This is a genomic window from Tolypothrix campylonemoides VB511288_2, from assembly GCF_045999855.1.
GTDB lineage: Bacteria > Cyanobacteriota > Cyanobacteriia > Cyanobacteriales > Nostocaceae > Scytonema > Scytonema bouteillei_A.
Genome location: NZ_JBFPMW010000005.1, coordinates 1 through 115,343, shown reverse-complemented (window position 1 = coordinate 115,343; position 115,343 = coordinate 1). Strand labels below are relative to the sequence as shown.

Annotated in this window: 108 protein-coding genes, 1 tRNA gene, 1 other RNA gene and 4 pseudogenes (1 of these 114 running past the window's edge); 66 read left to right on the top strand and 48 right to left on the bottom strand. The window is 42.2% G+C overall.

Annotated elements, in window-relative coordinates:
• On the bottom strand, window positions 1–14 hold the beginning of the coding sequence (locus AB0756_RS16990) for a ribonuclease R family protein (RefSeq protein ID WP_038075055.1). The gene continues 2,332 nt to the left of window position 1, outside the view; 14 of the gene's 2,346 nt are visible here — the first part of the coding sequence; the start codon lies at window positions 12–14; its stop codon lies off the left edge, out of view.
• A gap of 854 nt (window positions 15–868) precedes the next feature.
• On the opposite strand from AB0756_RS16990, the pseudogene AB0756_RS16985 reads away from it, so the two are divergent.
• The 3 genes and pseudogenes from AB0756_RS16985 to AB0756_RS16975 all read left to right on the top strand — a co-directional run.
• Window positions 869–1,079, top strand: a pseudogene (locus tag AB0756_RS16985) (hypothetical protein); the annotation flags it as partial.
• Entirely contained in the window at window positions 1,052–2,023 is a 972-nt protein-coding gene (locus AB0756_RS16980) for a hypothetical protein (RefSeq protein ID WP_408019936.1), read from the top strand. The pseudogene AB0756_RS16985 and the gene AB0756_RS16980, both read left to right, overlap by 28 nt.
• A gap of 123 nt (window positions 2,024–2,146) precedes the next feature.
• On the top strand, window positions 2,147–2,788 hold the full coding sequence (locus AB0756_RS16975) for a hypothetical protein (RefSeq protein ID WP_038075059.1): 642 nt from the start codon (window positions 2,147–2,149) through the stop codon (window positions 2,786–2,788).
• A gap of 118 nt (window positions 2,789–2,906) precedes the next feature.
• Here AB0756_RS16975 and clpP read toward each other — a convergent pair whose 3' ends face one another.
• The gene (gene clpP, locus AB0756_RS16970) at window positions 2,907–3,518 is read right to left on the bottom strand and encodes an ATP-dependent Clp endopeptidase proteolytic subunit ClpP (protein ID WP_038075061.1); all 612 of its coding nucleotides are present in this window, start codon (window positions 3,516–3,518) and stop codon (window positions 2,907–2,909) included.
• A 242-nt stretch (window positions 3,519–3,760) separates the two neighbouring features.
• Here clpP and AB0756_RS16965 point away from each other — a divergent pair, with 242 nt between their 5' ends.
• From AB0756_RS16965 to AB0756_RS16945, 5 genes and pseudogenes are all read left to right on the top strand, one after another.
• Window positions 3,761–3,916: a hypothetical protein gene (locus AB0756_RS16965; protein ID WP_167844713.1), complete on the top strand. Its 156-nt coding sequence runs from the start codon at window positions 3,761–3,763 to the stop codon at window positions 3,914–3,916.
• Between the two features lie 122 nt (window positions 3,917–4,038).
• A complete protein-coding gene (locus tag AB0756_RS16960) occupies window positions 4,039–6,162 on the top strand; it encodes a thioredoxin domain-containing protein (RefSeq protein ID WP_038075064.1) in 2,124 nt (707 codons plus the stop codon).
• Window positions 6,163–6,175: 13 nt separating this feature from the next.
• A complete protein-coding gene (locus AB0756_RS16955; protein WP_038075066.1) occupies window positions 6,176–6,766 on the top strand; it encodes a molybdenum cofactor guanylyltransferase in 591 nt (196 codons plus the stop codon).
• Window positions 6,767–6,912: 146 nt separating this feature from the next.
• Window positions 6,913–7,431, top strand: a complete 519-nt coding sequence (gene ilvN / locus AB0756_RS16950; protein WP_038075122.1) for an acetolactate synthase small subunit — start codon at window positions 6,913–6,915, stop codon at window positions 7,429–7,431.
• A 242-nt stretch (window positions 7,432–7,673) separates the two neighbouring features.
• Window positions 7,674–7,913: pseudogene (locus AB0756_RS16945) on the top strand (polysaccharide biosynthesis protein); the annotation flags it as partial.
• 124 nt (window positions 7,914–8,037) lie between these two features.
• Here the strand turns inward: AB0756_RS16945 and AB0756_RS16940 are convergent.
• From AB0756_RS16940 to AB0756_RS16910, 7 genes are all read right to left on the bottom strand, one after another.
• Window positions 8,038–8,811 (bottom strand): dienelactone hydrolase family protein, encoded by a 774-nt coding sequence (locus tag AB0756_RS16940; RefSeq protein ID WP_456320640.1) that lies wholly within the window; start codon window positions 8,809–8,811, stop codon window positions 8,038–8,040.
• Between the two features lie 176 nt (window positions 8,812–8,987).
• Window positions 8,988–11,282: a pentapeptide repeat-containing protein gene (locus AB0756_RS16935; protein ID WP_202048634.1), complete on the bottom strand. Its 2,295-nt coding sequence runs from the start codon at window positions 11,280–11,282 to the stop codon at window positions 8,988–8,990.
• A 78-nt stretch (window positions 11,283–11,360) separates the two neighbouring features.
• Window positions 11,361–12,371, bottom strand: coding sequence for a zinc-dependent alcohol dehydrogenase family protein (locus AB0756_RS16930; protein WP_038075075.1), 1,011 nt, complete (start codon window positions 12,369–12,371; stop codon window positions 11,361–11,363).
• A gap of 520 nt (window positions 12,372–12,891) precedes the next feature.
• Window positions 12,892–13,878, bottom strand: coding sequence for an arsenosugar biosynthesis radical SAM (seleno)protein ArsS (arsS, locus tag AB0756_RS16925; protein ID WP_038075079.1), 987 nt, complete (start codon window positions 13,876–13,878; stop codon window positions 12,892–12,894).
• Between the two features lie 680 nt (window positions 13,879–14,558).
• Window positions 14,559–15,527: an arsenosugar biosynthesis arsenite methyltransferase ArsM gene (gene arsM / locus AB0756_RS16920; RefSeq protein ID WP_038075081.1), complete on the bottom strand. Its 969-nt coding sequence runs from the start codon at window positions 15,525–15,527 to the stop codon at window positions 14,559–14,561.
• 558 nt (window positions 15,528–16,085) lie between these two features.
• Window positions 16,086–16,373 carry a Mo-dependent nitrogenase C-terminal domain-containing protein gene (locus tag AB0756_RS16915; RefSeq protein ID WP_050045966.1) on the bottom strand — a complete coding sequence of 96 codons (288 nt, stop codon included), beginning with the start codon at window positions 16,371–16,373 and terminating at the stop codon, window positions 16,086–16,088.
• 701 nt (window positions 16,374–17,074) lie between these two features.
• Window positions 17,075–17,434, bottom strand: a complete 360-nt coding sequence (locus tag AB0756_RS16910) for a hypothetical protein (protein ID WP_137986324.1) — start codon at window positions 17,432–17,434, stop codon at window positions 17,075–17,077.
• Window positions 17,435–17,752: 318 nt separating this feature from the next.
• Between AB0756_RS16910 and AB0756_RS16905 the strand changes: the two genes are divergently transcribed.
• Window positions 17,753–18,202, top strand: coding sequence for a hypothetical protein (locus AB0756_RS16905; protein WP_038075087.1), 450 nt, complete (start codon window positions 17,753–17,755; stop codon window positions 18,200–18,202).
• Here AB0756_RS16905 and AB0756_RS16900 read toward each other — a convergent pair.
• A complete protein-coding gene (locus tag AB0756_RS16900) occupies window positions 18,183–19,289 on the bottom strand; it encodes an A/G-specific adenine glycosylase (protein WP_038075090.1) in 1,107 nt (368 codons plus the stop codon). The two genes, AB0756_RS16905 and AB0756_RS16900, sit on opposite strands and share 20 nt — an antisense overlap.
• Before the next feature lie 266 nt (window positions 19,290–19,555).
• Here AB0756_RS16900 and AB0756_RS16895 point away from each other — a divergent pair, with 266 nt between their 5' ends.
• The 10 genes from AB0756_RS16895 to AB0756_RS16850 all read left to right on the top strand — a co-directional run bounded on the left by AB0756_RS16895 (window position 19,556) and on the right by AB0756_RS16850 (window position 28,800).
• Window positions 19,556–20,227: a hypothetical protein gene (locus AB0756_RS16895; RefSeq protein ID WP_038075093.1), complete on the top strand. Its 672-nt coding sequence runs from the start codon at window positions 19,556–19,558 to the stop codon at window positions 20,225–20,227.
• Window positions 20,228–20,379: 152 nt separating this feature from the next.
• Window positions 20,380–21,126, top strand: coding sequence for a hypothetical protein (locus AB0756_RS16890; RefSeq protein ID WP_038075096.1), 747 nt, complete (start codon window positions 20,380–20,382; stop codon window positions 21,124–21,126).
• Between the two features lie 224 nt (window positions 21,127–21,350).
• Complete coding sequence (locus AB0756_RS16885) at window positions 21,351–22,031, top strand: histidine phosphatase family protein (RefSeq protein ID WP_038075099.1); 681 nt, start codon at window positions 21,351–21,353, stop codon at window positions 22,029–22,031.
• A 139-nt stretch (window positions 22,032–22,170) separates the two neighbouring features.
• Window positions 22,171–23,196, top strand: coding sequence for a glucokinase (locus AB0756_RS16880; protein WP_038075101.1), 1,026 nt, complete (start codon window positions 22,171–22,173; stop codon window positions 23,194–23,196).
• Between the two features lie 30 nt (window positions 23,197–23,226).
• Complete coding sequence (locus AB0756_RS16875) at window positions 23,227–23,829, top strand: hypothetical protein (protein WP_038075103.1); 603 nt, start codon at window positions 23,227–23,229, stop codon at window positions 23,827–23,829.
• A 433-nt stretch (window positions 23,830–24,262) separates the two neighbouring features.
• The gene (locus AB0756_RS16870) at window positions 24,263–24,814 is read left to right on the top strand and encodes a thioredoxin family protein (protein ID WP_038075129.1); all 552 of its coding nucleotides are present in this window, start codon (window positions 24,263–24,265) and stop codon (window positions 24,812–24,814) included.
• Between the two features lie 68 nt (window positions 24,815–24,882).
• The gene (gene pyrH, locus AB0756_RS16865; protein WP_038075106.1) at window positions 24,883–25,611 is read left to right on the top strand and encodes a UMP kinase; all 729 of its coding nucleotides are present in this window, start codon (window positions 24,883–24,885) and stop codon (window positions 25,609–25,611) included.
• Window positions 25,598–26,146, top strand: a complete 549-nt coding sequence (gene frr / locus AB0756_RS16860) for a ribosome recycling factor (RefSeq protein WP_038075108.1) — start codon at window positions 25,598–25,600, stop codon at window positions 26,144–26,146. Before pyrH ends, frr begins: the two co-directional genes overlap by 14 nt.
• Window positions 26,147–26,339: 193 nt before the next feature.
• Window positions 26,340–27,464 carry a geranylgeranyl reductase family protein gene (locus tag AB0756_RS16855; RefSeq protein WP_038075111.1) on the top strand — a complete coding sequence of 375 codons (1,125 nt, stop codon included), beginning with the start codon at window positions 26,340–26,342 and terminating at the stop codon, window positions 27,462–27,464.
• Window positions 27,465–27,471: 7 nt separating this feature from the next.
• A complete protein-coding gene (locus AB0756_RS16850) occupies window positions 27,472–28,800 on the top strand; it encodes a bifunctional cobalt-precorrin-7 (C(5))-methyltransferase/cobalt-precorrin-6B (C(15))-methyltransferase (RefSeq protein WP_050045968.1) in 1,329 nt (442 codons plus the stop codon).
• 57 nt (window positions 28,801–28,857) lie between these two features.
• Here AB0756_RS16850 and ccsB read toward each other — a convergent pair whose 3' ends face one another.
• The 4 genes from ccsB to AB0756_RS16830 form a co-directional block, all read right to left on the bottom strand.
• A complete protein-coding gene (gene ccsB / locus AB0756_RS16845) occupies window positions 28,858–29,907 on the bottom strand; it encodes a c-type cytochrome biogenesis protein CcsB (protein ID WP_050045969.1) in 1,050 nt (349 codons plus the stop codon).
• Between the two features lie 108 nt (window positions 29,908–30,015).
• Window positions 30,016–31,755 carry a DUF3352 domain-containing protein gene (locus AB0756_RS16840; RefSeq protein ID WP_050045970.1) on the bottom strand — a complete coding sequence of 580 codons (1,740 nt, stop codon included), beginning with the start codon at window positions 31,753–31,755 and terminating at the stop codon, window positions 30,016–30,018.
• Window positions 31,756–31,834: 79 nt separating this feature from the next.
• Complete coding sequence (locus tag AB0756_RS16835; RefSeq protein ID WP_038084055.1) at window positions 31,835–32,464, bottom strand: chorismate lyase; 630 nt, start codon at window positions 32,462–32,464, stop codon at window positions 31,835–31,837.
• Window positions 32,465–32,728: 264 nt separating this feature from the next.
• Window positions 32,729–32,809 (bottom strand) — tRNA-Leu (locus AB0756_RS16830).
• A 332-nt stretch (window positions 32,810–33,141) separates the two neighbouring features.
• On the opposite strand from AB0756_RS16830, the gene accC reads away from it, so the two are divergent.
• Window positions 33,142–34,491 (top strand): acetyl-CoA carboxylase biotin carboxylase subunit, encoded by a 1,350-nt coding sequence (gene accC, locus AB0756_RS16825; RefSeq protein WP_038084058.1) that lies wholly within the window; start codon window positions 33,142–33,144, stop codon window positions 34,489–34,491.
• 43 nt (window positions 34,492–34,534) lie between these two features.
• Here the strand turns inward: accC and AB0756_RS16820 are convergent, their stop codons facing one another.
• Window positions 34,535–34,825, bottom strand: coding sequence for a YggT family protein (locus AB0756_RS16820; protein ID WP_038084060.1), 291 nt, complete (start codon window positions 34,823–34,825; stop codon window positions 34,535–34,537).
• Window positions 34,826–35,408: 583 nt separating this feature from the next.
• Between AB0756_RS16820 and AB0756_RS16815 the strand changes: the two genes are divergently transcribed.
• From AB0756_RS16815 to AB0756_RS16795, 5 genes are all read left to right on the top strand, one after another.
• Window positions 35,409–36,971 carry an RNA-guided endonuclease InsQ/TnpB family protein gene (locus AB0756_RS16815; RefSeq protein ID WP_038084065.1) on the top strand — a complete coding sequence of 521 codons (1,563 nt, stop codon included), beginning with the start codon at window positions 35,409–35,411 and terminating at the stop codon, window positions 36,969–36,971.
• Window positions 36,972–37,121: 150 nt separating this feature from the next.
• Window positions 37,122–37,241 (top strand): photosystem II reaction center X protein, encoded by a 120-nt coding sequence (gene psbX, locus AB0756_RS16810; RefSeq protein WP_072040763.1) that lies wholly within the window; start codon window positions 37,122–37,124, stop codon window positions 37,239–37,241.
• 233 nt (window positions 37,242–37,474) lie between these two features.
• Complete coding sequence (locus AB0756_RS16805) at window positions 37,475–38,401, top strand: Ycf66 family protein (RefSeq protein ID WP_038084067.1); 927 nt, start codon at window positions 37,475–37,477, stop codon at window positions 38,399–38,401.
• A gap of 48 nt (window positions 38,402–38,449) precedes the next feature.
• Window positions 38,450–39,013 carry a TolB family protein gene (locus AB0756_RS16800; protein WP_038084069.1) on the top strand — a complete coding sequence of 188 codons (564 nt, stop codon included), beginning with the start codon at window positions 38,450–38,452 and terminating at the stop codon, window positions 39,011–39,013.
• A 60-nt stretch (window positions 39,014–39,073) separates the two neighbouring features.
• Window positions 39,074–39,592, top strand: a complete 519-nt coding sequence (locus AB0756_RS16795) for a TolB family protein (RefSeq protein WP_050045971.1) — start codon at window positions 39,074–39,076, stop codon at window positions 39,590–39,592.
• An 88-nt stretch (window positions 39,593–39,680) separates the two neighbouring features.
• On the opposite strand, the gene AB0756_RS16790 is transcribed toward AB0756_RS16795, so the two are convergent.
• Window positions 39,681–40,685, bottom strand: coding sequence for a succinate dehydrogenase/fumarate reductase iron-sulfur subunit (locus AB0756_RS16790; protein ID WP_202048635.1), 1,005 nt, complete (start codon window positions 40,683–40,685; stop codon window positions 39,681–39,683).
• Between the two features lie 908 nt (window positions 40,686–41,593).
• On the opposite strand from AB0756_RS16790, the gene AB0756_RS16785 reads away from it, so the two are divergent.
• The 4 genes from AB0756_RS16785 to AB0756_RS16770 all read left to right on the top strand — a co-directional run bounded on the left by AB0756_RS16785 (window position 41,594) and on the right by AB0756_RS16770 (window position 45,562).
• Window positions 41,594–41,809 (top strand): hypothetical protein, encoded by a 216-nt coding sequence (locus AB0756_RS16785; protein ID WP_050045972.1) that lies wholly within the window; start codon window positions 41,594–41,596, stop codon window positions 41,807–41,809.
• A 109-nt stretch (window positions 41,810–41,918) separates the two neighbouring features.
• A complete protein-coding gene (locus AB0756_RS16780) occupies window positions 41,919–42,389 on the top strand; it encodes an AbrB family transcriptional regulator (protein ID WP_038084075.1) in 471 nt (156 codons plus the stop codon).
• A gap of 304 nt (window positions 42,390–42,693) precedes the next feature.
• Window positions 42,694–43,575: a CPBP family intramembrane glutamic endopeptidase gene (locus AB0756_RS16775; protein WP_038084077.1), complete on the top strand. Its 882-nt coding sequence runs from the start codon at window positions 42,694–42,696 to the stop codon at window positions 43,573–43,575.
• 658 nt (window positions 43,576–44,233) lie between these two features.
• Window positions 44,234–45,562 carry a glycosyltransferase family 4 protein gene (locus AB0756_RS16770; RefSeq protein ID WP_038084079.1) on the top strand — a complete coding sequence of 443 codons (1,329 nt, stop codon included), beginning with the start codon at window positions 44,234–44,236 and terminating at the stop codon, window positions 45,560–45,562.
• Window positions 45,563–45,582: 20 nt separating this feature from the next.
• Here AB0756_RS16770 and def read toward each other — a convergent pair whose 3' ends face one another.
• Both def and AB0756_RS16760 read right to left on the bottom strand, forming a co-directional pair.
• Complete coding sequence (def, locus tag AB0756_RS16765) at window positions 45,583–46,125, bottom strand: peptide deformylase (protein ID WP_038084081.1); 543 nt, start codon at window positions 46,123–46,125, stop codon at window positions 45,583–45,585.
• A 34-nt stretch (window positions 46,126–46,159) separates the two neighbouring features.
• Complete coding sequence (locus AB0756_RS16760) at window positions 46,160–47,437, bottom strand: HhoA/HhoB/HtrA family serine endopeptidase (RefSeq protein ID WP_137986325.1); 1,278 nt, start codon at window positions 47,435–47,437, stop codon at window positions 46,160–46,162.
• A gap of 169 nt (window positions 47,438–47,606) precedes the next feature.
• On the opposite strand from AB0756_RS16760, the gene dnaA reads away from it, so the two are divergent.
• Window positions 47,607–48,971 (top strand): chromosomal replication initiator protein DnaA, encoded by a 1,365-nt coding sequence (gene dnaA / locus AB0756_RS16755; protein WP_038084082.1) that lies wholly within the window; start codon window positions 47,607–47,609, stop codon window positions 48,969–48,971.
• 218 nt (window positions 48,972–49,189) lie between these two features.
• Here the strand turns inward: dnaA and AB0756_RS16750 are convergent, their stop codons facing one another.
• Window positions 49,190–49,321, bottom strand: a complete 132-nt coding sequence (locus tag AB0756_RS16750; RefSeq protein ID WP_272899752.1) for a hypothetical protein — start codon at window positions 49,319–49,321, stop codon at window positions 49,190–49,192.
• Between the two features lie 56 nt (window positions 49,322–49,377).
• Between AB0756_RS16750 and dnaN the strand changes: the two genes are divergently transcribed.
• Window positions 49,378–50,544, top strand: coding sequence for a DNA polymerase III subunit beta (dnaN, locus tag AB0756_RS16745; RefSeq protein WP_038084084.1), 1,167 nt, complete (start codon window positions 49,378–49,380; stop codon window positions 50,542–50,544).
• 777 nt (window positions 50,545–51,321) lie between these two features.
• On the opposite strand, the gene AB0756_RS16740 is transcribed toward dnaN, so the two are convergent.
• From AB0756_RS16740 to AB0756_RS16725, 4 genes and pseudogenes are all read right to left on the bottom strand, one after another.
• The gene (locus AB0756_RS16740) at window positions 51,322–51,894 is read right to left on the bottom strand and encodes a Uma2 family endonuclease (protein ID WP_038084086.1); all 573 of its coding nucleotides are present in this window, start codon (window positions 51,892–51,894) and stop codon (window positions 51,322–51,324) included.
• Window positions 51,895–52,225: 331 nt separating this feature from the next.
• A pseudogene (locus tag AB0756_RS16735) lies at window positions 52,226–52,834 on the bottom strand (RloB family protein).
• A complete protein-coding gene (locus AB0756_RS16730) occupies window positions 52,827–54,113 on the bottom strand; it encodes an AAA family ATPase (protein WP_038084094.1) in 1,287 nt (428 codons plus the stop codon). The pseudogene AB0756_RS16735 and the gene AB0756_RS16730 overlap by 8 nt, the downstream one beginning before the upstream one ends.
• Before the next feature lie 2 nt (window positions 54,114–54,115).
• A complete protein-coding gene (locus AB0756_RS16725; RefSeq protein WP_072040764.1) occupies window positions 54,116–54,301 on the bottom strand; it encodes a helix-turn-helix domain-containing protein in 186 nt (61 codons plus the stop codon).
• Window positions 54,302–54,426: 125 nt separating this feature from the next.
• Here AB0756_RS16725 and AB0756_RS16720 point away from each other — a divergent pair, with 125 nt between their 5' ends.
• Complete coding sequence (locus tag AB0756_RS16720; RefSeq protein ID WP_050045974.1) at window positions 54,427–54,837, top strand: nuclear transport factor 2 family protein; 411 nt, start codon at window positions 54,427–54,429, stop codon at window positions 54,835–54,837.
• 8 nt (window positions 54,838–54,845) lie between these two features.
• Here the strand turns inward: AB0756_RS16720 and AB0756_RS16715 are convergent, their stop codons facing one another.
• Window positions 54,846–55,559 (bottom strand): SDR family oxidoreductase, encoded by a 714-nt coding sequence (locus AB0756_RS16715; protein WP_038086143.1) that lies wholly within the window; start codon window positions 55,557–55,559, stop codon window positions 54,846–54,848.
• 99 nt (window positions 55,560–55,658) lie between these two features.
• Here AB0756_RS16715 and AB0756_RS16710 point away from each other — a divergent pair, with 99 nt between their 5' ends.
• The gene (locus tag AB0756_RS16710) at window positions 55,659–56,561 is read left to right on the top strand and encodes a LysR family transcriptional regulator (RefSeq protein WP_038086133.1); all 903 of its coding nucleotides are present in this window, start codon (window positions 55,659–55,661) and stop codon (window positions 56,559–56,561) included.
• A 15-nt stretch (window positions 56,562–56,576) separates the two neighbouring features.
• On the opposite strand, the gene AB0756_RS16705 is transcribed toward AB0756_RS16710, so the two are convergent.
• The 9 genes and pseudogenes from AB0756_RS16705 to AB0756_RS16665 all read right to left on the bottom strand — a co-directional run bounded on the left by AB0756_RS16705 (window position 56,577) and on the right by AB0756_RS16665 (window position 66,852).
• On the bottom strand, window positions 56,577–58,790 hold the full coding sequence (locus AB0756_RS16705) for a GAF domain-containing sensor histidine kinase (protein ID WP_038086131.1): 2,214 nt from the start codon (window positions 58,788–58,790) through the stop codon (window positions 56,577–56,579).
• A gap of 26 nt (window positions 58,791–58,816) precedes the next feature.
• Window positions 58,817–60,115, bottom strand: a pseudogene (locus tag AB0756_RS16700) (GAF domain-containing protein); the annotation flags it as partial.
• An 896-nt stretch (window positions 60,116–61,011) separates the two neighbouring features.
• A complete protein-coding gene (locus AB0756_RS16695; protein ID WP_038086127.1) occupies window positions 61,012–62,187 on the bottom strand; it encodes a TRC40/GET3/ArsA family transport-energizing ATPase in 1,176 nt (391 codons plus the stop codon).
• An 80-nt stretch (window positions 62,188–62,267) separates the two neighbouring features.
• Window positions 62,268–62,669 carry a DUF2358 domain-containing protein gene (locus tag AB0756_RS16690; RefSeq protein WP_038086125.1) on the bottom strand — a complete coding sequence of 134 codons (402 nt, stop codon included), beginning with the start codon at window positions 62,667–62,669 and terminating at the stop codon, window positions 62,268–62,270.
• A 24-nt stretch (window positions 62,670–62,693) separates the two neighbouring features.
• Window positions 62,694–63,266, bottom strand: a complete 573-nt coding sequence (locus AB0756_RS16685; RefSeq protein ID WP_038086123.1) for a hypothetical protein — start codon at window positions 63,264–63,266, stop codon at window positions 62,694–62,696.
• A 287-nt stretch (window positions 63,267–63,553) separates the two neighbouring features.
• Window positions 63,554–63,877, bottom strand: a complete 324-nt coding sequence (locus tag AB0756_RS16680) for a type II toxin-antitoxin system VapC family toxin (protein ID WP_237265903.1) — start codon at window positions 63,875–63,877, stop codon at window positions 63,554–63,556.
• A complete protein-coding gene (locus AB0756_RS16675) occupies window positions 63,874–64,224 on the bottom strand; it encodes a hypothetical protein (protein ID WP_050045975.1) in 351 nt (116 codons plus the stop codon). The genes AB0756_RS16680 and AB0756_RS16675 overlap by 4 nt, the downstream gene beginning before the upstream one ends.
• 91 nt (window positions 64,225–64,315) lie before the next feature.
• Window positions 64,316–65,254, bottom strand: coding sequence for a phosphodiester glycosidase family protein (locus AB0756_RS16670; RefSeq protein WP_038086120.1), 939 nt, complete (start codon window positions 65,252–65,254; stop codon window positions 64,316–64,318).
• A gap of 344 nt (window positions 65,255–65,598) precedes the next feature.
• Window positions 65,599–66,852, bottom strand: a complete 1,254-nt coding sequence (locus AB0756_RS16665) for a DUF4912 domain-containing protein (RefSeq protein WP_038086118.1) — start codon at window positions 66,850–66,852, stop codon at window positions 65,599–65,601.
• A gap of 868 nt (window positions 66,853–67,720) precedes the next feature.
• Between AB0756_RS16665 and AB0756_RS16660 the strand changes: the two genes are divergently transcribed.
• From AB0756_RS16660 to AB0756_RS16650, 3 genes are all read left to right on the top strand, one after another.
• Complete coding sequence (locus tag AB0756_RS16660) at window positions 67,721–67,930, top strand: type II toxin-antitoxin system HicA family toxin (protein WP_237265904.1); 210 nt, start codon at window positions 67,721–67,723, stop codon at window positions 67,928–67,930.
• 30 nt (window positions 67,931–67,960) lie between these two features.
• Window positions 67,961–68,341, top strand: a complete 381-nt coding sequence (locus tag AB0756_RS16655; RefSeq protein ID WP_038086116.1) for a type II toxin-antitoxin system HicB family antitoxin — start codon at window positions 67,961–67,963, stop codon at window positions 68,339–68,341.
• Between the two features lie 170 nt (window positions 68,342–68,511).
• Window positions 68,512–69,285 (top strand): acyl carrier protein, encoded by a 774-nt coding sequence (locus tag AB0756_RS16650; protein WP_050045977.1) that lies wholly within the window; start codon window positions 68,512–68,514, stop codon window positions 69,283–69,285.
• Window positions 69,286–69,471: 186 nt separating this feature from the next.
• Here the strand turns inward: AB0756_RS16650 and AB0756_RS16645 are convergent, their stop codons facing one another.
• Window positions 69,472–70,191, bottom strand: a complete 720-nt coding sequence (locus AB0756_RS16645; protein ID WP_038086111.1) for a cupin domain-containing protein — start codon at window positions 70,189–70,191, stop codon at window positions 69,472–69,474.
• Between the two features lie 903 nt (window positions 70,192–71,094).
• On the opposite strand from AB0756_RS16645, the gene AB0756_RS16640 reads away from it, so the two are divergent.
• The 10 genes from AB0756_RS16640 (at window position 71,095) to AB0756_RS16595 (ending at window position 80,440) form a co-directional block, all read left to right on the top strand.
• Window positions 71,095–72,255 carry a 5-(carboxyamino)imidazole ribonucleotide synthase gene (locus tag AB0756_RS16640; RefSeq protein WP_038086141.1) on the top strand — a complete coding sequence of 387 codons (1,161 nt, stop codon included), beginning with the start codon at window positions 71,095–71,097 and terminating at the stop codon, window positions 72,253–72,255.
• A gap of 61 nt (window positions 72,256–72,316) precedes the next feature.
• A non-coding RNA gene (gene ssrS, locus AB0756_RS16635) (6S RNA) lies at window positions 72,317–72,501 on the top strand.
• Between the two features lie 240 nt (window positions 72,502–72,741).
• Window positions 72,742–73,989 (top strand): M16 family metallopeptidase, encoded by a 1,248-nt coding sequence (locus AB0756_RS16630; protein ID WP_038086109.1) that lies wholly within the window; start codon window positions 72,742–72,744, stop codon window positions 73,987–73,989.
• An 87-nt stretch (window positions 73,990–74,076) separates the two neighbouring features.
• Window positions 74,077–75,351 carry a M16 family metallopeptidase gene (locus tag AB0756_RS16625; protein ID WP_038086107.1) on the top strand — a complete coding sequence of 425 codons (1,275 nt, stop codon included), beginning with the start codon at window positions 74,077–74,079 and terminating at the stop codon, window positions 75,349–75,351.
• A gap of 116 nt (window positions 75,352–75,467) precedes the next feature.
• Window positions 75,468–76,547: a peptidoglycan-binding domain-containing protein gene (locus AB0756_RS16620; protein WP_050045978.1), complete on the top strand. Its 1,080-nt coding sequence runs from the start codon at window positions 75,468–75,470 to the stop codon at window positions 76,545–76,547.
• A 105-nt stretch (window positions 76,548–76,652) separates the two neighbouring features.
• The gene (locus AB0756_RS16615) at window positions 76,653–77,822 is read left to right on the top strand and encodes a nucleotide-binding protein (RefSeq protein WP_038086106.1); all 1,170 of its coding nucleotides are present in this window, start codon (window positions 76,653–76,655) and stop codon (window positions 77,820–77,822) included.
• 318 nt (window positions 77,823–78,140) lie between these two features.
• Entirely contained in the window at window positions 78,141–78,290 is a 150-nt protein-coding gene (locus AB0756_RS16610) for an ATP-binding protein (RefSeq protein WP_408019934.1), read from the top strand.
• Between the two features lie 70 nt (window positions 78,291–78,360).
• The gene (locus tag AB0756_RS16605) at window positions 78,361–78,774 is read left to right on the top strand and encodes a response regulator (protein WP_038086104.1); all 414 of its coding nucleotides are present in this window, start codon (window positions 78,361–78,363) and stop codon (window positions 78,772–78,774) included.
• Window positions 78,775–78,917: 143 nt separating this feature from the next.
• Window positions 78,918–79,349 (top strand): FKBP-type peptidyl-prolyl cis-trans isomerase, encoded by a 432-nt coding sequence (locus tag AB0756_RS16600; protein WP_038086102.1) that lies wholly within the window; start codon window positions 78,918–78,920, stop codon window positions 79,347–79,349.
• A 632-nt stretch (window positions 79,350–79,981) separates the two neighbouring features.
• A complete protein-coding gene (locus tag AB0756_RS16595) occupies window positions 79,982–80,440 on the top strand; it encodes an orange carotenoid protein N-terminal domain-containing protein (RefSeq protein ID WP_038086100.1) in 459 nt (152 codons plus the stop codon).
• 235 nt (window positions 80,441–80,675) lie between these two features.
• Here AB0756_RS16595 and AB0756_RS16590 read toward each other — a convergent pair whose 3' ends face one another.
• Together AB0756_RS16590 and AB0756_RS16585 are read right to left on the bottom strand one after the other, a co-directional pair.
• Complete coding sequence (locus tag AB0756_RS16590; RefSeq protein WP_038086098.1) at window positions 80,676–81,233, bottom strand: GNAT family N-acetyltransferase; 558 nt, start codon at window positions 81,231–81,233, stop codon at window positions 80,676–80,678.
• A 496-nt stretch (window positions 81,234–81,729) separates the two neighbouring features.
• Window positions 81,730–82,608, bottom strand: a complete 879-nt coding sequence (locus tag AB0756_RS16585; RefSeq protein ID WP_167844715.1) for a TIGR02452 family protein — start codon at window positions 82,606–82,608, stop codon at window positions 81,730–81,732.
• 476 nt (window positions 82,609–83,084) lie between these two features.
• Here AB0756_RS16585 and AB0756_RS16580 point away from each other — a divergent pair, with 476 nt between their 5' ends.
• Window positions 83,085–83,276 carry a hypothetical protein gene (locus AB0756_RS16580; RefSeq protein WP_038086096.1) on the top strand — a complete coding sequence of 64 codons (192 nt, stop codon included), beginning with the start codon at window positions 83,085–83,087 and terminating at the stop codon, window positions 83,274–83,276.
• Between the two features lie 68 nt (window positions 83,277–83,344).
• Entirely contained in the window at window positions 83,345–83,668 is a 324-nt protein-coding gene (locus AB0756_RS16575; RefSeq protein ID WP_038086093.1) for a hypothetical protein, read from the top strand.
• A 281-nt stretch (window positions 83,669–83,949) separates the two neighbouring features.
• Here AB0756_RS16575 and AB0756_RS16570 read toward each other — a convergent pair whose 3' ends face one another.
• Both AB0756_RS16570 and AB0756_RS16565 read right to left on the bottom strand, forming a co-directional pair.
• Complete coding sequence (locus AB0756_RS16570; RefSeq protein WP_038086091.1) at window positions 83,950–84,291, bottom strand: AAA family ATPase; 342 nt, start codon at window positions 84,289–84,291, stop codon at window positions 83,950–83,952.
• A 103-nt stretch (window positions 84,292–84,394) separates the two neighbouring features.
• The gene (locus AB0756_RS16565) at window positions 84,395–85,630 is read right to left on the bottom strand and encodes an LL-diaminopimelate aminotransferase (RefSeq protein WP_038086090.1); all 1,236 of its coding nucleotides are present in this window, start codon (window positions 85,628–85,630) and stop codon (window positions 84,395–84,397) included.
• 134 nt (window positions 85,631–85,764) lie between these two features.
• On the opposite strand from AB0756_RS16565, the gene AB0756_RS16560 reads away from it, so the two are divergent.
• Together AB0756_RS16560 and AB0756_RS16555 are read left to right on the top strand one after the other, a co-directional pair.
• On the top strand, window positions 85,765–86,004 hold the full coding sequence (locus AB0756_RS16560; protein ID WP_038086088.1) for a CopG family ribbon-helix-helix protein: 240 nt from the start codon (window positions 85,765–85,767) through the stop codon (window positions 86,002–86,004).
• Between the two features lie 41 nt (window positions 86,005–86,045).
• Window positions 86,046–86,660, top strand: a complete 615-nt coding sequence (locus AB0756_RS16555; RefSeq protein ID WP_038086086.1) for a Uma2 family endonuclease — start codon at window positions 86,046–86,048, stop codon at window positions 86,658–86,660.
• 13 nt (window positions 86,661–86,673) lie between these two features.
• Here AB0756_RS16555 and mtnC read toward each other — a convergent pair whose 3' ends face one another.
• Genes mtnC through ttcA form a run of 3 tightly spaced genes read right to left on the bottom strand, consistent with a single transcriptional unit; the run spans window position 86,674 to window position 88,870 of the window.
• Complete coding sequence (gene mtnC / locus AB0756_RS16550; RefSeq protein WP_237265906.1) at window positions 86,674–87,450, bottom strand: acireductone synthase; 777 nt, start codon at window positions 87,448–87,450, stop codon at window positions 86,674–86,676.
• Between the two features lie 27 nt (window positions 87,451–87,477).
• Window positions 87,478–87,996, bottom strand: coding sequence for a pentapeptide repeat-containing protein (locus AB0756_RS16545; RefSeq protein ID WP_038081332.1), 519 nt, complete (start codon window positions 87,994–87,996; stop codon window positions 87,478–87,480).
• Between the two features lie 55 nt (window positions 87,997–88,051).
• The gene (gene ttcA, locus AB0756_RS16540) at window positions 88,052–88,870 is read right to left on the bottom strand and encodes a tRNA 2-thiocytidine(32) synthetase TtcA (protein ID WP_038081322.1); all 819 of its coding nucleotides are present in this window, start codon (window positions 88,868–88,870) and stop codon (window positions 88,052–88,054) included.
• 167 nt (window positions 88,871–89,037) lie between these two features.
• Here ttcA and AB0756_RS16535 point away from each other — a divergent pair, with 167 nt between their 5' ends.
• A complete protein-coding gene (locus tag AB0756_RS16535; RefSeq protein ID WP_038081320.1) occupies window positions 89,038–90,582 on the top strand; it encodes a mercuric reductase in 1,545 nt (514 codons plus the stop codon).
• 73 nt (window positions 90,583–90,655) lie between these two features.
• Here AB0756_RS16535 and AB0756_RS16530 read toward each other — a convergent pair whose 3' ends face one another.
• From AB0756_RS16530 to AB0756_RS16520, 3 genes are all read right to left on the bottom strand, one after another.
• Window positions 90,656–91,834 (bottom strand): PAS domain S-box protein, encoded by a 1,179-nt coding sequence (locus AB0756_RS16530; protein ID WP_038081330.1) that lies wholly within the window; start codon window positions 91,832–91,834, stop codon window positions 90,656–90,658.
• 125 nt (window positions 91,835–91,959) lie between these two features.
• Window positions 91,960–92,217 carry a hypothetical protein gene (locus AB0756_RS16525; RefSeq protein WP_038081319.1) on the bottom strand — a complete coding sequence of 86 codons (258 nt, stop codon included), beginning with the start codon at window positions 92,215–92,217 and terminating at the stop codon, window positions 91,960–91,962.
• A gap of 255 nt (window positions 92,218–92,472) precedes the next feature.
• Window positions 92,473–93,753, bottom strand: a complete 1,281-nt coding sequence (locus AB0756_RS16520) for an aminotransferase class I/II-fold pyridoxal phosphate-dependent enzyme (RefSeq protein ID WP_038081329.1) — start codon at window positions 93,751–93,753, stop codon at window positions 92,473–92,475.
• Between the two features lie 466 nt (window positions 93,754–94,219).
• Here AB0756_RS16520 and AB0756_RS16515 point away from each other — a divergent pair, with 466 nt between their 5' ends.
• Complete coding sequence (locus tag AB0756_RS16515) at window positions 94,220–95,398, top strand: MFS transporter (protein ID WP_038081317.1); 1,179 nt, start codon at window positions 94,220–94,222, stop codon at window positions 95,396–95,398.
• Between the two features lie 97 nt (window positions 95,399–95,495).
• Here AB0756_RS16515 and AB0756_RS16510 read toward each other — a convergent pair whose 3' ends face one another.
• On the bottom strand, window positions 95,496–97,175 hold the full coding sequence (locus tag AB0756_RS16510; protein WP_038081314.1) for a GH3 auxin-responsive promoter family protein: 1,680 nt from the start codon (window positions 97,173–97,175) through the stop codon (window positions 95,496–95,498).
• Window positions 97,176–97,495: 320 nt separating this feature from the next.
• On the opposite strand from AB0756_RS16510, the gene AB0756_RS16505 reads away from it, so the two are divergent.
• From AB0756_RS16505 to AB0756_RS16470, 8 genes are all read left to right on the top strand, one after another.
• Window positions 97,496–98,515, top strand: coding sequence for a cupin-like domain-containing protein (locus AB0756_RS16505; RefSeq protein ID WP_237265907.1), 1,020 nt, complete (start codon window positions 97,496–97,498; stop codon window positions 98,513–98,515).
• A gap of 33 nt (window positions 98,516–98,548) precedes the next feature.
• Window positions 98,549–99,076 carry a sterol desaturase family protein gene (locus tag AB0756_RS16500; protein WP_038081312.1) on the top strand — a complete coding sequence of 176 codons (528 nt, stop codon included), beginning with the start codon at window positions 98,549–98,551 and terminating at the stop codon, window positions 99,074–99,076.
• Window positions 99,077–99,228: 152 nt separating this feature from the next.
• Window positions 99,229–99,543, top strand: a complete 315-nt coding sequence (locus AB0756_RS16495) for an Mpo1-like protein (protein WP_038081311.1) — start codon at window positions 99,229–99,231, stop codon at window positions 99,541–99,543.
• 38 nt (window positions 99,544–99,581) lie between these two features.
• Complete coding sequence (locus AB0756_RS16490) at window positions 99,582–100,985, top strand: amidohydrolase family protein (RefSeq protein WP_038081309.1); 1,404 nt, start codon at window positions 99,582–99,584, stop codon at window positions 100,983–100,985.
• 3 nt (window positions 100,986–100,988) lie between these two features.
• Complete coding sequence (locus tag AB0756_RS16485; RefSeq protein WP_038081307.1) at window positions 100,989–102,041, top strand: aromatic ring-hydroxylating dioxygenase subunit alpha; 1,053 nt, start codon at window positions 100,989–100,991, stop codon at window positions 102,039–102,041.
• A gap of 277 nt (window positions 102,042–102,318) precedes the next feature.
• Complete coding sequence (locus AB0756_RS16480; RefSeq protein WP_038081325.1) at window positions 102,319–103,872, top strand: B12-binding domain-containing radical SAM protein; 1,554 nt, start codon at window positions 102,319–102,321, stop codon at window positions 103,870–103,872.
• Between the two features lie 9 nt (window positions 103,873–103,881).
• A complete protein-coding gene (locus AB0756_RS16475) occupies window positions 103,882–105,030 on the top strand; it encodes a hypothetical protein (RefSeq protein ID WP_038081306.1) in 1,149 nt (382 codons plus the stop codon).
• Window positions 105,027–105,986 carry an NAD-dependent epimerase/dehydratase family protein gene (locus AB0756_RS16470; protein WP_038081305.1) on the top strand — a complete coding sequence of 320 codons (960 nt, stop codon included), beginning with the start codon at window positions 105,027–105,029 and terminating at the stop codon, window positions 105,984–105,986. The genes AB0756_RS16475 and AB0756_RS16470 overlap by 4 nt, the downstream gene beginning before the upstream one ends.
• 53 nt (window positions 105,987–106,039) lie before the next feature.
• On the opposite strand, the gene AB0756_RS16465 is transcribed toward AB0756_RS16470, so the two are convergent.
• Window positions 106,040–107,281, bottom strand: a complete 1,242-nt coding sequence (locus tag AB0756_RS16465; protein ID WP_038081323.1) for an ABC transporter permease — start codon at window positions 107,279–107,281, stop codon at window positions 106,040–106,042.
• 207 nt (window positions 107,282–107,488) lie between these two features.
• On the opposite strand from AB0756_RS16465, the gene AB0756_RS16460 reads away from it, so the two are divergent.
• Complete coding sequence (locus AB0756_RS16460) at window positions 107,489–108,952, top strand: DUF3370 domain-containing protein (protein WP_038081303.1); 1,464 nt, start codon at window positions 107,489–107,491, stop codon at window positions 108,950–108,952.
• Between the two features lie 493 nt (window positions 108,953–109,445).
• Window positions 109,446–110,939, top strand: coding sequence for a hypothetical protein (locus AB0756_RS16455; protein ID WP_038081301.1), 1,494 nt, complete (start codon window positions 109,446–109,448; stop codon window positions 110,937–110,939).
• 75 nt (window positions 110,940–111,014) lie between these two features.
• Here the strand turns inward: AB0756_RS16455 and AB0756_RS16450 are convergent, their stop codons facing one another.
• On the bottom strand, window positions 111,015–111,203 hold the full coding sequence (locus AB0756_RS16450) for a hypothetical protein (RefSeq protein ID WP_038081299.1): 189 nt from the start codon (window positions 111,201–111,203) through the stop codon (window positions 111,015–111,017).
• A gap of 265 nt (window positions 111,204–111,468) precedes the next feature.
• On the opposite strand from AB0756_RS16450, the gene thrC reads away from it, so the two are divergent.
• A complete protein-coding gene (gene thrC, locus AB0756_RS16445; RefSeq protein WP_038081297.1) occupies window positions 111,469–112,560 on the top strand; it encodes a threonine synthase in 1,092 nt (363 codons plus the stop codon).
• Window positions 112,561–112,629: 69 nt separating this feature from the next.
• On the opposite strand, the gene AB0756_RS16440 is transcribed toward thrC, so the two are convergent.
• A complete protein-coding gene (locus AB0756_RS16440; RefSeq protein ID WP_038100302.1) occupies window positions 112,630–113,073 on the bottom strand; it encodes a hypothetical protein in 444 nt (147 codons plus the stop codon).
• Window positions 113,074–113,263: 190 nt separating this feature from the next.
• On the opposite strand from AB0756_RS16440, the gene AB0756_RS16435 reads away from it, so the two are divergent.
• From AB0756_RS16435 to AB0756_RS16425, 3 genes are read left to right on the top strand one after another with little or no spacing between them, the layout of a single operon-like run.
• Complete coding sequence (locus AB0756_RS16435) at window positions 113,264–113,788, top strand: DUF4112 domain-containing protein (RefSeq protein WP_038100307.1); 525 nt, start codon at window positions 113,264–113,266, stop codon at window positions 113,786–113,788.
• A gap of 18 nt (window positions 113,789–113,806) precedes the next feature.
• Entirely contained in the window at window positions 113,807–114,733 is a 927-nt protein-coding gene (locus tag AB0756_RS16430; RefSeq protein ID WP_038100305.1) for an alpha/beta fold hydrolase, read from the top strand.
• A 59-nt stretch (window positions 114,734–114,792) separates the two neighbouring features.
• Window positions 114,793–114,951, top strand: coding sequence for a hypothetical protein (locus AB0756_RS16425; RefSeq protein WP_162002236.1), 159 nt, complete (start codon window positions 114,793–114,795; stop codon window positions 114,949–114,951).
• The last annotated feature ends 392 nt before the right edge of the window (window positions 114,952–115,343 follow it).

Below are 115,343 nucleotides of genomic sequence, written 5' to 3'. Positions count from 1 at the left end.
ATTGAAAATTCCATGCAGTGAACCGACCTTTGGTCAAAACGTCATTTGTTGTTTATCTGGTTCGCGTGCTGTGTACCCTCACGACTACAGACACTAGCCGGAAACGAATTGCCCATAATAAAGGGGACCACAGGAGCATTTCAGAGTTTAGTGGTAAGAAAGGTTCCTTAACTCCAGTCAATCTTCAAAAGTACGCCCGTTTAGTGTTTTGCCCCCTCGGTAATTACGCAACGGGTTTTTATATAAGACGCACTTTGGAGAACTCTCCACGCTGCCCAAAAGCACTGTTTAGGGAAACCGCAGGTGTTAGATTGTCTTAAGTGAAGGTTCTTTTACGCCACTAGACTCTGTTTTTTAACTAGGAGAAACTGCCGACAAATCTAATTGACCCATATGTAGGATCGGAAACAATTAGGCCAGCAGCTTAACGAGCTGTGAGGACGAACCATTACTACATTATTGTAGATATAGAGTGTGCTCGCAGAAAATAGTACTAGAACACCAATTCAGTAATTATGGTAGCATTCTCAGTAAAATTATTTAAGAATAACCAGCAGCAGCCAAAAAATTAGCCGAATAACCTGAACGGGTAGCGGGCGGCAATGGGCTTGAGAATTGAATCGCTTTAAATAATGCCCCAGAATCCATGCCTTTTTTTTCAAGTATTAATACTGTTTTAAAATCGATCGAGCCCTGAGAGCATATGATAATGTATACGGGTTGGGTGCATTTGTACTAGCGAACATCGGTTTGAACAAAAATGTTGAGTGCAGTACCCATCTATAATTAAGTAGATTTAGGTGGGGGAGAGTTCAATAAGTTGTTTCCAACCCCTTTATTAAACAGAGCAAGATTTGGTGAGAGCATTATGTTGGCTCAATTTCAGAGCAAGTACCCCCAAGGCAATCTCATTACTGAATTAGTGCAAATTTATAATGGCAAGTACATTGTCCGCGCAAGCGTACAGATTGATGGCACTACTCGCGCCACCGGTATGGCAGCAGCAGAAATTTTAGAGGATGCAGAAGATAAAGCGAGAACTCGAGCGCTGATGGTTTTAGGAATAACAGACATCCCTCAAGGAGCAACAGTTATTTCCCCAGAACCAACCAAGCAGGTTCCGCCCAATATATCCCCAGTAACTTCTAATGGATTGAATGAGCCAGCTTCTTCCGTTGTGCTGAACTCTCATCCTCAAACAGAAGCACCTGCAACTCCCTCAACTTCAGTTGTTTCAGCACCAGTAGCCGCAAAGGAGACAAAACAACAAAGTTATAGCGATCGCTTGACGGCGGCTGAAAACTCACAAACTCATTTTGAGACCAAAACTCCAGATATTGGCGATCGCTTTGCCAAAACTCACGCCTCAAAAACTCAGATGAAGGCTGAAACTCCAGATATTGGCGATCGCTTTGCTACAACTCACGCCTCGGAAACTCAGATGAAGGCTGAAACTCCAGATATTGGCGATCGCTTTGCTACAACTCACGCCTCGGAAACTCATTTTGAGACCAAAACTTCCGAGTCTGGCGAATTTATTCCTGCTATTCCTACCATTCCTGCTATTCCGACTATTAATAAACAGGAAATTCCATTTTCCAAAACTCAAGAGAGTCACGGTGAATTTGCCACAATTAACAAGCAAGAAGAACAATTTGATGCTGCATTAGACAATTTTGATATATTGTCACCTAGCACCACTGAGAACAACGCTTTTTCTGGCGTTCCCAACAATGTAACGCCATTTCCTTCACGCAGTTCCAACTTGCAAGAGGAGATGACGACACAAGCAACAACAAGCAAGCGCAAAAAAAAGGCAGAACCAGTGGATCACTCGGATGATATTGCCAAAATTAGTGGTGAAATGCAGCGATTGGGTTGGAACACAGACCAAGGGCGCGAGTATTTGGTCAAAACTTACGGGAAGCGATCGCGTCACTTACTGACTCAAGAAGAATTAAAGGATTTCTTAAAATACTTGGAGTCACAGCCTACACCCATAGACCCGTTAGCTGGGTTTTGAGAGGGTCATTTTGACCTTACCCCCAACCCCGATTCACTTCATCCCCTCTCGTTCCCAGGCTGAGCTTGGGAATGACTTTCGGGAGGCTTCGCCTCCCGGAAGCAACAAAACCATAATATTGCTATGGAATCTCTAGGTTTAACTGAAATATTTGCCAATATTGCTAGCGAATTACTACGGTTGCAACGGACAGAAGAACTCGAACGAGATTATCTTATACGAACCTATGGGAAAAGATCGCGTTATCTGTTAACTCAAAAAGAGTTATTAGAATTTCTTGAGTATTTGAACACCCAACCTACTCCAAATGTTTCTTCTCAAAGATCCTTTAAATTAGGATACGATGAAGATATCTATGCTTTTAAACAACCTACCAATACCATTGACCTTGTTGGTAGAACTAGTGTAGAAATGCACCGCATCCAATGGACAGAAGAACTTGGGCGAGATTATCTTATCAGGACTTACGGCAAGCGATCGCGCCATTTACTAACTGAAGAAGAATTTCTTGATTTTCTCAGCTACTTGGAATCTCAACCTACGCATTCGAGTAACAATCTTATTGCTGATCACCGGGGGGAAGCCCAGATTGTGGAGCTCGTCGCCAAAGTTGATTTGGAAATACAACGTTTGGGTTGGACAACACAAAAGCAGCGAGAATATCTTCTGAAAATCTATGGTAAGTATTCTCTATATTTATTTACACAAGAACAATTGCAGGATTTTCTGAATTATTTAAAGTCTTTACCTGCATCTTCAGATTAAATTATTGGAGGCGGAGCCTCTAGAAAGGCATTCCCAGGCTCAGCCTGGGAAAGAGATCGCTACAAGGTATTCTGTAGTAAAGCCACTGGAGCGAGGTCAAAAGCTAAGACGTTTCTGATTACTGATTGACGACGGCTATTGGGCGACTACCAGCAGAGTGGCGATCGATCACTTGGTCGATTAAACCATAGTCTTTAGCTTCATGAGGTGACATAAAGAAATCTCTTTCTGTATCCTCAGTAATCTTTTCTAATGGTTGACCCGTATGCTCTGCTAAATATTCATTTAGCTTGCGCTTGTGGTAAAGGATTTCCCGTGCTTGAATTTCAATATCAGTTGCTTGTCCTTGAGCACCACCCAAAGGTTGGTGAATCATAATTCGGGAATGAGGTAAACTCATCCGCTTACCTTTTGTACCAGCACTGAGGAGGAAAGCGCCCATACTCGCCGCCAATCCGGTACAAATTGTACAGATATCTGGGCGGATGTGCTTCATAGTATCATACATACCCATTCCCGCCGTTACCGAACCACCAGGAGAGTTGATGTACATATATATATCTTTCTCCGAGTCCTCTGCGTCTAAAAACAGCAGTTGGGCAACAATCAAGTTAGCCACAGTATCATCGATCTGCTGTCCTAAAAAGATGATGCGCTCGCGTAACAGACGTGAGTAGATATCAAAGGCGCGTTCGCCACGACCTGATTGTTCTATAACAATTGGAATCATGAAAGCTGGTTGTACTTATTTTACGTATATTCTATCGATTGCAACGCCCGATGGTTGTCCTAAAACCCGAACCTTATCACCTGAGCGCTAACTACCAGTCACTAATCATTAAGCTTGTTAGTATTTTTACAGGGACTTTTCCGGAATAGAATTACCATTACGAGTAGATACATAATACAGGGTGCATTTGGTTAACAAACTAAAGAAGAACCGCCATCCCCCCAAAGCCAGAGGAGCCCGCCATGCTCGAAAAACTTTTGCAAGCCGCTGTTATCACCTTCTTACTGCACCTCATTGCAGGTCTTAGCCCAAATAGTATCATTGAGACAAAGGTAGAACAACCTTCAACAGTCGCTCCAGTGCCCATTGCAAATGCACTGCCTGCTTCTGCACGATAATAATGCCAAGGTAGGTAGAGCAGACACTGACTCTGCAGACAGAGTTAGATAAGAAGAATGCATGACTCTACTTATGACAAGCTACACTATGCGAATAAGGGTTTTTCTCATGCATCTTCACAATGACCAATCGTCTTGCTCAAGCTAAAAGCCTCTACCTCCGCAAACACGCCGAAAATCCCATTGATTGGTGGTCTTGGTGTGATGAGGCGCTAGCAACTGCAAAAGTGCAGAACAAACCAATATTCCTTTCCATTGGCTACTCTAGTTGCCATTGGTGTACCGTGATGGAAGGAGAAGCATTTTCCGACCTAGCAGTGGCTGAGTATATGAACGCCAACTTTCTTCCCATTAAAGTGGATAGGGAAGAACGACCCGATATTGACAGCATCTATATGCAAGCTTTACAAATGATGAGCGGTCAGGGGGGTTGGCCATTAAACGTGTTTATCTCTCCAGAGGATCTGGTACCTTTCTATGCAGGGACTTACTTTCCGTTAGAACCACGCTACGGTCGCCCCGGCTTTTTACAAGTTCTGCAAGCAATCCGTCATTATTACGATACAGAAAAAGAAGATTTGCGCGATCGCAAAGCCACCATTCTTGAGTCACTCCTAACTTCTGCAGTGCTGGAATCGGGAGGCGTAACAGAAACTCAAGATATTGAATTATTGCATAAGGGCTGGGAGACTTGTACTGGAATTATTACACCCAATCAATATGGCAATAGCTTCCCAATGATTCCTTATGCAGAATTGGCGCTGCGAGGAACTCGATTTGAATGGGAAAATTCTCGTTACGATGGCATTCAAGTTTCTACTCAAAGGGGTCTGGATCTAGCACTAGGGGGAATTTACGACCATGTAGCTGGGGGCTTTCATCGCTATACAGTGGATTCTACATGGACGGTACCGCATTTTGAAAAGATGCTTTACGATAACGGTCAAATTGTGGAGTATCTGGCTAATTTGTGGAGTGCGGGAATACACGAACCGGCTTTTGAAGCAGCGATCGCAGGTACTGTTCGATGGTTAAAGCGGGAGATGATTTCACCCTTGGGATTCTTCTATGCTGCTCAAGATGCTGATAGCTTTACCAATCGGACAGATGCAGAACCTGAGGAAGGAGCATTTTACGTTTGGAGTTACAGCGAATTGCAACAACTGCTAAGTGCAGGTGAACTAGCAGAATTACAACAAACGTTTACAGTTACTCCTAACGGTAACTTTGAAGGTAAGAACGTTTTACAAAGACGTCATCAAGGCAAACTGAGTGAGAGTTTGCAAACAGCGTTAGGAAAATTGTTTGTTGCACGTTATGGTTTTGCAACGGACATGACCGATGAAGCCCGACGTTCATCCACGACAACATTTGCTACATTTCCCCCCGCACGCAACAATCAAGAAGCAAAAACTCATAACTGGTTGGGACGCATTCCTGCAGTGACAGATACAAAAATGATTGTTGCATGGAATAGTTTGATGATATCTGGTTTAGCTAGGGCATACGGGGTATTTCAAAGACAAGAATATTTGGAACTTGCAGCAAACGCAGCCAATTTTATCTGCAACAATCAGTTTGTAGATGGGCGCTTTCACCGTCTTAATTATGAAAATCAGCCAACAGTTCTCGCGCAATCTGAGGACTACGCCTTTTTTATCAAAGCACTGCTCGATTTACACCAAGTCTCTTTGCAAATAGAAAACAACGATTCCAACTCGTCTTCCCATTGGCTCTCAAAAGCAATTACCGTACAAGAAGAATTTCACGAATATCTGTGGAGCGTGGAACTTGGTGGATACTTCAATACATCAAGTGACGCCAGCCAAGATTTGATAGTGCGCGAACGCAGTTATGCCGATAATGCCACACCATCTGCTAATGGAGTTGCGATCGCAAACCTAGTCCGTCTTGCTCTACTCACCGACGATCTTCATTATCTAGACTTAGCCGAACAAGGATTAAACGCTTTTAGGGGTGTGATGAATCGTGCTCCTCAAGCGTGTCCCAGCTTGTTTGCTGCCCTAGACTGGTATCGCAATTGTACGTTAATCCGTACCTCAGAAGAACAAATTAAATCTCTTGTGCCAACATATTTACCCAGTGCAATATTTGTCTCAACATCAAAACTACCAGAAGGAAGCGTTGGATTAGTCTGCCAAGGATTGAAATGTTTGCCAGCACCAGAAAGTGCAGAGAAGTTTTTGCAGCAATTACGAAAGAGTTTAACTAGGGTCAGTAAGTAGTGAGCAGTGAGCAGTGAGCAGTGACTTAAGTGCAATTGTGTTAGCAGGGGGAATGAGTTCCCGCATGGGACAAGATAAAGCTTTGATCCCAATTCAAGGTGTACCCCTCCTGCAATTAATTTGTCAAATGGCAGAAAGTTGTGCTGATACAGTTTATGTAGTAACCCCTTGGGAAGAACGATATCAGCACTTACTCACTCCTAAGAGCAAGTTTATTCGGGAAGTGACTGTAGGGGAATCTTTACCCCACGGACCGCTTGTTGGCTTTGCTCAAGGATTAGCGCAAGTACAAACGGAGTGGGTGTTGCTACTCGCCTGCGATTTACCTAAGTTGGAGGTTAAAGTTTTACAGGCGTGGGCGGCTGAACTTAAATATGTTGAAGAGGACGCGATCGCCGCATTGGTATGTCATAGTAAAGGTTGGGAACCGTTGTGCGGTTTTTACCGCCATCGGTGTTTGCCAAGTCTGATGGAATATATTAATGAAGGCGGGCGATCGTTCCAAGGGTGGCTGAAACAGCATCACGTATTTGTTTTGTCACTACCTGATTCCGAAATGCTTTTTAACTGCAATACACCACAGGATTTAGGTTTATTGCAGTGACCAATTTCCAGTCTTTATTTTCAGTGGTTCCTTTTCCGTTTACAATAAAAAATTACATTTGCAATTTTAACAGCAATATGGGTAGCGCAGCGGTGGCTAGTGTCTTCGTTACCCTTTTAGTAAGTTTTCTAGCCTTGTTGGCAAAGATGAAACATACACTTTCAGTACTGGTAGAGGATGAAGCGGGAGTTCTTTCCCGTATTTCTGGATTGTTTGCCCGTCGCGGCTTTAATATTGAAAGTCTCGCCGTAGGTCCGGCAGAACAATCAGGAATTTCCCGAATTACAATGGTTGTTCAAGGCGATGACCGTGTCATCGAGCAACTGACCAAGCAACTTTACAAGCTTATTAATGTCCTGAAGGTGCAGGATGTCACTGAGACTCCTTGTGTCGAGCGAGAACTGATGTTGCTTAAGGTTAATGCTACAAGCACTAATCGTTCAGAGGTTGTTGAATTGTCGCAAATTTTCCGAGCAAGAGTAGTAGATGTGGCTGAGGATTCTCTCACGTTAGAAGTGGTGGGAGATCCGGGAAAGATGGTGGCGATCGTGCAGGTGTTGCAAAAATTTGGCTTGAGAGAAATAGCTCGCACTGGCAAAATTGCTTTGACTCGTGAATCTGGTGTGAATACGGAGTTGCTTAAGTCTTTGGAAGTCAAGGTTTAATCGCACGCGTTACAGGTAACTAGCACAAAGTAACTTTGCAAAAGTTTGTTTCCGTGAAAAAATTATCTCACAATCCCCCTAGCCTAAACATTCGGTTGGGGGGATTGTCCTTTGCCAAAAATAGAGTGTTAGAATGGGAATCGATAGTAACAATGCATTAACTTGATAGTTGTATAGAAAGAACTATAAATTGAGAAATTGACTTTATAGGTTTTTGTAAAGCATGAGCTTTCAAAAGCTAAATTAAAGATTTGCTCAGACGCGAACCCGTACAGACAGATATCGAACGAGTCTCTCAATTTCTTCAAGGCAAAAAAGTACTTATTACGGTAGCGGGTGGGTCTATTGGTAGCGAGCTTTGCCGTCAAATCTTCAAATCTTCCCCTGCTGAAATGATTCTTGTAGGACATGGAGAAAATTCTGTATTCAATATTCAACAAGAGATCGGACAGGCTGTCCAAGTCGTAAAATACGATACGAAATGTCATGGGGGCTAGCAAAAGATCTGCTGAAATGTTAATACTGCAAGCAGCAAAAGAAAGTGGCAAATCTTACGTTTCGTTTTGGTAATGTTTTGGGACTAAAGAACCACAAACAATAATATATTTATGGTACAAAAATACGTTTTAAGAAAGCTATGATTTCAGACCAAGCAGAGGTCGCAACCGCAGAATCGTAGCGATAACCATCATCGCGCATGAAGGTATGTTCTGCTTCATAAGAGAAAACTTGATGAGGAACACTTGCACCCTTTAGGGCTTGGATAATTGTTTGACGGTCTTGTGGTGGAATGTGAGGGTCAAGCGTACCAAACACAATTAGCATCTCGCCTTTAATTTCGCTGACTCGATGAATCGTATCGGCTACCCCCTGACCTAGTTTGCCACTCGGAATACCAGTCGGATAGCAACAAACTGCTGCCTTGATTTCGTTTTGGAAAGCAGCCCGGAAAGATAGGTGTCCCCCAATACAAAAACCTAAAGTCCCTATTTGACCTGAGGCTACCGAACTTTCCCCCTTAAGGAATTCAATGACAGCACGGCAATCAGCGTCATATCCAGCTATCGGGGTTCGACGAGCATTGTCATTACCTCGCATTCTACCAATATCATCTGGTTCAATAACGAAACCAACAGGTTCTGTTCTATGAAAAATCTCTGGTGCGGCGACTACATAGCCATGTCCAGCCAAGTAGTTAACCAATCGAATCATTGGATCGCCTAATTGATAAATATCCGTATAGAATATAAGTCCTGGATAAGTTCCCGCAGTTTTGGGGGCTGCAACATAGACGCGCATCAAGCTGTCGTCTACTCTCAATTCAACATTGCGTTTGGTAATTTGCACTTGTTTGCCTCCATATTTAAATTGCCAAGATATACTTGTTCTTTAAATCTTGCAGCAGTTTACAATAATTTTCAGTTGAATGAATAACAATCGGGTTTTACCAAAAGAAAGGTAGAGATCTCAAGGAAAGTATGTATAGTGAACTTCACAAGTCCACCTACGTGGGTTTCGCTTGTACAGCCACGACATAAGCGTCGCAAAGGCAAGTCTTATTTTAGATAAATCAGTAAGTTCAAACCGGGAATAGTACGGGAAAGAGTCCAAAAAACAAGGGTAATGTAAAGTATACCTAAAACCCACTGATACCATGCCAATATTGTAATGATGCCAGGAAGGTGTTCGTCTCGCAAACGAATATCGTTAAATCCCAGCCTCAATAAGTTGTTCAAGCTGAAGTCATAGTAATTGAGCCAGTTCCATCTGCGATCGCATAAAATTGGTAAATAACGCTCGCGAAACATTGGATACCTTGGAATCACTGGCAAACGCCCAATCAGCAAGCGCAGTTGTCGTAAAGTCCCTTCTTCTGTAAAGTAGGAAACGTCTAAGAGATCGTGATAGCGTCCTTGTTGGTAAAGTCGCAACAACAAGACTCCAGGGAGAGGAATCAGAATTGCACACAGACATCCCAATGTCAGCCAAGGTTGTTCGGCTGAACGAAAGATAGCGAGTAAACCCAGTACGACAAACACGCTAAAACTTGCAAGCATACAAGTCGTTTCGTAAGCGGTAGGTAAAATCGGTCTTGGACCAATACGACGAACACTGTCAATCAGCCAAAACAATAGACCAAAGAATGCGATCGCGATCGTTCCTACGCCAATGACCAAGCAAAAATTTGTACCGTACCCGGATAGCAGCAGCAGCAGACTCAAAGCCAAGCAATTCCATGCTAAGAGCAACCAATTTCCTACAGAAAGAGAATTGCCAACCACTATGCGAGAGGTAACTTGAGCGTAAGTATCGAAGTCAATATCAGCCAAAGTCAGCAATTCACTCTTATTGCGAAATGGCTGTATCAGTCGGCGACGAACAATAGCATCAGCTTGAACGAGAGAAAAACCCAGAGCCATCAGACGTTTTTGAGATGCGCTATTGATATTTGTACCAAACAGATTGCGGGTTAATTCTTGCAGCCGCAACTCCTGCTTTGTATACTCCAACTGATTGGCATCAGCAATTTGCTGTAACTGACGAAAATTTTGCCCCAAATTCCGCAAAACACTTTGATTACCTTGCAAACCATTCACGACAATGTTTTTGCCAATTTGACCGGGATTTCCTAAAATCTTAGCCTGGTTGGAGTTAAAAAGAAGACCGGACACATTTAAATAAGCGTCTGGAGAAAATCCAGCATCGCTAAAGTCCGCTTGATTGAGGATGCTTGCACCTTGGAAGTTAACAGGTTGATTAAATTGTGACTCTCGAAAGGCTACAGATTGCTCAAAAGTTACTTCAGATAAAATAAGAAAACGATAAAAAATATCTTTTGCAAACTGTGCTTGTTCAAAAAAACGCACGCTAGAAAAATCAGCATTACCAAGCCATTGTGTACGACTGAATTTTGCTACCTGCTTAAAATTTGCTTCAGTAAAATTAGCCGTGTCTTCAAAAGTACTGTCTTGAAAGTTTGCGATTTCTTGAAATAGAGTTTGCTTGAAACTCACTTTATCAAAGAAGATACTGCCTTGGAAATAACTGTCCTTGCGAAAATTCGCATTAGCAAAGCTAGCAGCACGGCTGAATCTTGTTTCTACCCAATAAGCAGGTTGATTAAAAAGAGCACCTTGGGCGTTGACTGGTTGGAGAAAAAACGTATTGGCAAACTGAACGCTACCATTAAAGCGAGTTCCCATAAAAGTCAGAGAACCACGGAAAACGCTAATTGCCGTTGATGGCGTTGACTGAGTTCCCAATAGAAACTTACAATCTTTAGAACTGGGTAATGCTACAGCAAGCGATCGCAAGCAAACATCTCGCAAGTGTTCTAATTGTTCTTGTTCTGAGGCTGTGAAAATAGGGGCAATAGCTTGAGCGTATAGAGGAGTTTGCAAACCCAAATCGCTACCAATAAAATCACCTTGAATGACAGAATAACTTAAATCCAATCCCAAAGGTTTTGAGCCAGCTTTTTGCAATTCTTTCCGCAAAACTTGGTAAAAAGCATCTCGAAAACTGGCATTCTCCGGTCGTAAATCTATGACCATTTCCCGTAAATCCACTGTGAGATTACCTTCACGAATGGTAGGAGCATGCAGTCGTTCTTGTAATATTTCTAGAGTGAGGGGAATCCGTTCTGGTTGTGCGGGCGAACTCCATGCTGGTAGGGGAAATAAAAAGAATAAGAAGACACAGAGCAGAGGGCGGAGGAGCCAGCGCGTTGGGAGATTTCGCCCACTTGAAGCGACTGGCGTAGCAAAAAGCATCCCCACAAATTTAACAAACTTCTTGTAGATGGAACTGCATGCACCCCACCCCACAAATCGCTCCCAAGTTGCGTTCATATTTTACTCTCTTCCTTGTCCCCCTGGTCCCCCTTGTCTTCCTTGTCCCCCTTGTCTCCCGTGTCCCCCGTGTCCCCCCTATCTCCGTTCTCCAATAAGTAGAACAATTTTACCTGTCATTGAGCCAGTTTCAAGCAATTGATGAGCCTTTGCTGCTTCTTGCAAAGGAAACGTCTTGCTAACCTGAATTTTTAACTTACCTCCATCAATCCATTGAGCGCATTGTTCTAAAATTTCTGCCTGGTGCTGCTGTGCTTCCACACTACCTTGGAGCATGGGTGTTAGCATGAGTTCTAAGCCAATGCGAAGATTGCGTTGCCTTGCAGTTTTCCACACTGTATTGGCATCCGGTTCTAAAATTGTCACAACATCACCATACACGCGTACTGCGGGAAAAGTTTTATGGAGTGTTTCTCCTCCTACAGTGTCAAAAGCTAAATCAACTCCTTCTCCACCTGTCCAATCTAACGCTGCTTGGACGAAGTCTGTTTGCTTGTATAAGATTGCACGGTCAGCACCCAAACTTTTGACGAAATCGGCTTTTTCTTGAGAACCAACAGTTGTGCAAACATGAGCGCCTTTAAGTTTTGCCAGTTGAATTGCTACATGACCGACTCCACCTGCACCTGCATGAATCAACACTCTTTCCCCTGGTTCTAAGCGCCCCCTTTCGTACAGTGCTTCCCAAGCGGTAATTAAAACTAAAGGTGCTGCTGCAGCTTCTACAAAGGATACAGAAGCAGGCTTGCGGGCTGCAAACCGTTCATCAATTGTTGTATATTCTGCATAGTTGCCCTGGTGTGCGCCCAATCCACCATTACAAAAGAAGACTTCATCACCAATACGAAAGCGTTGAACAGCAGCACCTACTGCTTCGACTATACCTGCGCCATCACAGCCTAAAATGGCTGGCATTTTATCTGGGTAAAATGTGCCTCGTTTCCGCAATTTTGTATCAATGGGATTGATACCTGCTGCTTGCAGGCGTATGAGCAGTTCTGTTTCGCCGAGAGGAACGCTTGGATTTGGTATGTCTTGCAGTTGCAAAACTTCGGGGTTTCCGGCTGCTGTCATTAGGACTGCTTTCATGTCTCTTCCTGGGTAAATTTAGCTATTTGTCAATTTACCGCAATAGGTGTGCTTGGTTGTTTTGATTTGAACTCCCAAGACGCAAAGAAACAGAGGAAAGGAATTAGCGAACTGCAACAAGCAATATTTGTATCGTTATGAATGCCCTCTGCCTTGCTGCTCTTTTTTCATGACTCTCAAACGATACCGACCAATCATGGTATAAAATTCAATAAGTAAAAACCGCGAAACGAAATGTTTCACGGCTTTTTGTGTAGTGTGAGGAGCTTAATTATTACTATAATAATCGATACCGAATCGTAGAAACACGCTTGTAACAATTTTGGTAACGAAAATTTTTATTATTAGTTGCTGTAAAAAAAATAAAAAACCGTGATAGCTGAAATTAGCCCACGGTTTCTGTATGGTGTGAGGAGACTTAACTAAGTATCATGATAAGCCCTTGCAGGCGTTGGCAGATCGCTCGTAACAATTTTGGTAACAGATAAATTTGTTATCTGTCGTTTCGGGCTGAAAGTCGTTACACCAAAGCGCCGCCACAACTCGAACCACAACCAGCCGTACATCCATAGCAATAAACAGCAGTTTGGACTTCGGCGATCGCATCCAAACTCCCAAGTTCTAGCAATTTGGCAACTGTAAGGTTCTCCCCATTACGATTTTTGGCTGGCAAATTCATCATTTGATGAAAGTCGCAATCATACACATTACCAAGATAATCGATGGAAAGCTCATCTCGGCACATCAGATTTTCAACCGTACCAGCATTGAAATTTGATTCTAGAAACTGGAGATAAGGAGTATAGAGTTTTTGCCGTTCCAAGTATTGTTTTGTTCGCCCAACAGGTAAATTGGTGATGGTAAATAGATTGTTAAAAATAATACCAAATTGTTCCTGTAAAAACTCTTTGTAACTTCTTTCCAGTTTCGCTTGATCGGGGGTTAGGGAAAACTTTTCCCCTGAAGGCATTTGAGGATTAAACACCAAATCCAAAATGAGGTCCGGTTCTTTTCCATAACCAAGTTGATTTAGCCACTGAAGTGCTTTGATTGAACTATTATATACACCCGCACCCCGCATTTTATCTACGTTGTCTTCTAGATAGCAAGGTAAGGAAGCAACAACGCGAACTTTGTGTTGGGTAAAGTATGCTGGTAAGTCACTAAACCCATTTTCAAAATAAATGGTCAAGTTAGACCGAACAATCACTTGCTTGTGATTTGCTCTTGCTGCTTCTACAAGTGACTTAAATCCATAATTCATTTCTGGTGCGCCACCAGTTAAATCAACAATTTGGATCTGAGGAAATCTCTGAATTAATTCAATTAACTGGTGGCAAATTTCTGGAGAAAGTTCTTCTGTGCGCTTTGGTCCTGCTTCTACATGGCAATGATTGCACGCTAGATTGCAGCGCTTTCCTAAATTAATTTGCAAAACAGAAATTTCTTTTTTTGTTAAAGCTGAAGTCAGTTTCTGTTTGAAAGGTGTTATGGTTGTTTGTATCATAAAATTTTTACACAATTAAATGTCTTGACAGTAGAAGATATTTGAAAAGTAGTCGCTGAGATATCCCAAACTTTAGCTCCTCCTAAATTCTTCTTAAAGGTTGTTTGAAAAGTGATTTGCTGTGTTTTTAAGTACCTATCGATCGCCCCTGACCCCCTTAAAAGCCTCTTAAAGTCCCCCTTTTTCAGGGGGATTTAGGGGGATCTTGATATTTTGCTACCAACAAGAGGACTTTTAAAACATCCTCTTAAAGCTTTGTATAAAAGTTGAAGTGAAATGAAGAAAGGCTCAGAGGAGGAAAAAGCTTTTTAAGAGTTGTTTAAAAGGTGGTTGGCTGTGATTTTAGGCACTCAGCGATCCCCCCTAGCCCCCCTTAAAAAGGGGGGAAAATATTTTTAAAGTCTCTCGGAAAAAGGGGGGAACATTCTTAAAGTCCCCTTAAACAGAAGGAAAGACTCTTAAAGTCCCCTTAAACAGAAGGAAAGACTCTTAAAGTCCTGCTTAAAAAAGGTGATAAGACTCTTAAAATCCCCCTTTTTAAGGGGGATTTAGGGGGATCTTGAATGTTTTGCTACTGATGAAAGGTAAACTGGCCTTTCCTTCTGTGTAGTATGGAAAATACCTCCTAGCAGCTTAATATAGTGGAGCATGACTCACCCTACTTCAGCATAGCTACTTCTTCAACAACAACCACCGCCGCTATAGTGCCAAGTTGAGTCAGTAATCGTTATATTATCCGACATGAATTGAGCCAATTTTGCAGCAGTTTTATCACAAACTACTGCGGGTATTCCCTGTTGAAAAAAATGACCTGCACCATCATCAAAAAATGGTTCAGGTCCAGCATAGATTGCTGTTTTACCTGTAAAAACACAAGCCCCATCTTCAGGAATAGAAACTTTAAAAGCTACAGAATCTAAACTTTCTAAAAGAAGGTGTTCTTTTAAGTTGTAAGTCTCAGAATCTAGCAATCGGTAAGGACGGCGGGCGCGAATTTCTACTTGTCCAAAGCCAACATCAATAATGCGTTGAATGTACTCTTCATAGGTAAGTGCGCCCGATAAACACATTGCTCGCAAGCGCTCATCTTTTTGCAAGTGTTGCGGAATGGGACGAGTTGCAATAGGATCGCTCATCTGCAGTCTACCGCCCGGTTTCAACACCCGGTATGCTTCGCGCAAAGCACGAGTTAAATCTTCTGGTTCAAAAATATTGAAAAGGCAATTCTGTGCGACGATATCAACTGTACTGTCGGTAATGGGTAAGTTAAAGGCATCGCCTTCTTTGATTTCTACAAAATTGGTATCAAACCAGGAGTTTTCTTGAGCAGCAATTTCTAAATTCCGTGCAGCCGCTTCTCGCATTTGTACAACTGGATCGATAGCAATCACACCACTCGGACGGCGCGAAAAATAGGCAAATTGCAAAGCTTCCAAGCCGCCACCAACTCCAACATAAAGCACGGTAGGTTGATTTCCTAGTTCGGTGGGGTGAACGGTAGTACCACAACCATAGTTCATTTCCTTCATACAGCAAGGAATTTTTAGTCCTGGTAATTGAAGGGGTGTACTCTGTACGCAACAAAGCCCAACTTCTGGTTCTTGAGCAACTTCACTGTAGAACTGCGCCGCTGTTTCGAGGTAACTCATTACATTCCTAAAGGTATCCACCGTTTTTAGTGTAGCGATAACTGCGGGAAGCAATAACGAACGAATGTAACGGTTATATGTATTTTAGCATACATACTTATCTAACTTTTAATATCAAATCCGTTTGTCTCAGAATTATTTCTCCTTATGTTTCCCTATATTCGCTCTGCATCTAGAGCGGTTTGTTTAATCATTGAGATGCTACCGGATTTTATATAACTCGCTTAGATCCCCAACTTCTTCAACAAGTTAGGGATCTGATAAAAAAATGATATTCTATCAAGCGCAAATGTTGATTTTGCACTTTACTTTAAAACAAAATTTTTGTACGTCAATACTTTTATTTAAACTCGGTCAACCCTTCTTTCCAAATCCTCTAAAAGCGGGCTGTGACTTGCTTTAGTAAAACTTCTTGTGGCGGAGTGTGGTCGCAAGCTGTTAATGAAATCGAATCAGTTCGGGTAGGGACTAATACGGTCGGATATGATGAACAATTTATGGCTGCAGCCGGGTTGCCATTATTTTCAATACGAACGCTGTGTCAATAGGAATAAACGATTAGCAGTAAGCAGTTACGTCTTCACCGCATACGTCCGCAAGATAACACAGAGCGCGGAAACGCAAATAAACGACTTCCTCATAGACAGGATTGAGCTTGCACATTGGAGGAATATGAAACAGCTTGCGACCAAACAATGTAATATCACGCTCAAACGGACATTGAGCGGGAATGAGCTTGCACACAAAATGAGCTAGTTTGGCATTATGAATTTCTATGGAATCTAACCATTGACGAACAGGAGAAAGAAGATCTTGTTTTGGTTGTAGTTGAGAAAAGCTAGTCATAATTACTCACCTTTACATTCAGTATTTCAAGTTAGTTTTTTTGTTAGTTGGGTTTTAACCCTTCTCTATTACTTATATAGGTCTGACTTTGTGTTCTTATGCAATTTTGTTCCACTCTTTATACTGGAACACTCTTTACTACAAACCTGGACGGAAGCATTCCGGATCGTTCTCCAGATATTTTTGTTGCTCTCAAGTCCTATGTATCTGAAAAGTACCAACAGCCTTGCTACTTCAAGAATCCAGAATTATTAGGTGTCGAACAAAAATTAAGATTCCTCTAAAATCGCCCCTGTGGGTGAGGCGCTCGGTAAAACACTTGCCTAAGACCCTAAACTTTACTAAATTTCTGTATTGTTACCAACAACTTAATATTAACTTTACAACTCAGTAAAAATGAGTAAAAATGATAGCGGAAAACCGTACTCCATAAGTAGGCTTTCGCGCATCTCTGCGCCCTATTTCATAGCAATCATTTTCATAATGACCAGTCACCCATACAGTGCTTGTACCAGTAATCTGCGAAGCAAAAGATGGTTCAAATCCCCTTCTTTGCAGTACAGAGGATAAACTTATCGGTCACTGGTCATTGGTTTATATTAGGTTCGGATAATCGCAAGCGCTTAAAAATTACCCGTTTCTGGGGGTTTCCCCATCTCCGCGTCATTCTTATCGTAATTATTTAGGCGAAGAACCTGATATTACAGCGTGTCTAAAAGTTTAAGTTGGCTAGCAACACCATTTAAATACTCTCGATCGCTTATAGCATCAGGTGAAACTCTACCTGCAGTAATACCAGCTTTAACCAAAGATTCAGCAGTAGTTCGACCGAATCTCAACTCAGAAAGCAGCAGACTGTATCCTGGAACGCCTTGCTGTCCGAGCGATCCTCTATAAGCAAAGTGGACAAGTTGAAAGGGTGTAAAACTGTGGATTGAATTTGCACTGACCGTTGTTTGTTGAGAGGGTGCTGTAGCAGTCGGTGTTTGAGCATGAGCGCTACTAGCAACAGAGCAAAGGAGTAAGAAAGATAGGCTACTAACCAATAAGCGTTTCATCATATTTACCTCTCGGAACTTCTGTTCCATCGCTAACAATTTAGAGAATGTAACTGTTAACTGAGACTCATTTGATGAATTGATGAGAAAACGCTGAAAAATTCGGGAATTTTGTGAAATTTACCTTAAAGAAACCTGAATCTCTATTGTATTTCCAACTATAAAAAACTTAATAGACCTGAATTTTCCTTAATTCACGTAGTTCTTGATGTTGGATTCCCTGAAAACACTCCCGAACTTCACTCAACTTTTTCATTGATTTTTTCAAGAGAATACAAGAGAAAAACACTTCTAGTTTAATTGACTTAAGAGAGTTATATTATGAAACCATATTTTATTTTACCATTACTCGCCAATATCATCCTGCTTGTAGGATGTACTGGAGAACCAGAAACACCAACTATCGGTCAGATGACAAATTTTCACTCCGTCTGTCATAAAGGTAATGATGGCAAACGTGTGGCTGTAGAAGGGTATTTAACTTTACCAACATCAATTAAAAACAATATTTTGGTTCTTCGCCTTCGCCAATCTAAAAACTTTGGTAGTACAGTCATTGGAGTCAGTAGTAACTTTGGTGATGAACCTAATAAAGTTTCGCCTTTACCGTTGGTATACAAACATCGCGATCTCAAAATAAGAACTCATAACGGTCAAACTGCTAGTTATTTAGATAAAGTGCGTGTCTCAGGAAAAGTCTACTTTCCAATATCCAACTTAGTGGAATTTCAATGTGGGTTAAGCAATCCACTTATTGAGCGTAGCAACTAAGCGTGTTGTGAAAAAGCTTGACAACCTTTTTGTCTAATGATGTAGAAAGTTTTGTTGCGATCGCCTGATTTGCAATCCAGTAGAAAGGTTGTGGCAAACCGAGGATCTGCCAAAAGTCTTCAACAGCAGCATTATTGGAATCTTCAACAACTCTCACAACAAGAGCTTTTCCAGAAATCCGATGATGGGTGATATTGTGAGTAAATGCACCAGGTAATTCCACAAGTTGAAGTTGTTCGCGAGATTTCAACGCCGTTTTGACTTCTAATACTTCGAGCTTGCTCATCAACGGAAAACCAACAGTATTAGCTAAAAATCCTTTTGTTCTTTCAGCAAGAGCGATTGTATCAGTTGGCTTTCTCCAAACAATTAAAGCAAATAATTCTACATCCACAGCATCGCGTCTGGGTTTTTGGGGAGGACAAAGCTCAGTACAATTCTTTTCAAAAGCCAAACATTGCGATCGCAACGGACATAACAAACAGAGTGGTTTCGTTTTACGACAAACAGTTGCACCCAACTCCATCATCGCTTGGTTAAAATCACCCGGACGTTCAGCAGAAATGATGCTGTTAGCAAAATCTCGAATCACTGCTTGACCGGAAGAACTCCAAACATCTTTAGATAAAGCAAGCAAACGACTCACAACTCGTGTCACATTACCATCCACACAAGCCACTTTTTCATGAAAACAAATGCTTGCAATGACAGCTGCTGTATACAAACCGCAACCGGGAATTTTCAGCCACTCGTTGTATGACTGAGGAAAACGACCCTTAAGGTGTTCTACAATAAACACCGCTCCCTTTTTTAAGTTACGAGCACGAGCATAATAACCCAGACCCGACCACAGTTGGCGTAGCGTGTCCTCATCACAGGTTGCAAGGTCGTAAACAGTAGGGAGTTGTTTGACAAATTCTGAGAATTTAGGAATAACAACAGCCAGGGTAGTTTGTTGACTCATCACTTCACAGACCCAAGTGTGATAAATATTGATGTTTTGACGCCAAGGTAAGGGTCTGTGATGTTTGTCATACCAAGCCAAGAGTTCCCTAGCATATTGATTTGCACTCTGACATTCATCCATAAAAAAATTAAGCTCTCTACTGACGAAGGACTCCCATCTCAGATTTGAGAATAATTTATTTTTGGGGAATCTTGGAAATAAGGGCGATCGAGTCACCCTCGTAGAGCCACTGTTTTTTCTCTGAAAAAATCCAAAATTCTACAGGAAATTTTACAAGAAAAATTTCCCTTATATTGTATTATAAGTAAACGAGGAAGCGCTCAAGTTTGGAGCAAGAGCACTTCCTCGAAAAAATTAATAAATAATACTTCTGGAGTTATATTAGCATGACTAAAGTACCGGAAACAGCTCCTGCTGGAAATTTTTCTGAAACAGTGACACAAGAAGTTCAATATTTCATCCAAAGACTCGCTAAAGCAGGAAAAAACTTGATAGAAGAAGTAAAAAGCGAGATTGGCAACACAAACCCCGTCACATTACTTGGAGCCGCTAAAATCGGGCAACTATTGCTTTTCCTTAAAGAAAAACTCAAACCCAAACAATACGAACAAGCCCTAGCGAATTCTCTAGGATGGATAGCGGGGATTGCCAACCAGTTATTAAAGCTAGCCCCCATACTCGGAAGTTTTACAACCAAGCAACTTGAGACAATTAGTCGCAACCTCTCCCCATCAGCACTATACAAACTAGCTACAGGACGGACGCCACTAGAGGTGATCGAGTCAATGCTACAGAAAGCTTGCACTCAAGAGGTGTCAAAGCAAGATATTCAACTCGAAACCAAGAAACATAAAGATAACCAACCGAAAAAAGAGCCAACACCGTGGAGATATGCTGGTCGTGGAAGAGAATACCAACCCCCCAGAATTTCTGAAAAAGCAGGCTCGATTGTAGAACAACTCAGCGAACAAAATAGCAAGCCGCGACGTTTTGTCATTGAAGAAGCCGTTTTGTTGCTGTCAGAGAAATTTCAGCAAGTTGTTCTTGCTGTGGCTTGACCTTACTGAAGAAGGGAGACAAGGAAGAGGTGTTTGTAACTCAGTTAGGGCTGCTAATGTCAAGCAAACTATATCTTGGTTGGAAATAACTGTATCACTTGGACATTAACAGCGTCAGCATTGGCAAAAGTTCTTGAACGTTCATCTGGATTATGAGAATACCCGCTAGTCCACAATTTATTAAGTTTTTTCTATCGGTTTCAAAAGACGAACAAAGTCTCTTTTTAGCCCAAATATATACTTTCTTTCACAGTGTAGAAGGGCGTACTTCTCCAATTGAAACTCATTCAACAGGAGAAAGAACACATTCTTCACTAAATACGATTAAGTTACATAGTTTTTCATTTGACAGATATAGTCGTCGGGAAAATTGGGATATTGGTTTTTATGATACAGCAATTCCCCACGCCAGAATAGAAATGTGGGATTGTAATCCACCTTTAAAAAAAGATTACTCACTGACGTTAGATTATAGCCAGTTGTTAATAGAAAATTCCCTGGCGGATATTGCTGAGGGTTTTGATGATACCCCGAAGCCTTTTTTTCAAAAACTTTTCATGTTTTTTCCAGAAAACTGGTTTGCAGCTTTAGGAACCAAAACCTGGGTTTATTTAAGGTTTAAAATACTAGCTATACCAGATTTACACAGACAATTCTCGCACGAAACTCAACCCAAGTTGCCATTTTTCAGTTTTGGAAATTACCTTTGCTCAAAGATAGAATACGAGCAACAAAATATCGTTAAAATTAATATGAATAAAAATAATTTTAAGTCATTTATAGAGCAAAATGATACTTTGATTTTAAACACCTTGAATAGAGAAGAGATTATGGAGTGGCTCAATCGTCTTAATATTGAATTTGATGCTTGGTTTAGTGCGATCGCAATTTCTTATTAAAGTAATGAAAAAGATTTAATTATTTGGGCATTGCTTGAGAAACTTTTTTAAAAAGACTTTAATCTGGCATATTGTGACATCACTTCTATGCACTTATTTTGAGAAACTCAGGTAAATCTTAAAAAAAGTTAAAATAATTGTATGATTGAGTTGATAGCCCGCGAATACGGGTTGAGTGGGCATCTTCCCACCTAAAGCCCGTGATGAACGTATAAAATTATCCCATGAGTCAGATAGTCTGGATAGCAAGACATGCTAACCGTCTCGATTTTGTTAACCCTGATTGGTTTCTCACTGCAGAACGACGCTACGATCCACCACTGTCGGAAGACGGTTTTATACAAGCGCAGCAACTGGCTAACCGTCTTCAAGGAGAAAAGATTGCCCATATTTTTGCTTCTCCCTTCCTACGGACTGTACAAACAGCAAACGCCGTAGCAGAAGTTCTGGATTTACCCATAAAGTTAGAAACGGGTTTGAGTGAATGGCATAATGCAGCTTGGATGACGGAAGAACCAAAAAGACTCTCAACACCAGCACTGGCAGAGTTATTCCCCAGAATTGACACAAGTTACACTTCCCAAATAGCTGCTAAGTACCCCGAAACTCGCGCACAAATGCTGGAACGCTCGGGACAAACTGCCCGATGTTTGACTGTAGAATACTCACCACAGGATATTCTTTTAGTAGGACACGGGGCGTCTGTACTGGGAGCAGCAGTAGGTTTAGTTGGCGAACTAGCCAGCACAGAAGTCAAAGCTTCGTTATGTAGCTTGGTTAAAGTTGTGCGTCAAGAACCGGAATGGCTATTAGAACTGAAAGGAGACACGTCTCATTTAACGGAAGTCGAGGAGGTTGTCAGGTTTGATGTCAGCGAGCAATTACCAGTCACCAGCAAGCAGTGACCAAATTTAAGTAATTGACTTCAAATCTGGTATCAGAGGGATGCAAAATAATGAGGAGTTAGTAGTAAGTAATTATTAGTGAGTAGTTTTCCACCAACTACTAACCCCTAACCCCTAACCCCTAACCCCTAACATCGCTATGACATTACTATTGGCAGGAGATATCGGCGGTACGAAAACCATTTTGAGGTTGGTTGAGGTATCAGAGCAACTGCTTTTACACAATGTTTATGAGGAACGACACCGCAGTGGCGATTTTCCCGATTTAGTACCGATGGTGCAGCAGTTTCTGAAAAACTCAGGTGCATCGCTACCACAAAAAGCTTGTTTTGCGATCGCAGGTCCGGTTGTGAACAATACAGCCAAGCTAACCAATTTAGCCTGGTTTCTGGAGAGCAAACGATTGCAAGAAGAATTGGGTATTGCCCAAGTGAACCTAATCAATGACTTTGCGGCTGTTGGCTATGGTGTGTTGGGTTTAAGCGCACAAGATATCCTAACGTTACAACCGGGGAAACCCAACGTGGATGCCCCTATTGCAATTATTGGTGCTGGTACTGGATTGGGACAAGGATTTTTAATTAAGCAGGGTTCTAGCTATCAAATTTTTTCTTCAGAGGGGGGTCATGCGGACTTTGCTCCCCGTACTGAGTTAGAGTTTCAACTGTTAAAATATTTATTGGATAAACATGATATCCAGCGTGTTTCTGTAGAACGCGTTGTGTCTGGATTGGGCATTGTAGCCATTTATCAATTTTTACGCGATCGCAAAACCATTGCTGAATCACCGGAAATTGCCCAAATTGTTAGAGCTTGGGAACAAGAGGCGGGTAAGCCGGAGAAAAGTGTCGATCCGGGTGCTGCTATAGGTAAAGCAGCACTCGAAAAAACCGATAGACTTTCAGAACAAACAATAGAGTTATTTGTAGGGGCGTATGGAGCAGAAGCAGGGAATTTAGCCCTAAAACTTCTACCTTACGGTGGTTTATATATTGCAGGTGGCATTGCCCCCAAAATACTGCCCCTGTTACAAGAAGACAAGTTCATATTAAACTTCACTCAGAAAGGTAGAATGCGTAGTTTACTGGAAGACATTCCCGTGCATGTCATTCTTAATCAAGAAGTGGGATTAATAGGTGCTGCTATTGCTGCAACTAGGTTATAACTGCTAGCAGCATTGTTTAAAGTAAAAACTATGACAAACAGAAGTTTGCTGTCACTCTTGACAGCCACTTTTCTATTTACTGCATCTGCTGCGGTTGAAGCTAGCTCAGCCAAACGCCCGCTTTCTCAAACTAAACCACTGGCTGCTCAACCAGTTAAGTCACAATGGAAAGTCTTTACGCCCCCAGATGGACGCTTTACAGTCTTAATGCCCGGTCTGCCAAGAATTGAGTCTCAAACTCAAAAAACTCACATGGGCGAGATTCAACTGCAAGTCTTTGTGGCTCAACCTCCCAACCAAGAAGTGGCTTATCTTGTTGCTTATAATGATTTCCCCGATAACTACGGTCAAATGGCATCAGCCCAAGAAGTTTTGGATGACGCCCAGCAAATGGCTCTAAAAACAACTCAAAGCAATTTACTCGGTCAGAAGGATATTCGCAGTTCAAACGGTCATCCCGGTAGAGAAATCGAGTACGTTAATTCTGGAGGAAAAATTACAAAGAATCGGATGTATTTTGCTGAAGGTCGTTTGTATCAGGTTATGGTAATCACTACTAAAAAGCAGCAAAAAACAATCGGTGGTTCCATTACAGGTTATTTAAACTCTTTTCAAGTAGTCTTGAAGAAGTAATATGGCTAATGGCTGATGGCTAATGGCTGATGGCTAATGGCTAATGGCTGATGGCTAATGGCTAATAGTCAAATTAGCCCTCCCTTGTATCTCAAGAGCGGAGACGCTAAGCGCAAAGCGCACGCTCCGCGATGCCGCAGGCTATGCCCGTAAGGGCTATACGCATCGCGAAGCTATGCCCGCAACGGCTTACGCCCTCCCTTGTTCGCCAGTTGCCAGGGCGTGGGAAACCCTCCTGCAGCACTGGTCTGACCATTAGCCATTAGCTATTAGCCATTAGCAACTATTTCAGTAGTTTCACAATTTCCATCTGCAAAATAAGTATATAAAATGATTAAGTGTCCAGCATCCGCGAGGGTGGTTTGCAGCTGGAAACGGACGCTGAATAAAAACTTAGATTGTATTATTACTAGTACAGTTCGGCTTAATGAAAATGACTATAACAGAAGTTAGTACTCCTGTAGGGAGCTACGCACCAGATTTTGAACTACCAGGAATTGATGGTCAGGTACACCATCTTAGCAAATATCTGGAAAAGTTCCGTGCAGTCGGCGTCATTTCAATGTCTAACCACTGTCCTTATGTTGAGTTGTATGTAGAAAGATTGAAAAACATTCAAGCTGAATTTGGCTCTCAAGGTTTTACACTCATCGGCATGAATGGTAGCGATCTCACAATAGAACCATCAGAAACCTTTGACCAAATGCGGTCTTTTGCCAAAGCCAAGGGTTTGAACTTTCCCTACTTGTGGGACCCAACTCAAGAGGTAACTCGTAGTTTTGGGACTAGTACAACACCAATGGCGTTTCTTATAAATGCTGAGGGTGTCGTTCGCTACAAAGGACAAATAGACGATAATCCCCAAAATCTAGAATTAGTGGAGCAGCAATACCTCAAGCAAGCGATCGCCTGTTTGTTAAGAGGACAGGAAATTCTTTTGACGGAAACAGAACCTGTCGGTACACCATTAGGAATAGGTTACTAGAGACAGAGTGCCACTGTATTGTTATCTTAAATTGGAGGCAATTTCAATTTTGGACAAAACGTAACTTCATGGGAACACATTACCGACGGGTTTTACTTAAACTAAGTGGTGAAGCCCTCATGGGCAATCTGGGCTATGGAATCGATCCGGAAGTGGTAAAAGAAATAGCTGAAGAAGTAGCAGAGGTAGCAGCAACTGGCGTTCAAGTCGCGATCGTCGTTGGAGGCGGAAATATTTTTCGTGGAGTCAAAGCGGCGTCGGCGGGAATGGACAGAGCCACCGGTGACTATATCGGGATGATTGCCACGGTAATGAATGCTATGACGTTGCAGGACTCACTCGAACGCATTGGAATTCAAACACGGGTACAAACTGCAATTTCCATGCAGGAAGTTGCAGAACCATACATTCGCCGTCGCGCCATCCGCCATCTAGAAAAGGGGCGAGTGGTTATTTTTGGCGCGGGTTCGGGTAATCCCTTTTTCACCACCGATACTACAGCAGCACTCAGAGCAGCAGAAATTGAAGCTGACGTAATTTTCAAAGCGACCAAAGTCGATGGTATTTACGACGCAGATCCTCACGTATACCCCAATGCTAAACGGTATAATACTCTGACATATGGATATGTTTTAACAAAAGATTTGCGGGTAATGGACACGACTGCGATAGCCTTGTGTAAAGAGAATAATATCCCTATTCTTGTATTTGACTTAACTGTGCGGGGAAATATCCGCAGAGCAGTTATGGGAGAATCCATAGGCACGCTTGTGGGAGGTTCATGTGAAATTAGCTGAAGCTGAGAGTACGATGCAAAAAACCGTAGAGGCGACTCAACGGAATTTTAATACCATTCGCACTGGTCGCGCCAATGCGAGTATATTGGACAAGGTAACGGTGGATTACTACGGTTCGCCAACTGCCTTAAAATCACTGGCAAACATCAGCACGCCAGATTCTTCAACCATCTTAATTCAGCCTTACGAGCGGAATATCTTAAACTCTATAGAAAAGGCAATTTCCATGTCGGATGTGGGTTTAACCCCCAGTAACGACGGTGCCTTAATTAGGCTCAATATTCCACCATTGACTAGCGATCGCCGTAAAGAACTCGTGAAAATTGCGGCTAAGTATGCTGAAGAAGGACGCGTTGGTATTCGTAATATCCGCCGCGATGCCTTGGATACAATTCGCAAAATGGAAAAAGCTGCGGAAATCTCTGAGGATGAAGCACGGGATCAGCAAGATAAGCTGCAAAAGCTGACGGATAAATACACAGCCAGAATCAATGAGTTGCTGGCAGAAAAAGAAAAAGACATTACAACTGTCTAAAAATAGACCATCTTGGGTGCATCAACTACGGGGATTGAGGACTGGGAACTGGAGACTGGTAGGAAAAGGTGTAAGATCTCCGTGTATTCCTTTGGCAAAGCCTCTTTACGTTTTCAGGCTCTATGCTCCCCAATCCCCAATTGCCCCCAACCCCAGAGGGCTCACTTTCCCCAATCCCTAACCCCTAACCCCTATGTACGACTGTATTATCGTTGGCTCAGGACCTGCAGGTGGATGCGCTGCATATCATTTAGCGAAGCGCGGGCGTTCGGTGTTGGTTTTGGAGAAAGAGTCTCTACCAAGATACAAACCCTGTGGAGGTGGTGTTTCACCTGCAATTGCCCAATGGTTTGACTTTGACTTTAGTCCGGCAATTTCTATCAAAGCAGACACAATCCGCTGTACCTGGAATATGGAGGAAGCGGTAGAAGCAGAGATTGGAACTCCCGAACCTGTTTGGATGGTAAGACGGGATATATTCGACCATTTTTTGATTCAGCAAGCGCAAAAGCAAGGGGCTGAACTCCGAGATAATACTGAAGTAACAGGTATTGAATTTCAAAGCAATTGTTGGCAAGTGAATACTGCTAGCGGTTCGGTGACGGGTCGTTACTTAATTGCAGCCGATGGTGCGAAAGGACCCATGGCGAGATGGCTTGGGTTCAAAGAACGCAAACGTCTTCTAGCAGGAGCCTTGGAAGCCGAAGCCAAAGCAGATGTAAAGAATGGTAACATTGCTCACTTCGAGTTTGGTATGGTGAAAAATGGTTACCTCTGGAACTTCCCAAAAGCAGATGGTTACTCTATTGGGATTGGCACCTTTGTTGGTAGGGGGGGTGCTCAAGATTTCAAAAGCATTTTAAGCGAGTACGGTCAGAAATTTGATGTAGACATTAAAACCTGTCAGCAGTACGGTCATGCTTTGTGTTTGTGGAATGGCAATCAGAAGTTGCACGCCGACAACGCAGTTTTAGCAGGAGAAGCAGCTTGTGTTGTCGATCCGTTCACAGCTGAAGGTATTCGACCCTCTATTTTTAGCGGTTTAAAAGCAGCAGAAGCTATTGATAAAGCAGTTGGTGGTGACATCAACGCATTGGAAGAGTACACAAATACCATGTACGAACAATGGGGTAGTGATATGGCTTGGGCGCAGAAGTTGGCTGGGCTATTTTATCGCTTCGCTGGTATTGGCTATAAAGTCGGTGTTAAGCGCCCTTCATCTGTCCAAATTATGGGCAAAATCTTGTGTGGTGAAATGCGTTACGCTGATGTTGCTCATCGTGCTATCAAGCGTTTAACAACTGGACTGGTTGGTTAATTGACAAATGACCAAAGTTAATGTGATAGGTATCGGTCTGGATGGCATTGCTGGATTGAGTGAAACACTCAAGGAAATTATTGAACGTGCGACGCTGCTAGTAGGTAGCGATCGCCATTTGAGTTATTTCCCCAACCACCAAAGCCAGCGTTTGCCCCTCAGAAACTTTACTGAAGACATTAGTAAAATTCGTGACTACTTAAACCAAGGTCGTGATGGTGTTGTTGTTATAGTTTCCGGAGATCCCCTCTTCTTCGGTTTGGGACGCTTGCTTTTAGCAGAACTGCCAAAAGATGTACTGACATTTCATCCCCATCTCAGTTCGGTACAGCTAGCCTTTAATCGGGTGAAAGCAAGCTGGCATGATGCACGCTTTATTAGCGCACACGGGCGTTCTGTAGAGGAATTGATTCAGACCTTGCAGCAAGGAGTGGAGAAAATAGCTGTACTTACAGATGGGACAAATACTCCAAATGCGATCGCAAAATTGATACAATCTCTGAATCTACCCAGCCAATATGAGTTGTGGGTTTGTGAAAATTTAGGCGGGGATTTGGAGCGTGTTGAGTCTTTCTCTATAGAAACATTGTGTAGAGATGGTGCAAGTTCTACATTTGCACCTTTGAATGTTGTGGTCTTACTGCGTCAAGATAAAGAAAAACCCCTAAATTTATCAGCCTTACCCTATTTTGGTTTACCAGATGAATGCTTTCTTAGCTTTAGCGATCGCCCTGGTTTGATGACAAAGCGAGAAGTGCGGACGCTAGTATTAGCTGAACTCGCCTTGCGTCCCGGACAAACCATTTGGGATATTGGTGCGGGAACTGGTTCTGTTTCCATTGAAATTGCCCGCCTGTTCCCAACTTCTACTGTTTACGCCATTGAAAAAACGGCTGCGGGTAGTGCGTTAATTGCTCAAAATTGCCGTCGCTTTCAAGTAGAGAATGTCATTTCCATTCACGGCAATGCACCGGAGATTTTGTATACTCTTGGAGAAAAGAGTAGTACTCCCTCTGCGACACAAAACGCAGATCGTATTTTCATCGGTGGGAGTGGAGGCAATTTAACTGAAATCCTTAATGTTTGCGCGACTCAACTCACTCCTCAAGGCGTCATAGTTCTCTCTCTAGCCACCTTGGAACATCTCAACACTGCTTTATTGTGGTTTCAGTCTCATTCTTGGCACTACCAGTTATTGCAAGTGCAGCTTTCCCGTTCTGTCCCAATTGGACAGTTAACACGTTTCGCACCACTCAATCCCGTAACAATTATCACAGCATTTAACAGTGACCCGTCATCAGTATTCAGCAATCATGAGTTGGTTGCTGAATACTGATGACGGGTCAATGAAATAGAGGATGGGCGAAGAGGTAGTATAGCTGCTCTCTGCCCTCTAAAAGAACCAACCGTATGAGTGTAAACCTTTACCTAAAAGATTAACCCCCAAGTAACAAATCCAGACAACAACAAAGCCGCTAGCTGCTAAAATTGCAGGGCGACGACCTTGCCAACCGCGAGTGATGCGGGAGTGGAGGTAAGCAGCAAAGACCAACCAAGTGATGAGCGCCCAAGTTTCTTTGGGGTCCCAACTCCAGTAAGAACCCCATGCTTCATTTGCCCAAACTCCACCAGCAATAATACCAATGGTTAGCAAGGGAAAGCCCAATCCAATAACGCGATAGCTAATGTTATCAAGGGTTTCAGCAAGACTAAGGCGTTGGGGTGAAAGGGTTTCGGCTGTTGCTATGGTTGATGACTGAGGAACGGTGACCAAGTCTAAGACTACAGTTTTCCCGTTGCCATTGCTCTCTACACGAGTGGCTCCATTATTGTCACCAGTTAATGCTTGTGCTTGAGAGACTGCTTCACCCACTTTGTGCAATCGGTAACCGTTGCTGCGATAACCGCCAGTTCCTACAGAACTACCCTGTAGTTGAATGTCTTGACCGCGAGTGACTAACAGAAAAGCGATCGCCAGTAGCGAACCCACCATCAAAGCTGAATAACTCAACATCATAACGCTCACGTGCATCATCAGCCAATTGGACTTAAGTGCAGGAACTAAGGGTGCTGAGGATTGCATTTCTGATGGCAGTGTCAAAGCTGCAAAAGCTGTAATGCCCATCGCTACCGGTGCAGTTACAACCCCAACCAATTGACTGCGGCTTGTATTTTCTGCAATCAGATGGACGGCGGTAATTCCCCACACCAGGAAAAACAGGGATTCATACAAATTACTTAGGGGAAAATATCCTGCTTCCAACCATCTTGCTCCTAAAAGGGTCGCAATGCATAAGTTAGTAACAGCCATTCCGGTTGTTCCCAAAGTAGGAAGGGCGGGAATGTTTGGAAATGCTGCCCCAAACCAATACACTAGCATTGTGATAAATAAGACAGCGAAAGAGGCATTGTCCAGCCAATTCTGGAGTGCAACCAGATCCATAATTTAAGTTATCTCCAGTTAAGTATGTATTTTATTTTCTTAGATCGTAGTGCAACTTTTAAGCTAACCAGTGACCGCTAACCACCAACCAATGAAAGTTCTTCTCCCTCATTGTCCGGGTGTTGCTCTTTCTGTGGGAGTTGGAAGCGGATCTGATTTTTCTACTTTTTTTAGTGTCAAAAAAACGTCATAGCGAATACTGCGGTTATCGCTAACAGCTGATGTCACACCCATAGAACTTGTTGCGTCTATCCAACTTTGTTTGAAAGGTACAAAGGATGCTAAAGGAAAATTTTTAGCTGTTCGTTCCACATCTATGAAAAATTGCCCATTTGTGGGGTTGGGTTCTTTAGGTACGGTTTTTTGGAACATTGTCGTGCTACTAAGGGGGTAATTTGGTTTGGGCATTATTCTTTCACTGACAGGAGTGCCCAAAGCTAAAAAAGCAACGTTTCCATCTAACCAGCCGTGCGTGGCTGTTGGGGTTCCATAGGGTCCCAACCAGTTAACAACGGGTCTATTTGCTACCGTTGTGTACTTAATTTGAAACTGGTATTGAGTTTTCATCACATCATCGAGCTGTTTGAGAGCAAGTTCAGCACGATTGCGATCGCTGGCTTCTACCATAAAAACAAAAGCCGCTCTAAAGTCTTCTGATAAGCCTTCTTTAGTAATATTGGGAACAATTGAGAGAGAAAATTCTCCTCCCATCCAACTGAGAAGATCTCGCTCTAAATCAAGATTCGTGAGAGATTTCACACCGTCTCGCAATTGTTCTGGTGTCATTGGCGAGCGCGGATTTCCTTGAGAAGTTAAAGCATAATCCGACCACAATTGCTTTAAATTCCCTCCCGAAAGCATCAACAAAGTTTCTGCAGGGAGGCGGTTTTGCATTTTGCCTCCATTATTGTCTGTTGCCAAAACTCTTTGAGAGTTGGGATTCAACCAGGAAATCCCCTTTATCCTGACTCCTTCCGATTCCAATGAAAGGCTTCCCGCCAAACCTTGGTTGTTTTGGAGTTGGGACAGAACGGGTGCGGGTAAAGCGCGATCGCCAGATGCAGCTATTTTGGCAGAGAAAGGCACATTGACATAAAACTCAGCAAAGGGTTGGTAATGGGCAATCTTTGGATAGTTTTCTGCAAAACCAGGAGAATCAGCCAAAGATGTTTTCCTTTTGTAGGCATTAATTGCCTTTTCTGTTGCTTTTGAATCGTCAGTAATAACTAAAAAATTCTCATCCACTACAGCTACTGAAAATTTTTCCCCTGCTTGTCCTTCCGTTTCTTTGATAGCAATATTCTCGTAAGAACGGTCAATCCATTTACCGCCTTTGGGCGCTTTGGGTTGTGACAGGATGGTTTTAGCCGCTTCTTTATTTTTAATAGGCAAAACCATCACAAGAGACTGTTCGTTGCCAATAACACTTGCGTTAGTTGTTACTGGTTTAGACGTGGCTCTGCTCATCTCAGGAGCTAGAACTGCAACTGCAATTTGGTCACCTACCCAAGGACGGATATCTTTCTGAAAATCGTAGCCGTTACTTGTCAGAAAGCGTTCCTGAAGCTGCTGTATATTGGTATCTAGTTCTACTTGCGTTTCTTTCGTTCCAAACTCTCGTAACTTTTTCCATTGCCTGGAGTCGGTGGTAAAAGAAACTGCAAACAGAGCATCTTGAGGAATAATATTTGCTCCGGGTAGCAAATCTCTAGAGAATGGTTTGCCTTGAGTCAACAGCCAATAGGCAGCTGCACCCCCAACAATCAGCAATCCTGCTGATGAGAGAGTTAACACTAAGGATGGTTTCTTATCTTTTTTCATTAACACAGAAACAACAGGCAGTGTCACTGAAACCTACAGATCTTACTTGCGTGCATGATAACACTTTGTAAGCTCGGCCTCAGTTAGCCTAGTCGTTTTGCCTTATTTAGACTTTCCCATTATTGGAACGCAATTCCATTGGTCCCAAATATTTTGTTAAATAAGGTGAAAAAACCTCATAAATTAGGGTAAGAGGCTGTCCGTGATGCCAAAACAAGTAATGACGACCCCAAAAGGGACCTGACTCATCAAAACCCGATTCTAGTGCTGTAGAGTCACCATAATAAATTCCCTGTACATCCCGATACAACTCCGTGCGGAGACGTGCCAAACTCGCCCAAATGGGTAGCGCACGATTTTGCAAATACTCGTCTACGTGAGACGCTTCCCACCAAGAAGTTGCATAGGCCAATCGCTGACCGGAAGCGGTACGCAACCAAACCTGTCGTCGCAGTCGCGGTCCCGGAACAGCTTTGATTAGGTCAGGTGCATTATCCAAATCCGCCCCAACCAATGACATATCAATCACGTCCACTTCTGTGCGTTCACCTGTTAGCAATTGTAAGTGTCGTGTTGGAGACCCGTCACCTAACAAAAGGAGTTGCCAAGCTGGTGAGAGTTGAGTGTGAGGCAAACCCTGTTGAATGACTTCCTCTCCACCCTGCCAAATTGGGGTAAGACGATACCACCCCAAGGGCAATGTTAAATTGTTTGTCGGCGTAAAAGTCGCTGTCAAGGTTCTTTACAAAACTTCACTTATATATATAATCGCATAAAAAGTTGAGATTGGGGAAGGTAGGGGTTCCTTTGGGAACGAGCAATGGGTAGTGCTGCTCATTAGTGTCAAAGTTTTCCCCAAGGGAAAGCCTTCTTGTAACTTCTCTATCAAAACGGACTTCTTGAAAAAAGAAATATATTAATTTCTAGTTAAATTTCTTAATCTTGTTTATTCTACTCTATACAGCCATTCATCGATCGCTAGCTGTTGGTAGCTAATGAATGCGGATGGCGAGACTCGAACTCGCAAGGGAAGCCCACACGCCCCTCAAACGTGCGCGTATACCAATTCCGCCACATCCGCAAGGTTCATCGTAATGAGTATAGCACAAACATTAATGAATTGGGATGAGATGCCACTCAAAATCAAAAAATTTTTGTTGGGGAATGAACTAATTTTAATGTTATGAGTGTAAGTGCCATAAGGCGCACAATACTCTTACACTTATAAACACTATACTGGGAGGCTGAAAACGCACTCTACAGTAACTTATAGAGGCAAAAAGCCAAATTCTTACCCTGACTTGGGAATGTAATTTGGTCTTATCCTGTGGTCATAGTGAGATGAGGCTCTGCGTAATTTCAACTTTGACGGCAGATTATGTCAATCTACCGAACTTATATCACTGCTAGAAGATGAAGTTTGACAAAATATTAATTGCCAATCGGGGAGAAATCGCTCTTCGCATTCTCCGCGCTTGTGAGGAAATGGGGATTGCGACGGTTGCGGTACACTCCACCGTTGACCGAAATGCTCTGCACGTTCAATTAGCTGATGAAGCGGTTTGCATTGGAGAAGCGGCTAGCAGTAAAAGTTATCTGAATATTCCCAATATTATTGCTGCTGCTTTGACACGTAATGCGAGTGCTATTCATCCCGGTTATGGTTTTTTGGCAGAAAATGCTCGATTTGCAGAAATTTGTGCCGATCATCACATTGCTTTCATCGGACCTTCTCCGGAAGCAATCCGGTTAATGGGTGATAAATCCACGGCAAAAGACACCATGCAAAGAGCTGGAGTCCCCACAGTACCGGGTAGTGACGGTCTGCTAGACTCGGAAGAAGAAGGATTGGCGATCGCCCAAAAAATTGGCTACCCCATCATGATTAAAGCCACAGCAGGTGGCGGTGGTAGGGGGATGCGTTTGGTGCGTTCTGAGAGTGAATTTATCAAATCTTTTCAAGCAGCGCAAGGCGAAGCCGGAGCTGCATTTGGTAATTCCGGAGTTTATTTAGAAAAATTTATTGAGCGTCCCCGCCATATTGAATTTCAAGTATTAGCTGATAACTACGGTAATGTCATTCATTTGGGCGAACGCGATTGCTCAATCCAGCGTCGCAATCAGAAACTTTTAGAAGAAGCACCCAGCCCCGCGCTAGATTCAGAGTTACGCTCAAAAATGGGACAAGCGGCTGTGAGAGCGTGTCAATTTATTAATTACAGTGGCGCGGGAACTATCGAGTTTCTCTTAGATACGTCGGGTCAGTTTTACTTTATGGAAATGAACACTCGGATTCAAGTTGAACATCCCGTGACAGAGATGATTACGGGTATAGACTTAGTAGCCGAACAGATCCGTATTGCTCAAGGAGAACGGCTGACACTCCAGCAAGACCAAGTTGTCTTGAGAGGTCATGCGATCGAGTGTCGTATCAACGCCGAAGATCCAGAACACGATTTTCGCCCCTCAGCCGGACGTATCAGCGGGTACTTACCCCCAGGAGGTCCCGGAGTCCGAATTGACTCCCACGTCTATACCGATTATCAAATTCCCCCGTACTACGACTCCCTCATTGGTAAGTTAGTGGTTTGGGGTCCGGACCGTTCCACTGCTATCAAGCGCATGAAGCGTGCATTACGAGAATGCGCTATCACGGGATTGCCCACCACTATCGGTTTCCATCAAAAAATTATGGAATACCCACAGTTTTTACAGGGTAATGTCTATACCAATTTTGTACAGGAAATGAAAGGGCTTGGATAGTGGTTGGTGGTTAGTAGTTAGTGGAACAACTAACCACTAACCACTAACTCCGAGCCAGCATGGTTAGCAGTCCCTGCTGACCTAACAAAATTTCTCGCAGAAAGCTACAAATTCCCACCCAAATGATTGGGGTGATGTCTACTCCACCCAAAGGCGGTACTATCTTTCGCAACGGAGCTAAAAAAGGTTCGGTAGGCCAAGCGACTGCGTTGAAAGGAAAACGATTCAGTTCTGCTTGAGGATACCAAGTCAGAACAATGCGAATAATGAACAAAAACATCATCAGCCCCAATACCGGACCGAGAATCCAAACAGCAAGGGTAGCACCAGACATGATATTAGCTTGACTCTTCCATCAGAATATAGAGCGAAAATGAGAGCAAAAGCGATAAGATTTTAAGCTTTGTAAAGCACTCTCTATAATTCTAATTCTTTTACCTGAGTTTTCTCCACCTAAAACAACATGGGAGCGCGGGAGCCTCGTTAATTTATTACGAGGAGGAAGCGCCCTAACTCCTTACGGAGACGCTTCGCGTTGCGAAGCTATGCCCGCAGGGCTATACGGGTTCAGCAGTCGTCAGGGCGCGGGAAACCCGCGAAGCTCGCCGGAAGAGTACTCTTCCCGGCAGACTTCGCGCCTGCAACGCTGCTATCACGACCAAATGCAGTTTTAACTGCCGTCAGAGAGAGTTTGCGCCCACTCCTCTATAACCTCGCTAGCGCTAGTATTTCTTGTTTTTGCGAGGGCCTGAATTTTCATCCATGCACTAGGAGTCAAAAGAATCGTTCTCTTAGTCTTGAGCTCATCATGTAGGACAGGTATATTTCTTAACCTTTTTTTGCCTTTTTCTGTTGTCATAGTTAGAACCGACGTGTATACTAAATACAAGCTAAAAAGTATCGGGAGCTGATAACAAGTGCAAGTTAGGTGGAACTTTAAGTTCAAACCAAATCAGTCTCAAAAAATACAAATGTCTCAATGGTTAGTTACATTGAGGAAGCACCGTAACTTTGCACTTCGGCAACGCGAAATTGGCTATAGTACCAACAATCAAAATGCTGAGACTCCTGTTATTTATGCTATTGGTAGTTGGTGCGATATTGAAACGAGAGTTGAATATGGTTCGTGCTGTCCATTAACTTGCCCGGTTCTCAAACACGGCGTTATACCAGAAAATTTAGACCTAGCCTTGAAGACAGCCAATGGTGTTGTTAAGTGGGACAACGCTTCTGGTATTCAAATGAAAGTGACTACGCGGCTACGTCATGAGCGTGAAAGCTTCGCAAATATTAACTCTGACGTTTTGCAACGGAATATTGCTAAACTTGACAGTGCTTTCAATAATTTTTGGAAGAATGGGCGCAGTTTCCCTCGCTACCTTCGCGTTTTAGATTGCTTTGAATATAAGCCAGAGCAAGTTAAATTAATCTCCGTTAAGAAAAGTTATGGTATTGTCTACTTACCTTGTGTTGGTCATGTAAAATTTCACAACAGCAGAGATTTTTCAGTTATCAAGAAAATTAGAACTTGCACTGTCAAACGCTCTGGAGGTTATTGGTTTATCTCAATGTTGGTTGATATACCGGGTGAATTACCAAAAGTTAAATCACTCGATGAAGTCAAGTCAGTGGTTGGGGTGGATGTGGGTGTAAACGTGCTTGTTGCACTCTCTAATGGCAGTTTTGTTGAGAATATACGACCCGCAACAAACGATAGAACTAAGAGACGGTTAACTATCAGACAACGTGCCATTAATCGCAAAAAAAATGGTTCTAATAACAAAAAGAAGATAGCTGAAAAACTTGCCAGGACGACTCACAAGATAGCCTTAAAGCGAGATGGTTATAACTGGCAAGCCGCAAGTCAGGTTGTCAAAACTGCCGATGCCATTGGTCGCGAAAACCTCAACATTAAGGGAATGGTCAAACGTGCTAAACCCAAACACGATGGTAAAGGTGGTTATAAGAAGAACGGACGCTCTCGGAAATCAGGTCTTAACAAAGCCATCCTTGATTGTGCCTGGGGAGATTTGTTTAACAAGATTGCGTGGTTAGCTGCTAAGTCTGGTAAGCCAGTTGTTGCTGTTAACCCAAAGAATAGTAGCAGAGAATGTCCAAAATGCGGTCACATTGATAAAGCAAACAGAGAAGGGCAGAAGTTTATTTGTACTAATTGTCAGTACACCGAGCACGCAGACACCAAAGCGTCTCGGACAATTGCTCAACGAGTGGGATTGGTCTTTCCCAAAAACGTCAAAACGACCCTACCTGCGGACTGCGGGAAAGTTATGCCTGTGAAGATGAGCCAGTGCTCGGCTAGGGTTTCCCAACTTGAAGCAACTGGCGTATCGCTGCCAATGGGCGGGGAGTCTAGGAACCATGCCTGCGGGGTGATAGGTACTCAGTTAACTCTATTTGATTTAGCTGGGTATACTAAACCCGACAACCGGAAATCTAAGAGATACGGCAGAAACTCTTAGAGAATCCGCGTCACTTTAGTGCGCGGAGTGTCAATTGTTGCTTCCTTGTAATAGAGCGAATACTCGACCTCAGTCACATCTAGGTAGCTTCTCAAGAATCTGCTACAGTATTAAAATTGAAGTAGCTTATGTAAAAAAAGGTTGAAATCTATGACACCCTCTTTATCAAATTTTCTTTGGAGTCTATTCTGGGGTACTGCTATTGTCGTTATCCCCGTAATAGTAGGATTAGTTTTTGTTAGCCAAAAAGATAAAATCGAGCGTTCATAAAAGATTTCAACAAGCGTGAAACACTCGCTCGTTCAAGTGAGAAAATGGTTTCGGAGGCGCAGGTAACTGCGTCTCTTCTTTCAAGATGCCCCAATTACAGCAAAACTGACAGTGGAAAATTTTTTGGAATCAGTTAATTTCGCTTGGACATAGCAATAATATAGAGTAACCAGTTACAGTAGAGTTTTAAGTTTTAAGTCGTTAACATAGATTTGTTATTAGGTACAACAGCAATGCTAATGTTCGGGCTGAACTCAGCCAGTGTTCTGGCTCAGGTAAATTTTGGGGCGAACTCAGCCAGTGTTCTGGGAATCTTCCTGGCTGTGGCTGGAGCGGCGCTCTATTTTCTTCGCTCAGTACGCCCAGAGCTTTCCCGCGACCAAGATATATTTTTTGCGGCTGTAGGTTTGCTGTGCGGTTTTATTCTTATATTCCAAGGATGGCGTCTCGACCCAATTCTACAATTTGGTCAGTTGCTTTTGGCGGGCTCGACGATTTTCTTTGCCGTTGAAAGTATTCGCTTGCGGGGGATCGCCACACAACAAGCCAAACGCAACACTCCAATTGTGGATGATGAACGAGAGGTGAGCGATCGCCCTTCATATACTAGAAGACCAAAATACAAGGCAGAAATGGAAGCCGATCTCGATCCCCTGCCTTACTATGAAGAGGACGAAGCGCCACCAAGAAGAATTCCAGGTAGCAGGGATTCTCGCTCATCTCGGGATGATTACTACGATGATGAAGCTCCACGCCGGATAGAACGTCGCAGTAGTAGCGAAAGATCGAATACGGACAAACCTCGCCGTCGGAGTAACTCTCGTCCAATACGTACACCGGAAAGGTTTGATGATAACGATTGGGAGACTTCATCTAAACCAGCAGTAGATGATTGGGATAACTCTTCGAGTGAAGAAAAAAGACCTTCCCGGCGCAGTACCAACGGACCCGTTCGACCAACAGCGACAGAAGACGATGTTCCACCCAGACCCAGAAGGCGTCGTCCCCCCAGTGATTCAACTTACCGAGTTGAACGCCAAGACGATGACGCGATCGCCACGGATTACGTAGATTACAAACCTCTCGATCGTCCGCTCGACCGTCCAAATCGCTCAAGCGACGAACAAGATAATTCAGTAAATTTTGATGATGATGTTTAAATAGATCTGGGGAAAAGTTGCAAACACAAGCAACAGAAAAAAGTTAAGGTGAAAAAAATTACACCTAGATTTCGGCTCCAAAGACAACTTCGTTGGAGTCTTTGTTTAACATTAGCAGGTATGCTTGTATCCTGCAGTTACAACGATCTTCCTACAGGACCAACTTCTCTCAACAGTCGCTCTACCGAACAGCAACCAGCGTTGAGTGGAAATGGTCGTCTTTTGGCTTTGGTATCCAATCGCAATGGCAGTCATCAAGTGCTGTTGTATGATTTGCAACAACAGCAGTTTGTGAGTACACCGGGCTTAAATCGACCTGAAACTATTGTAGAAAGCCCCAGTCTCAGTTACACGGGGCGTTATATAACTTACATGACCAGTGACCAAGGAAGACCGGTTGTAGCGCTCTACGATCGCGTAACGCAACAGTCGCAAATCCTCACACCTATCTATCGCGGTTGGGTGAGAAATCCCAGTATCAGCCCCGATGGGCGCTATGTTGTCTTTGAATCTGCTAGTCGCGGTCAATGGGATATTGAAGTCCTAGACCGAGGTCCAGATATTGAGTTAGATATTGACAATGGAGCGACTGTAACGGGGATTGGGGAGTAGGGGAATAAGGGGAGACAAGGGAGAATGACCTTTTGACAGATGACAAATAACAAATGACAAATGACCAAACCCTTTATTATATTTGCTGTTGTAAGTTTGTTGGGTGGTTGTGTTGGCTACCCTCGTTTGTTGAATTATCCTGTCGATCCCGGAGGGCGCAGTCTTAACAGCTTGGGATCGGAGTTAAATCCCCAAGTTTCCAAACGGTATGTTGTTTTTACAACGGATCGTAGGGGTAGCCAAGATGTGTATATGTTTGACAGACTAACGAATAATTTGGTTGATTTGCCTGGTTTAAATTCTTTTGATACGATCGCATCCCATCCCTCTGTAGCTGAAAATGGTCGCTATATTGTTTTGTGTGCTAACCGTCAGGGACGGTCGGGAATTTTTCTCTACGATCGAGAAACGCGTCAATTACGCAATTTAACTGCTAACTTGCAAGCAGAAGTTCGCAATCCAACTATTAGTGCTGATGGAAGTCGGATTGCCTTTGAGTCTAGCGTCAATGGTCAATGGGATATTTTAGTTTATAACCGTTCCGGACAACCTTTAAATATACCTCAAGAACCTCGATAAATTGGGAATGGGGGATTGGGGACAAGGGAGAGGGGGTAGATAAGGGAGAGGGGGTAGACAAGAAGATTCTACCTTATCTCCCTTGTCCCTAGTCTGCACTCTCCACTTTCTGTACTGCTTCAATGAGAGACCTCACTTGCTCGGTACCTTCTGAAGGTTCAAATGTTAGTGGGAATTTTCTTCGCACGAGCATTCGCAAACCGAGAGGAGCAATACTTAACAATCCTTTTAAATCTTTTAGGTAATTGCCAACAACTTGTAAACCAAACTGACGTTCATCGAGCCAACCGCCTTCTTTGACTAATTCCACTAATACTTTACGGTGACGAATGGAACGACTGTCAGTTGCTTGTTTGCGATCGAGAACTTCTTGTTTGATTTTAGTAATTTGATCTAATGGTGCAACACCCATTGGACAAACAGAATTGCAGTAAAGACAGCGAGTGCAACCCCAAACTCCTTTAGTTCCTTCGTTATATTCTTCTAATCGAGTTTCGGTTTTGCTATCGCGAGAGTCTGCTACCATGCGGTATGCTTTGGCAAGAGCATGGGGACCAACAAAATCTGAATTCACTTCACGAGCGTTACATTCCGAGTAACACGCTCCACACATGATGCAATTTCCCGTTTCATCAAGACGCGATCGCTCTAGTGGTGTTTGTAAGAACTCTCGTTCTGGTACGCTTCGTCCTGCTGTACTCACATAAGGAGTTACTGCTTCTAAGTTATCCCAAAAACTGGTCATATCAACCACTAAATCTTTGATAACAGGCATATTACCTAGTGGTGCTATTGTGATTTCTGGGATAACATTTGTAGGGCTTGCTGGTGTTTGAGCGCTTTGCGTGTGAGAAATTTCGCTGCCTACATTTTCCTTACAAGCCAAAGCCGAGCGCCCATTTATTCTTACAGCACAACTTCCACAAATTGTATTGCGGCAATTTTTGCGAAATGCTAAAGTTCCATCTTGCTCCCACTTAATACGATTCAGACAATCGAGGATGGTGTTTCCCGGTTCTACATCCAAAACGTAAGTTTTTACCACAGGTGAGGAATTTTGTTGCTGTCGTATGACCTTAAAAAGAACTTCCATTACCACTATTAATAAAGAACTTCTACCTAGCTTATGAAATTCTTCTCACTCAATGGCTCTACTTCCACAAGCGAGTTCCACCTTGGTGTCCATCATTCATAGCTAGCTGTTAATAGACTGACGATTGTAGAGACAAGAAATTTCCGATCTCTACAATAATAAGGATAACCGCGAAAATTTGAATTGTAACTTACCCAAATAGGCTAGCACCTATTGGGTCATAGGGAGGGGGTAAGGGGACAATAGGGATGTTGAGGATAATGACTTATGCTATCCCCTAACTAAAAATATCTGTTGCAAAATACCTCTATCGGTTATAACTGTATCTTCATGTAAACACAAGTGAGAGGCGTTAACCTAAAAAAACGTACTTTGCAATGGCACACAAGCACTTTTTTGGTTATATAGAATTGTTAAACGGCATTATATGAACATTGTGACCTCTTAATCAAGAAAGTCTTGGTTTTCACTCACTGCACAAAAGTGTATGTCTAAATTCAATGAATTTTTATAAAACTCGTACAGGAATACTCATCCCAAGGGTAGGGATTAAGATAAAAGTTTGTACGGCAAGTTTAATTCAAAATTAAACAACTATTTTGCTATTATTAAACCATGCTAGTATTTAATATGAAATTACAAAGCAACAAAACCAGTATCAATCGCCATAGATGTGCGGCTGTTACTGCTTTGTTTCTTAGTAATATTGTAGAGAGCAGAAATTTCTTGTCTCTACAGGCAGGATAAAAGGGTGTACATCTGCACAACCTCCCAAAAGCTACTTATGCTGTCAAAAGCTTGAGAGTACGAATGGGGAAAACCTTTCGTCTCAAAGCCAAAAAAGCAAAGCTAGAAAAGTGGAAAGACCACTTTTTATTGGGTTCATGACTTATTAGGGGTCAAAGTCAGTGGCAATAAAGTTGGAAGAAATTCCCCACCACGTTTTGCCTCCCCAATTTGTAAAGGTGGTCGAAAGTGACGCCGCTACAGCAGTGCCAAAAGAAAGATTGATTTCATTTCTGATGGCAAATGATGGCTACAAGTGCCGTAAAACTACCAAAATAAATGCCTGTGACAACTGCTACATGATAAGTGTTGCGGATAACCATAATAAAGGTTCTTAGGCTACCCGTGTAAAGGTTTTGAGTAGCGCTGTGCAGATGTAAAAAAGCCAAATACTGGCAAAAAGACAAATTTTATCAATTCGGCGAGAGTGAGGATCTTTGAAGCATAATGACTGAAACTGCAACCGCACCATTAACCGGTAAAGCACTGCTTGCAAAGGTTAAAGAACTATCCAATTTACCACGGCGAGAAAGAGCCAAGCAGTGCGGTTACTACACAGTTACCAAAAATAACCAAGTCCGTGTCAATCTTACTGATTTTTATGATGCTTTGCTGTCAGCTAGGGGTATTCCCTTAAGCCCAGAAGCACCAAAAGATGGTCGCGGACGCGAACCGACATACAGAGTCAGCGTACACCAAAACGGTCAGATTGTTATTGGTGCAACTTACACCAAAGCAATGGGCTTAAAGTCAGGTGATGAATTTGAAATTAAGTTAGGATACAAGCATATTCACTTAATTCAAATTGACGCTGATAAGAAGTTGCTCTCATCAGATGATTCAGATTTAGATGAAGAGGACATCGAAGACGAAGAGGATTTTGATGAGGATGAAGATGAGGACGAAGAGGAAGATTAAATTTTTTTATAGTAAAGGCAAGTTTAGAGCAAAAGCTTGATGGCTTGTCTCAATATAGAAAAAATTGAAATTCTCCGAAAAAGTTAAAAAACTTCGTACAAAATAAAACGATGGGACTGTTGCAGTTTTAAGAAATTTTGATAAAAGCTTGGTTAAGAATAGACAAAAGCTCAAGAAGGGTAAAGTTGAAACGGGAAAAGTAAAGATAAAGTATGATACAAAAGTATGAAATACTTTATGTTTCACCTGACAATTCACACCCTAGCATTGAAAAATTTGTGTTCTGCTGAGCGAGAGATCTGATATGCAACAAGTCTGTCGTATTTTTTTGCGCGATCTCATAGCATTATTAGAGCCATCAGCCAACTTATTGCTGCCATCATTACAAGATGCACCAGCGTTAGTTGTAATGATGGCTTTTTTTCTGGCGTGGATTATCTGTTGGTTACCATTAGCGGTAATCTCAGCGATCGCTATTAAATGGAAACCCTTTCAACCTCTACAGCCACAACAAAAGTTACCCCTACTGATTCCTCTCTACCTCCTAGCTCCCTTCATGCTTTGGGGTACGAGTTTGTTGACAAAAACCTCTTTTTCTGAATATGGTTTGTCTGGAAGTCTTTCTACTTTTTATTCTTTAGCTTTGGGTTTCGCCGTGGGAGCACTGGGTATAACAGTGGTATTTTCTTGTCAAATACGGTTGGGATGGTTGGCTTTTCAACAAACAAACCTCAAGCAAGTGCGCCCCATTTTACTACCTATATTGTTAGTTGCCTTATTAGTAGGAGGTGTGGAGGAGTTAATTTTTCGCGGTTTTCTCGTGACTGAATTGGGTAAGGATAGCTCTATTTGGATAGCAGCGCTCGCCGGAAGCTTAATTTTTGCCTTGCTACATCTTGTTTGGGAGCAGCAAGACACCATACCGCAATTACCCGGACTTTGGTTAATGGGAATGGTATTGGTATTAGCACGGCTTGCAGATAGGGGTAGCATAGGCTTGGCTTGGGGTCTGCATGCGGGATGGGTTTGGGCGATCGCATGTTTGGATACAGCCCAACTTATCAATCCCACGGGTTCTGTATCTAAGTGGGTGACGGGTAAAAATCAAAAACCTTTAGCTGGAGTGGCGGGTGTTCTTTGTTTGCTCCTGACAGGAGGGATTCTCTGGTTGATGTTGAGATATTGAAACAAAGACAAAGCTGCGAACAGACTACTCCCTTGTTTGAGGAGGATTACGGAATGGAGGTATTTGGTTCTGTAGTTCTTAACAGACAAATAAAACCGAGGTTAACTGGCAAACGGGTAAAAGCCTGAAAGACAGTGCAACTTCATATTACTTTTAATTTATTAACTTTAAACTTCTTATACTCATCTTGACCGTGCTGCTTAAAAAAAGCGTGCGGTCTTATAAATTATTTTTTCTAAATCATTGAAGAGACTTGTATTGTATAAAGATTTTATAAAAGCAGTACTAAACTATACGAGATACTACCAAGCTAGTGCTACCATTTCTCGTGTATCTGCTCGATGCGGACAAAAAACTAAACTATTAAAAATCCTCAAAATTACGCTCTATTTATACATAATTTCCTTATAGCATCGCAAAACTTTACGGATAAAAACTAAACTTCACGTAGTTTAAAAATAGACCGTTGTGTAGATTAACAACTATGTACTGAGTAGTATTGTAGAAGGGGAATACCGTGCTAGCACCGTTACCTACTGCAGTTTCTAAAGTGCATAAATGAATTAAACTAACACCAATTCACAGTAAGGGTGATGCCGTAATGAATCTAGCGGATTGTTAATTTTTTGTAGTCCACACAGAATTGACTCAATAAATAATGCACATTCTGATTTACTCCTACAACTACTATCCAGAACCGATTGGAATAGCTCCATTGATGACCGAACTGGCTGAGGGGCTTGTCAAGCAAGGTCATCAAGTTAGGGTGATTACGGGTATGCCAAATTACCCCCAGAGAGAAATTTATCCGGCGTATCGTGGAAAGTGGTACGTAACAGAACAGAAAAATGGTGTTACTATTCAGCGCTCGTACCTGCGTATTAAATCCAAACCGAATTTGCTGGATAGACTTTTACTGGAATTGAGTTTTGTGTTTACAAGCATACCGCAAGCATTAAACGGCTGGCGACCGGATATCATTCTTTTGACAGTACCTCCGTTATTGGTATCATTACCAGCCAGCCTCTTAGGTTGGCTGTACAACTGTCCGGTAGTACTGAACGTACAAGATATTCTTCCAGAGGCGGCTGTACGCGTTGGACTATTGAAAAACAAATTGATGATTCGAGCCTTGGAAGCTTTAGAGAAGTTTGCATACAGACGCGCTCATACCATTAGCGTCATTGCTCATGGTTTTTTAGAAAATTTAGTCAGTAAGGGAGTCCCCATCCAAAAAATAGTTTGTATCCCCAACTGGGTGAATGTCAATTTCATCCGTCCTTTACCAAAAGAGAAGAACTATTTTCGGGCTGAACATCAGCTTGAAGGAAAATTTGTGGTGATGTACTCGGGCAATATAGCACTGACACAAGGTTTAGAAACAGTCATAGAAGCAGCAATTTCGTTGCGCCACAATCCAGAAATTGTCTTTGCGATCGCAGGTGAATCCAAAGCCCTCCACTGGTTGCAAAAATACTGTTTGGCATCTCAAGTCACTAATGTTTTGCTTGTACCGTTACAACCTCGAGAAAAACTGCCAGAAATGTTAGCTGCTGCTGATGTTGGGTTAGTCGTGCAAAAGAGCAATGTCATTTCTTTCAATATGCCTTCTAAAATTCCACTCCTGTTAGCTTCCGGTCGCCCGATATTAGCTAGCGTTCCTTCGACAGGTACAGCGGCGCGATCGGTAATTGAAAGTGGTGGAGGTATCGTGGTAACTCCAGAATCACCAGATGCTTTAGCCAAAGCAGTACTATACCTATATAACAATCCTAAAGTTGCAACTCAACTTGGCAATAAAGGCAGACACTTTGCGATTGAGCGTTATTCTTTTGAGCAAGCTTTAAGAAATTATGAAGCTCTATTTTCTAGAGCGATCGAAAGCGAAGAACAGAATTTAACGATCTTACCAGCAGTGAAGGCCGATGAATCTGCCAATCCAGATTTCCTAGAGCGACGTGACAGAAACATCGGAATCCCCCATTAAACACTGTCAAGAGTACACCCTTATTGCGGATTTAAAATGATTTGCTTTTGATACTCTTGCTCGGTCATAATATCTAGGGTGCTTTCGAGCCTGTCTAGAAAGACAATACCATCAAGGTGATCGGACTCGTGTTGAAAAATTCGAGCCACAAAATCTGTAAGTTCTTGCTTTTGAAGTTTGCCATTTCTATCCATATACTCAACTTCAATTGCTTGATATCTGGGAACGAAACCTCGAATTCCCGGAACACACAAACAACCTTCCCAACCTTTCACGACTTCAGCCGAATGTGCAATGATTTTGGGATTTATCATAGCAGTTGGTTCCATGTCTGGAGCATTTGGGTATCTGGGATTGGGACGAGATGCAACAATAAACAAACGTAAGGATTCTGCAACTTGGGGTGCAGCAATTCCTACACCATTAGCTTTCTTCACTGTTGCGATTAAACCGTCTATCAGCTTTTGAATGCGCTCATCATGAATATTTTCAATTGCGGAAGCTTTCTGACGTAGAATGCGATCGCCTAGTTGAACGATTGGAAGTGTTTCTATTTCAGACATAGGAAATAGGAGTTAGGGGTGAGGGAAAAAACGATTAACGATCGCGACGAACTGGCAATGGTGCGGGACGGATTGCTATTTGTGTGGTTTGTCCGTCACGTTGGACTTGTAATTGTATTGTTTCTCCGATCTTGCTACCTTCCACGATTCTTTGGACGTCCTCTATTTTTGTAACAGATTGGTTGTTAATACCTTGAATAATATCACCTTGTCTGAGACCTGCCGAGGCGGCGGGAGAACGGGGAACAATGTCAACTAACAGAACTCCTTTACTAGCAGTAATATTAACCTCAGCGCCGGAGTTGATTTTGTCTCTCAGTTCTGGTGTCAGCGTTACCATCTGAATACCCAAATAAGGATGGTCTACTTTTCCCTTGGAAATCAATTCTCGAGCTATTCGCTGCGCTGTGTTGATGGGAATGGCAAATCCCAATCCTTGAGCACCCCGGATAATAGCAGTGTTCATACCAATCACTTCACCGCGAACATTTAATAACGGTCCGCCCGAGTTACCGGGATTAATAGCTGCGTCGGTTTGAATGTAATCCACTCGCTTATCGGTAGCGCCAATATCACTACTAGAACGTCCTGTAGCACTGAGAATTCCTGAAGTTACAGTGTTATCTAACCCTAAAGGATTCCCAATGGCAATCACTGCTTCTCCCGGTTGCAAGTTCTCTGAGTTACCAAGAGGGACTGTGGGTAATTTGCCAGCATCTATCTTAATAACCGCCACATCCGTTACCGGATCTTCACCAAGTACGCGTCCTTCAAATTCACGACCATCTTTTAATTTTACTGTAACGCGATCGGCTCCATTAACCACATGGGAGTTAGTTAGAATTTGACCTGCAGAGTTAATAATAAACCCAGAACCGCTTCCCTGTTCTACTCTTTGTCTTGGTTCTGATGGTCGCATATCCCCGAAGAACCTTCGGAAAAATGGATCGTCAAATTCTTCTGGTAACTGCTGCGAAATTGTCCTGGCTGCATTAATACGAACCACAGCCGGTCCTACCTTTTTGACCACTCCCACAACAAAGTTAGGGTTCTCAGACCCCGAAAATATGGGAGCGACAACTGGGGTAGTGTTTTCGTTAGTGCTTTGAGGTGTGTTGTCACCTTGAGCTTGGGACTCTGCATTGGGTTTTTGTGCTTCAAGAGTTATAGCTGGTATGGAACAACCCCCAAGAGATGCCACTGTTATGCTACATAGTAGCATAAAGACAATTTTGGGCGTTGAAGAAAGTTGAAGCGAAAAACGTTGATTGTCGTCTTTTTTGGTTTGGAATTCACGGTCTTTTGTCTTCATCTGTTGTTGTCTTCTCCTGGAAGATCGGTGGATGGTAAAATCTTGGCTACTGGGGAACACAAGAATATATAGCTTACATATATGTTTCGGTTCATAGCATAGTTTGTTAAATTTGTGAGTTGCTCATCTTTCATTATTGTGACGATCGCACCCGTATTGGTGGTAAATTATGGAAATGCCCATAGACAGTCTGTGGAATCAGGTACTGGAACGCTTGCAGCTAGAGCTATCCCGTCCCACCTTTGAAACCTGGATTAAAACCGCCAGTGCTGAGCAATTTGAAAACAATTGCTTGGTAATTCGCACTCCCAATCCATTTGCTCGCAATTGGTTACAAAAATATTACATAAAAACCATTGCTAATGCAGTACACGATATTCTCGGTTATCGCGTGGATATATATATAACGGTTGGGAAAGGGGAAGAAGTTCCCAATCTCGAAGACACCGAGGTTTCTTGGGAAATATCCACTCAAGATCCAACTCCTGAAAAAGTGACCAATCGGACCAAAACAGCAGAATTAAATCCAAAGTACGTTTTTTCGCGATTTGTTGTTGGTGCTAACAATCGGATGGCGCATGCGGCTTCCCTTGCGGTAGCTGAATCTCCAGGGAGAGAATTTAACCCCTTGTTTTTATGTGGCGGGGTAGGCTTGGGGAAAACGCACCTCATGCAAGCGATCGGACACTATCGATTGGAGATTCATCCCGATTCCAGCATATTTTATGTCTCCACCGAACAATTCACAAACGATCTCATCACTGCTATCCGCAACGATAGTATGCAAAGTTTCCGCGAGCATTATCGTGCTGCGGATGTGCTCTTAGTCGATGATATTCAGTTTATTGAAGGTAAGGAGTACACCCAAGAAGAGTTTTTCCACACCTTTAATACTTTACACGAAGCAGGTAAACAAGTCGTCTTGGCATCGGATCGCCCTCCCAACCAAATTCCTCGCTTGCAAGAAAGGTTGTGTTCTCGATTCTCCATGGGATTGATAGCTGATATCCAACCTCCAGACTTAGAGACGCGGATGGCGATTTTACAAAAGAAAGCCGAGTATGAAAATATTCGCCTTCCAAGGGATGTTATTGAGTATATTGCCTCCCACTACACTTCTAACATTCGAGAATTAGAAGGAGCGTTAATTCGTGCAGTGGCATATATTTCTATTTGGGGCTTACCCATGACAGTAGAAAGTATTACTCCCGTTTTAGAACCACCAACTGAGAAGGTAGCAACAACACCAGAAGTCATTTTATCAGTTGTTGCGGATACTTTTGATGTATCAATAGAAGACTTGAAAGGAAATTCGCGACGGCGAGAAATTAGCTGGGCGCGTCAGATTGGAATGTATCTCATGCGCCAACATACCGATTTGAGTTTGCCGAGAATAGGAGAAGAGTTTGGCGGTAAAGATCATACAACGGTGATCTATAGCTGTGAAAAAATTGCTCAACTGAAAGAAACCGACCAAAATTTGGTGCAAACTCTACGTCAATTGAGCGATCGCCTGCGTGGGTCAAAAGCATAATAAATGCTTCGTGCTATCTATCTGCCTTTCTTCTTCTAAATGTTAAGTAAAGTATAAAAAATCTTTAAGCTAATATTAGCTTGTGGAAAGTTTATTATTTTTTGTGGAAAACTAACACAAAATCTGTGGAAAACTTCACACCTTCGGTGGAAAACTTTATTTTAAGTATAACTACCCTGTGGAAAAACCCCCTATGTTTTCCACAAGTTATCCACAGGCTAGCGTTCAAAAATAAAGATGTGAGGTAAGTTTTCCACAACAGCGATCGGCAATCGGCGATCGCTCACCGATTTATCCGCATACTTAAAAGTGGGGAATTTAAATAACAAATCAATTTCTTTTTCTTCCACTCCTCACATTTGCAACAAGGTGTTACCATATCCAACACACTTGCATTCGTTCGATCATGAAACTAGTTTGTACCCAAAGCGATTTCAGTACTAACCTCTCACTGACAAGCCGCGCTGTACCATCCCGTCCAACTCATCCAGTACTTGCTAATGTACTTCTACAAGCAGATGCGGAAACCAACCAAGTTAGCCTTACAGCTTTTGACCTCAATTTGGGTATCCGTACCAGTTTTAAAGCGGAGGTATTGCAGGGGGGAGCGATCGCAATTCCTGCAAAATTGTTGAATGATATTACTGCTCGTCTTCCAGAAGGAGAAATCACTTTAGAAGAAGAGTCAGCTGCTAAAGGAGATAACATTGGTGGGGAAGGCTTAATTGTGTCTCTAATGCCAAAAAGCGGACGTTATGAAGTACGAGCAATGGGAGCAGAAGATTTTCCAGAATTACCTGCGATCGAAAATGACACATCGATTCAGATTACCGCTAGTGCATTAATTGACGGATTGAAAGGTTCTTTGTTTGCAAGCAGTAGTGATGAAACCAAACAAATACTGACAGGAGTTCATCTCACAGTTCAACAAGACTCCCTCGAATTTGCGGCTACCGACGGACATCGTTTAGCTGTGGTACAAACGACAAACGAGAGTACAGATACAAGTAGCGATACCAACCTAGAGGTAACACTACCCGCTAGAGCCTTGCGAGAACTCGAACGGATGCTAGCCCACAGTGCATCATCAGATGAGTCTGTTACTATGTCTTTGGATCAAGGACAAGTTATTTTTGAATGGCTAAATCAACGCTTGACCAGCCGTACTTTAGAAGGACAGTACCCATCTTACCGTCAGCTTATTCCCCGACAATTTGAGCGCGAAGTCACTTTAGACAGAAAACAATTTTTGAGTACCCTAGAGCGAATTGCAGTATTAGCAGACCAGAAGAATAATATAGTTAAAGTCAGTATAGACAGTGAAGCGCAAGAAATCACCTTATCTTGTGAAGCTCAAGATGTGGGAAGTGGGAGAGAATCCTTACCAGCACAGATATTGGGTGAGGAAATAGACATTGCTTTTAATATTAAGTATCTGATGGAAGGTTTAAAAGCATTGCCCTCTACAGAAATTCAAATGCAATTGAATTCAAATCTGACTCCAGTAATTTTTACACCTGTAAGTGGGGTGAAAATGACTTATTTGGCTATGCCAGTTCAGATTAGGAATTAACTAGGCAGATTGCAAGCGAGTTTATACAGAGTATGGCAGCTTTTTATACCCAGCCATTTTTCTGACTCCTTTTAGCTTAGTTAGTTGTGCTTTTAGGCACTTATCGATCCCCCCTAACCCCCCTTAAAAAGGAGGAAAAATACTCTGAGTCTCCCAATTTATCTGGGGATTTAGGGGGACTTGAATGTTTTGCTACTGATGACAGGACTTTTCAAACATCTTCTAAGACAAGATGCAGAAACGCGTTCTTAGGTAGGATTAATATATCTGACGCCCTAACGAATGGAATTCGTGGCTATACAAACTAGGTGGTTATGAAATCAAATATAAGTGAAGAACAAATACATTTTCAACGCGACAATATTTCCTTGCGCTTAGGACACATAGCTTCAAATCTGGGACGATTGAGGACATTATGCCACAATAGTTATGAGAAAGGGGTATTGGATGTAATCGCCCAGACAAAAGATTTTATCGAATAGACGGCAGCAGAAATTGAGCCAGAACTTGCCGAGGAATTAGTCAATATTCAAGTTCAACTAGCACTGTGGGAGAGAACTTGGGACAATATTTGGTCAGACAATAAAAAACGCGGAGAACTAGCTACAACGGCAGAAACATACTCTGGACGTGTATTGGATATGTCAGGTTTTTTGTTAGAATCAACAACGTAGTTTAAACCACCAGGTCAACAAGTAATTAGCAATTAGCAATATACCAATTCATCTGTTTACTTAAGTTTCAAGAAATAGGTACCAAACTTTATAACAAAAAAAGTTATTTTACTACCTTTAGCCAAGCAAATATATCGGCGGGCGAAACCTGCCAGTCCCTCAAGACATCAAGAACGGGCAATATACTAGTATCATAGTGTACTTCAGGTAATTGATTCGGTTGAAATACCATCACCGATTTATCATCAGGATCAATGAACCAACCCAGTTTTGTCCCCTGTTTAACACAAAAAATAATTTTATTAATGACACGGTTAGGAGATTGGTCAGGTGATAGGATTTCAATAGTCCAGTCGGGGTAACTTTCAAATCTGTTGGCAATTTCCCCATCTTCATCAGTTGGGATGCGCGACCACTCAAACACCGCCACATCTGGAACTAACGACCGTCCGCCAAAGGTGCAGCGTAACTCAGTTAATGCTAAAGCTAACTTTTTTGGTTTCCCAAGCTGATTGATTGCGGATGCTGACTCTGTTTGGAGAATGCTATGTTTTCCTTGGGGGATTGGTTTTTGATAGATGCGACCGTCGAGATACTCACTAGCTGGTTTGGTTTCTGGTAGTTTCAGAAACTCCTCTAATGTCTTGTTGAAAGATACCTGAGTTGAAAGTGCCATAAGCAATTACTCCCGAAACAATCCTAGCGAACAAATAATTTAAGGTTTTTGCTTCTCTACTTCTGCAACTCGCAAATCGATTCTATCAAAATAACACGGCAGCGTGAGAACCCCTCTCTTTTAAGAAGGGAATGAAACGCGACACGTAGGACTTTAGTCCGTAAGACTATACGAATGGATTGGGAGGGCGATCGCCGTGTATGCGGATTTACTCCTGTTGCAATTATTGGAAATAATCTGCCAAGCATTGCCCTGTTTCACACCAATGAAGAAGAACGGTAATCTTATGGTGGGAAGGGAGTAATTAGATATTTTAAATATCTGTTGATCGTTAACGAATAAACCTATTTAATTGACAAACTAATAAATGTACAGTAGTTGAAGGATTATCGCTTTCTGGATTATGTTCATGATATTGCTTGAGCAGATTTTCTGCATTTTTGATAGCAGTCAGTTGCCGATTTTCTAATTCCTCATAAATTTTCTGACTGTTCTTTTGATATTTATAACCCAGTAATTTATTTAATTTTTTACAATAATCACTCCGAGGAATCCCCGTGTTAAGAAACTCAAAGTGCAAAACATACCATAGTTCAAAAGCCTCATTAGAATATGCTATATCAATTCCTACTTGTTTGGCTTTTGTAATAGCATGATTAAAATCTTCTTTAGTCCAAGAATCGCGGTCAAACACACACCAAACTTGGTCGTAATCTTCCTGGTTTCTTAATTATTGAGCTTTTTCGACTAGCTTACTTGGATTAAACCTTAACCCTCTAACATCAATAACATCCTTGGGTACACGAAAAGCGTTGAAGTAATTAGGTTCGGTTTTCTCTCCTTCGCAAACAATTAAAAACCTCTCGATAAGTTCTCGTGTTTCAATCTTTCTATCAGAGTAACCGCGCAAGTTATCTTTTTTCAAATGTCTTTTAGGCATCAGACTCATTTATTAGAGAAATTAGGTTACCAATAAAAGGAATAGCGCCATATCTACCTTTTATATAGTCGTTTTCAAAAGAAGTATCATTTTGAAGCTTAAACTCCACTAATGAATATAAATCCGTAGCTCCATATTTATTTTTTTCAGTAAACCAAATCTGATCTCTACGAAAGAGTTTATTGCTGAGTAGATTGGTATCATGAGTCATAAAAATTAGTTGTGCATTATTGGAATTAGTTTCAGTAGAGCTAAACAGTTCTACCATGGCACGGCTAATCAAAACGTGAAGTCTTGTATCAAGTTCATCAACTATCAGTACTTTACCATCCTTGAGAGTATCTACAATCGCTCCTGCCATAGCAAATATTTTTTGAGTTCCTTCAGACTCTTGCTCATCTAAGTTAAATAGCTCTGTGGAAACATGATTTCCCTGACTATCAAACTTTCTATGTACCGTATTAATAGATGTCACTTGATTATTTTTTTTAATTAAAAATCTTTTAACTTCATCTGGAATTTCTTTAGCTATACTGTCTAAAGTTACTTTTTCAACTTTTATATCGCTAATCCCTAAATCTAATTTCTTTATCAATTGAATAATTTCTTCTTTATTGTTATTTTTGTTGTCTATTAAACATTCTACTGTGTAATTTAAGAGACTGGAATCATCCAAACTAGAGACTATTCTTATTTTTCTCGTTAGCCAATCTAGTATTCTCTCAGCAATTTCAACATTAAATTGAGCGCAAACTGATATAAATAAGGCATTATGTCTGGTTTTTTGTTGAATTCCGTCTGCTTTGAATTTCTTAGAAAAGCTAATATTATCTCTATCGCGTACAAAAAGTTTTGTTTCTTTGATTTTAGGAACATAGAGCAACCATTCTGAAATTACTCTTTCTCGATCGGCTTCAAATCCATATCTGTACCTTTGCCCATCTAAAAGAAAAACAATCTCAAAAAAAGATGGTTCTGCTTCGGTTTCCGTACTGAGTCTAAACTTCTCAACACCTATTTTTTCCGTACTTTGAGTTTCTTTGGAGGAATTAATCATAAACCATCGCATAAAATTAAGAGCTTTGGCAAGATTACTCTTACCACTGGCGTTGGCTCCATATATTGCTGCACTTTTTAGTAGCTTAAGTTCGCGATTTACTGTAAAAAGATTATTTTCATCTAGCTTTTTGTCTTGAGCAGCAATGTTGGTTGCCACCATACTTAAAGTGACTTTGTCTTTAAACGATCTGTAATTGCCAACACTGAACTCGATTAGCATAATCAGTTTATCGGTGTTAGTAGGAAAAATAAATAAAAATGCACAAACACATAATAATAGCATTTAAACAGAGCATTAAGGCGGCGAAACACGGTTGATTGATGAACTCCCAACTCCCTCGCTGCACTTGCAAGGCTATGAGTCCGAGCGATCGCTTGAACTATCCGCAAATCATTCCAATCCAACATGGCGGCAGTATATTTGCAAAAATGCAAATCTGTTTATCAATTTTGCCATTATTCGTTGCACTTGTACGAATCACAATTAAACAAGACCAAAGCCTTTGGGCATAACCAGAGAACGAGCAACCACCATGAACAACCTCGAAATTGTTAAACGCCTCTATACCGCCTTTGCAGAGCGGGATACAAACACCATCCTCGAACTGTTTGACCCCAAAATTGAGTGGATACAAAATGAGGGTTTTCCACAGGGCGGTAAGCATATTGGTTCTGACGCAGTTATCAACGATGTCTTTGCCAAATTCCGGAAAGATTGGGAGATTTGGCAAGCTGTCGTTGACGAATGGCTTTCTGCTGGAGATACAATTATTGCTTTAGGTGAGTATCGCGGCATTCATAAGTCAACGGGCAAATCGATGACTGCTGCATTCGCTCATGTTTATAAGCTTAAAAATAGTCGGATTGTTAGATTCCAGCAGTACACTGATACACTGAAAATTGCCGAAGCCATGCAGCCAGAGCCAAACCAGCCTGCTAGTTAATTTAACAATTAAATTGCTGCAGAACGAGCCTCATCGACTTTAAGAGTTGTACCTGTGATGAATTTGGCGTCCTCTGAAATGAGAAAAGCAACGGTTTTAGCAAGTTCTATGTAAGATAGCGGACGACCCCACATCAAGTCGGATGGCACATTCCAACCTACTAACTCTTCCATGCTGTCTGCCACAAAAAAAGGAGCCACTGAGTTCATGCGAATTTTATCGACTCTATAACGCTTGGCGTATAGTTTGGTGAATCCTTCCATTGCAGTCCGGAGTGTCCCACTGAAAGGCGTTCCCAATTCTGGTTCTTGTGAATCACAAGCTGAGATATTGACGATCGCGCCTCCGCCCTGTTGGCGCATTGGTTCTGTCACCAATCTAGCAATACGGACAACACTTAAAAACAGCATTTCAAAATTTTCCGTCCACATTCTATCAGAGATATCGAGCAAATCAGGACGAGGAGGATCGCCGAAACTATTGACGACCGCATCGATCCGCCCAAATCGATCCAGCGTAGTTTGAACCAATCGCTCTAAATCTTGAAGGTTGGATATTGAACCTTGAACGGCAATTCCACTTAACTCTTGCGCTAAATCTAAAACACTTTCGCTTCGCGCCATCAATGAAACTATATAGCCCCGAGCAGCCAATTCTCGAGCACAACCTGCTCCAATTCCACGACTCGCCGCCGTAACGATCGCAACCTTTTTTGAATTCATCTTCTCACCTCGATTCATTGACTTAAAATCAGATTAGCCTTTGCCATTTAAGAAGAGAAGACTCTTATTTGGCAAAACATTTATGCCAAATAAGAACAAATGCTGACGATTTTGAATCAACTTGCTGAACTGATTGCTTTTGTTAAAAGCGTAGAGTTCAATAGTTTTAGTGCAGCGGCGCGATCGCTAGGTACAACCCCTTCTGCTATTAGCAAGCGTGTCGCGAAGTTAGAAAACCGTTTGGGAGTATGCCTCCTGCAACGAACAACTCGCTCCCTTCGTTTGACTCCTGAAGGCTTAGGCTACTACGAGCGCATTTCTCGACTGTTGCGAGAACTCGAAGAAGCGAATGATTCCGTTGTCTCAGGCGGTAAGCCATGCGGTAAGCTTACCATCAGTACATCACTTGACTTTGGACAATGGTTGTTAGTGCGGTCGATTCCAGAATTTTTAGCCCAATATCCGGAAATTCAGATTGATTTGCGACTGAGCGATCGCTTCGTCGATCTCGTTGTTGAGGGAATCGATATAGCAATTCGGTTGGGAGATCTCAAAGACTCCAGTTTGATTTACAGGTATTTGGGACAGACCCGATTTGTGCTTTGTGCTTCGCCCGCCTATCTAAAGGCTTACGGAACCCCAACCACACCGCAGGATTTAGCGCATCACAATTGTCTGCAATATGTATTTGATGGACAGCCCGTTTCTTGGGACTTCCTTATCGACAAAACGTGGCAAACTATTTCCGTGAGTGGCACATTCAATTCTGATAACGGTGGTGCATTGAAAAATGCGGCGATTGCAGGGTTGGGAATCACTCGGTTATTGAGTTTTCAGGTACAAGAAGAAGTTCAACAACAGCAATTAGAGTTACTCTTTCCAGAGCAATTTTTCCCAGGCTTAGTAGTCCAAGCAGTGTTCACTCATCAACGCAATCTATCCCCACGAGTCCGGGCTTTCCTGGAATATTTAACATCCTACTGCACTAAAGTTTTAACGTGAGTTCGATTTCTGCCTTCATGTACTAGAAATCTTTTGCTTCATCGGAATTTCAATCCAAAACTCAGTTCCCGAACCGACTTGAGAGTTGCATTTAAAAATTCCACTGTGTTTATCTACAATAATTTGGTAACTAATTGACAACCCCAAACCAGTCCCTTTACCGATTGGCTTGGTTGTAAAAAATGGGTCAAAAACTCTTTGGAGCAAATCCTGGGACATTCCCGGACCGTTGTCAGAAATGCGAATCACAACACTGGGAATACAACCGTCTATTTGACCTACAGATGTTGCGATCGCAATACTACCCTTTGGCGCTTCTGTTACAGACGCCGCATATTGATCCAAAGCATCAATAGCATTGCTGATAACATTCATAAAAACTTGATTGAGTTGTCCTGCATAGCACTCAACCAATGGTAGATCGCCATACTCTTTGATAATATCAATCCCAGGGCTGTCAGGTCTGGGTTTTAACCGATAGTGTAAAATCAGCAGTGTACTGTCAATTCCCTCGTGAATATCAACAAGTTTCATCTCAGCGTGGTCCAGTCTGGAAAAATTTCTTAACGAGAGAACAATTTGACGGATGCGATCGGTTCCTATCCTAATAGAAGAAAGTATCTTGGGCAAATCCTCTATAATAAAATCAAATTCCAGTGCTTCTGCTTGCTCGATAATCTCAAGGTGGGGGTTTGGATAATGTCGCTGGTAAAGTTCCAACATTGTTAGCAAATCTTCAGTGTACTCACTAATATGGGTAATGTTCCCATAAATAAAGTTGACGGGATTGTTAATTTCGTGAGCAACACCTGCAACCAGCTGACCGAGTGAAGACATTTTCTCAGTTTGAATCAGTTGAGTCTGGGCTTGCTGTAGTTCGTGCAGTGCATTTTGTAATTTGGCGGTACGCTCTTTAACTTGATTTTCTAAATTTGCATTGAGAGTATTAACTTGTTGGTAAATCTCACGCTGCTGAATTGCTAAGGTAAACTGCTTTCCCAAAGCTTGAGCTAATTCAAGTTCTTCTGGAGTCCATTCACGAGGCTGTGCTTTTCTGTATTCGCGCCAAACTTCAAATGACAAGCGCGGATACAATTGTCTTTCGTCGCGATCGAACCGTCCAGCCCAGAGAGTTTCTGTATCAACTTCGTCTCTAAAAATACTTAAATATCCTAGTAATTGCTGGCGGTATTGGAGGGGTAGCATCAAGATACTGCGAATCTTCGTAGGTCGGAAAGCAACTTGTAAATTTCGCAACTTTGGTGTTTTATAAATATCTGGAATAGCCCATATGTCGCAGTCTCCAGACCCATCGTAGTGTTCCTGCCAAACGCTATATTGCTCCATCAACTGATATCTGGCAATTTCCGGGACTAGGGGTTGTTGACCAATAGTATAAATTTTAATAAATTGCTCGCCTGCTTCCAAACATTCTGCCAAACTTCTCACCGTGTTGTTTTTAGCATCAAAAGCTTGATTCCTGATGCAAAGTCTGCCACCAGACCCTCCAAATGCTGTCACGGCTGCTTCTAAAGCTGGCTGCAACTCAACTACAGGCATTGAGTGTAATAAAGTGGCAACACGGTTGACAATAGCTTCTCGTTGTGATTTTTGATGTGCCTGGGTCAGTATGTTACTTTGCGCGATCGCGACTGCTAACTGATCTACAACTCTCTGTACTGCTTCAACATCATCTTCATCAAACACCCGAGAGCCTGAGTCATGAGACACCAACAATCCCCAAAGTTGCTCTTGATGGAAAATAGGAGTGATTAAAGAGGACGTCACTCCCATTGCAGTCAAGTATTCTAAATGGCAAGGATCGATCGGTCTGTATTGTATATTTTCCGAGTCGGTCTCTACTGATTCCAAATTACGTAATGGGCTGTGACCTATTTGCCGACTTGCAACATGAGCTACAGAACGCACTCGCGCCTTAATAAAATTTTCTCGCGCATGAAGGGGAATATCATCCGCAGGAAAATTCAGCCCCAGCAACGACGGAAGACAATATTTATGAATTGCTTCAGCAATCACTTGACCGCTATTATCAGGATGAAATTTGTAAATCAGTACGCGGTCAATACCCAACAAAGAACGTACTTCTGCGACTGTTGTTGTCAAAATTTCTTCTAAAGAAAGTGTTCGCCGAATATTGTTGACAATCCGGCGTAACAAATTTTCTTGTTCTAAACGAAGCTGTAGATCGTGTTTGGCTCTAGGAGACATTGCGTTTAGCCAAATAAATTCTGAAATAAGTTGGCATTAAAGGCTTGCACCTGTCGGTAAATTTCGTATTGCTGAATAAACAGAGCAAATTGCTTACCGATGGCTTGAGCCAGTTCAATGTCTTCAACAGTCCATTCACAAGCTTGCGCCTTTTTAGATTCTCGCCACACTTCAAATGACAAACGGGGATACAATTGCCGTTGATCGGGGTCAAACTGACCAGCCCACAGAGTTTCGGTATCAATTTCGTCTCGGAAAACACTTAGATAGCCGAGCAACTGCTGTCGGTGTTGCAAGGGTATCATCATGATGCTGCGAATTTTAGTGGGTTGGAACGCCATTTGCAGATTTCGCAATTCAGGTGTTTGATAGATGTCTGTAATCCCCCAAACATCAGAGTTACTGAATTTGTAACGCTCTTGCCAGACACTGTATTGTTCCATATGTTGGTATTTTGCCACTTCTGGCATCACGGGTTGCCAACCACAGGTGTAAAGCTCAATGGAAGGGTTCTCTTCATTCAAACATTCTGCCAAACTTTTCACCGTATCATTTTGCAAGCTAAAAGCGTGATGTCTGATACACAGCCGACCGCCAGTCCCAGAAAATGCCTCAACAGTTTCCTTTAAGGCTGATTGGAATTCAATGTTGGGCATTGAATGCAGTAGGGTTGTTATGCGATCGAGGACTGCTTCTCTTTGCGCTCTTGCTTGGGCTTTGGCAAGAATATGACTTTGTGCGATCGCAACAGATAACTGATCTACCACCATCTGCACGGCTTCAATTTCTGACTCAGGTACCAAACGCGGTTCTGAGTGATGGGAAGCTAACAGTCCCCAGAGTTCTTCTTGATGAAAAATTGGCATGACCAGAGAAGACTTCACCCCCATTGCCGTTAAGTACTCCACATGGCAAGGATCGACAGGGCGGTATGTTATGTCCCCTGGTGTAGCTTCTCCGGTGACTAGATTACGCAAAGGGCTTTGACCTATTTGTCGCGTGTCAACATTCACAACAGAACGCGATCGTGCTTTCATAAACATTTTCCGAGCATGAAGCGGAATGTCATCTGCAGGAAAATTTAATCCCAGCAGCGATGGTAAACGATTGTTATCTATAGATTCTGCAATCACTTGACCGCTACCATCACTGTGGAATTTATAAAGCATGACCCGATCTGTTCTCAATAAAGAACGGATTTCCTCTGCTGTTGCTCTTAAAATATCGTTTAAATCTAAAGTTTGATGAATGCTGTTGATAATACGTCTTAGCAAATGTTCTTGCTCTATACGCAATTGTAAATCTTGTTCAATGCTTAAAGTCATAGCTTCTTCTCAATTAAAGTTGAATCAAATAATAGAGAAATAAATTTCAAAAGATAGTTATTTATCTAAAAATATTGTGAATTTTAATTGTGCTGTTTGTCTTCAGTAAAAATACTGGCAAAATTTTGTAAAATAATTTTATAGTTTTTTATACTTTAGTTATCAATCGATGGGTGAGTCCCTCAACCAAAATCCAGGCTGAGAATAGGCACTGCTCACCCTACTTTTATATACTTAAGTAATACTAATTCTCTTTATTAATTAATAGCAAAACATTGAGATCCCCTTAAATTACCCTTTTAAAGGGAGAATTTGAGGATTTCCACTGCATAAAACAGGTAAAATAAGGGTAATTTAGAGCTTCTCACTTCTTTAAAAAACGTGAGTTCGATGAAGTCAAAAACAGACCCTACCCCAAACCCCTCTCCTGTAAGGCTACGGTGGTGTACAGATCTCTAAAAAAGAGATGAAACATCGTGAAAAGGCAGAATTGCAATTAAGTTCCCCCCTTTTTTAAGGGGGGTTAGGGGGGATCGAAACCGCTTTTAATGCACTTTATAAGACTTGTGTACACCACCCTAGCTCCTGTGAGGAGATGGGCTTCAAAAGTACTCTCGGAACGTTCCTCCTCCCTCTTTTTCCAAAAAAGGGAGGATGGTAGGGTGAGGTTTGTCGAACTTACGTTAAAAAAGTCAGAAAAAAAGTAATTTTTGAGAATTTAAACCTTAAAAAGGCTGAAATAAGGGTAATATTAAGGATGAACCTCTTAAATAGAGGCACGGGGAGGCTCGTCTGTTGCCAAAATTTGGAAAAGTGGTATGAGAAAACCAAAATCTAGAAACCCGGTTTCTCCAATAAACCAGGTTTCTAAAGCAGAAAATTTTATATAAGAATCATCAAGCAGCAAAACGGATTTTGAGATAATCTTCTTCCATTTTCGCGCCAGCCGGTTGCAGTGCAGCCAAAGATTGGGGTAACACTAAATTGCGGCGATGATTGCCAATTGTAATGTTGAGTTCATCACCAGATTTACTTAATTGAATTTGATTTTTAGGAATTCCGGGTAAATACAATTCCAAACTGTATTGATTGTTTTCTTGAACAACTTTGATTGTTGTCTCTTGATAATACACTTGAGTAGGGTCTTCATCGGTGTAAAGCGTGTTTTTCAGACGTTCCAAAGCATCTAAGCCACACATCTCTTCAGAGAAAAGAGGTACTTCCTTGACAGGTAGTGGATGGAAATTGTCATGAATTTCCTGACGGTACTGCTTTTGATTGTCTTTCCAACGCTGGAAAAAGGGATCTTGCACCTCTTCTGGAATGATACGGTTGGCGACGACTAAGTCAGTGGCAACATTGTACAAGCTGAGATAAGCATGAGCGCGAAGAGACTCTTTAATCACCATCTTTTCCGGATTGGTAACAAGGCGTACTGACGTTTGAGTGTTATCAGTCAGAACTTTTTCCAGCGCTTCAATTTGTTGATAAAACTCATAAGGTGCGTCCATCACCTCTTTATCTGGTAATGAGAAACCAGCGATAGGTTTAAAAATCGGTTCAACAAGAGGTCGAAGCGCCACTGAAATATTTTGAAATGGTTTGTAAAAGCGACGCATATACCACCCACTTACTTCTGGTAAGCTTAACAGGCGCAATGCAGTACCAGTGGGAGCGGAATCAATAATCAGAACGTCAAACTCACCTTCATCATAATGACGCTTCATCCTCACCAAGCCAAAAATCTCATCCATCCCTGGTAAAACAGCCAATTCTTCTGCTTGTACGCCGTCTAAACCCCGTGCTTGCAGGACTTGAGTGATGTAGCGTTTTACGGAACCCCAATTTGTCTCTAACTCCAGCAGCGCATCCAGTTCTGCACCCCACAAATTGGGGCGGATTTGTTTTGGTGCGTGTCCCAGTTCTAGGTCAAAACTGTCTGCTAGTGAGTGTGCGGGATCTGTACTCAAAACTAATGTGCGATAACCCAGTTCTGCACAACGGAGTCCAGTGGCTGCAGCGACTGAGGTTTTTCCCACTCCTCCTTTACCTGTCATTAGAATTACGCGCATTGATAGTTTTGTCCTAGCTGAGAAATGTTTACACTTATTTACATTATGCTTTTAACTGTGACCAGCTGACCACCCGATCGCTAATTGGTCAGCTGGTCAGGCGATCGCGTAAGAAAATGCTGTTTCAATACATCCAGACGGGAACAGTTCCAATAATCAACGTGGGAAGCAATCAAACCTTGACGATTGAGACCCAACTCACTCCAGCCAGAAATAGCAATGCGAGGTTTCCAGGGAAGGGGCGTGTTCCAGCTGAGCGTCCACTCTGTTTTGATTGTGTTTTCTACAGGATAAATGGCGTGCAAGTCCATTTTTATATTTAAAAACCAAGTCTCCATGAATTTAATCATTTGCTTGTATCGCTCAATACCGTGAAATTTATTCATAGGGTCTTGAAAATAAACGTCCTGAGCGTAAATTTCGTATGTTTGATTCACTGGAAATCTCTGATAGTCCTGTTGAAGAATTTGAATAATGTCCATTAGTTGGTGGTTGGTTGTTAGTTGTTACTGGTCACCTATTTCAGTCCAAAGTCTTTCTAACTGATACCGCCATACGGCAAGAATTTCCTCTCGCGCCTGGGTGGTTTGGTTTATCTCTCCCATCAATCCTTCTGCATAGAAGCGATCGAGGTTTTGCATGGTGGCTTCTAAAGATTGTCCTTGCTGTTTTGCTGCTTGGATAATTTGTCGGATGCGCCTTTCTATCAGCCGATTGAAGACGTTGTTCAAACCGTTTTGGTGCAAAGAAATGAGTCGAGCGATCGCATCCCGAAGATCTTCAGCAGTTAAACTACCAGAACTGTGCTGAAAGACTCCCCAAACGACACCTTGTTGTAAGGCATAGCGAACTTGTTGGGTATCATCGAAATTTGCTTCCAAAAATTGTTCTAAAAAAGGTTGGGCTTCTGAAGCAGGCATAATAGGCAATAACACCCGCAACCAACTTTCATCATCTGAAAGCATCACGAGAAGACGAAAATTTGCTGTTTCGACTTGCCAGGAACCGGGTGCAAGAGCACCGACAGTTTCAGTACCAAATAATTCCGCAAGCGTATCCGCAATTTCTGAAGGTATCATATGTTTATTTTATCTTCAGTTCCTAGCCTAACGCTTTCCGCTCGCTTCTACCCACGACACAATTCATCAGACTGACATTGGGAAAGTAGCTCTGGCTGTAAATTTAGCAACACTAATTTAGCGTAAGTTTGACCGTGCGATTTGGCGATCGCTCGCCTCCATATCACTCAATTTCTTGCCACCTACGAGCATCTACAAATTGAGACAAATGATTTACGTTAGTTGTAGCGATTACTACTATCTCATCATTTGCTTCTATCAGTTTAGCTTGCGCCGCCAAAATGACATCACCATCGAGCGCCTTCGGATCTGCTGTCTTGAATTCCCCTGCGTCTTGCTTCAGCCCAAAACTTAGCAGCTTGAAGCATTGTTGCTGTATCTATCGGCACGTATTCAAGCCGCATTTTAAATTCATTAAGCCTTCGGATACCAGCCAGCTTATTTGCCCTTAGTAATTCACGTCTCACTTCATAGTCTACAATCTCGGGCATAATTAATCTGTAACCTTTAGACCACAAGGATTCTACCCAAGCTCCGCATTCTATTGTTAGCTCTGATGGCTTGGGATTAGTTAACATCCCTAACGGTCCAGAATCTAATACAACTATCATTTTTGTGGAAAAAGTGGTCGATTTGAAAGACGATCTTCATCTAATGCTTTTTGCAGATACTCAAAAGTCTCTCGCTGCTCTTCTTCATCTCCTTCTTCTACCCATTTGCGATGCCATTCAATTAAAGCTTGGTTAATCTGGCGTTGTTCTTCTTGAGTTCTTTTGGGTAATACGTAAGCAGGTTGATAGACCAAAGCCTCCTCCCTCTGCTTCCCATTATCTTCAATTAACTCAGCTATTTCCTGTAGCAAGCTAGCTTTCATGGCACTTAGCCGTTCATCAATCGTTGAAGCCAGTAAGGCTTTTAGCTCGTCAGTTGTCAAATCTGATATTCGTTGCTCTGTCATTCCATATACCTTTCTTTTATTTACCATCATTATTTTATGATTTTAGCCGATCCTTTACATAGGTAGAGCTAAAGCCTACAAAACAAAGCTCTTATTTCTGAAAATTTCTGTATATCAAAAATACTGAACCAATTGGTCCTAAGTTCTCTACATATATTTTGTTGTTGTAGTATAAACCGGGAGACATACCCCCATCAAATAACATTCCTTCTTGAATTTTTCCCAAGCAATTGTTGCGAGCAATTCCTTCAAGCACATCGTCAAACATATCAGGCAAAAGTTCTTGATTGCTTTGCGACAATTCAATTTCTGAATTGGCTTTAGCATCATTTACTAACAAAATGACATAACCGCGATCGCTTACAGCCACCATAGAGCGATTTGTAGCCTGTTTGCAAGCAAGTTCTCCCAAGTCTTTACAAATATCTTTAAATTTGCCGTTACGATAAAATCTACCATTACCTCCAACCAAGTTGTAATTCAGAACACTATTCGTTCTCCTTCCTACCCCAATAGTAGCCTGACGTTGACTTGGGTTCCCTCCTGAAATTCCAAAGGAAGAACGTTTATTTTTAAACGCTCCTGAATACTCAACTCCACGAGAAATATTTAAACCTTGAGGTTTGTCATCAGTACCTATGTAGTCAGCGTTAATTGCTACGATTGGTTTTTTCCCGTTTAATTTTGAGTTTTCATCAGCAATGATTTCACGGAAGACTTTTGGTATATAATCTCGACGGAGATTTCCTTTACTATCTTTGGCATATAAGTTATGTGATAGACCAACATTGACTTTAAAGTCTAGTTCTTTGGCTTGAGGATTAAAAATAATAACGTGATTTATTCCTTTCTCATATTTTTTGCCTTGATTATTAGTTTTGAAAAAACTTATGCTAAAACTTTTATCTTGACCAATACAAGTTGTGGCTGCTTTTGAGGAAGATTGATTGAATATTTGACAACCATATAACAGAATAATTGGTATGAGAAATATCAAAACTTGCTTGACTAATTTTGTGTCATGGAGCATAAAAAAATGGTATATATTTAGCCATACATTCTATAGTACCGGCTGCGGGAGCGTCCCAATTTGGAAAAAACACGTAGGTTGGGGAGCTACTCGCGTGCGGAGGGTTTCCCCCCAACCCCACTTCGTGGGGACCCCTAAGCCCCCCGTTGAGCGATGTGGCGTTTGAGGACCGAAACCCAACATTTACAGGTATTTGTTGAGTTTGTCCAAGGTACAAAAATTCGAGAGCCCTTGCAGTATTGCATTGGGATGCGCTCTAAAAGAATTCATTCAATCTGTCCTAAAAAGTTGCTCCGGAGGGAAACTCTCCGGAGCAACTTTTTGCAAAATCTAAAACCCCAAAATTAAGAGAGCCATTCTAAAACAGCTTCTTCCTTAGTATTGGTATTGCGAGATGGAGTTTCACGATTAAACTTCATGTGAATTGAGCGTGTTTGCTCGCCATCAGCAGCAACAGCCATAATTGGATAGTCGATCAAACCATCTTGGAAGGACATCTGGAAGCGGAAAGTACCATCTGGATTCAGTTTGATTGGACGACCGCCAATTGTTACAGTAGCATCGGGTTCGGTTGCACCGTAAACAATCAACTCGGCGTCAGCAATTAACCAGAACTTGCGCGGGCGCATGGGTACATCACCAGAGAAGCCAGCACCAGATGCAAACATACCGATACCAGATTCTGTCAAGCCGGACACAGTAGGAACTGCCCACATACCGACTCCAGATGGGAAGACGTAGGAACTGATGGCTTGCTGTGGAACCATAGATCCGGGAACGTGCTGCATGGAACCAAACACAGAACCTGCAACCCGCAATGCTTCCGCAGACTCTGCCAAACCAAAGATTTGGTCGTAAATTGCGTTGCCATTTGTGGTAGCAGTACCAGCCGCAGCAACTTTTTTAGCAGGAGGAACAAGTTCGTAAAGGGTTTGACCGCGTAAATCTTCCTCAAAGTTAACAGTGATGAAGACATCCTCAATCCAATCAGAAGGATACACGGGAGGAACGTGGACAGGTGCAGAACGAGCTAGGACCAACCAACGACCATCAGCACAACGATAACCGATGTCAATGACGTAGTCGCGATCGCTTACAGGAACGGGAAGATACCATTCCCTTGCCAGTTCATCACAAGGATACTCTTGGATGCTGTGAGGGCTTTGATATTCCAAACTGATATCAGTGACATCGTAGATCCGCAAAGCGAGTTGTTGTCCCCCTTGGCGACGCAGTTCTTCTTTGTGGTCGTTGGGAACATCCCAGTAAGTGTAAGCCCACTGAGGATCGCGAGGCATGAGAACAATACGGCTGTCTCCATAACCTGCAGGCAAATCCGCGAGTCCTTCATCAACATCAGAAAGAGTTCCACCAGTACGATCTACCTGACCTAACTCAAATTTAGCTGCTTCCACGGTTTCCTGTGCCTCCAGTGAACGAGATTGGCTGAGAGAAACTTTACTGCGCTGGACTTCTTGAATAGCTGCCAGCAATTGCGATTTCCGCATTCTGCTATATCGGGAGATGGCATACTCGCTAGCTACTCTGCGTAGCTGCCTCAATGTCATCTCTTCTAGCGGTGGGCGTTCTTTTGCCATGATTTTGGCCTCCAGTCGTTTGAAAGGTTCTTAATATCCCCTGGTTAATACGTGGCTGTATTATGCCATCAACATCCAGATGAACTTCTTAATTCCTGACTCCTGGTTTTGCCGAGTTTTCTAACTTTACTTAGTGTTTTTTTAAATTGCAGGTCAAAAATTTTTTCCCAGATAAACCACACTTGATATGTGGCAAGGAAAGCACGACGGAGAAGTTTTATCCTTCTTTTCCCTAGTGTTAAAACTGTCACCTTTTCTCCTAACGAGAATTCAGTGCAATTTACCAAAACCTTAGGGTGTTACTTTCCACTCTGACGCTGGTCTAAACCTGAATTAATAGCCCGGATCTGTCAGCGCAGAATGCACAGATATGTTGTGGCATATTTCTATACCTTTCAAACACGATCTTGCAAAGAGATGAGCTTGCCAGATTTAGGATTTCACTTAGCCCCCGACCTCAGTCGTAAGGTTCTCGACCAGGGTTCAAAGACTCCCTTTAAATTCCCTGTTATGCCAATGTTGCAGCACATTTTTCTTTGGGAGTAGAGGAGCCTTTGTTAAATGAATATTAACCAATAACCCTCGGTAGGGATCAAGGGGGTTCGCGATACATTTTTACATTTTCCACGGATTTATCAGCCATTTGGGGATCTTATTATCATGATTTTATGACATTTGAACAACTAAAGAGCATTTTCGGTATCTAAAGACTGGAGTTATGTCATGAAATTGTGACATTTAACAAAAGTACCGCGATCCCGTCTTAAAAAACCTAGGGGGATCGCATTATGGAGATCCCATCCATTTGTATCAAGTTATTGTGCGATCGCTTGATTTGATGTGATATCATATGTGGTACTATCGCTCCATGAGCAAACTAAAAAAATTAGTAGAGCAATTTCTCAAACAGCCTCCAGAAGTGCGGTTTCAGGACGTGCGCTATCTGTTGGAAGCTTTTGGCTTTGAAGAAAAAAGGTCTAAGGGTAGTCATCATAGTTTTCGGACTCCCAAGGTAGAACTGTTACTGTACCCAAAACAGGAGGACAAAAAGTTAAAAAAGTTTATGTACAACAAATAGTTGAACTATTAAATTTAGAAGAGTGGATTGATGAAGACACTAAACCAGAAGAAGAAGCCGATTGAAAAGCCGTCCCTAGAATACTATTTAAATCTTCAATACCCCGTAACACTTTACCCTGATGCAGAGGGAGGATACGTAGCTCAAATCAAAGATTTACCTGGATGTCTCACCCAAGGTGAAACCCTAGAAGAGACAATGGCAAACATTAATGAGGCGCGGGAATTGTGGATTGAGACAGCACATTCGGCTGGTGACGATATTCCTTTACCTAGTGGTGATGATAGCTACAGTGGTAAGTTATTGGTGCGAATGCCGAAGTCATTGCATCGCCGTTTAGCTGAAACTGCTGAACGAGAAGGTGTAAGTCTGAACCAGTATATTGTATCCTTATTGAGTGCAATTACGTAAGTGTAGAATAACTACTCGTCGAGGATGGAAAGAAATTTGGATTTTACCCATTGCACGAACAACGATGATAGCAAATAGTTGCTTTGTTACCAGCTGACTTGAAAAATGTAACAGAAGAAGCAGGAATAGTCGAAAGATTGCAAGAATAAAATATAAGGAGGCTCTATTTTTTGAATATTGAAGCAACTGTTTTTCGCCTTCTTAGAGATAGCATGGGCAAGCCAGACAGAAAGTTGGTGCTATCAGACCGTTTAATTAAGGATTTACAAATTGATTGTGACGATCTTATTTTTGCATATATTATACCTTTAATGCAGCAACTAGATATTGACATTCCAGATCCAGAATGGCTTGAGATTTATACTGTTGGAGATATAATTTATTTGCTGAAGAAATATAAAAAAATTCAAGAAGAAGCTCGCAAGCGAGCTGATACAGATTGGAAAAATAAAAGCCCCGTGCGTTGGGTGACTGGACGTTTAGATCTCAATAAGCCTGTTCTTACAAAAGGGCTGATTTTCTACCCGCGCTATTGTTTTATCACTTACCCCGAACATGAAAATTTTTATGACACTTATAACCAGAGGATTGATGAGTTAATCGATAGGGAGGGAATACCCGATTGGTCGCCGTTAAAACGCATTCCAGAAAGAGCGATCGCTCTGGAAATTCTCACAAAAACTGGGCAAAATCTATCAAACTTTACTCATTCTTCCATAGTTGAAAAAAATTTGATAAAGAGCGTATTAAATAAATGGGAATCGGGTCAACCTGTGATTTGGTCTCGCCTTCCAGACAAAGCAATACTATTATTAGGAGGCAATGTTAGTGAAAAAGTAGGACGAATTGATGTGTTAGATACCGAACATATGGCATGGTTAGCCTCATTAGAGTTTCTTCGCAAACACTGCCCAACCATGCCTTGGGATGTCCAAGCAAATTGAAGAGTACAGCTTTGCACACCCATGCCCCCTACAAGCGTATATTTGCGCTCGCTCTTAGTGTCATCTTTCTTCTGTAGAACAAATAAGGAGTTTTGCGTGATGTACCTCTCTTTTGTCGTTCATTGAGGTTGAGAAGCGTCTCGCCTTGCCCTTAATCAATAATGTCAATATTCATACTTCTGAATGTCAAAAATCTTTTCCAACGATAAATCTCGTTGCATCTATAGGATAAGTCTTAATATATACCATACAACCTGTTGCTGACGAGGGACTATAGGAGCAACCGGGTGGATACCGCAGCCAACTCCCAGCCTGATAATTTCCTAACTCATCACTCCAAGTTCCTTCTATGACAAAGATTTCTTTCACCTCAGACTCGACTACATTCAACAATGCTGTGCCTGGTTGCCAGCGCTCAATCCAGACTTTGTCAGGAAAACTCATTTGCTCATAGAGGGACTTCACCTCAATTTGAGGGATAATACCCGGCTGCCAGGGTAACTGGTAAATATTCTTTCGCACTTGCTGACGATTTTGTCCACCATGTTGGCGTAATTTAACAAAAGTCAGACAACTCTCTTCGCTGTAGGGGTGATGGACAAACCCTTCAGGATTGAGCATGTAAGTTCCTGGCGTATGGATACCTGTTTCGTCAGCAAAGTTTCCTTCGAGTACTAAAATTTCTTCTCCTCCAGGGTGTCCGTGCAGGCTGAAAAAGCCACCAGGAGCGAATCGAGTCAACATCGTTACTGGATGATCTTGAACTTCATTATCGGACTCAAAGCAAAAAAACGATATCCCGGTAAACTCTGTTTCATACCAGGTTTGAGTTGGTAATACTGCTACACGTATTGATAAATTTTCGTTAATTTTTTGAGGTTGCCAGTGCAGTTGAGAAGATAGCATTGTCAGGTTTCGCATTAATAGAGCAGTTAACTTACATAACTTTTAGAATGTAATAAAATTATAAAAATTACGTAATTATTCTAGTCTTAATTGTGCCAAAAGCTTCGTATAAGCGACAGGAGTATAAGTATCTAAATTATCCAAAACGAATCAAATTTTCTCAGACCTTGAAAAATCAATATTGACTAAGGCTTTCATTTGATGAGCAAAGTCTTGTTTGGTTGTTGACTGTGTAACTTCTACATATCGCCCAATACGGTTCGGTCAAATTCTAAGCAGTGTTAAGTACAGAGAAAGTGAGTGTTTGTAATATGGCTTTTATTTTTCAGTATATTTAAAAATTTCGTAAATATAATAATATACGTGAGAAAAGAACACAAGGACAGTTAAGACGCTTAAGCGAGATTTAACGGAATCTTTATTTTTTATCTTTCCGCACCCTAACTGTCACAAACGGTAATTACTGAGTACAACCTCTAAAAAAAGAATAAAAAGATACTGTTTTTTGCATAAAAACAGGTGAGAAAGCGTGAAAACTGGGATATGAGACATCTAAGCCATTCTCAATTATTAGCAATAAGACTGCCAGAAATTTTTTGTCTTAATTGATAGATAAATTTCTATTTTTACTTATGAAATTTTCTGACGCGTGGATTTAACTCTAGCCCAAATGCTTTTAAAAGAACATTTTGAAGGTGAGATGGTGCGAAAGCGCCCAAGGCGATCGCTACTGAATTATTGACTCCGGAGATACCTATAATGACTTGTAAACAACAACGGAGATACCACAGATTGTGAATAGCTCTAATAGCAACGCTTGTTTAACAAACACTATGTCAAATCGTGTAAACTTAATAGGGGTTAAGTAAAAAGATGCGATCTCGGTAATTTTGTAGGATGTCGATCAAACGTGTTGGTATAATCGGGGGCGGACAATTAGCATGGATGATGGGAAGTGCCGCCAGAGAGTTAGGAGTGGAATTACTGATTCAAACTCCTGGCGCAAACGATCCTGCAGTATCCGTGGCTAAAGAGGTTATTTTTGCTCCAGTTGATGATGCTAACGCTACAGCAATACTCGCTCAAAAGTCTGATGTCATTACTTTTGAGAATGAGTTTGTTAACATAGATGCTTTATTAAAACTAGCCGAGCAAGGAGTTTGTTTTCGTCCCAGATTGGAAGCTTTAAGCCCTCTTTTAGATAAATATCACCAACGCTGTTATTTACGAGAATTGGGTTTACCCGTTCCGAAGTTTGTTAATATTCCCCAACAAGAGGAAGAGGTTGGGAGAAGCGCAGACTTAGTCTCTAACACACAGCTGGGTTTTCCAGTCGTTTTGAAAGCTCGCCGTCACGGTTATGACGGTCAGGGAACTTTCATTGTTAAAGAACCATCCGAGCTAGACCGAAAACTGAATTCAGCTTCAAAAAATGTTTCTGGTTATTTATTAGAAGAATACGTTCCTTTTGAGCGAGAACTCGCAGTCATCGCCGCACGTTCTACCAATGGTGAGGTTATGACTTACCCAGTGGTGGAAACCCAGCAGGAAGAACAGGTTTGCCGTCGAGTCATTGCACCGGCTGATATTCCAGAACGAGTTGCTTTGGAAATAGAGGATATTGCTCGTACTTTGCTTAACAGCTTGCAAGCTGTGGGAGTTTTTGGAATTGAATTATTCCTTAGGGCGGATGGCAAAGTACTGGTTAATGAATTAGCACCCCGGACTCACAATTCCGGGCATTTTTCTCTGGATGCTTGTAAAACGTCCCAATTTGAGCAGCACTTAAGAGCAGTTTGCGATCTCCCTCTAGGGAACACGGCAATGATTTGCCCCAGTGCTGTTATGGTTAATCTCTTGGGATATGAAAATTCTCAAAGCGACTATACAGACAAACGCCAGCAAATAGAGCAAATCCCCCAAGCATACGTCCACTGGTATGGCAAGAATGAATCCCGTCCGGGACGCAAACTCGGACACGTAACCGTTTTGCTGGATTCGCAAAACCGCGATCGCACAATGGAGATCGCCCGTAATGTAGAATCCATCTGGTATTCAAAGTAAGCCTGCCAAAAATTATCCAGGGAAGAATACACAATATTTTTTTAAAAGCTATAATGGTTTTGTTGCACTGTGACGTTGGTGACTGCCATAAAGTTTTTTGATCTATGCCTTAAAAAATAAGGGAATCAAGGAATTCTCGTGGCAGTAGACCGGGCGAAGCACCCGGAAACTTTAAACGAGAGAACTCGGTACCCACCTGGTTTATCCAGGTCATAAACTTAGGTAAAACGGCGTCGCGGTGACACAAAATTACAAGCTCCTAAAGTCAGATGAGACTTAGGAGCTTTTAATTGTTTAAGTGTTAGTGGTAAGTCGTTAGTAGAGGTGTAAGGCATTTAAACCGTACACAAGACAATCTTTAGTAATATATTTTACTGAATGATGACTAACAACTAACAACCAACAACCACCAACTTTGTTAAAATCGCAAGAACTGGGTTAAATTAAGGTTAAAGCTGTAAGAAATTGTTAAAACTCATAGATACCGTGTTTTCAGCTTCGGTCTTCAAACTAGACAATAGTTTAACTTTGATTCATCAAGAAATTCCTACTACCCCTGTAGTAGTCGCAGATATTTGGGTACGTGCTGGTGCTAACGTTGAGCCAGAACCATTATTTGGGATGGCTCACTTTTTGGAACACTTGATTTTTAAGGGAACTGCAACGCTACCTCCAGGGGTATTCGACCAAAAGATTGAAAACCAAGGAGGGGTGACTAATGCAGCAACAAGCCATGATTACGCTCATTACTCCCTCACCACAGCTTCTGGATACCTCAAAGAGACCTTACCTTATTTAGGAGAGTTGCTGCTGAATGCAGCAATACCAGAGGATGAATTTGTTCGCGAACGAGATGTGGTTTTTGAAGAAATTCGTCAATCTTACGACGATCCAGACTGGATAGGGTTCCAGTCTCTCATTTCTAGTATTTACCAACAACATCCCTACGGACGTTCTGTGTTGGGTGGCGAGGAAGAATTGATGCAAACCTCACCAGAAATTGTGCGCTGTTTTCACCGCAATCACTACCAACCAGAAAATATGACAGTGGTCATTGTGGGAGGAATAGCCACCGAACAAGCCATAGAAATAGTCAACAATACTTTTGTTGATTTCGCCGATCGCTGTTGTGAGTGTCCCAAAAGCCCAAAAGAAGTTGTAGAACCAATTCTAGCTGGAGTTCGTCGGCAAGAATTGCATCTGCCACGATTGGAGCAAGCACGATTATTAATGGGGTGGACGGGACCTGGTGTCGATCGACTGCGGACCTCTTATGGTTTAGATTTACTCTCGGTACTCTTAGCAGAAGGTAGAACTTCACGACTTGTTCGCGACTTGCGAGAAGAGCAGCAGTTGGTACAAGGTATTTGCAGTCATTTTTCCTTACAACGGGATGCGAGTTTATTTACCATTACGGCTTGGTTGGAGCCAGAAAATTTAGAACGAGTGGAATCCTTAATTCGCTTGCACTTAAACGATCTTCAAACCAACGGGATGAGCGAGCAAGAACTTATCCGAGGTCAGAGGTTGTTGTGTAACGACTACGCCTTTTCTACAGAAGCACCCAATCAACTTGCAGGGCTTTATGGTTACTACAACACGATCGCCCAAGCAGAATTAGCTGTGACCTATCCCCACCAGATAAAATCTTATAGCACTCAGGAACTGCAACAATTAGCACGAGAATACCTTTCTCCAAACCATTACGCAGTTACGGTACTAAAACCTTGTTAAGGTTATTTGTTAGTAGATAGTGGTTAGTGGTTAGTTGTTAACCACCAACCACCAACCACCAACCACCAACCACCAACCACCAACCAAATGACAACTTCGCTGCAAAAAACGTCTATCCATCGCACCGTGTTAAGTAATGGCATTGTGGTTTTGGTAGCAGAAAATCCAGTTGCAGATATTGTAGCAGCCAGAATTTTTATTCGTGCTGGTAGTTGCTACGAAACAAAAGAGCAAGCCGGCTTGACGCATTTGCTTGCTTCTGTTCTAACTAAAGGATGTGATGGACTCTCCAGTTTGGAAATCGCAGAAAAAGTAGAATCTGTGGGAGCAAGTCTGAGTGCAGATACGACATCTGATTACTTTCTAGTCTCTTTAAAAACAGTTACTTCAGATTTTGCAGAGATTCTGGCATTAGCGGGACAAATTCTTCGCCAACCGACATTTCCACAAATGGAAGTGGAACTAGAACAGCGTATTGCTTTACAGGATATTCGTTCGCAGCAAGAGCAGCCATTTACAATTGCTTTTGACCAGTTGAGAAGTGCGATGTACGCAGACCATCCCTATGCAAGATCGCCATTGGGAGATGAAACAACAATGAGCAGCTTGAATCGTAGGGATTTAGAGCAGTACCATCAAACGCATTTTCGTCCAGATAACATCGTTATTAGCATTGCGGGGCACATCAGTGCAAATGACGCAGTGGCTCTTATAGAAAAAGTTTTTGGGGATTGGCGAGTTCCAACTCACCAGCCACAACCAGTGCTTTATTTACCGGAACTTGAAGTGAAGCCCCAAATTACAATTACACCCCAGCAAACACAACAATCGATTGTGATGCTGGGTTACTTGGGACCATCAGTGAATTCTGTTGACTATGGAGTCTTGAAATTGCTGTGTACTTACTTGGGAAATGGTCTTTCCAGTCGCTTGTTTGTTGAACTGAGAGAAAAGCGAGGTTTAGCTTACGAAGTATCAGCATTCTACCCTACCAGGATTTTTCCTGCATCATTTGTGGCGTACATGGGAACGGCACCAGAAAACACGAAAATAGCTCTCACTGGTTTGCGAAAAGAAGTGGATTTACTTTCCTCAAACGAATTAGAGGAAGAATCACTTCAATCAGCTAAGAACAAGATATTGGGACAGTACGCTTTGGGTAAACAAACCAATGCCCAAATTGCTCAAATTTATGGCTGGTATGAAATTTTGGGTCTGGGAGTTGATTTCGACTGGGAATTTCAGCAAACAATTGCTTCTGTCAGTGCTTTAGATGCGATGGAAACAGCCGAGCGATATTTACGGGAACCTTTTGTATCTCTTGTCGGTCAACAAGATGCGGTTTATGGTGCAATTGCGTAGGGCTTATCTTATCCCCAATCTACAATCCAAAATGGTATAAAATTACTTAACCAGTTGCATTCTACACTAGTGTCCGATAAGCATATCACCAATGAGATATCCCAGGGGCAATGTTCATGACAAACAGCATCAAGGTAAGTATCTTAACCGACTTAGGGTTCCCTAGTCTTCCCGTAAATGATTGTAGAATCCAGCAAAAGCAAAGGTCAAAATCTACATGGGGGATAGAACTACTCCTGTGTCTTTCTGCACCTCTCCTCTTTGGTTTTTCTCCGACAGTATCATTTGCCGCACCAACACAAACAATTGCTCAAGCATCACCGAGAGTGGGAGTGAACCGTCCCAACCTTAAAGTTGGTAGCCAAGGAGACCCTGTCTCAGAACTGCAAGCAGCTTTAAAACTTTTGGGCTTTTATGCTGGTACGGTGGATGGGGTTTATAGCGAAAGTACTGCGATCGCAGTTTCTCGATTTCAGGAAGCTGCAGGCTTAAGTCCCAATGGTGTTGTTGATACCAACACTTGGCAACGACTTTTTCCAAGTGATGCGATCGCACTCACTCCTGCATCTTCTAATTCCGATACCTTCCCGACTCCATCCCAAACTTTAAGAGATAATAACAGTGCAGTTGTTGTTCCGAGTAGCGAGCCAAGAACAGCACCGATCGCGAATCGCACTGGTAATTTAAAACCAGAATCCAGACCGACAATAACTCCCAATAGAGCCAGTAATTTAAAACCCGAACCAAGACCAGCAGGAACAGGAGTCGCAACAAGTACTTCCGATAGACCTTCTACCAGACAAACATCATCAACTCGTTCTAACCCATCTAGCACTTCTCGACCAGCAAATAGAAGCCAACAATCCACACGGGCGGGATCGTCTGCTCGACAAACAACTCGCACTCAACAAACGACAAGTTCTGAGTCATCTAAAAAAACTCAGCAAACTGCTTCTCTTCAGTACACCTCAGATGGGTTACCAATTTTACGACCGGGGATGCGTGGTTCTGAAGTCACTCGCTTACAACGACGACTGCAAAGACTCGGTTACCTTGAAGAAAGTGCTATCGATGGTGATTTTGGTCCCGCAACAGAAGCAGCTGTTGTCTCTTTACAAAAACGTTATGGTTTAGAAGCTGACGGTATTGTTGGAGGAGGAACTTGGGAAATTCTCAATCGACGCCGGAAACAATAGGAGCATTGTGTGGGGGGAAAGGGTCATCGGTCGTTGGGCGTAGGTGATTTTTCCTTATCCTCCTTGTTCTCCTCGTCCCCCAAACCCTTTCAGTTACAATTACCTATGGAGACAGCTTACACTCAAGACTACCGACATTTTGAACAGCACGTCGCAAAACTTCTCCATGGGGCAGGTTGGGTCGTGGAACCTGTCCAAAAAAATCATACTGGTTGCGATCTAATAGTCAAAAAAGGAAATTTAGTTGTTGCTGTACAACTAAAATGGCTGAGAAATAACGTAGCAGCGCCACAGTTATTAAAATTTTCCGAATTTCTGGATTCTCATGAAGGCAAAAAGTTTAATTTTGGTTTGTTTATAACCACAAAAGGTTATAGCGGTCCTGCAATGGCATTAATTAGATCCTGGGGCAAGGATAGTAAAATCCGTTGTGGAATTGCTCGGGAAACTAGAATTGTTGGAATTGATGGGATTGCACCACAGAAGGAAAATAATGAGGACAAAGGCGATCGCCAACAGGATAAAGTTTACTTTGGGATCTTTACTTGTAAGGGTGGGGTTGGTAAGACAACTATAGCAGGTCATTTGGCAGGAGCCTTTGCTCTACAAGGATTTAATGTTGCACTTGTTGATTTAGATCCAGAACAAAATTTGCAAAAATTAGTAGGTGATGGAATTTTTGTTCCCAATCCAAGAGGCGTTGGCACCACAATTGAAGTCTTTGATGGCAGAGATTGGCATGAAGATGCTGCTCGTGATAGCAGAATTGTCATTTGTGATTGCTCTCCAGCTTTGGAACGAAATCCCAAGGAGTTAATAGAAAAGTTTCATTATTGCATTATTCCAACTACCTTAAATCCACTTGGCTTAAATAAGCATGGTAAAGTTATTCGAGATACTGTTGTAGAAATACGTCAAATTAATAAAAAAGGTCATTTATTTGTAGTAGTTAATAACTTTAGAAAACCCACATCCAAGCAACTTAATCTTTTAAAAGACGTTTATTTTAATACTTATACAGAAATTAGTCAAAGGGATGATAAGTTTCACTGTATAGATCCAGAAGATGCTTGTATCCGTGCTAGCGACCAACTCTACTACTGGGGAATACATATTCTTGAAAATCCAGAAACCCCTTCTAGCCGATTGGCATTTGACTTAATTGGAGGCAAATCTTATCCGCGTGATGATTTTATCAACTTAGCGGATTATATTGAAAGAAAAGCTGGCATCGGATTTCTTCGGGATAACACGAGTCCATCAAGGCAGCAGTAAGAAGCACCCAGCACAGAAGGCTCAAACTCTTATGCTCGTGGTTTGGTGATTCCTCACTGCACTGATACTGGATAAAAATTCTTATCCAAAACTTTCAGCAGGAAACAGGCTACTGCCTATCAAAAGCTTTATGTGGTAAGCTTTAGCCCCTACCTGCGTAGATTTCAAAAATAAAATCGGATTCCTATTTACTGATTCACTGTTAGACAGTAAACTTTACCCTACAGGCGTTCTAGTCAATATTTGACTCAAGTCTGTTTTAGGTCTCAATCTAAAATTTAAATTAAAGACACAGGCTTTAGTATCAAGCCTGACTTTTTGCCATACGTCTTCGATTACTTCGGCCAAGGTGATGGTAGTATCACAACAACGTCCTTTGGGGGTATGGGGCTAGAACTGGCGGTCGTATGCCACATTGTTGAAATGCTTGGGAGAACCATCAAAGCTGACAGATCGGGAGAGGTATAGGGAGCAACTTTCACAGTGAGGCTTCCTCCTTTATGCCGACTCCAACTTCAATAAATCCGTGGGGGCGTTTATGCAAGACGTACTGGCTTTGCAAGGTATCCAGGTACTTGTTGTGGATGATGATGCAGACAATTTGGAGTTAATTACCTTTATTTTGGAACAGTCTGGTGCTATTGTAACTTCTGTGTCTTCTGCTGAAGAAGCATTGCAATTACTCTATCAAACTCAGCCCGATCTCCTGATTGCTGATGTTGGAATGCCTCGCATGGACGGATATACTTTCTTGCGTCAGGTAAGAGCATTACCACCAAAACAAGGGGGACAAGTTCCGGCGATCGCACTGACGGCTTATGCGGGGGAGATCGATCGGCAAAAAGCATTGGCTGTAGGATTTCAATTGCATATTCCCAAACCAATTGACCCAGAAACCCTAGTGGATGCAATCGCTCAAATCATCAAGCAAACCAATCTTGAGAAACCATAACAATTTTTTTCTTGGCTGCCGTTGTATCTTATCCTGACAGTGCAATGTGGTTTGCGAGTGTGTCAAATGAGCGATCGGTCGCTAAGATCGTATCTGACCAATTCGCTAAACGCTTGCTATATAAAAATGTCAGGAGAATTATAATGGCACAAGCAAAATATGGTGATACTGTAGTGGTTCACTACGAGGGCAAATTATCCGACGGTACAATCTTTGATACCTCTACCAATAGTGACCCTTTGCAGTTCACAATCGGTGATGGAGAAATCATTCCTGGATTTGAAGAAGCGGTTGTAGGTATGAGTGTAGGCGAAACCAGAACTGCAGAAATTTCATCCGATCGCGCTTACGGTCCGCATCAACCAGAATTGGTAGTCACAGTCGATCGCAATCAGTTACCTCCAGACTTCGATCTCGAAGTAGGTCAGCAGTTGCAAATTCAGCAAGCCCCCGGACAATTTATTCCTGCGATCGTTACCGATCTTTCAACCGAAGACGTGACATTAGACGCCAACCATCCATTAGCTGGAAAAGACCTAGTCTTTGATATTCAACTTGTAGATATCGCTGCATAAAGAGATTAAGTCGATCTCCCCAACTTCTGAAAAAAGTCGGGGAGCTTGCAGCCTCTTAAAAATAGCTTGGCTCTATCTCCCTGCTTCCAATCTCTAAATGCACAAGCACGCGAACTACCCACGCTTCACTTGGTGTCAGACGTGGCGCTTCTTTTGGATTTAGCTAAAGGTAACAATTGTTGGCTTGAAAAAGGCAGATACACCCCGAACATAGATTCTGCTAAGGACATGCTTATAATTCCCAGAAATGGCTGAAAAATAGACATCTCCAGAAATTTATTACTCGTTACCCGAAACTCTTTCTAGGGGCGCAACACCTTGCGCCCCTACATCCTTTTTAAGAGAGGTCGCAATCAAATTTTCTGACAAATTTTCCCATTGAATGCGGCGTGCAAATAAACGTACCCAACTGACCAATTACAAACCGCAATAGTTAACTGTATGTATAACGACCTACTGAGATAACGTATTCTCTACATCTGTCTCCAGCTGCGATCGCTACAAATACCATTTCTGTCGCAAGCAGGGTTAATCTCTGGCGATGAGTTTATTAAATATTGTAAAGAAGGCGATACGAAATCACCTGAAAAACACTGAGAACAACTCATTTTGTAAAGCAATTGGAGATCGCTATGACTTTCACCGCAGATCCAAAAACCAAGCAGCTTGTACAGCAGTTTCGCAGCTTTGACACAGATACTCAGCTAGCGATCCTGTGGTTTGGCTACTTGGATATCAAAGATAAATTAACACCAGCAAACCAGACTTCTGCACAAGATACTGCTGCTGCTTTCTACGATACCATCCGTGCGCTGCCCAAAGAACAGCAACTTCAAGCACAACGAGATATTGTTGCAGGTGCTAACAGCGATATCAGCCGTTCTTACAAAGCTTTAAGCTCTAGCGCTAAGTTAGATTTGTGGCTCCGATTGGGACGAGCTATGGAAGACGGTACCGTAATTTCAGTACCCTCTGACTATAAACTGCCCTCCAACACCCAAGACTTCACAAACAGCATCAAAAGCTTAGATTTTGAACAGCGTATTGATTTTACTCGCAGCGCTGTATTTGAGTTTGGTCCCAAGCAGTAACTATTAGTGGTCTGCCATATTGATTTTGAGGGCTGTGTCATCTCTTTCCCAGGCGGAGCCTGGGAAAGCCCTAAGTCAGGCTCTACCTCGTGATTCACGAGGTAGAGTTTGGCACTTTGCATTCTGTACCAGAGACACTGGAACAACACAGGAAAAATCGTTTCACCCATGATAGCGAGTGTGGTGAACTACCAGCAGCATAACAGGGTATGAAAAACAGGGTTTTTCCCGTGAGTTACTGACTTTGTAAAGCCTCCCATTCCGAGCGCAAAATACCAAAATGAATCACATCAAAACGTTGACCTTCACGCTTAATGGCGCTGCGCTGTCTGCCTTCCTGACAGAACCCCACCTTTTCGTGGGCTTTAATAGAACGAACGTTATAGCCGATCGTACTCGAGCTAACTCGGTAAAGGTTTAATTCACGGAAAGCATACCCAAGAATAAGCTTGAGAGCATCCGTACCATAACCTTTCCCCCAGTAAGCTGAGTCACCAATAGCAATCCCCAACGAAGCAACTTGGTGCGTCCACTGTACCTGAAATAAACCAACACCTCCAATTAAAGTATCATCAGCCAAAGTTCGCAGGCGGAAGTGAAAGCTATTAGGTGAGTTAAGAACACTCGCTTCAAACTGCGTCCAATCTTCAGGAGTTATTGGTCTTGCTGGATCGTTGTCTGCGACTCGCAAATATTCATCATTTTCAGACCATTTCGCAAAATGCATGTTGTCATCAGGTCTGGGTGCAGCAAGGCGAAGCAACTTACCTGTAAAAAGTGGCTTGAATTCCATTGAAAATTCCTTTTCCAATCTGTCATTGAGAGCGAAATACAAATTAGGTTCGTACAACAAGTGCAGTACGAACTCATAGCAAAGTAGGTTGATAGGAGTTTCTCAGTCCAAAACTGGACTTTTACTCAATGACAGGCAACACAGGCAAATCCTGGGATAGTTAAATTGATTGCACGATACATTATACTAACTTGGTCTGTTTTTGACTAGGACGGGTTTTCACGCGTCTTCTACTGTTTCTCCAAATGTTGACGATCGATAATCCCCCTAGCTCCCCTTTCCAAGATACAGTGGTGTACAGATCTCTAGACAAGATATAAAACATCCGGACAACAGGGAAAGTTGATTCTAATTCCCCCCTTTTTAAGGGGGGTTAGGGGGGATCGAAACCGCTTTTAATGCACTTTAAAAGACTTGTGTACACCACCATAGCCTTAAAAAGGGGGACTGTGAAAATTCCCCCCTTTTTAAGGGGAATTTAGAGAGAGCGAAAAAATTAAGAGTCCAAACGAGTCGTTTTAAAAGTTGTGTGAAATGGTGTAATGATATATTCATCTTTTGATTTATCTAACACTGCGAATACAACTTTCTCAAAGAACCCATTAAGATTGGGATTTTCCACTAAATGGTGATAAAAATATTCAGCAACATTTTGAGGATTATTTTTAAAAACACCACATCCCCATGCTCCCAATACAAGCACCTTATAGTCATGAATTGCAGCCACTGACAACAATTTCTCTGTACGAGCAAGCATCGTGCTTTCAATAGAAGCGATCTCAGAGCGTTTTCCTTTTTGTCTAACGGCTCCTGCATTCACTGCTGGTACAGTTAGAATTGATACGAGAAAGGGTTGATTTAATAGCTCGTCATTATCATCTCTAATAACCGGGACTCCTGGAGAATAAATCATGTCATCTGTATAAAGAGATGAACCTAAATTTCTGTTAGTGTCGTACATCTGAGTCATTTGAGCAATACAAGGATAAAGCGCTGTAGCCCTAGCTAAGCTCTCCTCTTGTGCTTGACTCCCATTGAGAAATCCACCCCCTGGATTTTTAGCTGAAGCAAAATTCAAGCACAATACTTTTTCTATCCCTTCATCATTCACTAAGCGACTTGCAGCATGAAGAGTTGTTTCATTACTGACTGTAAAACTGATTGCATTCAACGACTTTTTTGTCTTTAAGATGTTGTCCCGTTGGGCAAATACCTTCTTAAACATTGTTTCCGAATAATGAATAGAGCTAGTTTTTGCAGCCAAACAAGCTTCTTTAATATTAATAGTTTCTCCCAATAAATTTTGATAATGCCCGCGTTTAATAATTTCAAGTGTTTCTTGAGCTATAACAGCACGTTTCTCTCTACTATCCATATTTTGGTATTAATATTTTAATTCTATGACAATTCTATTTGATTTATGAACTACAAGTAGGTAGGGCGAAGCCGCACACATAAAGCTTTATATGCTGGGCAATGCCCACCCTACTTTGTGCATCATAATTTCGGATTTCAAAAACATTAGAGGTAGCATACTGTAGGGTTTCTCTTTTAACTAATTTCAGAAAGTAAAACTTTCATTGTTTGCACCATAGCTAACTATGAAACAAAAAACTACAAATGTATTACAAATTATTACAAGCAAGCTGTATAGTCATACCATTTCACTTTCATTGCGATACATAAAAACTCTGTAAAGACCTGGAATTGTTCATGACGAATAACGAATTATGAATTATTCTGTTGCCTGATACTGCTATTAGTAGTTAAATTTATGATGTCAAAGAGGTTTAAAATAAATCTGGGGATACTTAGTCCCCAGTTACTGAATAATAATAAGGAGGTGATTGATTGAATAAAAACGGGAACGGTCATCAAGGTTTTTGGAACCCAGTTAAAATTTTTATCCGTCTTGTCCTTAATCGGTGGATGAAAGAAGATAAAATCACTGGCGAGAGATACCTTGTTGATTCAGAAGATGTCAACACAGAGTTAGATGACATTGCGGATGAACCGCAAGACAATTCTCAAAAAGATAACTAGTTGACACGATCGGCCCCTAGCTTACCCCTAGGGGCTTCCATACTTCGATACTTTTAGGATATATCATTATGTTAGAAACTGATACCATCATTCGTCCAATTTATTATCAAATTGTTGAGCGTCGTAATAAGGTATGGGCTTTTAGAGAAGGAAAGCCGTTTGTTAATTTTTTTAATGCCCCTGACCTAGAGATGGAAGACTTGTTTGCCATCTTTGATACCTCTATGGAGAAAATTGCAGCAGAACTGCGACGTATAAACGGTGCAAAACAAGGCTTTTATATAGCAAATATTTTGGAGAAAAAATACTATTACTGTGGTACTGAGTGGCAAGACGTGAAAACCAAACTTCAAGAACTGGGAATTGGTAGACCGGACCCCATGGAAGTCTAAGGATAACTTATACGGAAGCACTTCATCCACTACCAAGCAGAAAATAAAACATCAGTCGCGTTTCAAGTGTTTTGGTACTACGGTCTGGGGCAAGGAGTGATAACAATATTGGCAATTACGCCTTATCTTTAGGTTTAGCTGCATTGCGATCGCAATTTAATTTTTATCCAACAAATTACCCATTTTTCTAATTTTAATAAACTACACAACAATTTTATTTTTAATTCTACGAGAACCAATAATTATTTCACAATGTTTTATAAGTTGTTCTGACTTAAGACTCATATTGCTTTTGATGCCAATTCTTTGAGAAGTTTTGGTTCTAATTCCTTAACATGAGCAGGTGTCAAAGCTTGGCATAGCTCATATGAATGAATTGCAAGAATGTATTGATTACTTGATGACCATTGTTCGAGATATGAAACTATTTTATACTGCCAATCTGGGTGAAGTGCAATTTCAATTTCATCCATCAAAATAATAGAATCTTTTATATTGTGATACTTCATCCACATATAAATGCTTAATCTTTTTAATTCACCATGACTTAAATATTCTGGATATAATTCTATAGTTTCCAAACCATTATCTAACTTAAAAGTTACTCCTGAAAAATCTTTCAACTGTATCTCTTTTGTAATCGATTAAGCTGGTGGGCAATGCCCACCACAAACTATTAATTCAGTTTAACTAAAGCAGCAAGGGCTGTTACTGAAAAACCTTCGCTTACACCTTAAACTTCTCAGTAATTCGCTTCATTGCTTCCTCAACATTCTCCCGACTGTTGAAAGCGGAAATGCGGAAATAACCTTCGCCAGCCGCACCAAAACCAGAACCAGGTGTACCTACAACGTTACAATTGTGCAGCAATTTATCGAAAAAGTCCCAACTAGATATACCATTGGGCGTTTTCACCCAAACGTAGGGCGCATTCACACCACCATAAACTGTTAACCCAGCTTGGCTCAGTTTCTCGCGAATAATTCTGGCATTCTCCATGTAGAAGCTGACGAGCTGTTTTGTTTGCGCCTGACCTTCTTCTGAGTAAACTGCTTCAGCTCCACGTTGTACGATGTAAGAGACTCCATTGAACTTGGTGGACTGGCGGCGATTCCACAACTTCCACAGTTCTACATCGGAACCATCGCCTGCTTTTGCCGTAAGTGTTTTTGGTACGACAGTCAGCGCACAACGCGTCCCGGTAAAGCCTGCATTTTTGGAGAAAGAGCGAAATTCGATCGCACAGTCTCTTGCTCCTTCAATCTCATAGATGGAGTGCGGAATTTCTGGATCTGTAATGAACGATTCGTATGCAGCATCAAAGAAAATGATAGACCCATGTGCTTTAGCATAGTCTACCCATGCCTGAAGATGTTCTTTGGTAGCGGTTGCTCCTGTGGGGTTGTTGGGGAAGCAAAGGTAAATTAAATCGACTTTTTGTGACGGAATCGCTGCAGTGAAATTGTTTTCAGCAGTAATTGGTAAATAAACTAAGCCCTCAAACTCACCCTTATCGTTGGCTGGACCAGTATGCCCTGCCATAACATTAGTATCCACATATACAGGATATACGGGGTCAGTCACTGCAATTACATTGTCATTGCCCAAGATATCCAGAATGTTGCCGTTATCGCACTTAGAACCATCGGAGATAAAAATTTCACCAGCATCAACCTCGCATCCCCGTGCTTGGAAATCCTTAGCAGCAATTTTCTCCCGCAACCAAGCATAACCTTGCTCTGGTCCGTAACCTCTAAAGGTAGAGCGATCGCCCATTTCTTCCACAGCTTTAATCATAGCTGTACGGCAAGCTTCGGGCAAAGGTTCCGTCACGTCACCAATACCCAATCGAATCACCTTAGCATCAGGATTGGCTTCTGCAAAGGCATTAACCCGGCGTGCAATTTCGGGAAACAAGTAACCTGCTTTTAACTTGAGGTAGTTATCGTTAATAGTTGCCATAGTAGATCGTGAAAAACGCCATAAATAAACAGCTTACTGCCAATTGCCATACACCATTACACCCCAAAAAATTAAATGAATTGAGACTCATATGTTATTTTGGTCTTATCTTGAGAAAAAACGAATAGCAATGAATGAGCAAAGATAATGAGACATTTCGCTTTGATAGCAACGAAAGAGCTAAGTTAGATGCGGCTGTAGCAATAGAGCGCGATAGAAGCGATGCAATTGACAAAGCACTTAACCTGTCTCCAAAACTCCTCCAATGGCAACTAGAAGAAATTCACAAAGGTGTTGCAGAAGCTGATGCGAGAGATTTTGCTAGTCAAGAGGAAGTACAGGCAGTCTTTGCAAGGTTAACTGATGCGAGTTAAAAACCTTATGAAAGCATAGCGAAATTTAGAGCAGACTGTTTATGACCCAAGCCATACCCAAGCTAGTTACTTATGAAGAATTTATTGAGTGGTACCCCAATGATGGAGGGCGTTATGAACTGCACAAAGGAGTTATTGTAGAGATGCCACCTCCAACGGGCGACCACGAAAATGTCATTGGATTTTTAGTCCAAAAACTTACCTTAGAGTATTCGCGTCTTCAATTGCCTTACCGCATTCCAAAAACTGCACTTGTCAAAACTCCCAATAACGAGACAAGTTATTCCCCAGATATTTTATTGCTCAACCATGACAATCTCATCAATGAACCTTTGTGGAAAAAGCAATCAACTGTATGCTCTAGTGCATCGGTTCCTTTAATTGTTGAAGTCGTAAGTACAAATTGGCGCGATGATTATTACGATAAGTTAAGGGACTACGAAGAAATGGCTATCCCCGAATACTGGATTGCGGATTATGCTGCATTGGGAGGTAAGCGATTCATTGGCGATCCAAAACAACCTACGGTGTCAGTGTGTCAGCTTGTAGGAGATGAATACCAAATAACTAAATTTACGGGGGATAGCCCGATTGTGTCTCCTACCTTTCCCGAACTGAACCTTACTGCACAACAGGTTTTTAATGCAGCATTGTAAGTTATAATTCAACTTAAACTTCATCAAAACTCTGAATCGCGGGGAAGCCTTCTGCTTCAAATGAGTGATTCCCGGTTCTGATAGAAAACAGCGTTTGCATTCCGGCTGCTTGAGATGCTTTTAACTCAGCAGTGACATCTGAAATAAAAAGAATTTTTTCTGGTATCTTTCCAATGGCAGATGCTATCTTAGCGTAGCTCTGAACTTCTCGCTTGGAGCCAGTTTGAGTATCAAAGTAACCGCTAATAAAACCCGTTAGGTCTCCCTCTTCGGTGTACCGAAAGAGAAGTTGTTGTGCTTGAACACTACCAGAGGAGAAAATATACAAATGTTTGCCAGCACTTATCCAACGTTGAAAAGCAGGCTTAACATCTGGAAATATTTGCGATCGCAGCGTTCCATCTCGATACCCCCGCTCCCAAATCTTACCCTGTAAAGATTTCAAACCTGTTGATTTACGGTCGATAGAAATCAGATAATGAATGTAAGGAACAGCCCCTGTAACCTCCGTTTCTTGCCAATGAGGTACTGACACCCCCTGTGCGAGCTCCTGTTCATACTCTTTTCTCAACAATTGCAAATCAGTTTGAACCGCAGTCACTTGCTGATAGGTTGAGAGAAAATCAGTCACGCGATCGCGTGCAAACGGAAATAAGACTCCGAAAACATAATCAACCGGAGTTGTTGTCCCCTCAATATCGAGAAGAAGCACTTCCGCATTATCTGAATAGAGTGCAGTCATGAATGAGTTGTTAGTAGTCAGTTGTTGATTGTTAATACCATTAGCCATTAGCCATTAGCCATTAGCCATTAGCAATTATCGACATCCCAAACTATCACGAGTTGCTACAGACGTGACGGGATTAACCCCATCAGCTCGTTCGCACATCAACTTTGCTTCGTAAGTGTCTAGAATTGCACCAGAAAAATCAGCTCCTGTAATTTTTGCACCGTTGAAGCGACTGCTTGTTAGAATTGCATCGGTAAAAATGGCGTTCGTTAAATTGGCTTCATTAAAGATAACGCGATCGGCAAAAGTTCCTGAGAGATCGGCTCCTTCCAAATCTGCTTTCAGACATGACCCCTTAGTCATAATAGTTCCTCTCAGATTTGTACCTCGGAACTTTGTCTCCTGCATATTTGCTCCTGCAAGAGATGTTCCTTCTAAATTTTTCTTAGAAAAGTCTTGATATCGTAGATCGGCAAGCGTATAGTTAACAGTATTTTCCTGTGCAATTACAGGAGAAATATCTAAGAGTAACCAGCACCCTGTCAGCAACAGAAGAAGCAGTACGCCAACAATGAATTTTAACCAACCCTTTACCTGACGCTTCATCCTAAAGTTCCAGAAAGTGTACTCTATTCCCATATTTACAATACTACTAAGTTACTTACACTTCTGATGCATCGCTTTGCTGAGGGCTTAAACTGGCAAAGTCAAACAACTGAGTATCGGCTAGATGGGATGGGCAAATATTTTGAAGGCTAGAGAACAAACTCTCAACTCTTCCTGGGTGGGATTTTTCCCAAGCTCGTAGCATCTGTTTGATTTGCGCTCTTTGCAAATTCTCCTGGGAACCACAAAGGCTGCATGGAACAATTGGAAACTTTTTGAAGTTCGCGTACTGCTCAATATCAGACTCAGCGCAGTAAGCTAAAGGTCGGATAACTATATGTTGCCCGTCATCACTCAAAAGTTTTGGTGGCATTGCTTTGAGTTTTCCTGCATAAAACATATTCAGAAATAAAGTTTCCAAAAGATCATCCCGATGGTGTCCCAAAGCGACTTTAGTCGCGCCTTCTTCACTTGCAACTCTATAGAGAATGGCTCGTCGCAGGCGGGAACATAAACTGCACGTGGTCTTCCCCTCAGGGATAACACGTTTTACAATACTGTAAGTATCTTCTTCTACTATCCTGTAAGCTACTCCTAGAGATTCTAAATACTCTGGCAGCAAGTGTTCTGGAAATCCTGGTTGCTTCTGGTCTAAGTTAACAGCAAGAATATCAAATTTCACTGGAGCTTTACGCTGGAGAGTGAGCAGCAGGTCTAGCATTGTGTATGAATCTTTACCACCTGATACGCATACCATGACGCGATCGCCATCCTCAATCATGTTGTAGTCACGAATGGCTTTTCCTACCGAGGTACGTAAATGTGCTTCCAGTTTTCTAAGGCTTTTTGAGCTATGAACCTCCGTTGCTTCCATAAGTTATTCTCCAAAGAACGCTCGTATATATTTTAGTCAGGTAGCATAAACCATTTTCTGACTGGCAAAAAAATTGCTATTCCTGAAGGAAGAATTCTTATTTTGCCAGTGCAAAAGCAAAACTCAAGTAGTTAACTTTGCATTTTTGAATCAAGGAGCGATCGCCAATGTCAGAATTCCAGAGAGTCTCACTTCGCCCAATGGACGAGTATAACCAGACATTGGTATCCTACGTGCATCCACCCACTTGGGTCAATCCCCAACCTGCCAATTGTTACGACTTAGTTGTCATTGGTGCGGGTACAGCAGGATTAGTCGTAGCCGGAGGTGCAGCACTTTTAAATGTTGGATTAAAAGTTGCCTTAGTAGAAAAGCACCTCATGGGAGGAGACTGTTTAAATTTTGGCTGCGTACCATCCAAATCTATCATTCGGTCATCCCGTGTGGTAGGAGAAATGTGGAATGCAAAAAAATTTGGCATTAATGCGCCCAAATATGTAGATGTAGACTTTTCCACTGTTATGGAAAGGATGCGACGCGTCAGGGCAAAAATTAGCCCTCATGATTCAGCTGAACGTTTCCAAAAAATGGGTGTGGATGTCTTCCTAGGTAGTGCGCGATTTGTCAGCGATGATAGTGTAGAGGTTGGAGACAAAACTCTTCGCTTTAGAAAAGCCGTCATTGCTACAGGCGCGAGAGCCGCACAACCCTCCATTGCAGGAATTGAAGAAGCAGGATACCTAACCAATGAAACTGTTTTTTCTCTGATCCAGAAACCCCAACGTTTAGCAGTGATTGGTGCTGGTCCCATTGGGTGTGAATTAGCACAAGCTTTTCGCCGTTTTGATTGTGAAGTCACACTCTTCCACCAAGGAACTCATATCCTTAATAAAGAAGATACTGATGCTGCTGAGATTATTCAAAAGGTGTTTGCTAAAGAAGGAATTCGTTTGGTATTGGGGGGAAAAATACAGCAAGTTGAAAAAACTAAAGAAGGAAAAACGCTTTACTTCAGTCGCAATAACAAAACAGATGTTCTCTCAGTTGATGACATTTTAGTCGGTACGGGACGAATTCCAAATGTGGAAGGATTGAATTTAGATGCCATTGGCGTAGAATACGATCCCCGTCAAGGTGTGAAGGTCAATGATTATCTTCAAACCACAAATCCCAAAATTTATGCAGCAGGTGATATATGCATGAACTGGAAATTTACTCACGCAGCTGATGCAGCCGCACGAATAGTCATTAGAAATGCACTCTTTTCTCCTTTTGGCTTGGGGCGTCAAAAACTCAGCAATCTCGTTATGCCTTGGGTCACTTACACCGATCCTGAAATTGCCCATGTGGGAATGTACGAACGAGAAGCCCAGGAAATGGGCATTGATGTCGCGACGATTAAAATTCCTTTTAATGATGTCGATCGAGCGGTAACTGATGGTGAAGAAGAAGGATTTATCAAAATTCTTCATCCAAAAAAGAGCGATCGCATTCTCGGTGCGACCATTGTTGCTCGTCATGCAGGCGAGATGATTTCTCAACTCACCATAGCTATTGTTAACAAGATAACTTTAAGTCAATTAAATCAAGTCATTTATCCTTATCCAACCCAATCTGAAGCTATTAAAAAAGCAGCAGATACATACTACCTCTCTAATAGTTTGACACCAAATACAAAACGATTATTGGCTTGGGTAAAACAGTTTTCTTGATTGTATATTTTGGATTAAATTATATGCTTAGTGTAGGTTCTGTATAGTTTCTTCTTCCTTGTCTCCCTACTTTCTACTCCCTAATAATAATGTGATGCTTCGAGTCAAAATTCACTTTACCTTGTTGTTGTAATTTCCTTAAAAGTCTTGTCATCGTGACTCTAGTTGTACAACAAGCGCCAGCAAGATCTTGATGAGTCAACCGAACGTTTAAGCGAGTTCCTTCAGCAACTGATTGACCAATTTCTTGTTTTAATAATTGTAACAAATAATGAAAGCGGTCTTGAACTTTTCGCCTACCACTAATTACCAAAAACGATTCTGTTTGTCGCAGGCGTTGATTGATTTTTGAAATTATTGTTTTGCTAATTTTTGACGAAGTAGCGATTTCAGCTAAGTCAATTGATACCAATTCTACATCAGATAAAGCGATTGCTTGATAGGTGTGTAGTGCAGTTAAACTTGAACCAAAAATCATGCCTTGCCCTGCTAAGCCAACTAGCACTTCTTCACCTGTATCACATAACGTGCTTAGCTTAATCAAACCTTGATGTACGCACCAAATTGTGCTTGAGTTGAGAGGAATAGTCTCTCCTTTAGAATACTTATATCTCTCTCGTCCTTGAGTCAAGTCAAAGTTATCCTCAGAGACTTTTACTGCTTGTAAATTTCGTTGCTCGGTGATATCCCGTAGCAACCAACGCAGTGCGATCGGCATACCTATTTCATTACAAACAACACCTACTGTCATAGCTGCATCAAAAACCTTTCCGTTACTTTTCTGCCAGCATAGTGTTGACTTGGTGGCTCCATCGCATTCGTTAACTTGAAGCAAAAAGCTGCGAAAAGTCGCTCGATCTGGTAATGCTATATAGTTAACAATTGGTTTCCCTACCAAACGCTGTTGGGGAACGTTCAGGAGTTGACTTGCAGCACGATTTGCTTCTTGAATAATGCCTGGGATATCTGTCACTAAATAAGCATCTGGAGCTAACTCAAATAAATTTTGGTAGCGTTGGCGTTCCGCTTCAAGTAAATTATGTGTTTCTATGAGTTGTTCGTTCTGTTGGTGTAATTCTTGTGTCGCTATTTTCACCATTTCTGAAGCACGACCAAGTTCAACCAGTGCCTGTGGCAGTATATCTGGCCCTATAGGTGTATTGTTAATACTTTGATACAAGTTTATGAGCCGCACGTGCATTCCTTGTACGCGTTGCGTAAATCTATCTATCTCTGGCTTGTCTATATTCACTGGAATAACCTGATACAAAGCTTAACTGGTCAGCAAACCTAATGACTGATAAATAGTTAAAAGTGAGTGGATTGAAAAACCCGCTCACTGCTAACTATATATAATCTACTAACCACTTACCACTCTTAGAGTTCCGATGGTGTATTTGGGGCAACAGTTTCCCCAGTACCTATATTTAAGACCAGATCTTGATCGGTAATTAAATCTGAGAGTTCCTTAACTTGCAAATTCATATCCTCACACGCTATCCGTAACTCTCGTGCGAAGGTGTTAAGGTCATCTCCATAGCCACACTGGTAAGCAGCCGTTTCAATTCCCTGCTTGGCATTCGCTCTTGCACAATCTACTAGTTCAGTGCCTTTTAATGGTGTAGGGGATGCCATATTCTTAGTTGTTTGTTATTTATTGCCTCTCGTTTAGGTTATCAACTACTGGGTAGCAATTCATCCTTCAAATGGTGGACTATAGTCTCTAACTGACGAATTCTATATGCCTCTTCCTAACGAATGAGATTCGCTGTTATACAGGCAAAACCCGCCTGCGCGGGTTCAAAATTTCTAACTTTCTGTTAGTCCGCGTAGGCGGATTTCGTTTTTGTAATTGCGAATTTTGTTCGCCCAAGTTTTTTAAAACATCTTCTAAGCACTAATTGTTGGTTGATACAATAGGTTACGAGTGGCTACCATGCTTGATACTAAAAGATCCATATCTTCTTGAGTATGGAGGGCATTCACAGTAATGCGAATTCGGGGTTTAGCAACAAACCAAATGGGAGATACCCAAACACCATGATTTTTCATGATTTGTCTACCAAAAATTTTGGGATTAATATCTGGTGGTAAAATAACTGGCACAACATTAGTTTCGCCAATTGCCATAAAGCCTTGCTCTATCAGGCGCGATCGCAAGTAGCGGGTATTTTCCTGTAGCTTTTTCACTCGTTCTGGAAATTGCCGTACTTGGCGAATGCTTTCTAGTGCTGCAGCTGCAAGTGGTGGCGATAGCGAAATTGTTCCAATTGAGGTTGGGGAGACATTTAACAGGGGTTTTAACTCTGATACGTGAGTGCTGATGGCTGCGCCTGCTGAGGCAGCGAATTTCGAGAACGTGGTCATAATTAAAGGTATAACGCCTCGCTCAATTGCGTAAGATGGCGAAATCCCAAAGTGTTCGTATATTCCTCTTCCTGTAGGACCTAGAGCACCGCTCGCGTGAGCTTCATCCATAAGGAGAACGCTACCTTCATACTTACGCATGACTTCGATGGTGTCTAGCAGGGGAGCAATATCGCCATCCATAGAAAAGACTGCATCAGAAACAACTACAATGCGATCGTTGGGGCGAACGTGGCGATACATTTTCCGAGCTAAGTCCTCCATATCACAGTGGCGGTAAGCTTTGACTCGGACGCGAGGACTGTGACCAAAGACCTTACCGGAACGAGTTCCTGCATTGACGACTGCTGAGACAATACAGCCGTGATTGAGGACGTCCGTGAAAATGATAGTTTCTCTAGTATTCTGGAATCCCGGTACTGGAATCGCCAAGTGACAGAAGGCATCCATAAAAGCTTGCATTGCCATCCAAGCATTTAAAAACAACTGCGTGTGAGGCAAATCTTTAAAAGCTGAAATTTCATCCTCTAGCTGCTGGTGTAAATCGATACGACCGCTTAAAACCGAGCAAGAACTGTTAGATGTACCGTACTTAAGAATAGAATCAATAGCAGCTTGCTTGACTGCCTCTTCTTGAACGAGCCCTAAAATGTCATTACTGCAGAAACTGAGAACTGTCCGACGTTCACCAGTTGCTACTTCTGTAATTTCTACCAAATTCCCCTGCTTTTGATGACAAATAAACTCGTCTGGATCGAGTCCACTCTCGTACCAACGCTGCACATACTCTTTAACAATTTGCACTCTTATACTCCTCTCACCAAACATCGTTTGTCCCGCAAGACAGGTGTCTTTTAGTTATGGAAAGTGAATAGCCAGCGATCGCTGTCTTCTTCCGTGTTCCTGATTTGTCGGCGTCACCGCCTACCCCCAATTCTGGGGTTAAGTGTGCCTTGGGTTGTGATTTAATACATTTTTACATGAATTTTTGATATTACTGGACTATCAGCTATTTTCCTCTATAGACATGACTTAGGTACAGTGTTTGCATGCTGTTCAATGACCATCACAATAGCGCAGTTAGTTCCCCTAATTTTATGCTTGTGTTGTTTATTGCTGCTAGAATACAGAACTATGTAATTCCTCTGTGTGAACCTATTTGTCTCAGTATCCGTAGAATCTAGCAGTACGGTATATGTCCAGTGTGTGAATTTATTCGCTTCACTAATCGTTTAAGTTAAAGTTATCAAAAATATCTCATATTTTACCGATGTTACGCGATCGCAAGCTGTTAGTGTTGCTTTTAGCAGGTTCTATGACAACAATGGCTGGGGGAATCGTTGCTCCCGTATTGCCAGATATGGTGCAACAACTCAACCTCAATCCTGGGCTAGCAGCTCACTTAGTCAGCATCCACTGCTTGACAAATGCTTTGTCTAGTCCTTTACTGGGTCTTTTAGCAGATCGAGTCGGTCGCTTGCGTATTTTGATAGCTTCATTGCTCCTCTATGCTCTATCTGGTACGGCGGGGGCTTTTATGCGATCGATAGAGCCATTATTAGCTACACGAAGTTTGCTTGGCATAGCAAGTGGTGGAATTGCTGCAGCGAGCCTCGGCTTATTAGCTGGTATGTATGAGGGTCAGGCGCGAAGTCAAGCTTTGGGTCAAGCAACGAGTACCCTAACAATTGCAGGTATTTTCTTTCCTCTGTTAGGTGGTTGGGTAGGGTCATCTCATTGGCAGTTTACCTTTTATTTATATGGCTTGGGATTGCCACTAGCAATTTTGGCTGCCTCAATTTTAAGGACAAAGCAGTCGGTACAGCAAAAAGCAAATGCCGTTTCCACTCGTGACCAGCTCCGCCAAGTTTTTGGCAATCAATACACGCTGTGGTTGTTATTAACCCTTGGGTTGGCTTCTATCGTCATGTATTCCGTAGTGATATATACACCTCTATACTTAAAACAAACTATAGGAGTTGGAGCAGTTCTCAATGGAGTTGTTTTAGCATCACGAGCAGTTGGAGCTGCAGCGATATCAGCATTTGGTGCTCGACAACTCGCTAAAAATATTGGTACGGAACGTTCTATTGCTGTTGGATTTGGGTTAATGGCGCTGACACTAGCAACAATTCCCCTACTGCACGAACTCGGGTTGATTCTGCTTGCAGCAGTGCTTTTTGGCGTAGGTTTTGGTATTGTCTTGCCCAATCTCTACAGTATTTTGGCAAATCTGGCTCCTGCAGAACTGCGATCGAGCGTACTCGCTGCCGGGACGGGCGCAGGCTTCCTGGGTCAGTTCCTTTGTCCCTTTCTGCTTGGACCAACCCTCAGTTATGGAGGATTTGAAATGATATTTTATACCTCAGCAAGTTTCTCTGTCGCAGCCGGAGTGCTGCTCATGTTTTTTTCTACAAATAATAAATTCGCAAAACCCGATTCAAATTAGTAAATCCCCAACTTTTTGAAGGATGCTGTTGGTGAAGATGCGATCGCGTCATTTGCTACTCACTCGTTCCCAAACTCTAGTTGGGAACGAGCAAACCCTACTCTTCAGGTAACCTAACCTCTTGTTCTACCTTTAAACCTGCCAGAAAATTGCGGTCTTCGCTAATATGAGGAAATTTCAGTTGAGAATCGGGAATTCCCTTTTGCAACTGGCGTTTCCGAACAATACCAAAGCTTCCCGCCTCTAAAACCCGCAGTCTTGGTGGAGGTACCTGATCCTTGCGTTTGGAACCGTAATACACGTTAATCTCTTTGAGCTTGCGATCGAAGCTAGTTAGGAAAGCTTGGGGATCGCTCAAGTTTTCACCAGGAGCAAGTTCAATGTTCACCAAGTAGTGAGCGGGAAACTCGTTCTCCGACAAAGTGATACAAAAATCTTCAAGATGTAAACCAAATTCTTGCTGCAAGAGTTGCATTACCTGAGTAACGTGAAATTCCGTTGTTTTTTCTGTTGTCGAAGACAGTATTCCGCCGCGACGGTAACGAAAGACGATCAGAGGCGCTTGCTCGTAAAAGCCCAACACTTCAACAACATCACCAATATCATAACGGTAGAAACCACTGTAGTTGGTCATCAGGATGCGGTAGAGTTTTCCCGGCTGAACTTCAGTGGCGAGTAGAGTTTTCGGGTGTTCTTCTTCCCATTGGTCTTCTGGAATAAATTCAAAAAAGCCTGTTTCTATAGCGAGGATGCTGCCATCATTGTTGACGTCATGATAAATACTGAATGTGCCTTCTGCTGAGGCAAACACTGCACCAAATACGGGAGTGTCTCCCAAGTAGGAAGGAAATCTTTCAAAGTAAAAATCGGATGTTCCTCCCCTTGCAGTGGCAACATAAGATAGATTGGGCCAAGCTAAATTTGGAGTCAGCCGTCCTGACGATCGCAAAACTTCTCGCAGTTGTGCGGCGCGATTCGGATTGGCTGACCATCTCCGTTCTAATTGGAACCGCAATTCTGGTTCGAGTTTCAACCAATCGGCTATTGTCCCTTTGTCTATATCTCGGATCAACTCTTCTGCGTACCGCTCAAGGTAATTGCAGGTTCTGAGGATCAGCATGGGAAAGTTGGCGATGATTCCTCGCATGGAGGGATCATTCAGCGCAAATAAAAAGCACAAATAGTGCCTTGCTATGCTATCTTCCGCCTTTAAGGTTTCATAGGGATGGGCAAAGAGTTGTTCGTAGAGAAATTTCCCCATGCGAAGGACTCCCGTACCTGCCGTCCCGTAGTCAATACCCCCACTGGTACGCCCTGTTATTTGCGTTGCATTGGTAACTAGCAGTTTGCCAAACCTTTTTTGCCGCGATCGCAGTGCTTCATTCAAAAAACCGATACAAGTCAGATTAGCCCATCTTAAAGAGTTTTGAAATCTTTTTGTAATGGGAATTAATTTCTGGTTTCCCGTTGAGCCACTGGTGGTATTTAAATAGACAACCGGATCTGGTGTGAGGACGTTTTGTTCGCCTTTAGCAATACGTTGAAGGTAAGCTTCGTAACCACTGTAAGGTAAAATTGGAACCTGCCGCTGAAACTGGGCAATAGTTTTGATATCTCTTAACCCATATTTACGACCATTATCAGTATCTTTGTGAGTTTGCAACAGCTTGTGCAAAAACTGTTCTTGTACGGCATCAGTTTGGCGGATTTTTTTTACAAATTTTTCCTTAGCACGTTCTGCAACAAATGTCAAAGTTGGTAACAAGAAGTTTGTCATGAAAGCTTGTATTTTTCTATGAAGTTGCGCTGATTGTTGGATACTAAAACAGAGATGTGACCGAGCGATTGCACTAACCGTCCTAGCCTTAACATCCCTATGGAGACTGAAAAAGTAGGTTCTGACAAGGTCTTAGATTCAGATGTTAACTTCTTGAAAGCTCATTCTCCTAATATCGCATGAACTGCTGTTGTTGAATGTAGAGCATTCCAGAATAAAGAATTGTTTGGGTTGGAACAGACAGTGAATGGTACTTTGGCTGGAATTGTTAAAATTTATAAAATTTTAACAATTAAAAATTTTCATTTTTGAAAAAATGAATGACTGAAAGGCATACAGAACTCATCTACAGCAACAACACACTCATGCATTTACAGTCAAAGCAAAACTTTGAGTCAGAAGTATACAATATAACTCACCCCATATTACGGATTGATATAGCAGATTTAACACCAAAGATATTTTTTGAGAAATATCGAAAAACTAGCACACCAGTCATTATCACGGGATTGTTGAAAGACGAGAGCGACTGGACTTTAGATTATTTGTGTGAAAAGCTTGGCAATCAAAAATTTGTCTTTCGGAATTATGGAAGTGCCAGGTACAAACAGGACAAACGCAACTGGAAATCCATCGGTAGTGGAGTCGATTTACAAATTATGTCCTTCAGTGAATTCGCCGAACTCATGCGTAGTGGCAAGGCTCGTGAAAATGATATTAACCTGGGAAAACATCCCCTCAAAAATACTCCTCTCGCCGATAATCTCTCTTTAACAAGTATTGGAGAAAAACTGGGTTTAAAAAAATCGGTAACCCATCTCAATATTTACGTTAATCCGGCTGGTCATAGCTCGGGACTGCATTATGATTCTGTAGATGGGACACTCATGCAGATGCACGGTTCTAAAAAAGTGGTACTTTTCCCACCTTCTCAAACCAATAACCTCTATCCCTTTCCATTTTATATCCACCTTTTTTATGGTATGAAAATGCGTTGCTGGTTTAGCAAAGTGAATGTGGAAAATCCAGATTTCACATCATTTCCAAAATTTAAAGAAGCACTCCAGCACAGACATGAAGCCATTCTCAACCTCGGTGAAACTCTTTTTATCCCTGAAGGGTGGTGGCATGATGTAACGGCATTAGGTGATGAAATGGTTTGTGCGGTCAATAGGTTCTGGCGAGTTTATCCTATTTCACGAGTTTTGTTGTCTCGAAGTAGATGGCGTGCTGTGTTGGGAATGATATGTGCATTACCTCATATTTTGTTCAATTTTGCCACTGTTGCTTTCAGCCGCGATCGCAAACAAAAATTCAGCAAAATTTCTCACAGGTTATAAAATAATCAATAAAAGTGTGAGGAAAAAACGTCGATGACCGAGTTGGAGAAGCTTTCTGCAAGCCCAGCCTTCTCCTTGGGGGTAGGAATCGCTTGTTTTGTCATAGCATTTGTCTTGGCAAGTTTAGTTGAATATTGGATACATCGGTTGATGCACGCCTCGCCTAAGGTTGGCGAACGTCATCGCGACCACCATCGTCGCAATGAAGGACAAGGGGTGGTGTGGGAGTTTCGGGACTATATCAAAGGCAGCGCTGTAGTGATGTTTTTGATGTTTTTCTACTCTTGGCAAGCTGGAATTGGTTGGTTTTTGGGTGCGCTGGTTTATGCTGCATTTTCAGCTTACGCCCATCAACTTCAACATGAAAACCCAACCAAGTGCTTTTGGATGAAAATGCCAGTACACTACGTACATCATAAGTATGGTATGTGGCACCATAATTTTGGTTTGGCAGTGGATTGGTGGGACCATGTGTTTGGGACGTACAAACCTATGGAATGGTTGACAGCAGAAGAACTCAATCAACCAGAACGGGGTTATTTTCAGCTGCGCTGGTGGTAGCAATAACAAGCAATGGTGACAAGTGATTCTAGTTGCCGATCTAGTCAGAAGATAAAAATCTTATGTATAGAATTGGTTTTTCTTGGAGTTTTGGTATATTTTTCTAAACAGCTTTAAGCTTTGTAGGCGGCTGGAACCGGAGGAAAACAAATTTGAATTATTTCCAAGAGGCAAAAGCCCACTTTGTTGCGAGTCATCAGCATCCTATTAACCAGTTTCTGCATCACTTAACAAATCTCCTGGCAATTGGGGCGGTTGTCTGTCTGTTCTACGACTGGCGACTGACACTTGTTTGCTTGGTACTTACCCAAGTTTTTGCTTTGGGTGGGCATGCACTCTTTGAAAAAAACGAGCCTGCTTTTGTTAGGTATCCCGGTATAACCATCGTAGTCTCGATACTATGGTCTTTCGAGAACTGGTTCGGTGTACGCCAAGTTTTGAGATCTTTTACGCAAAAGTCAGTTTAATGTTTGCGCTTTGACTGGTGAAAAGGAGAAAATAATTAATGTATCAAGGTTTGTTGGTGATTGATGCGGATGCTCATAAGATAGAAAATCCTTTAGTCATGAGGGATTACCTCGATTCAGAGTATCAAGATCGCATTGGTCTGACAATTGATAGTCTGGGTGACCAAAGGGCAAGAATAGCAGACTTTAACCCAGCCACAGGTAAGAACGACCTCGTGCGGATGTTCCCTCAACCACAGGGATTGGGTAAGGGAGGCTTTCGCACCTTACACCCAGAGACCACTTTGGGTGCAATGTTCAATAAAATCCGCCTCGAACACATGAACCAGGAAGGTATTGATGTTCAGGTTATATATGGCACATTAAACTTAGTATTTTCAAGCATCATAGATAAAGACTTCGCGATCGCACTTTGCCGTGCATACAACAATTATATTGCTGAGGATTGCCGGGGGTACGGTGGTCGCCTCCAGCCTATTGGCGTTCTACCACTACAAGATGTAGACGCTGCAGTGGCGGAGATGCATCGTTGTGTGAATGAACTGGGCATGATAGGTGTAGCTGTTGCTCCAAACTTGCCAATTCCCCATCCCAAAGCACCTGAAGCGTTTCCAGAAATTCGTACTTGTAAGACGATCGGCCATCCCGATTTTCACCCCTTATTGCAAGCAGCTGTAGACTTAGACATTGCCCTTGGCATTCACGGTGGTCCCGGTTCTTCTATGGTGGGTGGCATTTCCGATCATATGGAAACTTTTGTTCTCACCCACATTTTCGTGCAGCGGAACCAACAACAGCTAGCACTAGCACGCATGGTGTTTGATGGAGCTTTTGAGCGCTTTCCTACACTCCGCGTTGGCTTTCTAGAAGGCGGCTGCGGCTGGTTACCAGATCTCGCCCATGCCTTTCACGAGCATTGGGAAAAGCGCATTCGCGATTTTGACCCCAAACATCCCTATCGCCCATCCCTGATCGAATACACAAAATTGATGATTCAGGAAAGAGGTAGCCACAATAATATCAATCTGATGAATCAGGCTAAAAACCTCTTCGACCTCTTGTGGAATGCCCAACACGACCCTACCAAAATTGATGACGCTAGCTTATACGAGCACTACGATCTCCGTCATCGAGATCCCTTAGAGTATTTTGAACGGGGGCAAATCTTTACCTCTTTTGAATCAGACGATCCCGGTCCTTCTTATCTTCACATCTCTATGGGTGAAGTCGGTAAGCGCGTAGCTTGCTTCTCTGGGGATTACGGTCACTGGGATGGCGTACTTCAGAACTGTGTTCGAGATGCTGCTACAGTTGCTGATTACGATCGAGAGCATTTGGGGCTATTGCTAGGCGGTAATGCTCTAGCACTTTATGGCGATCGCTTGCGCCAATCTCTACCCAAAGAGTTATTAGCCGAAACAGGCAGTAAAGCAATAGTGTAAGTGATGGAACTAGCCACAACCCTCAAAAGTCAAACAGTTCATAACCGCGTCCGCGAGGTTGGCATCAACCCCAACTATTGGTATCCAGTTGTTTGGGCTGACCAACTTAAAGTTGGTGAAGTTATGCCTGTAGTGATTTGGCAGCAAGCAATTGTTGTTTACCGTGATGCCAATGGTCAAGTTTATGCCTTGGAAGATGCTTGTCCTCACAAAGGAGTTGCACTGCACAAAGGCAAAGTCCAAGGGAATCACCTTGCTTGTCCCTATCACGGTTGGGAATTTGATGGAAGTGGCGAGTGTGTCAGCATTCCTTACCTACCTCCGGGGCAAAAACTTCCCTGTGCTCGAGCCCTTAGCTATCCAATTCAGGAAAAATACAATCTGATTTGGATATTTCCGGGTGATGCTGCCTTGTCTGAACAATCCAAACTGCCTGATATACCTGAATTTGACCAGCCCGATTGGTTGATGGTGCCAATCCCAACTCACTTTAAAGCACATTTCTCCATTTGTAATGAAAACACGATGGATGTGTTTCACGGGTATTTGCACCAAGAACTACAGGGCTGGTTCGATCCAGTTCTGATTAACTTACAGGCAACAGAAACATCCGTGTGTGCTGACTATCGGGTTTCTTATAAAGGCACTCTTCCCAAACTCTTAGGCTGGAGCGATCGCGCAAATAAAGTCACAACCCGGACTATCTCAATCCGGTATTGCTACCCCCACTATCACAGTTCGCTCGAAGGTCTCTCCTCCCTCTACCTCATGCGACTACCTGTTAGTCCAACCGAAACGCGATCTTTTTCCTTTTTCTTTGTTAAAATTCGCCTTCCTAAATGGATACTCCAACCGATCGAGAAACTGTTAGCAAATTTTATCTTGCGCTTGTTTCAAAAATTTGTTGCTCAAGATAGTGAAATAATTGAGAGCGAGCAGCAAAGCTATCTTGCAAATCCCCACCGACGTTATATCGAAATCAACCCTGCTATTATTGCCCTTCAACGGGTTCTCATATTGCAATATGAACAATCGCTACAAAAATTTAATGAGTAACTACAAAAGATGCTATATCTCAATATCGCTGACTTTATCTTAAATTTCGCAGGCTGGATCGAGCGACAGTAAAACTCCAAAAAACTTTAGATTTGATAAACAAATTCACTTTTATCAGATCTTGCATCAAGCGCAAACAAGGAGCGTCTGAAACGGAGCAATCCTTCTGACTGACTCCACCATGATTCAGCGTAGAACTAGACTGCTGTGCTTCAACTGGTGGGAACCACAAGCCAGCACAGACTCTTTGATTTTACGTTACCCTTTGAGGTTAATAATGCGAATTTTACTATTATATCCTCTGTTCCCTAAATCCTTTTGGTCTTTTGACAAAACACTAGAACTGATCGGGCTGAAAGTTTCACTTCCGCCTCTAGGAATGATTACAGTTGCGGCTATCCTACCCCAAACTTGGGAGTTTCGCTTGGTAGACCGTAATGTTCGTTTTGAAACTGAAGCAGATTGGAACTGGGCGGATTTGGTGATTATTTCAGGAATGATCGTCCAGAAATCCGATATGCTGTCTCTGGTTCGTGAGGCAAAGCGACGGGGTAAACTTGTTGCCGTAGGCGGTCCCTATGTCACTTCTGTTCCTAAAGACGCACAGGAAGCAGGGGCAGACTTTCTGGTTTTAGATGAGGGTGAAATTACCCTGCCAATGCTGGTTGCAGCTTTAGAACGGGGCGAAACCTCAGGAGTCTTCAGCGCCAAAGGAGAAAAGCCTGATGTGACTGCTACGCCTATTCCCAGGTACGATCTGCTGGAGCTAGAAGCTTACAGCGATATGTCCGTGCAATTTTCCCGAGGTTGCCCTTTTCAATGTGAGTTTTGCGATATTATCGTACTTTACGGGCGGAAACCACGGACTAAAACCCCCTCACAGTTACTGGCTGAGTTGCAAACTCTCTACGATCTGGGCTGGCGGCGCTCGATCTTTGTGGTAGATGATAATTTTATAGGTAACAAGCGCAATGTAAAACTCTTGCTGCGCGAACTTGTTCCTTGGATGGCAGAACGCGACTATCCTTTCCGCTTTTCAACAGAAGCCTCAGTGGATCTGGCACAAGATCCAGAACTGCTAGAATTGATGATTGCTGCCAACTTTAGATCTGTATTTTTAGGTATCGAGACACCGGATACGGAAAGCTTGGCATTGACTCAGAAATTCCAAAATACACGTCACTCTTTGATTGAATCCGTTCAGACAATTAACAGGGCGGGTTTGCGCGTTATGGCTGGTTTTATTATTGGCTTTGATGGCGAACAAGCGGGCGCTGGCGATCGCATTATCGAGTTTGTAGAAGCGACTGCGATTCCTCAAGCAATGTGCAGTATGCTTCAAGCGCTTCCAAGTACTGCGCTCTGGGAGCGGCTTCAGAAGGAAGGACGTCTGCAGAATGGAAAGGCTAACATCAATCAAACAACGCTTACCAATTTTATTCCTACTCGTCCTATTAAAGAACTGGCTGGTGAGTATGTGAGATGTTTCTGGAAACTCTACGAACCCAAACGTTATTTAGCTAGAGTTTTTCGACATTTCATGGCAATGAAACCGACCCCTCACAAAAAGAAATTCCGCATACCACAATTCAAGTATATCCGAGCATTGCTGATTATTTTTTGGCGGCAGGGAATCAAGCGAAATACCCGCTTCCAATTCTGGCGTCAGTTATTCTCAATTCTCTGGCACAATCCTGGAGTGTTTGAAGCTTATTTTATTAGTTGCGCCCACCTAGAGCATTTTATTGAGTACCGTGAAATTGTCCGTGAGGAAATCGAAGCACAACTCGAGCAATGCTTGGAAAACACATCTTTAGTTTCAATCCGTTAACCGAAATAAATGGCAATCAATCAAACGGCATTTAATATCCGGGTCGTGACAACGGCTGCAGACAACAAGATGTTTTTGGATGTCCCAAAAAAGGTATACGCTAACGATCCTTATTGGGTACCTCCTATTCGTAGCAGTGTTGCAAAGCAATTTACATTCGCAAATCCCTTCTTAGGATATGGAAAACTGGAACAGTTTATTGCTATATCCGAAGATGCAAAAAATCCTCAAGCAGTGGGACGAATAGTTGCTTCTGTCAATCAACGACTTATAGATCGTGAAGGTCAAAATATTGGCTTGTTTGGTTTTTTTGAATGTGTTAATGATTTTACTATCGCTCAAGCGTTACTAGAAGTTGCCTGCAAATGGTTGCGAGAGCAAGGAATGACTGCAGTTAGGGGTCCAATTGATTTCTCCACTCATAATAACTGCCTGTTTTTAGTTGATGGATTTGACTCACCCCCAATGGTGATGATGCCATACAATCCGCCTTATTACCGAGAGTTTATGGAAAAGGATGGATGGCACAAAGCTAAGGATGCTTATGCTTATGATTTTCCTTTAAATAAACCTCTACCAGCAGAATTTGAGAAAGGCTATCATATTGCTTGTAAATCGGGTGTAAACTTCCGCCCAATTGCAACAAAAGGTGAAGCCTTCGAGCAAGATGTCAAGAGTATATACCACTTGTTCAATACCACTTTTGCTAACAATTGGAGTTCCTCTCCCCGTACTGAAGCAGAATTTTTAGAAGAAGCTCAGGATCTCAAAGATTTAATAGATCCAGATGCTTTTCCCATAGCAGAATATGATGGCAAAATGGTGGGCTTTTTTATGGGCTTACCTGACTACAATATTCCCCTCAAGCACGTTAATGGAAAACTCAACTGGTTGGGGATACTTAAGTTTCTTTGGTATCGGCGTCAAATCGATCGAGGACGAGTCTTGGTCGTTTGCTCGCTACCAGAATATCGTCGAAAAATGGTACCTTTAGCCTTAATTTATTTAGGAATGCAAGGTGGTAGTAAAAAGGGAAAACCTTATAAAAGGGCAGAACTTTCTTGGGTGTTTGAAGACAATTTTCCCTCCCGCAAATTAATCGAAGCGGCTGGTGGCAAAATTTACAAAACTTTCAGAATTTATGAAAAATCCTTATGAAGGCGTTAGTAACTGGAGCTAATGGATTTACAGGTTCTCACTTAGTCAGGGCATTGCAAAAGCAAGGCAACACTGTTGTTGGGTTAGTACGTAAATCTAGTAATTTAACCCGCCTTGAGGACCTTAACGTAAAACTGGTTTACGGTGATATTTCTGATAAAGAGGCATTGCGATCGGCAATGCTTGATATTGATACGGTTTTTCACACTGCTGCTTATGTGGAGTTAGGAATTGTCAATGAAGCTGAGATGGAGCGAGTCAATGTAGAGGGGACGCGAGCCGTTTTAGAAGTGGCTCAAGAAACTGGCGTATCTAAGTTAGTTTACTGTAGCACTATTGGTGTATTTGGCGATACAAAGGGTCAAGCAGTCAATGAAACTTTTCAAAGAACGCAAAAGCACTTTTCCTCTGCTTACGATCGCACTAAATACCAAGCTCAACAATTAATAGATCGAGCTGCTAAAGCTGGTTTTCATGCTGTTAGCGTTCTTCCCTCTGGAATATTTGGTGCTGACGATCCCCATTTTGGTCCGGTCATGCAGCAGTTTTGCAAAGGAAGGCTCAAAGTATGGGCGGGAGGCGATCGCATTACTGGAATTGTCCACGTAGACGACCTCGCAGACGCAATGATTTTAGCAGCAGAAAAAGGGAAACCGGGAGATTACTATATTATTTCCGCCGGTGATTTAACACTGCGCGAAATGTTTGCCATTGTCTCCCAAGAAACAGGTATCCCAGTACCCCGTGAAGTTCCCAAACCCCTTGTAAGATTGGCTGGAAACTTACTCGACCCAATCGGACGGCTGCTGAAATGGCAACCACCCATCAGTCGGGAACGCGTTCACTACATCTACGACCGATGTGTCCGAGTAGACGCTACTAAAGCCCGTAAAGACCTGGGCTGGAATCCTCGTTCAGTGACAGAAACCCTACGTGAGATTGTAGGTAATAGTTAGTTGTTAGGGGGACAAGGAAGAAATTTCTCCCCCCTCTCCCTTGTTCCCAATCCCTATTTATTAAATATCGTGGCGGGATCGAGACGGGTAACTTTTTGAATGGCAAAAATTGCTGCGCCAGTACACATGAGAATAGTTACACCAAAAACTGCGATCGCGGTTGTTGGCGTAATTAGAATGAGGATACCTTGACTTGCCAGTGTCCAAGTGGCGACTCCAAAGCAAAGTGCCATACCAGGGATGTAACCGAGAATAGCCATCCATATAGCTTGCTCAATAATCACGCTGTAAATCGTCCAATCAGACGCACCCATTGCTTTGAGGGTGCCAAACTCCTTAAGATGCTCTGATACAGAAGAATAAAGTATTTGACCAACAACAATGGCTCCTACAATGATTCCCACTGTTGCACCCAGCCCTAAAATGAATCCGATGCCGGTTCGCTTTTGCCAGTAAACCTCAGTTCTTCTAATCATTTCTGCACGGGTGTAGGCACGGGTATTGGGTAAAGCCGCATCGAGTTTTTTCTTGAGTGCTTGCAAATTCTCACCGGGCTGGGCTTGAATTAGGATATAAGTGATGGGGTCTAGTGAAGATAAAGGTTTTGGCGCGGGAGTAGGATTCTTTTCCGGATCTACGTAAGTGGTTGTACACTGAATATCTTTAGAACCAGATTGCATTCGACAAGACACACTGGAAGTTTTACCAGAGCTCACGTAAGTAGTGGCACTTTCCAGAGAAGTAAACATATAAGGATTTGATGCAATCGAGCGGTTGCCTTGAGTTAAGCCTACCACTCGTACAGGAACAGTATTAACTTGTGCTCGATCGCCAACACGGCGTACACTTAAAGACTCTGCATTAAATGTATCTACTATAACAGTATACGGTTCTTTAAGAGCATTTTTATTGCCTTGGACGACATTGTTAGGTATAAACAATTGCCCCTCTGGGTCGAATCCAATGATTCTGACCGGCGCTATTCTCCCCATGGGGTGACGCCACACTCCTCCGGTAGCAATGAGCGCTTCTGCATTTGCAACACCAGGTACTTCTCTTGCTAAATTCACATGGGCTAAAGGCATTGGTAGGGTAAGGTCAAGGTAAATCATGCTGTCAGACGCTACCCAAATATCAGCAGTGGAATTGTTAATTAATTTAGTAGAGGAACGCGTAAACCCATTAAAGATACCTGTTTGAATAGTCACTAGGCTAACGGCAAACATAATACCTGCCTGTGCTGCTAGAAAGCGAGGAATGTCTTCAAGCAGATTTTTACGGGCAATTGAAACCATAACAAAAGCTGGTATATTAAGAAATTTTTTTAGTCTGACAGTAGCCATAGTATGCTAAACGCCTATTGTTGTGTTGGCAATCACAAGTTCCTGACCGAGCACTTTTATCATCATTCTATTGATAGAGATTGCACTCAGGAAATATGGCAAGGAACTTGTAGTTATAAGAAGTCATCTTTTACACCTGCTTTCTGAAAATTCATTTTCATGTCAGTCTATCAACCTAAAAATAAATTACCTGCCTCTGTATTCCTACTTATATTAGGGCTTCTTATCACTTCCAGCTTTGGATTTTTGACGAACACAAACTTCTCTTCTGACAAAAAAGGAACAAGTTCAGAAAAAGCTCTTGCCCAAACTCCACCCAAACCAGCACCTGAAGAAATCGTGCAAGCCGGGGAAGTACGAGCTTTATCAGGCAAGCTAGATACAGTACCTGTCTTTAATAGCAATAGCCCTGAATGGATCAAAACAGAGGGAATTTTACTCTCTACCTTTCCTGCAAACGGAAAAAAAGTTTCAGCCGCACACTTAAACTTTCCTTTTCAAGGAAAATTTGATTTATTTGCCCATCACTATACCCACACTCCCAAAGATTTGCAAACGCTGTATTTAGGGGTGATTTTGCACAATCCAAGTCCAAAGCCAGTCACAGTGGATGTTTTACAGGCGGCAAGTTACTTGATGCAAGATGCACCATTTGTCACTTTACCATCGTATGTAGAAAATTCTGATGGTAAAGCTTATGCAGGACCGGGGAATAGAGCAGTTGCTGACGTACTCCGAGGTATCCGACAAAGCGATTTTCCAGCGAAGCTAGTCATTCCACCACGCCAAAGCCGGATGTTACTCAATCACCCCATTCCAGTTAAAAATCTCGAAAAACCAGTGAATGGTCGTTCTAGCTTTATGAGGCTGCGTAGTAATGGCAAAATTTATGCAGCAAGCTTGGCAATGTTTGCTAAGAAAAATATAGATGGGAGCGATCGCGCACCCTCTTTAGAAGAATGGCAGGCAATGCTTGACACGGGAAGCTTTGCCGGACCGCGAGATAAAATCCCGACTCCACCAAATCAAACGGGCGGACAACTCATTTATGGTCGTGTTGCGGGTGTTTCTGAAGGTTCTCAATGGACAGCAACACTATTAGATAGCCCAAATGCAAAAAACTTGACTATTCCACAACGAGGTAAAGCCATTTCCTATGCCATCGCTACTCTCCGGGGGGGTCGTTTGGGAACGAGTCAAAACCAAACTGCAAAAATGCTAGTGCGTTATCCCGATACAGCTTACGAAGCGCACGGGAACTATGGAGTGGAATACAGCCTTAGTTTACCTTTGATCAACTCTACCAACCAAAACCAAACAGTATCCCTTACATTAGAAACCCCTTTAAAAGAAGACATTTTATCCAAAGGAGGTTTGCGATTCCGCAAACCTTCTTTAGATTTTCCTTTTTTCCGAGGTACGGTCAGGCTGCGTTACGTTGATGACAAAGGAGAACAAAAAACTCGTTACGTACATTTATGGCATAGAACTGGTCAGGTTTTAGAACCACTCATTAAAGTCGTGATGCCAGCAAATTCGCGTCGCACAGTGCAAGTCGATCTGATTTACCCCCCAGATTCAACTCCACCACACGTATTAACTTTGAAAACTTTAGATGGTTAATCGTTAATGTAGCACTCCTGCGCCTTAATAAAAAATAAGACATAAGAATGTGGACATACAGATAAATTTATTTCTGCATTTCCATATCCTTGTGTCTTTTTTAAGTGAAACCTTTCAGGTTTGTTCCTACTTCTCTTTAAGAATAAGCATCGCTTTGTTTGGCAGTTGAGTCACTCTTTATTTATGTAAGAGTTATATCAGTACCAGAACTGCTACGAACTGTTCTACCTATTAACTTTTTACACTCAACTCACATCACACTTATGCTCAAAAGTGTATTTAAAAAGTTCTTGTGATGACATGAGTAGTTTTACGGAATTTATGTTTGTTAGTTGTTAGCGGATAGTCGTTAGTGGTTCTCTACGATCTAACTTTCCCCATAACTACTAACCTGCAACCACTAATATGAATTTTCTCGATCGTATTTTTAAAACGCGAGTATAAAGGGAAATACTTTAAACAAAATGAAGAATTAAATTGGTTAAAAAGTAGCATGGCAAATCCTTCGTCGAACCCTGCGCCAAAACCCTACAGACACAATCAACCGCAAGAAGGTGGAGTCAAGCGTGTCTCTAAAAAACTTAAAAAGAAACCCCAGCAGAAAAGCTGGTTGGTATCAGCGATCGCGCTGGCTGTTTTAATGGGGAGTGGGGGGTTGGTTGTCACTTTTGCTTGGGTCAGCATCCAATTGATACTCAATCCCTATCAAGTAGGATGGATAAATAAATTTTTGCCGGATTGGGTGCAATTTTCCACAACTGGCGAGGAACTTCCTCGTACTCTCAAGCAAATTCAAGACTCTCTCAACCACCAGGGTTTGGAAGCAGGACAAATCTTACCTTTAAAAGGTGATACTGCAGTGTCTTTCTTGCTCCCAGTCTTGAAGCAACGCTCTAATTGTCAGTCTGATTGTAAATCTATCGTTGAACTTAGAGTTTATCAACGTTCTAAAGAATTGGAATTGAAATCCGTATCGGAGAAATATTATCGTTTGGCAACTCAGTTACCTGTTACAGGACCGGAAGAATCTTTTGTGGTAGCACCCTTGGTTAAGACTACAGATGAAAATCAAAGTTATAGTTTGCCCTTACCTCTAAATGAAGTAGGGCGTTTTGACGGTGAGACATCAACATCTGGTGTTTGGTTTTATTTACGAGGCGATCGCCAAGAAGGAACGAACCTCATTGCTTACGGTATTGTGGTTTATTACAATAGCGATCGCTCTCTTTTGCAATTCATGTTACCCTGGACCAGCCCCAACGGGCATTTACCCGAATGGCGACAAGTCACGGGTGGTGGAAACAAAGAACTTGTTGTGGATCAAACAGTAGGTTTAGAACCTCAGTTAAAAATTTACCAAGTCAAATCTGTTAAATACTTCCTCAATCCCATCCAGTTAGAAATTATTCCTTTGACACAACCTGTTATTAAGCATTCAGCGTACCGAAATGCTCTGTTGCTAGCCCGTAGCGGATTGTGGACGCCAGCTCTTGAACGGTTGGAATCTCTAAAGAAAAGCCAAAAAAAGCTTTTTTCACCGCTCGTGCAATCCCAAATAGATGCAATTCGCTTGCACTCCCAATTTACTAAGACTCAAGCCAATACAATCTGGGCAAGCCCCAGCCAAGAAGTTTTGGCAGATATCATAGATGGTCGTTGGGAAAAAGCTTTACGGGTATTCAAGGCTTCGCCACAAAACGCTCAGGAAATTTCCAGCCTCCTTAAAGGGGATGGGGAAAGGTTATGGAATCGCGTGGAAACAGAATTGCAAGTCAATCCAAAGCGACAGTCAGTGCAGGTTTGGGGTGCTTTGATTGTAGCAGCCCGCCACGGGAAAGAACGAGCTAACACCTGGTTGAGCCAGCGATCGCCCATCACACAAGACACCATTGCTTACGCTCAAAGCCTCATAGAACTTTTAGACGGTAAAGTTTCACAATGCGAGCAATCGCACCTCGGGTCTTGCGAGTACGATACGAGCTTCTGATGTTATTCGCTTTGAATCACACTTGTTTTGCTACTGTACAAAATTTGGTAGAAGCGATATACGTGCAATGCCCACTTAGCTTTCCAGGCTGCCCGTATCAGATAATTTTTGTACTTTCATATCCTGCAATTGCCTTAACAAGCAATCAACTTCAGCTTGCAGGTTCATAAATTTTGCTTGCTGCTCGGCCTGATAAAGGCATTTATTCAATTTGGTTGCCCAGTATGTTTGGGATTCAGTGTTTGAAACGCTAGAAGTAGTCATAACTATACGAACCACGAAATCAACTCACACCATTAGAGATATTATAATAGAGAAGTTTTAAGAATCATTAAAAAATTGTATATTCCTCATAATTGGCTGTAAGGTGTCTAATGTCATACATTCCCTGGACTACTTGCATAGTATTTTTGTTCCAAAAAAAACATTATTGTTGTGACCTTGCATATCGGTGACATTTGATGTGCAAAATAAGGGTAGATCGCTCTTTGGTTACCATCTCAGCTAAAAATAAAAGTTTTTAAGTACCGTGACTCTAAGCCTGACTGCTGCTAAATCATACCGCCAACCCTGGCCGGGGCTAATAGAAGCCTACCGTCAATACTTGCCTGTCACTGAAAATACACCAGTAGTGACTTTGCTAGAGGGTAATACTCCTTTGATTCCAGTTCCCTCAATTGCAGAACGTATTGGCAGACAGGTTCGCGTGTTTGTGAAATATGACGGTCTGAATCCAACTGGTAGTTTTAAAGACCGGGGAATGACAATGGCAATTTCCAAAGCAAAGGAAGCTGGGGCAAAAGCTGTTATTTGTGCAAGCACGGGCAATACTTCAGCTGCGGCAGCAGCCTATGCCAGACGTGGAGGAATGCGTGCCTTTGTCATTATTCCAGATGGCTACGTTGCACTGGGCAAATTAGCACAGGCATTGCTATATGGGGCAGAAGTTCTGGCAATTCAAGGGAATTTTGACCGGGCGCTGGAAATCGTGCGCGATATGGCAAACAGCTATCCAATTACTTTAGTGAACTCGGTAAATCCCTACCGTCTGGAAGGACAGAAAACAGCTGCGTTTGAAATAGTTGATACTTTGGGTGATAGCCCCGATTGGTTGTGTATCCCCGTAGGCAATGCGGGAAATATATCAGCATATTGGATGGGTTTTTGTCAATACCATCAAGAAGGAAAATGCGATCGCTTACCCCAAATGATGGGCTTTCAAGCTGCAGGTGCAGCACCTCTGGTGAATGGTCAGCCAGTATCGCATCCAGAAACCATAGCCACAGCCATTCGTATAGGTAACCCCGCAAGCTGGGAGAAAGCAGTTGCCGTTCAGCAAGCCAGCATGGGAAGTTTTCACGCTGTAACTGATACAGAAATTCTTGAAGCTTATCGGCTATTGGCATCAGAAGAAGGGATTTTTTGCGAACCTGCTAGTGCAGCTTCTGTTGCTGGTTTATTACAAGTCAAAGACCAAGTTCCCACAGGGGCGACAGTGGTTTGTGTCTTGACCGGTAACGGACTAAAAGACCCAGATACAGCTATTAAACACAGTTCCAGTCAATTTAAACAGGGTATTCAACCGGAACTTAAAGCTGTGGCAGAGGCAATGGGCTTTTGAAAAAATTATGAATGATGAATGATGAATTGTATTTTCATAATTCATAATTCATAATTCATAATTCATAATTCATCCTCTTTCCCTTGTTAATCGATCTATGGCATCACCTAAAGCGGTAGTCAAGCTTTTCCGTGTCTGGGAGTGGTTGTCTTGCTCGGTTTTTAAGACTTGAAGTATGCGATCGCGTTCTTTAATAACAGCAATGAGTTGGGTTTTTAACTCCCCAACAGATTGAATCTGTTCGACTTCTTGCTGAATGGCTGTTATAGCTGTTGGATCGTCAAGTAATTCTGCCTCAATACCCTTGATTTGCTCTATTTGTTTTTTTAACGACTCTATTGTTTGTTGTGCCATTTGAGCATCGGAACGACGCTGTTCTGCTTCAGTATTGTAGAGCTTGCGCCATTTTTCTGCACTTTGCCAAGCAGCATCACGTTCTACTTGCAGTTCTGCTATCTGTTGTTTGAGTGCTTTGATTTCTGCTAACCACTGTGGTGTTAATTCTTGAGCCATATTAGGAAATTAAGGTTATTTATACAGTGTATTCTTTATACAAATAAATATGAAGATACGCAAATTTGTTTCCAAAATGAGTGACCGTTGACCGTAACAACTTATTACGTGCAGCCAGTAAATCTATTAACTGTGGCTGCTAAGAAGTACAATGGCGAGCTGTTTAATATACAGAAATGCGATCGCGACAATGTCTCAACCCCCTCACTATCCCATTATGAACTCTGATGCCAAAGCAGCGACTCTAAAACGGCTGCGTCAGCTAAGCCGTGTCATGGACAAAGCAATTACCATTCCGGGAACCCCGATTAGTTTTGGTCTAGATCCGATTTTGGGATTGATACCTGTTGGGGGTGATTTTTTAGGAATTATGTTTTCAGCATACATAGTCCTAGAAGCAGCTAGGTCGGGAGCGCCAGCAGCCACGATAAGCAGAATGGTCTTGAATATAATAATAGATGGAATATTAGGTGCTGTACCGGTAGTAGGAGACTTGTTTGATTTTGCCTGGACAGCTAATGAGTACAACATTAGACTACTAGAAGATCACTTAAAGTTTCCCAGACAGAGAAAAAGCACAGACAAGTGGTTTGTGTTTGGTGTGTTAACTATATTGTTCATTGTTACTATTGGACTGGTAGCATTTGCCGTGATACTAATGAGGCTGTTTGGAACCTTGCTTGAAACTCTGCTGAGATCTTTAAGTGGCAATTAGATGAGTACAAAATAATTGATGAAAGATTGGTGGGAAGCGACTTTTCCTAAAGGTCGGCAAAGTCTGATTATTACCGATGCTAATGGGTATCCCGTACAAATCGCTTATGGTGAAAAAGGTACGGGTCAACCCCTGTTTTTATTGCACGGTGTTGGTAGCTGGAGTTACAATTGGCGTTCCAGTGTAGATACATTATCCAAACATTTTCGAGTTATCTGCTTTGATGCAAAAGGTTATGGTTTTTCGGAAAAAGCAGTGACTCGTAAAGAAAAGAATGGTCATCAAGTTATTGAGTTCGAGAGAATTATTCGTTCTCTATGTGATGAACCCGTGATTCTTGTGGCAGAATCATTAGGCGCATTAATTGCTCTAGCGCTTGCACAAAAAAATCCCCAACTAATAGCGCGACTGGTGGTACTGAATGTGCCGATCTTTGCCCAACGTTTACCTCATTGGGGAATGTGGTTACTTTCTCAAATGCCTATAGAGATAGTACAAATCATTGACTCCTTGAGAGTACCACTGTTGTTTGCGCCAATCGTTAGAGAAATTATGGCAGTAGAAAGGCGAGGTGTTCTGTTCGATCCATCCATACTTACTCAGGAAGACGTTTATTGGATAACTTACCCCTATATTGAGCTTCCCGGTACGCTTGCAAAGGTAGCGGAAGAATTACAATTAGCAGCAAGGGAAATTGAGCATTTGCAAACTAGTAAACCCAGTTTTCTTGCTAATATTCAAAATAACCTCAGTACAATCGGATGTCCCACACTTGTTTTGTGGGGAGAACAAGATACGTGGTTTCCTGCAAGTGATGGGGCGAAACTGTGCCAATATCTGCCTAACGCAAAGTTACAAATTCTGCCTAACTGCCGTCATGATGCATCTTTTGGTGCTGCAAAAGATGTGAACGTAGCAATTCTTGAATTTTTAAGAAATAGCTAGCACCGAGTTTGTAGTTGCGATGTATGCATTCGCCGCTAGGCGTGTCGAAGGCACAAACAGTGCAACTACAAACTCATACGTCTTGTACTGACAGCTATGAAATGTGGAATATGGATGTCGGTTGGACGCATACCTTTGTGGCGCGATCGGGGCTTCAATTAAGACTAGACTACACACAAAATACGTCAGACAAGCGGGAAGGCTTACACAATTTTTAAAAGTATCAGGTTGAATGAAAATAACGGCTACGCCGTTACAATGTATAGATCTTGTTAATTCTTTAGGTGAATTTTTGTACTTAACAATAACCTTTCTATGGATTCTATTACAACAAATGAATGCCCGAACGTTTCATTTCTGTAAGTGTAACCGACTTATCCTTCAGTAAATTTTACTTATATTTTATGTAGAAAGTGTATCACAAATAATTTTGATAGGTGATACACCCTGATAATAACACCCTTGAAGTCGTTTACCTTCTTTAATTTAACTAATTTCTCTTATTTTAGTGGTCATTTTGGCAATTATTTATAAATGAAAAAAATTGATAAAAACATAAAAAAAGAGTGGGAGCCAGCATACCAATCGCTGTGATGCTCCCACTTATCAT

Coding starts and splice junctions, on each gene's coding strand:
- AB0756_RS16510 (WP_038081314.1), bottom strand. CDS start 97,175: ATGACAAACTTCTTGTTACCAACTTTGACATTTGTTGCAGAACGTGCT.
- AB0756_RS16705 (WP_038086131.1), bottom strand. CDS start 58,790: ATGTCTCCTAGAGCCAAACACGATCTACAGCTTCGTTTAGAACAAGAA.
- AB0756_RS16465 (WP_038081323.1), bottom strand. CDS start 107,281: ATGGTTTCAATTGCCCGTAAAAATCTGCTTGAAGACATTCCTCGCTTT.
- AB0756_RS16605 (WP_038086104.1), top strand. CDS start 78,361: ATGCAAGACGTACTGGCTTTGCAAGGTATCCAGGTACTTGTTGTGGAT.
- AB0756_RS16715 (WP_038086143.1), bottom strand. CDS start 55,559: ATGAATTCAAAAAAGGTTGCGATCGTTACGGCGGCGAGTCGTGGAATT.
- AB0756_RS16905 (WP_038075087.1), top strand. CDS start 17,753: ATGAAACCATATTTTATTTTACCATTACTCGCCAATATCATCCTGCTT.
- AB0756_RS16525 (WP_038081319.1), bottom strand. CDS start 92,217: ATGGCATCCCCTACACCATTAAAAGGCACTGAACTAGTAGATTGTGCA.
- AB0756_RS16770 (WP_038084079.1), top strand. CDS start 44,234: ATGCACATTCTGATTTACTCCTACAACTACTATCCAGAACCGATTGGA.
- ccsB (WP_050045969.1), bottom strand. CDS start 29,907: ATGGATCTGGTTGCACTCCAGAATTGGCTGGACAATGCCTCTTTCGCT.
- AB0756_RS16600 (WP_038086102.1), top strand. CDS start 78,918: ATGGCACAAGCAAAATATGGTGATACTGTAGTGGTTCACTACGAGGGC.
- AB0756_RS16485 (WP_038081307.1), top strand. CDS start 100,989: ATGGAACTAGCCACAACCCTCAAAAGTCAAACAGTTCATAACCGCGTC.
- AB0756_RS16500 (WP_038081312.1), top strand. CDS start 98,549: ATGACCGAGTTGGAGAAGCTTTCTGCAAGCCCAGCCTTCTCCTTGGGG.
- dnaA (WP_038084082.1), top strand. CDS start 47,607: ATGGAAATGCCCATAGACAGTCTGTGGAATCAGGTACTGGAACGCTTG.
- AB0756_RS16590 (WP_038086098.1), bottom strand. CDS start 81,233: ATGGAATTCAAGCCACTTTTTACAGGTAAGTTGCTTCGCCTTGCTGCA.
- AB0756_RS16870 (WP_038075129.1), top strand. CDS start 24,263: ATGACTATAACAGAAGTTAGTACTCCTGTAGGGAGCTACGCACCAGAT.
- AB0756_RS16545 (WP_038081332.1), bottom strand. CDS start 87,996: ATGAAGCGTCAGGTAAAGGGTTGGTTAAAATTCATTGTTGGCGTACTG.
- AB0756_RS16850 (WP_050045968.1), top strand. CDS start 27,472: ATGACCAAAGTTAATGTGATAGGTATCGGTCTGGATGGCATTGCTGGA.
- AB0756_RS16895 (WP_038075093.1), top strand. CDS start 19,556: ATGACTAAAGTACCGGAAACAGCTCCTGCTGGAAATTTTTCTGAAACA.
- AB0756_RS16710 (WP_038086133.1), top strand. CDS start 55,659: ATGCTGACGATTTTGAATCAACTTGCTGAACTGATTGCTTTTGTTAAA.
- AB0756_RS16675 (WP_050045975.1), bottom strand. CDS start 64,224: ATGACAGAGCAACGAATATCAGATTTGACAACTGACGAGCTAAAAGCC.
- AB0756_RS16480 (WP_038081325.1), top strand. CDS start 102,319: ATGCGAATTTTACTATTATATCCTCTGTTCCCTAAATCCTTTTGGTCT.
- AB0756_RS16665 (WP_038086118.1), bottom strand. CDS start 66,852: ATGGCAAAAGAACGCCCACCGCTAGAAGAGATGACATTGAGGCAGCTA.
- AB0756_RS16435 (WP_038100307.1), top strand. CDS start 113,264: ATGTCTCAACCCCCTCACTATCCCATTATGAACTCTGATGCCAAAGCA.
- AB0756_RS16555 (WP_038086086.1), top strand. CDS start 86,046: ATGACCCAAGCCATACCCAAGCTAGTTACTTATGAAGAATTTATTGAG.
- ttcA (WP_038081322.1), bottom strand. CDS start 88,870: ATGGAAGCAACGGAGGTTCATAGCTCAAAAAGCCTTAGAAAACTGGAA.
- AB0756_RS16690 (WP_038086125.1), bottom strand. CDS start 62,669: ATGGACATTATTCAAATTCTTCAACAGGACTATCAGAGATTTCCAGTG.
- AB0756_RS16625 (WP_038086107.1), top strand. CDS start 74,077: ATGACAACTTCGCTGCAAAAAACGTCTATCCATCGCACCGTGTTAAGT.
- AB0756_RS16875 (WP_038075103.1), top strand. CDS start 23,227: ATGACAAACAGAAGTTTGCTGTCACTCTTGACAGCCACTTTTCTATTT.
- AB0756_RS16695 (WP_038086127.1), bottom strand. CDS start 62,187: ATGCGCGTAATTCTAATGACAGGTAAAGGAGGAGTGGGAAAAACCTCA.
- AB0756_RS16900 (WP_038075090.1), bottom strand. CDS start 19,289: ATGGATGAATGTCAGAGTGCAAATCAATATGCTAGGGAACTCTTGGCT.
- AB0756_RS16460 (WP_038081303.1), top strand. CDS start 107,489: ATGTCAGTCTATCAACCTAAAAATAAATTACCTGCCTCTGTATTCCTA.
- AB0756_RS16475 (WP_038081306.1), top strand. CDS start 103,882: ATGGCAATCAATCAAACGGCATTTAATATCCGGGTCGTGACAACGGCT.
- AB0756_RS16655 (WP_038086116.1), top strand. CDS start 67,961: ATGAAGACACTAAACCAGAAGAAGAAGCCGATTGAAAAGCCGTCCCTA.
- AB0756_RS16915 (WP_050045966.1), bottom strand. CDS start 16,373: ATGACTAGCTTTTCTCAACTACAACCAAAACAAGATCTTCTTTCTCCT.
- AB0756_RS16960 (WP_038075064.1), top strand. CDS start 4,039: ATGACCAATCGTCTTGCTCAAGCTAAAAGCCTCTACCTCCGCAAACAC.
- AB0756_RS16455 (WP_038081301.1), top strand. CDS start 109,446: ATGGCAAATCCTTCGTCGAACCCTGCGCCAAAACCCTACAGACACAAT.
- AB0756_RS16910 (WP_137986324.1), bottom strand. CDS start 17,434: ATGATGAAACGCTTATTGGTTAGTAGCCTATCTTTCTTACTCCTTTGC.
- AB0756_RS16775 (WP_038084077.1), top strand. CDS start 42,694: ATGCAACAAGTCTGTCGTATTTTTTTGCGCGATCTCATAGCATTATTA.
- AB0756_RS16615 (WP_038086106.1), top strand. CDS start 76,653: ATGGAGACAGCTTACACTCAAGACTACCGACATTTTGAACAGCACGTC.
- accC (WP_038084058.1), top strand. CDS start 33,142: ATGAAGTTTGACAAAATATTAATTGCCAATCGGGGAGAAATCGCTCTT.
- AB0756_RS16685 (WP_038086123.1), bottom strand. CDS start 63,266: ATGATACCTTCAGAAATTGCGGATACGCTTGCGGAATTATTTGGTACT.
- AB0756_RS16645 (WP_038086111.1), bottom strand. CDS start 70,191: ATGCTATCTTCTCAACTGCACTGGCAACCTCAAAAAATTAACGAAAAT.
- AB0756_RS16725 (WP_072040764.1), bottom strand. CDS start 54,301: ATGTTGGATTGGAATGATTTGCGGATAGTTCAAGCGATCGCTCGGACT.
- AB0756_RS16490 (WP_038081309.1), top strand. CDS start 99,582: ATGTATCAAGGTTTGTTGGTGATTGATGCGGATGCTCATAAGATAGAA.
- AB0756_RS16790 (WP_202048635.1), bottom strand. CDS start 40,685: ATGGAAGTTCTTTTTAAGGTCATACGACAGCAACAAAATTCCTCACCT.
- AB0756_RS16430 (WP_038100305.1), top strand. CDS start 113,807: ATGAAAGATTGGTGGGAAGCGACTTTTCCTAAAGGTCGGCAAAGTCTG.
- AB0756_RS16575 (WP_038086093.1), top strand. CDS start 83,345: ATGTTAGAAACTGATACCATCATTCGTCCAATTTATTATCAAATTGTT.
- AB0756_RS16560 (WP_038086088.1), top strand. CDS start 85,765: ATGAGCAAAGATAATGAGACATTTCGCTTTGATAGCAACGAAAGAGCT.
- AB0756_RS16730 (WP_038084094.1), bottom strand. CDS start 54,113: ATGCTAATCGAGTTCAGTGTTGGCAATTACAGATCGTTTAAAGACAAA.
- AB0756_RS16980 (WP_408019936.1), top strand. CDS start 1,052: ATGGTTTTAGGAATAACAGACATCCCTCAAGGAGCAACAGTTATTTCC.
- AB0756_RS16535 (WP_038081320.1), top strand. CDS start 89,038: ATGTCAGAATTCCAGAGAGTCTCACTTCGCCCAATGGACGAGTATAAC.
- AB0756_RS16930 (WP_038075075.1), bottom strand. CDS start 12,371: ATGAAAGCAGTCCTAATGACAGCAGCCGGAAACCCCGAAGTTTTGCAA.
- AB0756_RS16855 (WP_038075111.1), top strand. CDS start 26,340: ATGTACGACTGTATTATCGTTGGCTCAGGACCTGCAGGTGGATGCGCT.
- AB0756_RS16780 (WP_038084075.1), top strand. CDS start 41,919: ATGACTGAAACTGCAACCGCACCATTAACCGGTAAAGCACTGCTTGCA.
- AB0756_RS16470 (WP_038081305.1), top strand. CDS start 105,027: ATGAAGGCGTTAGTAACTGGAGCTAATGGATTTACAGGTTCTCACTTA.
- AB0756_RS16740 (WP_038084086.1), bottom strand. CDS start 51,894: ATGGCACTTTCAACTCAGGTATCTTTCAACAAGACATTAGAGGAGTTT.
- AB0756_RS16795 (WP_050045971.1), top strand. CDS start 39,074: ATGACCAAACCCTTTATTATATTTGCTGTTGTAAGTTTGTTGGGTGGT.
- mtnC (WP_237265906.1), bottom strand. CDS start 87,450: ATGGCTAATGGTATTAACAATCAACAACTGACTACTAACAACTCATTC.
- AB0756_RS16820 (WP_038084060.1), bottom strand. CDS start 34,825: ATGTCTGGTGCTACCCTTGCTGTTTGGATTCTCGGTCCGGTATTGGGG.
- arsM (WP_038075081.1), bottom strand. CDS start 15,527: ATGAGTTACCTCGAAACAGCGGCGCAGTTCTACAGTGAAGTTGCTCAA.
- AB0756_RS16885 (WP_038075099.1), top strand. CDS start 21,351: ATGAGTCAGATAGTCTGGATAGCAAGACATGCTAACCGTCTCGATTTT.
- AB0756_RS16670 (WP_038086120.1), bottom strand. CDS start 65,254: ATGCTCCATGACACAAAATTAGTCAAGCAAGTTTTGATATTTCTCATA.
- AB0756_RS16805 (WP_038084067.1), top strand. CDS start 37,475: ATGCTAATGTTCGGGCTGAACTCAGCCAGTGTTCTGGCTCAGGTAAAT.
- dnaN (WP_038084084.1), top strand. CDS start 49,378: ATGAAACTAGTTTGTACCCAAAGCGATTTCAGTACTAACCTCTCACTG.
- AB0756_RS16660 (WP_237265904.1), top strand. CDS start 67,721: ATGAGCAAACTAAAAAAATTAGTAGAGCAATTTCTCAAACAGCCTCCA.
- AB0756_RS16880 (WP_038075101.1), top strand. CDS start 22,171: ATGACATTACTATTGGCAGGAGATATCGGCGGTACGAAAACCATTTTG.
- psbX (WP_072040763.1), top strand. CDS start 37,122: ATGACACCCTCTTTATCAAATTTTCTTTGGAGTCTATTCTGGGGTACT.
- AB0756_RS16965 (WP_167844713.1), top strand. CDS start 3,761: ATGCTCGAAAAACTTTTGCAAGCCGCTGTTATCACCTTCTTACTGCAC.
- arsS (WP_038075079.1), bottom strand. CDS start 13,878: ATGATACAAACAACCATAACACCTTTCAAACAGAAACTGACTTCAGCT.
- pyrH (WP_038075106.1), top strand. CDS start 24,883: ATGGGAACACATTACCGACGGGTTTTACTTAAACTAAGTGGTGAAGCC.
- AB0756_RS16975 (WP_038075059.1), top strand. CDS start 2,147: ATGGAATCTCTAGGTTTAACTGAAATATTTGCCAATATTGCTAGCGAA.
- AB0756_RS16595 (WP_038086100.1), top strand. CDS start 79,982: ATGACTTTCACCGCAGATCCAAAAACCAAGCAGCTTGTACAGCAGTTT.
- def (WP_038084081.1), bottom strand. CDS start 46,125: ATGTCTGAAATAGAAACACTTCCAATCGTTCAACTAGGCGATCGCATT.
- AB0756_RS16450 (WP_038081299.1), bottom strand. CDS start 111,203: ATGACTACTTCTAGCGTTTCAAACACTGAATCCCAAACATACTGGGCA.
- ilvN (WP_038075122.1), top strand. CDS start 6,913: ATGAAACATACACTTTCAGTACTGGTAGAGGATGAAGCGGGAGTTCTT.
- AB0756_RS16935 (WP_202048634.1), bottom strand. CDS start 11,282: ATGAACGCAACTTGGGAGCGATTTGTGGGGTGGGGTGCATGCAGTTCC.
- AB0756_RS16620 (WP_050045978.1), top strand. CDS start 75,468: ATGACAAACAGCATCAAGGTAAGTATCTTAACCGACTTAGGGTTCCCT.
- AB0756_RS16760 (WP_137986325.1), bottom strand. CDS start 47,437: ATGAAGACAAAAGACCGTGAATTCCAAACCAAAAAAGACGACAATCAA.
- AB0756_RS16515 (WP_038081317.1), top strand. CDS start 94,220: ATGTTACGCGATCGCAAGCTGTTAGTGTTGCTTTTAGCAGGTTCTATG.
- AB0756_RS16720 (WP_050045974.1), top strand. CDS start 54,427: ATGAACAACCTCGAAATTGTTAAACGCCTCTATACCGCCTTTGCAGAG.
- AB0756_RS16585 (WP_167844715.1), bottom strand. CDS start 82,608: ATGGATAGTAGAGAGAAACGTGCTGTTATAGCTCAAGAAACACTTGAA.
- AB0756_RS16505 (WP_237265907.1), top strand. CDS start 97,496: ATGACTGAAAGGCATACAGAACTCATCTACAGCAACAACACACTCATG.
- AB0756_RS16565 (WP_038086090.1), bottom strand. CDS start 85,630: ATGGCAACTATTAACGATAACTACCTCAAGTTAAAAGCAGGTTACTTG.
- AB0756_RS16440 (WP_038100302.1), bottom strand. CDS start 113,073: ATGGCTCAAGAATTAACACCACAGTGGTTAGCAGAAATCAAAGCACTC.
- clpP (WP_038075061.1), bottom strand. CDS start 3,518: ATGATTCCAATTGTTATAGAACAATCAGGTCGTGGCGAACGCGCCTTT.
- AB0756_RS16680 (WP_237265903.1), bottom strand. CDS start 63,877: ATGATAGTTGTATTAGATTCTGGACCGTTAGGGATGTTAACTAATCCC.
- AB0756_RS16890 (WP_038075096.1), top strand. CDS start 20,380: ATGAGAATACCCGCTAGTCCACAATTTATTAAGTTTTTTCTATCGGTT.